Annotated in this window: 93 protein-coding genes and 11 pseudogenes (1 of these 104 running past the window's edge); 48 read left to right on the top strand and 56 right to left on the bottom strand. The window is 63.6% G+C overall.

What is annotated here, in order from left to right:
• The 5 genes and pseudogenes from LUA85_RS19745 to LUA85_RS19730 all read left to right on the top strand — a co-directional run.
• Positions 1–829 (top strand): annotated as a pseudogene (locus LUA85_RS19745) (copper resistance system multicopper oxidase) (its annotated part extends 212 nt beyond the left edge of the window); the annotation flags it as partial.
• Positions 810–911 (top strand): annotated as a pseudogene (locus LUA85_RS21770) (DUF305 domain-containing protein); the annotation flags it as partial. The pseudogenes LUA85_RS19745 and LUA85_RS21770, both read left to right, overlap by 20 nt.
• Before the next feature lie 59 nt (positions 912–970).
• Positions 971–2506 carry a PAS domain S-box protein gene (locus LUA85_RS19740; protein ID WP_168845732.1) on the top strand — a complete coding sequence of 512 codons (1536 nt, stop codon included), beginning with the start codon at positions 971–973 and terminating at the stop codon, positions 2504–2506.
• A complete protein-coding gene (locus tag LUA85_RS19735) occupies positions 2496–3116 on the top strand; it encodes a response regulator transcription factor (protein WP_037486757.1) in 621 nt (206 codons plus the stop codon). The genes LUA85_RS19740 and LUA85_RS19735 overlap by 11 nt, the downstream gene beginning before the upstream one ends.
• An 83-nt stretch (positions 3117–3199) precedes the next feature.
• On the top strand, positions 3200–3604 hold the full coding sequence (locus LUA85_RS19730) for a response regulator (RefSeq protein ID WP_037486787.1): 405 nt from the start codon (positions 3200–3202) through the stop codon (positions 3602–3604).
• A gap of 181 nt (positions 3605–3785) precedes the next feature.
• Here LUA85_RS19730 and LUA85_RS19725 read toward each other — a convergent pair whose 3' ends face one another.
• The 7 genes from LUA85_RS19725 to LUA85_RS19695 form a co-directional block, all read right to left on the bottom strand.
• Positions 3786–4931, bottom strand: a complete 1146-nt coding sequence (locus LUA85_RS19725) for an MFS transporter (RefSeq protein ID WP_231472113.1) — start codon at positions 4929–4931, stop codon at positions 3786–3788.
• Between the two features lie 83 nt (positions 4932–5014).
• Positions 5015–6001, bottom strand: a complete 987-nt coding sequence (locus tag LUA85_RS19720) for a copper resistance protein B (protein ID WP_170172290.1) — start codon at positions 5999–6001, stop codon at positions 5015–5017.
• Complete coding sequence (locus LUA85_RS19715) at positions 5998–7704, bottom strand: copper resistance system multicopper oxidase (protein ID WP_015449263.1); 1707 nt, start codon at positions 7702–7704, stop codon at positions 5998–6000. Before LUA85_RS19715 ends, LUA85_RS19720 begins: the two co-directional genes overlap by 4 nt.
• Before the next feature lie 25 nt (positions 7705–7729).
• Positions 7730–8755, bottom strand: a complete 1026-nt coding sequence (gene adhP / locus LUA85_RS19710; protein ID WP_037569599.1) for an alcohol dehydrogenase AdhP — start codon at positions 8753–8755, stop codon at positions 7730–7732.
• 25 nt (positions 8756–8780) lie between these two features.
• A complete protein-coding gene (locus LUA85_RS19705; RefSeq protein WP_093067919.1) occupies positions 8781–10301 on the bottom strand; it encodes an aldehyde dehydrogenase family protein in 1521 nt (506 codons plus the stop codon).
• 252 nt (positions 10302–10553) lie between these two features.
• On the bottom strand, positions 10554–10883 hold the full coding sequence (locus LUA85_RS19700) for a hypothetical protein (RefSeq protein ID WP_062788787.1): 330 nt from the start codon (positions 10881–10883) through the stop codon (positions 10554–10556).
• 148 nt (positions 10884–11031) lie between these two features.
• Complete coding sequence (locus LUA85_RS19695) at positions 11032–11433, bottom strand: hypothetical protein (protein ID WP_047169239.1); 402 nt, start codon at positions 11431–11433, stop codon at positions 11032–11034.
• A 398-nt stretch (positions 11434–11831) separates the two neighbouring features.
• On the opposite strand from LUA85_RS19695, the gene LUA85_RS19690 reads away from it, so the two are divergent.
• The 12 genes from LUA85_RS19690 to LUA85_RS19640 all read left to right on the top strand — a co-directional run bounded on the left by LUA85_RS19690 (position 11832) and on the right by LUA85_RS19640 (position 33170).
• Positions 11832–12053 (top strand): hypothetical protein, encoded by a 222-nt coding sequence (locus tag LUA85_RS19690; RefSeq protein ID WP_170172292.1) that lies wholly within the window; start codon positions 11832–11834, stop codon positions 12051–12053.
• A gap of 622 nt (positions 12054–12675) precedes the next feature.
• On the top strand, positions 12676–14142 hold the full coding sequence (locus LUA85_RS19685; protein WP_231472112.1) for a multicopper oxidase family protein: 1467 nt from the start codon (positions 12676–12678) through the stop codon (positions 14140–14142).
• Between the two features lie 1160 nt (positions 14143–15302).
• Positions 15303–16313 carry a universal stress protein gene (locus LUA85_RS19680; protein WP_081659635.1) on the top strand — a complete coding sequence of 337 codons (1011 nt, stop codon included), beginning with the start codon at positions 15303–15305 and terminating at the stop codon, positions 16311–16313.
• A 2-nt stretch (positions 16314–16315) separates the two neighbouring features.
• The gene (locus tag LUA85_RS19675; protein WP_231472111.1) at positions 16316–24745 is read left to right on the top strand and encodes a GH36-type glycosyl hydrolase domain-containing protein; all 8430 of its coding nucleotides are present in this window, start codon (positions 16316–16318) and stop codon (positions 24743–24745) included.
• A gap of 35 nt (positions 24746–24780) precedes the next feature.
• Complete coding sequence (gene tkt / locus LUA85_RS19670) at positions 24781–26850, top strand: transketolase (protein ID WP_231472110.1); 2070 nt, start codon at positions 24781–24783, stop codon at positions 26848–26850.
• 3 nt (positions 26851–26853) lie between these two features.
• Positions 26854–27993 carry a transaldolase gene (gene tal / locus LUA85_RS19665; RefSeq protein WP_231472109.1) on the top strand — a complete coding sequence of 380 codons (1140 nt, stop codon included), beginning with the start codon at positions 26854–26856 and terminating at the stop codon, positions 27991–27993.
• Entirely contained in the window at positions 27990–29648 is a 1659-nt protein-coding gene (locus LUA85_RS19660) for a hypothetical protein (RefSeq protein WP_231472108.1), read from the top strand. Before tal ends, LUA85_RS19660 begins: the two co-directional genes overlap by 4 nt.
• 15 nt (positions 29649–29663) lie before the next feature.
• Entirely contained in the window at positions 29664–30650 is a 987-nt protein-coding gene (gnd, locus tag LUA85_RS19655) for a phosphogluconate dehydrogenase (NAD(+)-dependent, decarboxylating) (RefSeq protein WP_231472107.1), read from the top strand.
• Positions 30651–30656: 6 nt separating this feature from the next.
• Positions 30657–32093, top strand: coding sequence for a glucose-6-phosphate dehydrogenase (gene zwf / locus LUA85_RS19650; protein WP_231472106.1), 1437 nt, complete (start codon positions 30657–30659; stop codon positions 32091–32093).
• A gap of 34 nt (positions 32094–32127) precedes the next feature.
• Positions 32128–32322 (top strand): hypothetical protein, encoded by a 195-nt coding sequence (locus LUA85_RS19645; RefSeq protein ID WP_231472105.1) that lies wholly within the window; start codon positions 32128–32130, stop codon positions 32320–32322.
• Positions 32231–32491, top strand: a complete 261-nt coding sequence (locus tag LUA85_RS21765) for an HAD hydrolase family protein (protein ID WP_371823749.1) — start codon at positions 32231–32233, stop codon at positions 32489–32491. Before LUA85_RS19645 ends, LUA85_RS21765 begins: the two co-directional genes overlap by 92 nt.
• Positions 32424–33170 (top strand): HAD-IIB family hydrolase, encoded by a 747-nt coding sequence (locus LUA85_RS19640; RefSeq protein ID WP_231472104.1) that lies wholly within the window; start codon positions 32424–32426, stop codon positions 33168–33170. The genes LUA85_RS21765 and LUA85_RS19640 overlap by 68 nt, the downstream gene beginning before the upstream one ends.
• A 75-nt stretch (positions 33171–33245) precedes the next feature.
• Here LUA85_RS19640 and LUA85_RS19635 read toward each other — a convergent pair whose 3' ends face one another.
• The 9 genes from LUA85_RS19635 to LUA85_RS19595 form a co-directional block, all read right to left on the bottom strand.
• A complete protein-coding gene (locus tag LUA85_RS19635; RefSeq protein ID WP_371823748.1) occupies positions 33246–33686 on the bottom strand; it encodes a four-helix bundle copper-binding protein in 441 nt (146 codons plus the stop codon).
• A gap of 17 nt (positions 33687–33703) precedes the next feature.
• On the bottom strand, positions 33704–34147 hold the full coding sequence (locus LUA85_RS19630) for a DUF1622 domain-containing protein (protein WP_231472102.1): 444 nt from the start codon (positions 34145–34147) through the stop codon (positions 33704–33706).
• Positions 34134–34856 (bottom strand): hypothetical protein, encoded by a 723-nt coding sequence (locus LUA85_RS19625; protein ID WP_044663288.1) that lies wholly within the window; start codon positions 34854–34856, stop codon positions 34134–34136. Before LUA85_RS19625 ends, LUA85_RS19630 begins: the two co-directional genes overlap by 14 nt.
• Positions 34853–35581, bottom strand: a complete 729-nt coding sequence (locus LUA85_RS19620) for a hypothetical protein (RefSeq protein WP_231472101.1) — start codon at positions 35579–35581, stop codon at positions 34853–34855. The genes LUA85_RS19625 and LUA85_RS19620 overlap by 4 nt, the downstream gene beginning before the upstream one ends.
• Positions 35581–37491, bottom strand: coding sequence for a 2Fe-2S iron-sulfur cluster-binding protein (locus LUA85_RS19615; RefSeq protein WP_231472100.1), 1911 nt, complete (start codon positions 37489–37491; stop codon positions 35581–35583). The genes LUA85_RS19620 and LUA85_RS19615 overlap by 1 nt, the downstream gene beginning before the upstream one ends.
• Positions 37492–37514: 23 nt before the next feature.
• Positions 37515–37835, bottom strand: a complete 321-nt coding sequence (locus LUA85_RS19610) for a hypothetical protein (protein WP_004212659.1) — start codon at positions 37833–37835, stop codon at positions 37515–37517.
• Between the two features lie 58 nt (positions 37836–37893).
• Positions 37894–38115, bottom strand: a complete 222-nt coding sequence (locus LUA85_RS19605) for a hypothetical protein (protein ID WP_062345065.1) — start codon at positions 38113–38115, stop codon at positions 37894–37896.
• A complete protein-coding gene (locus LUA85_RS19600; RefSeq protein WP_231472099.1) occupies positions 38112–38591 on the bottom strand; it encodes a heavy metal-responsive transcriptional regulator in 480 nt (159 codons plus the stop codon). Before LUA85_RS19600 ends, LUA85_RS19605 begins: the two co-directional genes overlap by 4 nt.
• Positions 38592–38733: 142 nt before the next feature.
• A complete protein-coding gene (locus LUA85_RS19595) occupies positions 38734–39090 on the bottom strand; it encodes a hypothetical protein (protein WP_193378846.1) in 357 nt (118 codons plus the stop codon).
• Between the two features lie 858 nt (positions 39091–39948).
• On the opposite strand from LUA85_RS19595, the gene LUA85_RS19590 reads away from it, so the two are divergent.
• Positions 39949–41748, top strand: coding sequence for a copper resistance system multicopper oxidase (locus tag LUA85_RS19590; protein ID WP_231472098.1), 1800 nt, complete (start codon positions 39949–39951; stop codon positions 41746–41748).
• Positions 41745–42794: a copper resistance protein B gene (locus tag LUA85_RS19585; RefSeq protein ID WP_231472097.1), complete on the top strand. Its 1050-nt coding sequence runs from the start codon at positions 41745–41747 to the stop codon at positions 42792–42794. The genes LUA85_RS19590 and LUA85_RS19585 overlap by 4 nt, the downstream gene beginning before the upstream one ends.
• A 54-nt stretch (positions 42795–42848) precedes the next feature.
• Here LUA85_RS19585 and LUA85_RS19580 read toward each other — a convergent pair whose 3' ends face one another.
• On the bottom strand, positions 42849–43343 hold the full coding sequence (locus LUA85_RS19580; protein ID WP_030541593.1) for a DUF411 domain-containing protein: 495 nt from the start codon (positions 43341–43343) through the stop codon (positions 42849–42851).
• 758 nt (positions 43344–44101) lie between these two features.
• On the opposite strand from LUA85_RS19580, the gene LUA85_RS19575 reads away from it, so the two are divergent.
• The 13 genes from LUA85_RS19575 (at position 44102) to LUA85_RS19515 (ending at position 56506) form a co-directional block, all read left to right on the top strand.
• A complete protein-coding gene (locus LUA85_RS19575) occupies positions 44102–44509 on the top strand; it encodes a DUF305 domain-containing protein (protein ID WP_030541590.1) in 408 nt (135 codons plus the stop codon).
• A gap of 334 nt (positions 44510–44843) precedes the next feature.
• Positions 44844–45119, top strand: coding sequence for a metal/formaldehyde-sensitive transcriptional repressor (locus LUA85_RS19570; RefSeq protein ID WP_030541589.1), 276 nt, complete (start codon positions 44844–44846; stop codon positions 45117–45119).
• Positions 45120–45127: 8 nt separating this feature from the next.
• Positions 45128–46123, top strand: coding sequence for a CDF family Co(II)/Ni(II) efflux transporter DmeF (gene dmeF / locus LUA85_RS19565; RefSeq protein ID WP_030541588.1), 996 nt, complete (start codon positions 45128–45130; stop codon positions 46121–46123).
• Entirely contained in the window at positions 46120–46314 is a 195-nt protein-coding gene (locus LUA85_RS19560) for a DUF1289 domain-containing protein (protein WP_030541587.1), read from the top strand. The genes dmeF and LUA85_RS19560 overlap by 4 nt, the downstream gene beginning before the upstream one ends.
• Positions 46315–46547: 233 nt before the next feature.
• Positions 46548–46886, top strand: coding sequence for a hypothetical protein (locus LUA85_RS19555; protein ID WP_156029342.1), 339 nt, complete (start codon positions 46548–46550; stop codon positions 46884–46886).
• A 59-nt stretch (positions 46887–46945) separates the two neighbouring features.
• Positions 46946–48229 (top strand): TolC family protein, encoded by a 1284-nt coding sequence (locus LUA85_RS19550; RefSeq protein ID WP_030541586.1) that lies wholly within the window; start codon positions 46946–46948, stop codon positions 48227–48229.
• Positions 48229–49479 carry an efflux RND transporter periplasmic adaptor subunit gene (locus LUA85_RS19545; protein ID WP_231472096.1) on the top strand — a complete coding sequence of 417 codons (1251 nt, stop codon included), beginning with the start codon at positions 48229–48231 and terminating at the stop codon, positions 49477–49479. Before LUA85_RS19550 ends, LUA85_RS19545 begins: the two co-directional genes overlap by 1 nt.
• Positions 49469–52675 carry an efflux RND transporter permease subunit gene (locus LUA85_RS19540; protein ID WP_305799998.1) on the top strand — a complete coding sequence of 1069 codons (3207 nt, stop codon included), beginning with the start codon at positions 49469–49471 and terminating at the stop codon, positions 52673–52675. The genes LUA85_RS19545 and LUA85_RS19540 overlap by 11 nt, the downstream gene beginning before the upstream one ends.
• A gap of 108 nt (positions 52676–52783) precedes the next feature.
• Positions 52784–53458 (top strand): HupE/UreJ family protein, encoded by a 675-nt coding sequence (locus LUA85_RS19535; RefSeq protein WP_226018252.1) that lies wholly within the window; start codon positions 52784–52786, stop codon positions 53456–53458.
• A gap of 19 nt (positions 53459–53477) precedes the next feature.
• On the top strand, positions 53478–54131 hold the full coding sequence (locus LUA85_RS19530) for a hypothetical protein (RefSeq protein ID WP_030541582.1): 654 nt from the start codon (positions 53478–53480) through the stop codon (positions 54129–54131).
• Positions 54132–54175: 44 nt separating this feature from the next.
• On the top strand, positions 54176–54682 hold the full coding sequence (locus LUA85_RS19525; RefSeq protein WP_081856854.1) for a YqaA family protein: 507 nt from the start codon (positions 54176–54178) through the stop codon (positions 54680–54682).
• Positions 54683–54719: 37 nt separating this feature from the next.
• Entirely contained in the window at positions 54720–56054 is a 1335-nt protein-coding gene (locus LUA85_RS19520; RefSeq protein ID WP_030541580.1) for an MFS transporter, read from the top strand.
• A gap of 110 nt (positions 56055–56164) precedes the next feature.
• Positions 56165–56506, top strand: coding sequence for a hypothetical protein (locus LUA85_RS19515; protein WP_030541579.1), 342 nt, complete (start codon positions 56165–56167; stop codon positions 56504–56506).
• A gap of 114 nt (positions 56507–56620) precedes the next feature.
• Here LUA85_RS19515 and LUA85_RS19510 read toward each other — a convergent pair whose 3' ends face one another.
• Both LUA85_RS19510 and LUA85_RS19505 read right to left on the bottom strand, forming a co-directional pair.
• Complete coding sequence (locus LUA85_RS19510) at positions 56621–56992, bottom strand: hypothetical protein (RefSeq protein ID WP_030541578.1); 372 nt, start codon at positions 56990–56992, stop codon at positions 56621–56623.
• A 138-nt stretch (positions 56993–57130) separates the two neighbouring features.
• A complete protein-coding gene (locus LUA85_RS19505; protein WP_030541577.1) occupies positions 57131–57325 on the bottom strand; it encodes a heavy-metal-associated domain-containing protein in 195 nt (64 codons plus the stop codon).
• Positions 57326–57459: 134 nt separating this feature from the next.
• On the opposite strand from LUA85_RS19505, the gene LUA85_RS19500 reads away from it, so the two are divergent.
• The 3 genes from LUA85_RS19500 to LUA85_RS19490 all read left to right on the top strand — a co-directional run bounded on the left by LUA85_RS19500 (position 57460) and on the right by LUA85_RS19490 (position 60798).
• Positions 57460–59913 carry a heavy metal translocating P-type ATPase gene (locus LUA85_RS19500; protein WP_052242504.1) on the top strand — a complete coding sequence of 818 codons (2454 nt, stop codon included), beginning with the start codon at positions 57460–57462 and terminating at the stop codon, positions 59911–59913.
• 11 nt (positions 59914–59924) lie between these two features.
• Positions 59925–60353 carry a Cu(I)-responsive transcriptional regulator gene (gene cueR / locus LUA85_RS19495; protein WP_082013386.1) on the top strand — a complete coding sequence of 143 codons (429 nt, stop codon included), beginning with the start codon at positions 59925–59927 and terminating at the stop codon, positions 60351–60353.
• 112 nt (positions 60354–60465) lie between these two features.
• Positions 60466–60798, top strand: a complete 333-nt coding sequence (locus tag LUA85_RS19490; RefSeq protein ID WP_039335527.1) for a four-helix bundle copper-binding protein — start codon at positions 60466–60468, stop codon at positions 60796–60798.
• A gap of 126 nt (positions 60799–60924) precedes the next feature.
• Here the strand turns inward: LUA85_RS19490 and LUA85_RS19485 are convergent, their stop codons facing one another.
• The 4 genes from LUA85_RS19485 to copC all read right to left on the bottom strand — a co-directional run bounded on the left by LUA85_RS19485 (position 60925) and on the right by copC (position 67357).
• Positions 60925–62859: a cytochrome c/FTR1 family iron permease gene (locus LUA85_RS19485; RefSeq protein WP_058818219.1), complete on the bottom strand. Its 1935-nt coding sequence runs from the start codon at positions 62857–62859 to the stop codon at positions 60925–60927.
• A 264-nt stretch (positions 62860–63123) separates the two neighbouring features.
• A complete protein-coding gene (locus LUA85_RS19480; RefSeq protein ID WP_037471820.1) occupies positions 63124–65808 on the bottom strand; it encodes a vitamin K epoxide reductase family protein in 2685 nt (894 codons plus the stop codon).
• 249 nt (positions 65809–66057) lie between these two features.
• On the bottom strand, positions 66058–66984 hold the full coding sequence (gene copD, locus LUA85_RS19475; RefSeq protein ID WP_030541572.1) for a copper homeostasis membrane protein CopD: 927 nt from the start codon (positions 66982–66984) through the stop codon (positions 66058–66060).
• 4 nt (positions 66985–66988) lie between these two features.
• Positions 66989–67357 (bottom strand): copper homeostasis periplasmic binding protein CopC, encoded by a 369-nt coding sequence (gene copC / locus LUA85_RS19470; protein ID WP_004212955.1) that lies wholly within the window; start codon positions 67355–67357, stop codon positions 66989–66991.
• Between the two features lie 138 nt (positions 67358–67495).
• Between copC and LUA85_RS19465 the strand changes: the two genes are divergently transcribed.
• Positions 67496–68569 (top strand): NAD(P)/FAD-dependent oxidoreductase, encoded by a 1074-nt coding sequence (locus LUA85_RS19465; RefSeq protein ID WP_371823742.1) that lies wholly within the window; start codon positions 67496–67498, stop codon positions 68567–68569.
• 24 nt (positions 68570–68593) lie between these two features.
• Positions 68594–68719, top strand: a pseudogene (locus tag LUA85_RS19460) (DUF305 domain-containing protein); the annotation flags it as partial.
• A gap of 212 nt (positions 68720–68931) precedes the next feature.
• Here the strand turns inward: LUA85_RS19460 and LUA85_RS19455 are convergent.
• From LUA85_RS19455 to LUA85_RS19420, 8 genes are all read right to left on the bottom strand, one after another.
• Positions 68932–69468: a DUF2231 domain-containing protein gene (locus LUA85_RS19455; RefSeq protein WP_030541569.1), complete on the bottom strand. Its 537-nt coding sequence runs from the start codon at positions 69466–69468 to the stop codon at positions 68932–68934.
• A gap of 367 nt (positions 69469–69835) precedes the next feature.
• On the bottom strand, positions 69836–70285 hold the full coding sequence (locus LUA85_RS19450) for a DUF411 domain-containing protein (protein ID WP_004212951.1): 450 nt from the start codon (positions 70283–70285) through the stop codon (positions 69836–69838).
• Between the two features lie 61 nt (positions 70286–70346).
• Positions 70347–70730 (bottom strand): DUF305 domain-containing protein, encoded by a 384-nt coding sequence (locus LUA85_RS19445; RefSeq protein WP_004212949.1) that lies wholly within the window; start codon positions 70728–70730, stop codon positions 70347–70349.
• A gap of 47 nt (positions 70731–70777) precedes the next feature.
• Positions 70778–72070, bottom strand: a complete 1293-nt coding sequence (locus tag LUA85_RS19440; protein WP_231472095.1) for a copper resistance protein B — start codon at positions 72068–72070, stop codon at positions 70778–70780.
• Positions 72060–74066 carry a copper resistance system multicopper oxidase gene (locus tag LUA85_RS19435; RefSeq protein ID WP_231472094.1) on the bottom strand — a complete coding sequence of 669 codons (2007 nt, stop codon included), beginning with the start codon at positions 74064–74066 and terminating at the stop codon, positions 72060–72062. Before LUA85_RS19435 ends, LUA85_RS19440 begins: the two co-directional genes overlap by 11 nt.
• A gap of 96 nt (positions 74067–74162) precedes the next feature.
• Complete coding sequence (locus LUA85_RS19430) at positions 74163–74735, bottom strand: RNA polymerase sigma factor (protein WP_231472093.1); 573 nt, start codon at positions 74733–74735, stop codon at positions 74163–74165.
• Positions 74732–75151 carry a periplasmic heavy metal sensor gene (locus LUA85_RS19425; protein ID WP_030541565.1) on the bottom strand — a complete coding sequence of 140 codons (420 nt, stop codon included), beginning with the start codon at positions 75149–75151 and terminating at the stop codon, positions 74732–74734. The genes LUA85_RS19430 and LUA85_RS19425 overlap by 4 nt, the downstream gene beginning before the upstream one ends.
• 20 nt (positions 75152–75171) lie before the next feature.
• Positions 75172–75450: a hypothetical protein gene (locus LUA85_RS19420; RefSeq protein WP_231472092.1), complete on the bottom strand. Its 279-nt coding sequence runs from the start codon at positions 75448–75450 to the stop codon at positions 75172–75174.
• Positions 75451–76414: 964 nt separating this feature from the next.
• Between LUA85_RS19420 and LUA85_RS19415 the strand changes: the two genes are divergently transcribed.
• The gene (locus tag LUA85_RS19415; RefSeq protein ID WP_125458964.1) at positions 76415–76744 is read left to right on the top strand and encodes a hypothetical protein; all 330 of its coding nucleotides are present in this window, start codon (positions 76415–76417) and stop codon (positions 76742–76744) included.
• 98 nt (positions 76745–76842) lie between these two features.
• Here the strand turns inward: LUA85_RS19415 and LUA85_RS19410 are convergent, their stop codons facing one another.
• Positions 76843–77343: a DUF1440 domain-containing protein gene (locus LUA85_RS19410; protein WP_066551370.1), complete on the bottom strand. Its 501-nt coding sequence runs from the start codon at positions 77341–77343 to the stop codon at positions 76843–76845.
• Positions 77344–77359: 16 nt separating this feature from the next.
• A complete protein-coding gene (locus LUA85_RS19405; RefSeq protein WP_231472091.1) occupies positions 77360–79504 on the bottom strand; it encodes a TonB-dependent siderophore receptor in 2145 nt (714 codons plus the stop codon).
• 259 nt (positions 79505–79763) lie between these two features.
• Here LUA85_RS19405 and LUA85_RS19400 point away from each other — a divergent pair.
• From LUA85_RS19400 to LUA85_RS19385, 4 genes and pseudogenes are all read left to right on the top strand, one after another.
• A pseudogene (locus LUA85_RS19400) lies at positions 79764–80584 on the top strand (transposase); the annotation flags it as partial.
• Between the two features lie 637 nt (positions 80585–81221).
• Positions 81222–82751, top strand: a complete 1530-nt coding sequence (gene ltrA / locus LUA85_RS19395) for a group II intron reverse transcriptase/maturase (protein WP_008828485.1) — start codon at positions 81222–81224, stop codon at positions 82749–82751.
• Between the two features lie 67 nt (positions 82752–82818).
• Positions 82819–83367: pseudogene (locus LUA85_RS19390) on the top strand (transposase); the annotation flags it as partial.
• 63 nt (positions 83368–83430) lie between these two features.
• Positions 83431–85350, top strand: a pseudogene (locus tag LUA85_RS19385) (Tn3 family transposase); the annotation flags it as partial.
• Positions 85351–85546: 196 nt separating this feature from the next.
• On the opposite strand, the gene LUA85_RS19380 reads toward LUA85_RS19385, so the two are convergent.
• From LUA85_RS19380 to LUA85_RS19295, 17 genes and pseudogenes are all read right to left on the bottom strand, one after another.
• Entirely contained in the window at positions 85547–86296 is a 750-nt protein-coding gene (locus LUA85_RS19380) for an HAD-IIB family hydrolase (protein WP_004212890.1), read from the bottom strand.
• A complete protein-coding gene (locus tag LUA85_RS19375; RefSeq protein ID WP_004212886.1) occupies positions 86293–88794 on the bottom strand; it encodes a heavy metal translocating P-type ATPase in 2502 nt (833 codons plus the stop codon). The genes LUA85_RS19380 and LUA85_RS19375 overlap by 4 nt, the downstream gene beginning before the upstream one ends.
• Positions 88791–89399 carry a cation transporter gene (locus LUA85_RS19370; protein WP_004212885.1) on the bottom strand — a complete coding sequence of 203 codons (609 nt, stop codon included), beginning with the start codon at positions 89397–89399 and terminating at the stop codon, positions 88791–88793. The genes LUA85_RS19375 and LUA85_RS19370 overlap by 4 nt, the downstream gene beginning before the upstream one ends.
• Positions 89396–90082, bottom strand: a complete 687-nt coding sequence (locus tag LUA85_RS19365; protein ID WP_004212882.1) for a ZIP family metal transporter — start codon at positions 90080–90082, stop codon at positions 89396–89398. The genes LUA85_RS19370 and LUA85_RS19365 overlap by 4 nt, the downstream gene beginning before the upstream one ends.
• A 3-nt stretch (positions 90083–90085) precedes the next feature.
• Entirely contained in the window at positions 90086–90499 is a 414-nt protein-coding gene (locus LUA85_RS19360) for a hypothetical protein (RefSeq protein ID WP_004212881.1), read from the bottom strand.
• 47 nt (positions 90500–90546) lie between these two features.
• Positions 90547–90924 (bottom strand): hypothetical protein, encoded by a 378-nt coding sequence (locus LUA85_RS19355; protein ID WP_004212880.1) that lies wholly within the window; start codon positions 90922–90924, stop codon positions 90547–90549.
• Complete coding sequence (locus LUA85_RS19350; protein ID WP_004212879.1) at positions 90921–91409, bottom strand: SRPBCC domain-containing protein; 489 nt, start codon at positions 91407–91409, stop codon at positions 90921–90923. Before LUA85_RS19350 ends, LUA85_RS19355 begins: the two co-directional genes overlap by 4 nt.
• Before the next feature lie 53 nt (positions 91410–91462).
• Positions 91463–94708 carry an efflux RND transporter permease subunit gene (locus LUA85_RS19345; protein ID WP_231472090.1) on the bottom strand — a complete coding sequence of 1082 codons (3246 nt, stop codon included), beginning with the start codon at positions 94706–94708 and terminating at the stop codon, positions 91463–91465.
• 3 nt (positions 94709–94711) lie between these two features.
• Positions 94712–95887 (bottom strand): efflux RND transporter periplasmic adaptor subunit, encoded by a 1176-nt coding sequence (locus LUA85_RS19340; RefSeq protein WP_231471587.1) that lies wholly within the window; start codon positions 95885–95887, stop codon positions 94712–94714.
• Positions 95887–97164, bottom strand: a complete 1278-nt coding sequence (locus LUA85_RS19335; protein WP_053556562.1) for a TolC family protein — start codon at positions 97162–97164, stop codon at positions 95887–95889. Before LUA85_RS19335 ends, LUA85_RS19340 begins: the two co-directional genes overlap by 1 nt.
• 60 nt (positions 97165–97224) lie before the next feature.
• Complete coding sequence (locus LUA85_RS19330; RefSeq protein WP_053556596.1) at positions 97225–97521, bottom strand: hypothetical protein; 297 nt, start codon at positions 97519–97521, stop codon at positions 97225–97227.
• A gap of 73 nt (positions 97522–97594) precedes the next feature.
• A pseudogene (locus LUA85_RS19325) lies at positions 97595–99556 on the bottom strand (FTR1 family protein).
• A pseudogene (locus LUA85_RS19320) lies at positions 99556–100179 on the bottom strand (cation transporter). The pseudogenes LUA85_RS19325 and LUA85_RS19320 overlap by 1 nt, the downstream one beginning before the upstream one ends.
• A gap of 332 nt (positions 100180–100511) precedes the next feature.
• Positions 100512–100799, bottom strand: coding sequence for a hypothetical protein (locus LUA85_RS19310; protein WP_231472230.1), 288 nt, complete (start codon positions 100797–100799; stop codon positions 100512–100514).
• Between the two features lie 364 nt (positions 100800–101163).
• A complete protein-coding gene (locus LUA85_RS19305) occupies positions 101164–101577 on the bottom strand; it encodes a hypothetical protein (RefSeq protein WP_231472089.1) in 414 nt (137 codons plus the stop codon).
• A 551-nt stretch (positions 101578–102128) separates the two neighbouring features.
• A pseudogene (locus LUA85_RS19300) lies at positions 102129–102701 on the bottom strand (recombinase family protein).
• 231 nt (positions 102702–102932) lie between these two features.
• Positions 102933–103307 carry a hypothetical protein gene (locus LUA85_RS19295; RefSeq protein WP_231472088.1) on the bottom strand — a complete coding sequence of 125 codons (375 nt, stop codon included), beginning with the start codon at positions 103305–103307 and terminating at the stop codon, positions 102933–102935.
• A 313-nt stretch (positions 103308–103620) separates the two neighbouring features.
• Here LUA85_RS19295 and LUA85_RS19290 point away from each other — a divergent pair, with 313 nt between their 5' ends.
• From LUA85_RS19290 to LUA85_RS19280, 3 genes are read left to right on the top strand one after another with little or no spacing between them, the layout of a single operon-like run.
• Entirely contained in the window at positions 103621–104283 is a 663-nt protein-coding gene (locus LUA85_RS19290; protein WP_231472087.1) for a Mu transposase C-terminal domain-containing protein, read from the top strand.
• Complete coding sequence (locus LUA85_RS19285; protein WP_231472086.1) at positions 104217–104696, top strand: AAA family ATPase; 480 nt, start codon at positions 104217–104219, stop codon at positions 104694–104696. The genes LUA85_RS19290 and LUA85_RS19285 overlap by 67 nt, the downstream gene beginning before the upstream one ends.
• Positions 104697–104724: 28 nt before the next feature.
• Positions 104725–105093, top strand: coding sequence for a hypothetical protein (locus tag LUA85_RS19280; RefSeq protein WP_231472085.1), 369 nt, complete (start codon positions 104725–104727; stop codon positions 105091–105093).
• A 312-nt stretch (positions 105094–105405) separates the two neighbouring features.
• Here the strand turns inward: LUA85_RS19280 and LUA85_RS19270 are convergent.
• Together LUA85_RS19270 and LUA85_RS19265 are read right to left on the bottom strand one after the other, a co-directional pair.
• Positions 105406–106647: pseudogene (locus LUA85_RS19270) on the bottom strand (site-specific integrase).
• A gap of 427 nt (positions 106648–107074) precedes the next feature.
• Positions 107075–109804 carry an Eco57I restriction-modification methylase domain-containing protein gene (locus tag LUA85_RS19265; RefSeq protein ID WP_231472082.1) on the bottom strand — a complete coding sequence of 910 codons (2730 nt, stop codon included), beginning with the start codon at positions 109802–109804 and terminating at the stop codon, positions 107075–107077.
• A gap of 68 nt (positions 109805–109872) precedes the next feature.
• On the opposite strand from LUA85_RS19265, the gene LUA85_RS19260 reads away from it, so the two are divergent.
• Entirely contained in the window at positions 109873–110028 is a 156-nt protein-coding gene (locus LUA85_RS19260; RefSeq protein ID WP_231472081.1) for a hypothetical protein, read from the top strand.
• 119 nt (positions 110029–110147) lie between these two features.
• Here the strand turns inward: LUA85_RS19260 and LUA85_RS19255 are convergent, their stop codons facing one another.
• The 3 genes from LUA85_RS19255 to LUA85_RS19245 all read right to left on the bottom strand — a co-directional run bounded on the left by LUA85_RS19255 (position 110148) and on the right by LUA85_RS19245 (position 111473).
• The gene (locus LUA85_RS19255; RefSeq protein ID WP_231472080.1) at positions 110148–110576 is read right to left on the bottom strand and encodes a hypothetical protein; all 429 of its coding nucleotides are present in this window, start codon (positions 110574–110576) and stop codon (positions 110148–110150) included.
• A 133-nt stretch (positions 110577–110709) separates the two neighbouring features.
• Entirely contained in the window at positions 110710–110898 is a 189-nt protein-coding gene (locus LUA85_RS19250) for a hypothetical protein (protein ID WP_231472079.1), read from the bottom strand.
• Positions 110899–111209: 311 nt separating this feature from the next.
• Positions 111210–111473 (bottom strand): hypothetical protein, encoded by a 264-nt coding sequence (locus tag LUA85_RS19245; RefSeq protein WP_231472078.1) that lies wholly within the window; start codon positions 111471–111473, stop codon positions 111210–111212.
• 937 nt (positions 111474–112410) lie between these two features.
• Here LUA85_RS19245 and LUA85_RS19240 point away from each other — a divergent pair.
• Positions 112411–112614 (top strand): hypothetical protein, encoded by a 204-nt coding sequence (locus LUA85_RS19240; protein ID WP_231472077.1) that lies wholly within the window; start codon positions 112411–112413, stop codon positions 112612–112614.
• A 1299-nt stretch (positions 112615–113913) separates the two neighbouring features.
• Here LUA85_RS19240 and LUA85_RS19235 read toward each other — a convergent pair.
• Positions 113914–114957, bottom strand: a pseudogene (locus LUA85_RS19235) (tyrosine-type recombinase/integrase).
• Positions 114958–115154: 197 nt separating this feature from the next.
• On the opposite strand from LUA85_RS19235, the gene LUA85_RS21760 reads away from it, so the two are divergent.
• Positions 115155–115295 carry a hypothetical protein gene (locus tag LUA85_RS21760; RefSeq protein WP_371823741.1) on the top strand — a complete coding sequence of 47 codons (141 nt, stop codon included), beginning with the start codon at positions 115155–115157 and terminating at the stop codon, positions 115293–115295.
• Positions 115296–115343: the final 48 nt, after the last annotated feature.

Raw genomic sequence — 115343 nt, 5'->3', positions numbered from 1 at the left:
CAACGGTACGGTCCCCGCCCCTCTGATCCGGCTCCGCGAGGGCCAGCGCGTGCGGCTCAACGTCGTCAATCAGCTCGAGGAAGACAGCTCAATCCACTGGCACGGGCTGTTGGTTCCGGCGAAACACGACGGCGTGCCGGGCGTCTCCTTCCCCGGCATCAAGCCCGGCAGCAGCTATCTGTATGATTTTCCGGTGATGCAGAACGGTACCTACTGGTATCACAGCCATTCGGGCCTGCAGGAGCAAGAAGGCCATTACGGGCCGATCATCATCGACCCGGCGGGCACCGATCCGGTCGCCTATGACCGCGAACATGTCATCGTATTGGCCGATCACAGCGCGCTGTCACCGCAGGCGATCTTCCGTCGCCTCAAGGTCAATCCCGGCCATTTCAACTTCCAGCGCCAGACGCTGGCCGGACTTCTGTCTGGCAAGGACCAGCCGCTCAAGGATCGGCTCGACTGGGGCCAGATGCGCATGGACCCGACCGACATCTCCGATGTGACCGGATCGACCTACACCTATCTCGTCAACGGCCACGGTCCCATGGACAACTGGACTGCGCTCTTCACCCCGGGCGAGCGGGTGCGGCTGCGCGTCATCAATGCCTCGGCGATGACCACCTTCAATGTCCGCATTCCCGGCCTGCCCCTGAGCATCGTTCAGGCCGACGGGCAGAATGTGATGCCGGTCAGCGTCGACGAATTCCAGATCGGCGTCGCCGAGACCTACGATGTCATCGTAACGCCTAGCGAAGATAAGGCCTACACGCTCGTCGGCGAGGCAATCGATCGTTCCGGCATGGCGCGCGCAGCTGAGCGATCCGGAGGTCATCCAGCTCTGCGACTCAATCAAACGGTCGCAACGTCAAGAAATCGACGAAATGAAGGCCATTCTCGCGCGCCGCTGAGCGTAAAGCGCGGGCTTCGCCTGCCCTTGTGCGCTCGGCCAATGATGTGAGTTGGACCGATGGTCGACACCGGGCGCACGGCGGAAGATATGGAGAGGGAAGTGGCGCGGCTCGCGCCGCTTTTCCTCCGACAGGCTGGCGGGCATGTCCTAACTCTGCTGAATGCCGGCGGGATAGTGTTGAGCTACAACGAAGAGGGCGAGCGTGCCGAATGTTGGCCGCTCGACCGTGTTCTGGCACAGCCGCACCACCTGTTCTACCCGCCAGACGAGATAACGGCAGGACGGCCCCGCGCCGACTTGGACGCCGCTCTGCGCGAAGGCACTCTGGAGCGTGAAGCCTGGCGAGTCTGCGAGAACGGCTCGGAATACCTTGCGCGATTGACCATCACTGCGCTGTTCGAAGACGACGCCCATCGAGGCTTTGCCTGCATCAGCCGGGATGTCACCGACGAGGCGGCGGTCCGGGCTTCAAACGAAACGCGCGAGCAGCATCTGCAATCGATCCTGGCGACCGTACCTGATGCAATGATAATAATCGACGAGGCCGGCGTCATCACCTCGTTCAGCGCTGCTGCCCAGCGCATGTTCGGCTATTCGGAAGCCGAGCTCGTCGGGCAAAATGTCTCCTGTCTTATGCCTCAGCCCGACCGCGACCGGCACGACGAATACATCGCGCATTATCTGCAGACGGGCGAGCGCCGGATCATCGGTCTGGGCCGCGTCGTTGTGGGTCAGCGCCGCGACGGCTCGACCTTCCCGATGCAGTTGTCGGTCGGCGAGGCCGGTGAAGAGGGCCAGCGGCTTTTCACAGGGTTCATCCGGGATCTCACCGCCAAGGAGCAGGATGAGCTCAGGCTCAAGGAACTGCAAGCGGAGTTGGTTCATGTCTCGCGGTTGAGCGCGATGGGTACGATGGCCTCCACGCTTGCTCATGAACTCAATCAGCCGCTCGCCGCAGTGGCGCTCTATCTCGAAACCATTCGGGACATGCTCGCTGTCCAGGATGATGAGCCATTCGTCTCTCTTCGGTCCGTAATGGACGATGCCGCTCAGGAGACGCTGCGCGCTGGCCACATCGTCCGGCGCCTCCGCGACTTCGTCGCACGCGGTGAGGTCGACAAGAGTTTGCACGACCTGCCGCAAGTCATCACCGAGGCAAGCCAACTGGCACTGGTCGGCGCGCGCGAGCGGGGCATCCGTAGCTTCTTCGCAATCGACCCCGCAGCCACGCCGGTCCTCATCGACAGGGTGCAGATCCAGCAGGTGCTCGTAAACCTGATGCGCAACGCCGTTGAGGCCATGGCAGAATCATCGATCCGCGACCTCAAAGTCGCGACGAGTTTGCGTGCCGACGGCCTTGTCGAGGTTACGGTGGAGGATACCGGCCCCGGGATCGCGGAAGAAATTCGCGAACAACTGTTCATGGCGTTCACATCGACGAAGGCCGACGGCATGGGCCTTGGCCTCTCGATCTGCCGGACGATCATCGAAGCACATGGCGGCCGCATCTGGATGGAGCGCTCCGACCGAGGCGGCACGTGCTTTCACTTCACGCTGATCCACGCGCGGGCGGAGGAGGAACATGGGGGATAGACGCATCATTCATCTGGTCGACGACGAGGAGAGCATCCGCAAGGCGGCAAGCTTCGCGCTCAAAACCGCGGGCTATGATGTCATCGCCTACACCTCCGGAGTGGAATTTCTCAGGACAGCGAAGTCCGCTGAAGTAGGCTGCGTTATCTTGGATGTGCGGATGCCTGAAATGGACGGTCTCCAAGTCCAGACCACTATGGCTGCGCGTGGGATCAACATGCCGGTCATCGTCCTGACCGGCCACGGCGATGTGTCGGTAGCTGTGCAGGCTATGAAAGGCGGCGCGATTGACTTTCTCGAAAAGCCCTTCGAGAAGGCTGCCCTGCTCGAGGCCGTGAGGCGCGCTTTCGCTCGTCTCGACGATGTCGACCTTCGCGCGCTGGAATCGTCGGAAGCCGAGGTGCGGGTTGCTGCCTTGACCCCCCGCGAGCAGGAAGTGCTGGAAGGATTGGCGAACGGCTTGCCCAACAAGACGATCGCCTATGATCTGGGTTGCTCATCCCGGACGGTCGAGGTTCACCGCGCCAGCCTCATGGCCAAGCTCGAGGTCCGCAATCTCTCTGAGGCGTTGAGGATCGCCTTTGCTGCCGGGTTCGGTCGCAAGACGTGATAACTGCGCCCTCTACGTAGCGACGAGGATGCCGCATCGTGCGAGCCATTGCCGTGATGCAACAGGTCCTCATGTCGCGCGAGATGTCTTCGTTTTCTGACACACAAGGTGATGGGCGCTACACCATCCTCGTCTCCGACGACGACCCGGGTGTTCGGCGTGCCCTTCAGCTTCTCCTTAGATCCCGTGGCTACTGCGTCTGTAGCTATACAAGTGGTAGCGCGCTTTTGGCCGATTCGCGTGCCAAGCGAGCCAATTGCCTGATTGTTGATTATCGCATGCCGGACATTGATGGCTTTTCGATCCTGCGCCAACTCCGATCGCTGGGCTGGTCCGGATGCTCCATCATGATTTCGGGCTTCCATGACGAGGTTCTCGCCCGCCGCGCTGCCGACGCGGGCTTTGATCACATGATCACTAAACCACTAAGGAGCCGTCTACTCCTCGAGGCAATCGGCCGTCACAGACGCCTCTCGTCGAATGAGTAAATGGACCGCGTCCGACCGCCAACGCTAAAGAGGCCAGGTGGGGACACGAGCACGTCGTTTTTCCAGAGGAAACCAACCCAGCTGCGCCCAAGGGCCTTGCCCGCGGCTGGGCTCATTTGTCACAGCAACACATCTTGGATAGTGGTGGACGGTACGATTCATATCGATTTACGCGCTCCCCTTATCCGCCTGACGAATTAGCACCTGAAGAGGGCCGTTTCCAAGCTAGTGGCAGGACCACAAGCAGCAGGAGCGACAGGCCGGCAATGCTCCAGAGGACGAGAGGCTGAGCGCCGGGTGCGGCGAAAGCGAGCGCCACGGGCGCCAGTGCCTGCCCGATGCTGGCAGCCGAATGCTGGAGGCCAAGCCTCACCCCTGAGGCCGCCGCAGAACCGCTGATCCAGAAGCTTGTGACCAATCGCAGGCTCGCCGAGCTCCAACCGGCGACCAGGATGAACACGCTCATATCGGCTATGCTTGATGCGAGTGGAAAGGCAACGAGCGCCGCTGCCAGCAAACCGAGCGTCAATCCGGCAAGACGCCCGGGAACCTTCACTAACCAATCGAGCCTTGCATGAAAGATCTGCGCCGCCAGCATGCCGAATCCGCAAAGACTGAGCATCCAGGCGATCTGCTCGCGGCTCAGCGAGACCGCACTGCGCGTCATCAGGAGATTGACGTGCATAGCGGCAAGCCCGGCCCCCGCAGCGATCGTGATGAGTAATAGGACTCCCGTGGCGCAGACTGTCGGCGGCGGCGGATCTCCTGAGTCGAGGCAGTGCGCACAGCGGCCTGGCAGGCTTAAAAGGCAAAGCGACCCCGCGACGGTGCCGATGCTGGCAGCAACGATCATGAGCGGCGCGCCGGGCATGATCGCAACGGAGGCTTCCGCCAAAAGCGGTCCGCCGAGGTCTCCCAAAAATACAGACCCCGTCAACCAGGTGAAACGCCGCGCCTGCTCCCCACGGCTGACCGCGGCGAAACTCGCACTGAGCAGCGCAAGCGGTATGATGGCGGCGGCCGCCATCCCCGCGACCGCGCGCAAAACGTAGAGAGTCGGCAGAGCTACGAGGCCAACTGGTGCAGTCACCATCGCGAGGATAATGAGCGCTGTGCGCAACATGACGCGGTAGTCGACCCGGTCGGCAATCCAGCCCCAAAGCGGTGCCGCCACCAGTGCTGCCAGCGGGTGGACGGCGGTCAAGCTCGCGACATGAAAATCATGCGCTGAGGAAAGCCCGCCGGGATTTGGGTCGACCAGGGTCGGAAGGAAAGCGAGAATGGCCGTCTGCCCTGCCGAGGCCGACACCGCCGCGAGCAGCAACACAATGAAGGAGGATTGACCACGCTTGCCATCGTGTGATTCGCCTTGGGGAACAAGCGGGTCAGCGGTTCGTCGGAGAGCCGGTATCACCACCAAGCGCGCAAGCCGATCACCAGCCGGTGTTCGGATGACCCCTCGCCCCGCAGGCGTCGGAAGCCCGCCGTGCCATCGAACGCACGCTCCCAGACGAAGCCGATATAGGGCGCGAACTTGCGCGACACCTCGTAGCGCAACCGTCCGCTCAGCTCGACATTGCTGAAGCCGCTGCCAAGCTGCCGATCTCTCGACCGCTTCGAATAGATATTGGTCTCTACCTGCGGTGTGAGGATCAACCGATTGGTGAACAGGACCTCATAGGAGGCCTTGGCGCGCGCCGCGAGACGCCCATCGGTTCCTACATAGCCGGTGAGCTGGACGTCGAACCAATAAGGCGCCAGTCCCTCGACGCCGGCGGCCAGCCATGTCGTCGCGCCCTTGCCGAGATCCTGCCTGACCCCGAGCAGCGTGCCCCAGAACGGGTTCTTGCTGTGCCACCACAGCGCCTCGACGCTGCTCTCCGGATCGAGACGTTGGTCGCGGGAGTTCTTGAGGCCCTGGCTGCGCAGCCAGAGCTTGTCATTGTCCTGACCCTTGGTGACGAGCACGGTCCAACCCACGCCCTGACCCTCGTTGCCGCTGGCGAATTCGAGCTCATCGACAAGTATCTTGGGGATCGAGAGCTTGTCGGCCATCTCATAGCCCGGCAGCGTCGAGTTGCGATAGCCGTCGGCATAATCGTCCGAGTTGCGCGCGTCCGGCGGGGCCTTGCCACCCTGCATCGAGCCCATGTCCATCGTGGCGCCGTTACCGGACGCCTTCGTGTCGGTCATATCCATGCCCGGCATGTCCATGCCCGCATGGTCCTGAGAGCCTTGCGCGGAAGGGGTGTGCTGAGCGGGAGTGGCCGTTTGGGCAGGGGTGGCGGCGGGCGACGGGGGCGAGGCATCCTGCGCGAGGGCGGGAGCCGTGATCGCCGGCGCCAGGAAGAGGGCAGCGCCAAGAGCGATGCCGCGCGAGGGGAAAATCCGGATCATGCGACCACCACCTCCCGGAACATGCCGGCCGCCATGTGATAGAGCAGATGGCAGTGGAAGGCCCATCGGCCCATGGCGTCGGCGGTGACGCGGAAGCTCACCCGCTGGGCGGGCTGGACCACGACCGTATGCTTGCGGACCTGGAAGGCGCCGTCCGGGCCTTCGACATCGCTCCACATGCCGTGCAGATGCATCGGATGCGCCATCATCGTGTCGTTGACGAAGGTGACGCGCAGCCGCTCGTTTGGCTTGAAATGAAGCGGCCTGGAATCGTTGAGCTTGATGCCGTCGAGCGACCAGATGAACCGTTCCATATTGCCCGTCAGATGCAGCTCGATGTCGCGCTCGGGCTCGCGCGGGTCGGGATCGCCGCCCGGCGTGCGCAGATCGGCCAGCGTCAGCACGCGCCAGCCGCGCCCGCGCAGCCCGGCGCCGGGATCGTCGAGATTGGTGCGCGGATAGTCGACGCGCATGTCGGTATTGGCGCCATATTCGGTGCGGGCGTGCCGTGCCCTGGCCGGCATCTCGGTCATGCCGTGCCCGGCATGCGCGTCGCCTCCCATTGCGCCCATCGTCGCCATCGCGCCCATCATGTCGACCGGCTCGAGCCAGGTCCGGGCATCGAGCGGCGGCACGGCTGCCGCCATGCCCGGGGCCGGTGCGATCGTGCCACGCGCATAGCCGCTCCGATCGATCGCCTGCGCGAAGATGGTGCGGGCGCCGCCCTCGGGCATGGTGAACTCGACGTCGTAGGTCTCGCCCGGGCCGATCCGGAATTCCTCGACCGTGACCGGCTCGACCGGCTGCCCGTCGGTCGATACGACCGTCAGCTCGACCCCGGGGATCCGCACGTCGAAGAACGTCGCCGTCCCCGCGCCGACGAAGCGCAGGCGCACGCGCTCGCCGGGCGCGGCGATACCGGTCCAGTTGCCGGCGGGCGGCGCGCCGTTCATCAGATAGGTGTAGGTCGCGGCAGAGACATCGCTGTAGTCGGTCGGGTTCATCCGCGAGCTGTTCCACATCCGCCGCCGCTCGAGCGCCTTGCCCAAGCCCATGGTGCCGACATCCTTGAGGAAATCGCCGGCGGTCGGCTGCGCAAAATTATAGTAGCTGCTCTGCTTCTTGAGATTGAGGAAGATCTGCAACGGCGGCTCGTCCGACCAGTCGCTGAGCACGATGCAATAGTCGCGATCGGGCGCCCGCGCCGTCGGCACCTGTTTTGGCTCCACGATGATCGCTCCATAGAGTCCCGTCTGCTCGGCGAGCGTGTGAGCGTGATACCAGTAGGTTCCGCTCTGGCGGACCTCGAAGCGATAGGTGAAGGTCTCGCCCGGCGCGATGCCGGCAAAGCTGATGCCGGGCACGCCGTCCATCTCCGCCGGCACGATGATGCCGTGCCAATGGATGCTCGACATCTCCTTGAGGCCGTTGCGTACGCGCAGCGTGACCGTGTCGCCTTCGCGCAGGCGCAGGACCGGCGCGGGCACGCTGCCGTTCACGGCGGTCGCGATACGGCGTTTGCCGGTGAAGTTGACCGGCAGCTCGGCGATCTCGAGGTCGAACTCGGTCCCGCTCAGCTCAGCGGGCAAGGTTGGTGCGGATCGCGCGAGAAGCGCCGGGGCGAAACCGGCGACCGCGCCGCCGATCGCCAGCCCCTGGACGAAACGGCGCCGCGCGATCGGCCGGATATGTAAGGGAGACATGAACTGTACTTTCGCGAAGTCGGCTTCAGGCGAGGTCGAGGACGATCCGGCCCTCGATGTCGCCATGATGCATGCGGGAGAAGACGTCGTTGATGTTCTCGAGCCTGTCCGCATGGACCGTGGCCTTGACCTTGCCCTCGCCGGCGAACGCCAGTGCCTCGAGCAGATCGAGCCGCGTGCCAACGATCGAGCCGCGCACGGTAATGCCGTTCAGCACGGTGTCGAAGATCGACAACGGGAAGTCGCCCGGCGGCAGGCCGTTGAGCGCGACCGTGCCGCCGCGCCGGACCATGCCGAGCGCCTGCTGGAACGCCTTGGGCGAAACGGCGGTCACCAGCGCCCCGTGCGCGCCGCCAATGGCTTTCTTGAGCGCTGCCGAAGGGTCCTCGTTGCGCGCGTTGACCGTCAGTGTGGCGCCAAGGCGTGTAGCGAGGTCGAGCTTGCTATCGTCGATGTCGACCGCGGCCACATTGAGACCCATGGCTCGGGCATATTGCACCGCCATGTGGCCGAGCCCGCCAATGCCGGAGACGACCACCCACTCACCGGGTCGGGCCTCGGTGGCCTTCAATCCCTTGTAGACGGTGACGCCCGCGCAGAGGATCGGCGCAATGTCGAGGAAGTCGACATTGTCGGGAAGGTGACCAACATAGTTGGGATCGGCGAGGACATATTCGGCAAAGCTGCCATTGACCGAATAGCCGGTGTTCTGCTGTTCGTGGCAAAGCGTCTCCCAGCCACCCAGGCAATGCACGCAGTGCCCGCAGGCGGTGTAGAGCCAGGGCACACCGACCCGGTCGCCTTCCTTCACATGGGTGACGCCTGCACCGACGGCGGCGACATGCCCGACGCCTTCATGGCCAGGAATGAAGGGCGGGTTGGGCTTGACCGGCCAGTCTCCTTCTGCCGCGTGCAGGTCGGTATGGCACACGCCGGTTGCCGCAATCTTGACCAGGATCTGCCCGGGGCCGACCGCCGGGATCGGCGCCTCCTCGATGACCAGGGGCTTGCCGAATTCGCGGACGACCGCCGCCTTCATGGTTTTCGCCATGTCCGTTTCTCCTTTGAGCGAGGGGTCAGAACAGGCCGAGCGCGTGCTCGTCATAGGAGACGAGCAGGTTCTTGGTCTGCTGATAATGGTCGAGCATCATCCGGTGATTTTCACGCCCGAAGCCCGACGCCTTGTATCCGCCGAAGGCGGCATGGGCGGGGTACTGATGATAGCAGTTGGTCCAGACCCGCCCGGCCTCGATCGCGCGGCCGAGCCGGTAGGCGGTGTTGCCGCTCCGGGTCCAGACGCCCGCGCCAAGGCCGTAGGCGGTGTCGTTGGCAAGTGCGATCGCCTCCTCGACCGTCTTGAAGGTGGTGACCGACAGGACGGGACCGAAGATCTCCTCCTGGAAGATGCGCATGTGGTTCTGACCCACGAACACCGTCGGCTGCACGAAATAGCCCTGGTCGAGCGCACCGCCCGGCAGCGCCCTGGCGCCACCGACCAGACACTGCGCGCCCTCGGCCTTGCCGATATCGATATAGCCCAGGATCTTGTGGAGCTGGTCCTCCGACGCCTGCGCGCCGACCTGGACCGAGGGGTCGAGCGGATCGCCCTGGCGGATCGCGGCGACGCGCGCCACGGCGCGCTCGATGAAGCGGTCGAAGATCGACTCATGGATCAGCGCACGCGACGGGCAGGTGCAGACCTCGCCCTTGTTGAACGCGAACAAAGTAAAGCCTTCGAGCGCCTTGTCGAAGAAGGCATCGTCGTCGTCGAGCACGTCCGCCATGAAGATGTTCGGCGACTTGCCGCCAAGCTCCATAGTCTGGGGGATCAGATGGTCGGCGGCCGCATGCATGATCTGCTTGCCGGTGACGGTCTCGCCGGTGAACGAGACCTTGGCGATGCGCGGATTGGCGGCGATCGCCTGGCCGACGGTCCGTCCCGGGCCGGTAACGACATTGAGCACGCCGGGCGGCAGGATGTCGGCGGTGAGCTCGGCGAACATCAGCAAGGTGAGCGGCGTCTGGGATGCGGGTTTGATGACGGTGCAGTTGCCCGCCGCCAGCGCCGGGGCGATCTTCCACGCCGCCATCAGCAGCGGGAAGTTCCACGGGATGATCTGGCCGACGACGCCGAGCGGCTCGCGGAAATGATAGGCGATGGTGTCCGCATCGATCGTCGAGATGCCGCCTTCCTCCGCCCGGATGCAGCCGGCGAAGTAGCGGAAATGGTCGATCGCGAGCGGCACGTCGGCAGCGCGCGTCTCGCGGATCGGCTTGCCATTGTCGATCGTCTCGGCAAGTGCCAGCAACTCCAGATTGTCTTCGAGCCGGTCGGCGACGCGATTGAGAATCCTGGCGCGTTCGGCGGGCGCGATCCTTGCCCATTGATCCTTGGCGGCGTGCGCCGCATCGAGCGCGCGCTCGACATCTTCCGGCGTCGACAGCGCGAACTCGGCGATCTGGGCGCCATTGATCGGGCTCGTGTCCGCGAAATACTCGCCGCTCGCAGGAGCGCTCCATCGACCACCGATGAAATTATCATAGCGGTGTCGGAAGGAGGCCGCCGCGTTAATGGTCCCGATCGCCTTCTCGAACATAACCTGACTCCATCTCTATCGATGGCCTGACGGAGTAATCTCTTTGCCCGGGCGGCCTATAAGTAAGTTCCGCAGAAGTTAGTCTGGCATCGGTGTCGCGGGCTTTGAGGGTCAGACACGCCAACGGAGCCGATGACTATTCATCGACTCCCGAACCTATTCGCGCACGCCTGATCGGAATTATGCCGAGACACGCTTACTCGGCCGATTCTTGTTTAGGTGAGGGCGGCGCTTGGCATTCCAATTCTGGCATTACGCCCGGATGCGCTTTAGGCTCACCCAATCGCCTTTCTGAAGCGTCCCGTCCCTCACGCGGAAATGAGCGTAATGGTCGTCGAAAATCTGGTCGACTTCGACATGACCGACAAGGCGGCGGTGGCGCGGCGTTGCGTGATAGACTTCGAGTATCTGCCCGATGTGCGCGCCATCGGCCTTGCCCAGGCAGGCCACTGTGCCGCCCGCATCCGTACGGACGATCTTGCCGCGCATGAACAAGCTATGGCCGATACCCTGTGCGAGGAGCGGCGTGCTGCCAAAGAGCAGAAAGCCAACAGCAGCACCGACGCCAAGATGCTTTCGCATCACTGTTTCCTCTCTCACGTTAGTTGCTCGGTCCCGGCTTTGAAAGCTGGGAGCACGGGGCGACGCTGGGCATCGTCAAAGAACTGGCCCGCCGCGGGGCGGCGGCGGGCCCTCAGCCCCGGGGGGTGTTTTATCGGGGCTGGAAACTTCACATGTCGCTCATCGGCTTGTCGGCCATGGGCTTGGCGGTCTTCTTCTTCGCGGCCGGCTTGGCCTTCTTCATCGGCATCTTGCAGCAGCCACTCTTCGCCTTACCGGCCATGCCCGAGCCGTTCGATGCAGGCGACCCGCCGGACATGCCGGCCATCCCCGACATGCCCTGTTGATCCTGCTGGGCCGGTTGCCCCGGCTGCTTCTGCGCGCCGGCCTGATGATCCTTCATCATCTGATCGTGCATCTGCTGCCCGCCATGATCCATGCCCTGCTGGTGGGCATGGGCCGGCGCAGTCTGCGCGGGCGCGGGCGTCGACTGGGCGAGAGCGGTGCCGGCGGCGAAGGTTAGCGTCGCGAAGAGGCTGATGGTCGCCGCGCGAAATATCGTCTGTCGCATTGAGGGTCTCCGAGTGTTCGTCCTGTTGCCCGATCGACGTTCCGATCCCGGCAATTCCGAAGCTTCAATGCTGCTAGCGAGACGCAGTCTGTATACGTAACTTACGAATCCGCTTTTGATCGCGACAAGCATGCGCGGGATCGTGCGGGGTGGACCATGGTCCAAGGTCAAGCGAATTCATGATCCCGCTTGATGGCGGCCGGCAGCGAAGTGCAAAAACCAATTGGCCCGCCGTGGGAGAACGGCGGGCCAAAGCTGCGGTTGAACCAGGCCACGGTCGTTGGCCACCCAGCCTCGTGGTCGGAGCTGGCTTAATTGCAGGGTCAGCAACCACCCCGCGACCTATGCAACATGCGGGAGGCTCCGTCCTGGGTCCCCATCTCCCGCATAGCGATCCGATGGTCCTGCATCATCTCACCGTGCATCCGCACTTCGCGGTGTCGCATGCCTTGCATCTGGGCCGTGTCGGACCGAGCCGGCGCCGGCTTCGCCTTGAGCGTCTGTTCAAGGTCGGGCATGCCCGGCGGCATCCCATCGGCGAGAACTGGCCCGGCGCCGACGGCAAGGACGCCAAAGGCTGCGAGCGAAGCGATAATCGCTGCTTTCTTGCGCAAATATGATTCCTTCAAGTCTGAGTTTCAGTGCGACCGGACACATGCCCGGTCGATTCTCGCTCCCCAGGGAGCTTGCCGTTGAGATGGTATCGGCCTGGAGGTGGCAGTATACGTAATTTGCGAAGCTGGCGGTCAGCCTGCAATGTCCGCTTTAGTTCGGCTACTAGCAAAAGCTGGGCGCGGATGACCGAAGACGGCGGCCATCAAAGCCTCCGCCTAGCCCGAGCACTGGGAAGCGACGCCGCCTGCTGCAGTGGCGAACAGCGAAAGGTAAATCGCACGCCGCTTTTGCTTCGGCGCGATCGTGGCAAGGCCCACCGCCGAACCAGCCACTCGGACTGGCCCAGGCTAAATTGTCGGAATAGACGCTCGCTCGGATCGGTGTCGCAGTGATTGAACGCTCGCCTGGCTGATTATTGATCAACTGGCGAGGGCCGCAACCAGCTTAGAAGGGCAATTTTGTCTTCCCAGAGGGGGCGGGCACAAAAGCGATCGGTTCGGGTATTACGGATATTGCCCTCCCGCGCGCCCTTTAAGGGAAGAGCGGCGCTTCGCCTCGGTGGATCTCATCGGGATCGAGAAAAGCGCGTTTGCGTCAGTTTCACGATTGCTCAGGAGGGGCTTCGAAATGACTTTTCTGAGCCGGCGAACTGTCTTGGCGGGCGGAGGCCTCCTGCTGGGGGCGGCATGCACGCGCAGATTTGCGACGCCGGACCAAGCAGGCACGCTGCCCATTCCTCGCCTGTTAGATGCACGCGACCATGGGCAGAGAATTGGACTGAGGGCGCAGGAAGGGGAAACCACTTTCTTCCCAGGGCGGCGGAGCGCCACCATGGGATACAACGGCAGCTATCTTGGCCCGACTCTGCGGGTACATCGCGGGGACGACGTGACGGTGACTGTCAGCAACAATCTGTCTGCTGATACCACGGTTCACTGGCACGGGCTGCTCGTACCGGGAGACCTGGACGGCAGCCCCCACCAGACCATTAGTCCAGGCGAGACTTGGCGTCCGACGCTGCCGATCCGTCAGCCGGCGGCCACTCTCTTTTATCATTCGCATGCACACGGCCGAACGGCGGAGCAGGTCTATGCAGGCCTAGCGGGATTGCTCTTCGTCACCGACGAGGAAGAGCAAGGTCTCGGTTTGCCTTCGGATTACGGCGTCGACGATCTACCAATCTTGATCCAGGATCGGCAGTTCGTGGATGGCCGTCTGGTGTTACCGGCGGGCATGATGGTGGCGCTGGACGGGAGGCGGGGCAACGTTATTCTCGTAAACGGCGCGTACAACCCGCGAGCAGACGTTCCCAGAAGCTTAGTGCGGCTGCGGCTCGTAAATGGTTCGAATGCCCGGACTTACGATCTTTCGTTCAGCGACGGACGAGCCTTTTATTGGATCGGCACCGAGGGCGGCCTTTTGGAAAAGTCCGTTGAATTGCAGTCCCTCACTCTGGCCTCCGGTCAGCGGGCTGAGATCTTGGTGGACTTCAGCGATGGCAAACCGGTCTCGTTGGTATCGGCTCCGGACCAAAGCACCCTCAGGATGCATGGCATGGGCATGATGCATCGGCACGAGGCTAGCGAAAACAACGCAGGGGATGAAACTGTCCTCACATTTTCACCGCGCTTGGCATCGAGTAAGCGAGGTAGCACCACGCTTCCGCTCCTCCTGGCGTCCCGCGCGGTGCCAGATCCGGCGACGGTCGTCGCACGGCGACGTCTGGTGCTCAACATGAGGCTGGGAGGTATGATGGATAGCGACGAAGAGCCGCTAACGATCAACCACAGGCGATTCGATATTGATCGCATCGATGAGGAAGTCGAGCTTGGCGCCGTCGAGATATGGAAAGTCTCCGGGCAGAAAATGGCCCATCCCTTCCACATTCATGGAGTGCACTTCGACGTGCTACGTCGCGATGGCGAGGAACCAGATCTTCTTGATCAGGGGCCACGTGACACCATCGTCGTGGACGAACCGGTCGAGTTATTAATCCGTTTCGACCAGCCTGCTTCAAAAGCGCCCTTCCTGTTCCATTGCCATATCCTGGAGCACGAGGACGAAGGCATGATGGGTCAGTTTTCCGTGACGTAGTGGGAACAACTCAAGAATCGAAATCCCGCATATGCCAATAAGGGGGCAATGCTCGACGTATGACTTCGAACTCCACTCTCGTTTTTGTTCCCTTTTCGGGCTTGGGCCAGAACGTTTCGCACATCTCGATCGAAGGCATTCGATCATCCCGGACACTTGTGCATCACATGACGAACCCTGCGGTTAGTCACGGCCACCAGGCGCCGCGGGCCGCGCTCTATAATGACCATACGCTTGTCGGGCCGTCCCGCGGCCGCTGTCAGTACTCGCGGCAATGAGTAATAGATGGTATCGCCGCGTTCATACCACTTTCCTCCGCCAAGCGGCGTCTGGTCAGGCAATCGGATTTCGCTGTAAGATCCGTTGCGATTAAGAACCCAGGCCATCCCCGACTTACAGCCGGATCGGCCATCAAATGACCAGACACCCGCGAGCTTGGTGGTCGAGGTATCTTCCCCTGCGGGAACGACCCTGGCCGGCGAAGGTAGCGTTGGCACAGTGAGCGCGGCGAAAATCGCCCAGATGGAACACGACCACCGTGTGAAAGTGAGCAGCCGGCATCGATATAACCCGTTAAGCGCGATCGTCATACTGTTCCCTTCCGATCCACACTCACTCCGCTGAGAGCTTCGTTGGTTGCCCTTGGCAGACTATGCAGACCATCTGCCGGTGGTAATGCGTATTTGTCGCTAGACAGAAGGGACGCCTGCGATGGCATCTGATCGCAGATCGCCCAGGACAAGGCAGCCGGCGCAGAACTTGGGATGACGGTGATCGTCTCATGCGCAGTGCAAGCGAGCAACCACATGAGCGGTAACGGGGGCGACGAGTTCGCTTCCGGACGAGGAAAAGGTGGCCCGGTGACCTTCATTCTATCCCGACATGTTGGTTTGGACGCTCAAGCCGGGTGGCGAGGCGGAGGCATATAGGCCCGCCCGATGTACTAATCGCAAGCGACCGGTTTTCGGTTCTGATGCTCTTGCGCCCCAGTCAACCGACCGATCGCCATTCGTATATATCACAATTTCGCGGGTCGTTCCCCCCAGATAGGGTCAGAGCAGGTTCGAGTCGTGGAGGGGACGCCAGGCCGAAATGCCGGTTGTTCCCGCTGTCCTAGCCGCCACGAATTCGATGGAGATCCAAGGCAAGAGGAGCATTTGATGTCAGCCGCTTCAGCATTTCCAGCTCTGGCGCAGGCGTCCCCCCGACCGCAGTCCGGGATTGTCGCCTGTATCGATTGCTCCGATCATGATGCGTGGATCTACTCACACGCTCGTGCGCTCGCGACAACGCTCGACGTCCCTATTACCCTGCTACAAGTACTTGACGGCGAGGGCTCGACGCGCTCTCGTCCAGACCCGATTGAATGTAACCTCCGGCGGCGCGAAGCCCTGCGCGCCCTCGATCGATGCGCCGCCGCGACCAGCGCACCTCCAACCAAAACCTCCATCGAATTGGCCGAAGGCCAAACCGCGGAGGAAATTTGCCGCTTTGTCCGAGAGTGCGACGACGGCATGGTCGTACTGGGAAGACGAGGCAGGCAAGAGGCCGGTCGCCCGGGCATGGGGGCAACCGTGCACAAGGTGCTCATGCAGACGCCAGCCCCGGTCCTGCTCGTACCGGTAGAGGCCCCGCTTCCGGCAGCGCCCTACAGAAGGGTTGTGGTGCCGCTTGACGGCTCTCGTTGGGCTGAGAGCGTGCTGCCCCTAGCTGTGCGTCTTGCGAAGGCCTCGGAAGCGGAACTCCTGCTCGTCCATGTCGTCCCTACGCCCGAGATGATCGAGGCACGGCCCCTGGAAGTCGAGGACAAGAAGCTTCAACAAGCCCTTATAGAGCGAAATGAGCAAGCAGCACGCAGCTACCTGGATCGAACGAAATCCAACCTCTCGGCGTCCGGTCTACGAATGCGTACGATTTCGATCCGTGGCGAGGATGTACGCGAGGTGCTGTGCGATCTTATTCAGCGCGAGAGGGCCGATATTGCCGTCCTGTCCGCGCGCGGCCACAGCCATCGGCATGTTTCCGACGTACCCTATGGAACGGTCGCCTCCTACCTGATGACGCATTGCAATGTACCAATGCTCGTAACGCCTGCGACAATCCGCTCGGGAAAAGCGCAGATCGCCGTAGGGCATAATTGCCTCCGGCTACCCCTCGCCGCCCAAGCCTGATCATGGCCGATATTGAGGGGACCGACCCTATTTCGGGGGCGGCCGACGAGACCGCCACACGCCATCAGCTGACAGGATTGATCGGTCGCTCAGCGCCTCTTCCCATCTGGGCGCATCTCGACGCCATGAAGGACTGGCTGGCTCGAGCCCGCCAGGCAGCCACGCAAGCCGACCAACGCGGCAGCGCCGCAGCCGAATGGCTACTCGACAACGACTATCAGATCCAGCGCGCGATCCTGCAAATTGGTGAGGGTCTTCCCAAGGCCTTCTACGCGAAACTTCCCGGTCTTGCTGAAGACGGCCTCAGGCGACCGCGCGCCCATCAAGTCGCGCAGTCTCTGCTTCTGGCGTCTCACCTGCAAGTCTCGCTGTCCTCGGCTGTCGAATTCGTCGTTCGATATCAGAATAAGATGCCGCTCAGCATCGCTGAAACCTGGGCGATTCCTACGATGCTGCGTATCGTTTGTCTTGAAATGATCGTTACGGGTTTCACCCAGCTTTTTCCTCAAGTCGCTCCCCCTTTTGCACTAACGGACTCTCCCGACGTCGCGACCGGGGGATTCGACAACACGGAGTGCGTGGCACGCGGCATAGCCAATCTTGCCGTGATCGCGACTATCCAATGGAACGACTTCTTCGACAGAACCAGCCAGGTCGAGGCGGTTCTGAAGCGTGATCCTGCAGGGATTTATCCGCGCATGGATTTCGCTACTCGCGACCAATATCGTCACGCGGTAGAACGGCTCGCAGCGCGATCCGGCCTCCTAGAGCGAGAGGTTGCCCAGCGCGCTCTGCGGCAGTGTCAAAGTAGTGAAGAGGCCCCCTCAGGGCATGTAGGTTATTGGCTCATCGATGCCGGCCTGCCTGCTTTCACGGATGCACTCGATCCCCGCCCCTGGACACCCCGTTCGATGCTGCGGCGCATCTTGCGTCATAAGGGTATGCTTTACGCGACCGCGCTGGTGTTTGCCGGTATCGCGGCCTCTGCAGTTCCTGCAGCATACATGTCCTCGACCGGACCGTCTCCCTTATCCTGGCTGCTGTGTATCGCGCTGACGCTGCTGCCCGCTTCCATCCTCAGCATCACCTTTGTGAATTGGATGGTCACGCAAATCGTTCCTCCATGCGTTCTTCCCAAGCTGGAATTCAAGAAAGGAATTCCCGGAGATTGTGCGACGGCCATCGCAATCCCCGTTCTCGTCGCTCGGACCTCCGACATCGCTCCCCTTCTTGAGCGACTTGAGGCGCATCGCCTAGCCAACCCTGATGAAGCGCTGGAGTTCGTTCTCCTGACCGACCTTGCCGATGCCGCAACCGCCAGGGTTTCGGGCGACGATGAGATCGAGCAGATGCTGGTACGAGGCATCGAAGAATTGAATGCCCGCTACAAGGACGCAAGGGGCAATGGACCTTTTCATCTGCTCCACCGACCGCGCCTCTTCAACGAGGCGCAGGGCTGTTGGATGGGCTGGGAGCGCAAGCGCGGTAAGCTGGAGCAGTTCAACGCCTATATCCTGCGCGGCGACGCCACTGCATTCCATTTGACCACCGGCAAGGTGGAAAGGCTGCGGCGATGCCGCTTCGTACTGACGGCAGACGCAGATACCAGACTTCCGGGTGGTGTGGTGCGCCGTCTGGTCGGCACTCTCGCCCATCCACTCAATCGGGCTCATTTTGCCCCCGACACCGGCATTGTGGAACGAGGCTACACTATCCTTCAACCTCGCGTTGAACTAGCGCCGGAGGGCCCCGAGCAATCCCTGTTCGCTCGCCTCTACGGCGGCGATACTATGATCGACATCTACTCTCGCGCGGTTTCCGACGTGTACCAGGACCTTCTGGGCACCGGCGTGTTTGTGGGCAAAGGCCTCTACGATGTGGCGGCATTCGAACGGAGTCTGGAGGGCCGTGTCCCAGAGAATGCTTTGCTTAGCCATGACCTGTTCGAGGGGCTTCATGGGCGCGCGGCGCTCGTTAGCGACGTCATTGTCTACGAGCGCTTTCCGACCGGGTATCTCGACTTTTCCGCGCGCTGGCACCGCTGGGTGCGGGGTGATTGGCAAATCCTGCCCTGGCTGTTTCCCTTTGTCCCAGGGCGTGACGGCCGATGGCTGCGCAATCGGCTTGGGTGGTTCGACAGGCTCAAGATCTTCGACAATCTAAGGCGCAGTCTGGTACCCGCCAGCATCGTTGCCTTGCTCCTAGGCGGTTGGTTCCTGTTTCACGGTCGACCCTGGGTCTGGACACTGCTCGCGATCGTCGCGCCCGGGGCTTATCTTTTTACCGATCTCGTAACGGGCTTCGCTCAGGGCCGCCGTCGCGGTGTCATGCAGCGCGTCCTGCGGCGCCTCACGGATCATCTCGGGCGCTGGATTTTAGCCATCGCCTTCCTTGTCAGCGACGCATACATCGCGCTGCACGCCATAGCCGTCACGATCTGGCGGCTGCAATCGGGGCGGCGGCGGCTCGAATGGACCTCTGCCGCTCATATGGCCACGCGAAACGCGGCGCGCCATCCGCGATTAGCGGCGTGGCGCGACATGTGGAGCTCGCCCCTTCTTGCGGTGCTTATAGCCGGCGCATTACTCGCTTATACGCCGGGATCGATGCCTGTCGCGGCGCCGCTATTGCTGCTCTGGTTCTTCGCACCCGAGATCGCGGTTTGGATCAGCCGCCCGCGTAGACCACCGATCGAGGCGCTTACCGAAGCAGACAGGAGATTTCTCAGACTCGTCGCTCGGCGCACCTGGCTTTTTTTTGAAACCTTCGTCCGGCCTGAGGACAATTGGCTGCCTCCCGACAACTACCAGGAGCCGCCCGACGAGGACACCGCTCACCGAACGTCGCCTACCAACATCGGCATGTTGATGGTGTCGATCCTGACAGCGTGGCGGCTTGGGCATATCGGTCTCAACGAGCTGGCTACCCGTCTTGGCGACACGTTCGATACGCTTGACCGGCTCGAACGCTACCGCGGCCACATTCTCAACTGGTATGATACCAGGACGCTCGCTCCCCTTGAGCCACGTTACATTTCCACGGTCGACAGCGGCAATCTTGCCGTCAGCCTGATTACCGTTGCCCAGGCTCTTCGAGATGCTGGGAGGGCACCGCCGGTAGGCAGCGAGCTCTGGCAAGGCCTAGAAGATATTGTCGGACTGCTCTCCCAGGCGATCCGGTCTATCGGGACCGAAGCGGGCTCAACGGCCGGTGTGATCCTGGCTACCGTGGGCGAGACGGTGAAGCGGGTTTCGAACGATGAGCGCGAATGGCTCAGGGGGATCGACGATCTCATTTCGGCCGACTTGCCGAGACTGCGCGAGCAGGTGGGCGTGATGGCCGCGAGCGTTGCCGAAGCCGACGTCGGCATCTTGCGCGAAGTGCAAGTCTGGCTCGAGCGGCTCGAGCATCACGTGTCCGGGATACGTCGCGATTTGCAGGTTTTCTGCCCGTGGTGGGAAGTTATAACCGACCATCCCTCAGACTGCGCGGAAACCGCAGCCAAGGTCGCCGATTTCATGGCTGGCGGCTCGGCGACACCATCCGATTCGCGCACCGCGCACGTCATCAGCCTGCTCAGCGCGACCAAGGAAGGCGGATTATCCGACGCGGCCCGTCAATGGGTCGACAAGATGCTGGCTGCCATCGCCGAAGGGCAGGCCGTTTCGCGCGAGCTTCATGGTCGCTTCGACAGCCTTGCCCGCCGGGCCAACGTCAGTGCGCACGCGATGGACTTTTCACTTCTGCTTGATGAAGGTAGCCGGCTCTTTCACATCGGCTACAACGTCAGCGCCGACCGCATAGACGCGCATCACTACGATCTCCTCGCCAGCGAAGCACGGCTCGCCAGCTTCTTCGCCATTGCGAAGGGCGATATCGATCCTTCCCACTGGTTCCACCTCGGTCGCCCCATCACGAAACAGGAGGCCGGGCTTGCGCTGCTGTCCTGGAATGGCTCGATGTTCGAATATCTGATGCCGAACATCTTTTTGCACAGCGATCCCGGCACGCTGCTTGGTATGAGCGACCGAACAGCCGTCAGCATCCAGGCCGCCTTCGGCAAATCGCACAAAATCCCTTGGGGAATCTCCGAATCGTCATTCGCCTCGATGGGGTCTGATCGCGTCTATCGCTATCACGCCTTCGGCGTCCCTGCCCTCGGACTTCAACGTGGCCTCGGCCACGACCTCGTCGTGAGCCCCTACGCAACGGCGCTTGCGCTCATGATCCGGCCAGCACTTGCGACAATCAACCTCAAGCTGCTGGCCGAGCAGAGGTTAATTGGACGGTTCGGCTTCTTCGAAGCCGCCGATTTCACGCCGGCCCGCGTGCCGGCGGGCGAGCGGTTCGCTATCGTCCGCTCGTACATGGCGCACCACCATGGCATGAGTCTCGCCGCGCTGGGAAATGCACTGTGCGACAACATGCTAGTGCGCTGGTTCCATGCGGACCCTTACGTCGGCACCGTCGATCTCCTGCTCAACGAACGCATACCGTGGGAGCTTCCGCCAGAAATTGCACGAGTAGAGGTTCGCGACCCGCCCGCTCACGCCGAAGGGAACATCCCGGCACTGCACAGTTGGTCGCCAGACCGACCGTCGGGGCAGCATGCTTGGCACATCCTCGGCAACGGCCGGCTTTCGAGCCGAATCCGCACGGACGGCGCCGGGGGTCTAAGCTGGAATCAGCATACACTTACCCGCATCGAACCTGCAGATGACCACGCAGGCTTCTGGCTCTATCTGCATGATCTCGATCAAGGCGATTTCTGGTCCGCAACAGGGGGGCCATTCCCCGCCATCGGCGAGCCGCCGGAGGTCATGTTTCATGCCCATCAGGTCGAATTCCGTCAGCGTTCGCGCGGTCTGTCGATCTCGACGCTAGTCAACGTTGCCCATGGCGACGATCTCGAAATCAGACGCATCGCGCTCGTCAATGAGGAGGATCGTGCCCGGACAATCGAACTGACGGGCTACGTCCAGGTGGTGCTCGCCCCACCCCAGGATGCAGCTCGGCATCCTGCTTTCAGCAAGCTGTTCGTGAGCGCTGAAACCTTGCCCGGAGGCGATGGACTCGTGTTCACGCGCCGACCGCGCAATCCCGACGAGCGGCCTCCGGTTTTGCTGATTCGCATAATCGGAGATGACGAAGGAGTCGCCTTGCTCGGACTTGAGGCTGATCGAAGAGCCTTCATCGGTCGCCATGGCAACGTCACGCATCCTGCCGCGATGAAACAGGAGCCTCCGATTGGCGCATTGGGCTGGTCGCTCGATCCGATCTGCGCGATCAGGGCAAAGGTCATGCTGCCGCCGCACGGGCGCCGCGAACTCGCTTTCGTCACGATCGCGGCGGGATCGCGTCAGTCGGCGCTAGACCTGGCCGACCGCTATGCAACGTTGTCCGCGCTGGATTGGGTGGTTAGCGATTCCATCGCGGCAAAAGCGCGCGAGATGCACGACCTGGGCCTACAGCCACAGTTCGTACCTCAGGTACAGGCCTTCCTTTCCCATCTTTTTACTGCCCGCACAAACCCTGCACCCGGAGGTGAACGGCTCTTCCGGCAGGTCGATCTCTGGTCGCTTGGTATTTCAGGCGATCATCCCATCGTGATGTTGCGCGCCGGCACCGCGGAACAGACCGGTATGCTCCGCTTCGTTCTCGCTGCGCATTGGCTCGGCCACCAGCGCGGCATCCTCTTCGATCTCGCGATCGTCCACGAGGGCACCTCAGGTTACGTCGAACCCGTCCGCGAGCGCCTTCTGGAAGTCCTGAGAGACGCCGGCGCGCAGGAACGCCTTGGCACCCATGGCGGCATCCACCTAGTGGGCGTCAGCTCCTCCGATCACGAGCGCGTGGCGCTCCTCGAGCAGGCCGCCAAGCTGATCCTTGAAGACGACGGCGTCACGCTTGCCGACCGACTCGCCCGGGTAGATCAACCTCCGCACCCCGGCCCGCCGTTTGCCCCAGTCGGCACCAACCTGCCGCCAGCCACCTCCGCACCCGTGCCGCGGTCCGTAGATCTCCTCTTCGACAACGGCTGGGGCGGCTTTGCGCCTGATACTGGCGACTATGTGATCAACCTAGAGCCCGACGCTCCCACCCCGGCTCCGTGGTCCAATGTCCTGGCCAACGACGCGTTCGGCACGATCGTTACTGAGGCCGGGCTTGGCTTCGCCTGGGCGATCAACAGCGGCGAGAACAGGCTCACGCCCTGGTTCAACGATCCCGTCGAGGATCCCCAAGGTGAACGGCTCTATCTGCGCGACGAGGAGAACGGGCGGCTCTGGACCCCGACACCCTTGCCATCGGGCGGCGGCTCCGCGTGCCGCATTCATCATAGTCCCGATCGGACCATATGGCACCGCCACAGCGAAGGCCTGGAGCAGGAGCTGTCGACCTTCGTGCCAATCGACGATCCGGTAAAACTGGTGCGTCTGCGCCTACGCAATCAAACGCCACGCTCGCGCCGGATCACGGCGACCTACTATGCGGAATGGCTCCTGGGCGCGGTGAGGGGCGAGCAAGCCCCTTTTAGGACGTCGCGCTATGACCCGGCCTCCCATGCAATTCTCGCACGCAATTCCTGGACGGACGAGTTCGGCGATCGCGTTGCCTTTCTTGCCACGACCCAGGCCGTTCATAGCTTCACTACCTCACGCCGCGATTTCCACGGTGTTATTGCCGACCCGGCCCGACCGCTCGGCCTGCTCAACTGGGATCTGGGCAACCGCCAGGATTCTGCCGGCGACGATTGCTGCGGCGCCCTCCAGGTGCATCTCGATATCCCCCCTGAAGGAACCGTCGAAGTTTGTTTCATCCTCGGCCAGGGTGATAACCTCGAGCACGCAATCCAACTTATCCGGCATTGGCAATCGCCGTCCATCATCGAGACTGCTGCCCGGGTTCGCGTAGCGGACTGGGCCGATCGGTTGGAAAAGGTTCAGGTCAAGACACCCGATCCTGCCTTCGACCTGATGGTCAACCGGTGGCTGCCTCACCAATCGCTAAGTGCCCGCGTGCGCGCTCGCGCCGGTTTCTATCAGGCCAGCGGCGCGTTCGGATTTCGCGATCAGCTCCAGGACGTCCTTGCCCAGATCCAGGTCGATCCGAACGCAACGCGGCAACATATCCTCGCCGCCGCTGCACACCAATTCGAAGAGGGCGACGTGCTCCATTGGTGGCACCCGCCTTCGGACCGCGGGGTCCGAACCCGCTGCTCCGACGATCTCGTCTGGCTTCCTTATGCCGTCGCGCACTATGTCGAGGCGACCGGCGACAAATCCATTCTGGACGAAGAAATTCCATTTCTGAGAGCGCCGCCGCTCGCGGCCGGCGAGGCCGATCGTTACGCCCGATTTGAAGTTACCGACTATAAGCAATCGCTGTTCGTTCACTGCGACCGCGCGCTTGCCCATGCCTATCGCCTCGGAGCTCACGGCCTTCCCCTGATCGGCACCGGTGATTGGAATGACGGCATGGACCGGGTCGGCGAGCGGGGACGCGGCGAGAGCATATGGCTGGCCTGGTTCCTCATCGCAACTATCCGGAACTTCACACTGCACTGCGTCGATGAGCGGCAAACCGAGTTTCGTGATCGCTGGGAAGCGCGTGTCGAAGCGCTCGCCGCAGCGGTCGAGCAGTCTGGCTGGGATGGCGAGTGGTATCTGCGCGCCTTTGATGACGACGGCAGGCCTTGGGGCACATCCGAGGAGCAGGAATGTCGCATCGATTCCATCGCTCAATCCTGGTCCGTTCTCTCAAATGCTGCAGATCCGGAGCGAGCCAGAACGGCGCTCGCGTCGGCCAGGCGCTACCTAGTACGCAACGATGATGCCCTCATACGCCTGCTCGATCCCCCCTTCGACCACACGCCGCGCGAACCGGGCTATATCAAGGCCTATCCGCCTGGCGTCCGGGAGAATGGCGGGCAATATACCCATGCGGCAACGTGGCTCGCGATCGCGTTCGCACGGATACGCGACGGCGACGTGGCCAAATCACTGTTCGACCGAATTAGCCCGATAACGCACAGTTCGACACGCGAAGGCGCCGAGCATTATCGAACCGAGCCATATGCTGTCGCGGGCGACATCGCCGGTGTGGCACCCCATCTCGGCCGCGGCGGCTGGACTTGGTATACAGGCGCCGCAGGTTGGACATGGCGGCTGGCCGTTGAAGAAATTCTGGGCGTTCGCTTAATTGGCGGCAAAATACAGATACGTCCAGCAATGCCGAAAAGCTGGCACAAAGCGGAATTGACGCTCCGGCGCGCCGACGGAGCCATCCAGATAACGATCGAAACGGACCCGTCTCTTGAAGGTGACGGAGAGGAAATTACCGTTGACGGCAAGCTCCTGCGAGAACTCGGGGTTTGCTTTCCCCACGATGGCGCGACGCGGATTGTTCTCGTGCGGGTTCCGCTAAAGGCCTGACGTCGATTCGACAACGGCAATACGAAAGGATTCTCATGTCGACCATCCCCGCCTCTACCCTGCATGGGGACGGCAGCCCGGAACGGCTGGCGATCGACACGATCCGCACATTGACGATGGATGCGGTCCACGCCGCGAAATCGGGTCATATCGGCACGCCGATGGCCCTGGCACCGGTCGGCTATACGCTCTGGTCGCAATTCCTGCGCACCGATCCCGACGCGCCGGATTGGCCCAACCGCGACCGCTTCGTCCTGTCGGTCGGCCATGCGTCGATGCTGCTTTACTCCCTGCTGCATCTCGCCGGAGTCAAGGAGATCGACAAGGACGGCAGGCTGACCGGCAAACCGGCGGTGAGCCTGCAGGACATCAAGGATTTCCGCCAGATCGGCTCGAAGACGCCGGGTCACCCCGAATATCGCCACACCACGGGCGTCGAGACGACCACTGGACCGCTCGGCCAGGGCTGCGGCAATTCGGTCGGCATGGCGATTGCCGAGCGCTGGCTCGCGGCGCGCTACAATCGCGACGGTTTCCCGATCTTCGACCATGACGTCTATTGCCTCGCCGGCGACGGCTGTATGATGGAAGGCGTGGCGAGCGAGGCGGCGAGCCTGGCCGGCCACCTGAAGCTCTCCAACCTCTGCTGGATCTACGATTCGAACCATGTGACGATCGAGGGCGGCACCGATCTCGCCTTCGACGAGGATGTCGGCCAGCGCTTCGACGCTTATGGCTGGCACGTCATCCATGTGGACGACGCCAACGATACCAAGGCGGTCGCCGCGGCGATCGAAAGCTTCAAGGCGACCACCGACAGGCCGACGATGATCGTGGTCCATTCGATTATCGGCTATGGCAGCTCGATCGCCGGAACCGCCAAGGCGCATGGCGAGGCGATGACCGGCGATGACATACGCGGCACCAAGAAAGCCTATGGCTGGCCCGAGGATTCGTCCTTCCTCGTTCCCGACGGCGTGCCCGAGCATTTCGGAGGCGCCATTGCCGGGCGCGGCAAGCCGCTGCGTGCCGAATGGCTGGCGATGCGCGAACGCTATGCGCAGGCCGAACCCGCCCTGGCCAAGGAGCTCGAGGCGATCTTTGCCGACCGGCTTCCCGACGGCTGGGATGCCGCCATCCCGACCTTCCCCGCCGACGAAAAAGGCATCGCGACCCGCGATGCCGGCGGCAAGGTGCTCAACGCGATCGCGCCCAACCTGCCCTGGCTGGTCGGCGGCTCGGCCGATCTTGCCCCCTCGACAAAGACCCTGATCGAAGGCGCGGGATCGTTCCAGACGGGCAGCTATGCCGGCCGCAATCTCCACTTCGGCGTGCGCGAACATGCGATGGGTTCGGTGGTCAACGGCATGGCCCTGTCGCACCTGCGTCCCTATTCGGCGACCTTTTTCATCTTCCTCGATTATATGCGCCCGCCGGTCCGCCTGGCGGCGCTGATGGAGCTCGGCGTCACCTTCATCTTCACCCACGATTCAATCGGCGTCGGCGAGGACGGGCCGACCCACCAGCCGATCGAGCAGCTGACCATGCTGCGCGCCACACCCGGCCTCGACATGATCCGACCATGCGACGCCAACGAGGTCGCCTGGGCTTGGCGTGCGGCGCTGAGCAAAAACAACCGCCCGACCGCCCTGGTCTTCTCGCGCCAGGCGATCCCGACGCTCGACCGCAGCAAATATGCCGGCGCCGAAGGGCTGCTGAAGGGCGCCTATGTCCTCGCCGGCGACGACAAGCCTGAAATCATCCTGATCGGCACGGGCAGCGAAGTCGGCCTGGTGGTGTCGGCGTACGAGAGACTGACCGAAGCCGGCGTCAAGGCACGCGTCGTATCGATGCCGAGCTGGCATCTCTTCGAACTACAGGATCAGGCCTACAAGGACAGTGTCCTGACCCCCGGCGTCGAGGCACGTCTCGCAGTCGAAATGGGCGGCGAGATCGGCTGGGATCGCTATGTCGGCTCGAAAGGACGGACGATCGCCATGTCGACCTTCGGCGCCTCGGCCCCTGCCACGAAACTGCAGGACAAATTCGGTTTCACCGTCGACAATCTCGTCAAGGTCGCGCGCGAACTGATCGGAAAGGCCTGAGCCATGTCGAGCCTTCTCAAGCAGCTTCAGGAATCGGGGCAGGCGCCCTGGCTCGATTTCGGCGACCGCTCCTTCCTCAAGGAAGGCGGCCTCCGAAAGCTGGTCGAGGAGGACGGCCTGACCGGCGTCACCTCGAACCCGTCGACCTTCGAGAAGGCGATGGGCCAGGGCACCGCCTATGACGATCAGTACAAGGCGTTGGTCACCGCCAATCCGGGCGCATCGGTGGTCGAAACCTACGAAGCGCTGGCGGTCAAGGACATCCAGGATGCCTGCGACACGCTGCGTCCGGTGTTCGACCGGCTGGACGGCAAGGACGGCTATGTCAGCCTTGAGGTTTCGCCCTATCTCGCCAACGATACCGACAAGACGATCGCCGAGGCGCGGCGGCTCTCGAAGATGGTCGATCGCCCGAACCTGATGATCAAGGTGCCGGGCACCAGGGCCGGCGTCCCGGCGATCCGGCAGTTGATCGAGGACAGGCTCAACATCAACGTGACGTTGCTGTTCGCTCTGGAAGCCTATCAGGCGGTGGCGCTGGCCTATGTCGAGGGGCTGGAGGCGCGGCTGGCCAAGGGCTTGGAAGTAGACCGGATAGCCAGCGTCGCCAGCTTCTTCGTCAGCCGCATCGACAGCGCGATCGACAAGAAGATCGACGAACGGGTGAAGGGCGGCGACAAGGATGCCGACGCGCTCAAGGCGGTACGCGGCAAGGTCGCGATCGCCAACGCCAAGCTCGCTTACCAATGGTATCTCGACTTCGTGAAGTCGGACCGGTGGAAGAAGCTTGCCGCCGAAGGGGCGATGCCACAGCGTCTGCTGTGGGCATCGACGGGCACGAAGGATCCGTCCTTCCCCGACACGCTCTATATCGACGCGCTGATCGGCCCTGAAACGGTCAACACCATCCCGCCCAAGACGATGGACGCGTTCCGGGACCACGGCACGCTCAAGCAGACGCTGACCGCGGACGTGCCGGGGGCTGAACATGTCCTGGCCGAGACCGACCGGCTCGGGCTCGATCTGTCCGGCGTCACCGCCAAGCTGGTCGAAGATGGCGTCAAACTGTTCGCCGACGCGGCCGACACGCTGCTCGGCGCGATCGAGGCGAAGAAAGCCAAAGCGGAGGCCAGAAGCGCATGAACCATTTCCACGCCGACCTGCCCGAGCCGCTTCGCCACGCGGTCGATGCCAGGCTCAAGACAGCGGCGGCGGAGAAATGGGGTACGCGGCTGTGGGCCGCCGACGCATCGCTCTGGACCAACGGCGACGAAGCCAAATGGGTCGGCTGGCTCGCCGCGGGGGAAGGCAAGCAGGTCGATTTCGCCCAGCTCAAGGCGATCGCCGCCAAGGCGCGCAGCCATAAGAACGTCGTCCTGCTCGGGATGGGCGGATCGAGCCTCGGCCCCGAAGTGCTGAGCGAGATCATCGGCGCGGGGCCCGGTTTTCCGACCGTCCACGCGCTCGATTCGACCGATCCCGGCCAGATCGGCACAGTCGCGGCGAAGATCGATCCGAAGGAAGCCCTGTTCCTTGTCGCCTCCAAATCCGGGGCGACGATGGAGCCCGAACTGCTCCGGGCGTATTTCTGGGAGTTGTCCGGCAAGGATGGCGACCGCTTCGTCGCGGTGACCGATCCGGGATCGAAGCTCGAGAAGCTGGCCAAGGAGCATGGCTATCACGCCATCTTCCTCGGCGATCCGGCGATCGGCGGGCGTTATTCGGTCCTGTCGGTATTCGGCATGGTGCCGGCAGCGATGATGGGGATCGACGTCGAAGCCTTTTTCGCCGCGACCCAGCCCCTGGTCGAAGCGTGCAAGGGCGACACCGCCAATCCCGGCCTGATCCTGGGTGCGATCATGGGCGAGGCGGCGGTTTCCGGCCGCGACAAGCTCACCATCCTGACCAGCCCCGGCCTCGAGCCGATCGGCGCCTGGCTCGAACAGCTCATCGCCGAATCGACCGGCAAGCACGGCAAGGGTATCGTTCCGGTCGATCTGGAGCCGTCCGCGCCGGCCGAGGATTATGGCACGGATCGTCTCTTCGCCCTGCTGACGCTCGATGGCGACGATGCGTCCGACGTCATCGAACAGGCCCATTTCCTGGTCGCAGCGGGCCAGCCGGTGATACGCATTACGCTGCCGTCGAAGGAGCGTATCGGCCAGGAATTCTTTCGCTGGGAAGTGGCGACGGCGTTTGCCGGCGCGGTGATCGGGATCGACCCGTTCGACCAGCCCGATGTCGAGGATGCCAAGATCGCGACCCGCGAGCTGATCGACAAATATGAGGAATCGGGTGCACTCGCCCCGGAAACGCCGTTCCACCAGGATGCGGCCATGGCCTTTTCGGCGCCGGGCGAAGCCAGCTCCGGAGCCGACCCGGTCGAAATCCTTCGCAGCCATTTCGCCAAGGTGTCCCCAGGCGATTATGTCGGCTTCCTCGTCTATCTCGAACGCAACGACGCCCATGAGGCGGCGATCGCGCGGATGCGCGGCGAAGTAGTTCACGCGAAGCATGTCGCGACCGTCGCCGGCTTCGGCCCGCGTTTCCTCCATTCGACCGGCCAGGCCTACAAAGGCGGTCCGAAGAGCGGCGTGTTCGTCGAGATCACGCGGACGCCGAACCCGGACGTACCGGTGCCCGGACGCAAGGCCAGCTTCGGCACGGTCCAGCTCGCGCAGGCGCGTGGCGATCTCGACGTGCTCGCCGCGCGCGGGCAGCGCACCTTGCGCATTCATCTCAACACAGGGGATCTCAATACCCTCGAAACATTGGTGGCGCGTTCGCTACAGAATTGAAGGGGATCAGCATAAATGCGTATCGCGATGATCGGACTGGGGCGCATGGGCGGCAATATCGTCCGTCGCCTGTTGCGCGGCGGACATGAAGTGGTCGTCTTCGATCGCAACCAGCATCTGATCGACGATCTGGTCAAGGAAGGTGCGGTCGGCGCGACCGGGCTCGACGATCTGCGCGGCAAGCTCGCCGAGCGCGCCATCTTCTGGGTGATGCTCCCGGCGGGTCCTCCGACCGAGGATACGATCACCGCCCTGCTCGAAAAGTCCCTGTCCGGCGACATCATCATCGACGGCGGCAACAGCTTCTACAAGGACGATATCCGCCGCGCGAAGCTCTGCGTGGCGAAGCAAGTCGCCTATGTCGACATCGGCACGTCGGGCGGCGTCTGGGGACTCGAACGCGGCTATTGCATGATGATCGGCGGCGAGACGGAGGTGGTCGACTACCTCGATCCGATCTTCAAGACGATGGCACCGGGCCGAGGGACGATCCCCCCCACGCCCAATCGGATGGAGCAGGAAGGCGAGGATGCGCGCGCCGAGCTCGGCTACATCCATGCCGGCCCGCCTGGCGCCGGCCACTTCGTCAAGATGGTCCACAACGGCATCGAATATGGTTTGATGCAGGCCTATGCCGAGGGCTTCGACATCCTGAAGTCGAAGAAATCCGACAAGCTTCCTGAGGATGAGCGCTTCGATCTCAACCTCACCGACATTGCCGAGGTGTGGCGCCGCGGATCGGTCATCTCCTCCTGGCTGCTCGACCTGACCGCGTCGGCGCTCGCCAAGGATCAGATGCTCGCCCAGTTTACCGGCACCGTGGCGGATTCGGGCGAAGGCCATTGGACGATTGAGGCGGCGATGGAGGAAGCGGTGCCCGCCTACGTCCTCTCGGCCGCCTTGTTCGCGCGCTATCGCAGCCGCGTCGAACATACGTTCGGCGACCAGGTGCTGTCGGCGATGCGCTTCGGCTTCGGCGGCCATACCGAAATGCCGCAGTAGGCTCCCATGAAGACGGCCCCACCCGCCACTCTGGTCATTTTCGGCGCGACCGGGGACCTGACCCGCCGCCTGCTGGTCCCCGCCGTCACCAATCTGTGCACCGACGGATTGCTGGGAAAGGACTTCACCATCCTCGGCATCGGCCGCAGCGATGGCGATGACGAGACGTTGCGCGCCAGCCTGGATAAGTTCGCGACCGAGGGCGATTGCTGGCGTGATCTGCGCAAGCGCATCGCCTACCTCCAGGGCGATTTCACCGCAGACCGGGTGTTCGACGATGTCGCCCAGGCGTTGGGCGACCGAAGCGCGGTCTTCTACCTTGCCACGCCGGCGCATTTCTTCGGCGCCATCGTCGAAAAGCTTGCCGTCAAAGGCCTGATGGCGGAAGCGGGCAGTCGGTTCCGCCGCGTCGCGATCGAAAAGCCGTTCGGCCACGACCTCGCCTCGGCCAAGGCGCTTGACGCCCGAATCCTCGCCTTGCTCCCGGAAAGCCAGATCTACCGGCTCGACCATTTCCTGGGAAAGGAAACTGTCCAGAACATCCTGGTCGCGCGCTTCGCCAACCAATGGTTCGAAGCGGTGTGGAACAATCGCTATATCGACCATGTCCAGATCACCGCCGCCGAGACGGTCGAGGTCGGATCGCGCGGATCTTTCTACGATGCAACCGGCGCGCTCCGCGACATGGTCCCCAACCATCTGTTCCAGCTGCTGGCGATAATCGCGATGGAGCCGCCCAACAGCTTCGATGCCGACGCGATCCGCGACGAAAAGGCCAAGGTGTTGCGCGCGATCCGCAAGCCCACCGCAGTCTGCGCAGTGCGCGGCCAATATGGCAAGGGCCGTGTCGGCAGCCGCAACGTGCCGGCCTATCGTAAGGTCCCGGATGTCGCTGCCGACAGCAGGACCGAGACTTATGTCGCACTGAAGCTGGAAGTCGACACCTGGCGCTGGGCCGGCGTGCCCTTCTACCTGCGCACCGGCAAGGCGCTGGCAGCGCGCGATACGGAGATCGTCGTCACGTTCAAGGCAGTGCCCTACGCTTTATTCCGCGATTGTCCGATCGACCGCCTGCCAGCCAATCGCCTGATCTTCCAGCTGCAGCCGGACGAAAGCATCGTCTTAGACATGCTGGTCAAGAAACCGGGGCCAGTGATCAAGACCGCAGGGACAACGCTCGATTTCACTTATGCCGACCACTTCAAGCTGTCGGGCCGGACCGGCTACGAAACCTTGCTCTATGACATGATGACCGGCGACCAGACATTGTTCCAGCGCGCCGAGCAGATCGAGGCGGGCTGGGCCGCGGTCCAGCCGATCCTCGATGACTGGGCCAAGGGCAAGGGCAGGCTTGAATCCTATGCACCAGGCAGCGCCGGACCGGCCGGCGCAGATGCCCTACTCGGACGCGATGGCCGCTTCTGGCACAGGATCGGCCAATGATGCTTGGCCTCGTCATCTCCGACATCGACGGACTTTGGTTCGCAAGGACAAGAGCCTGGCGTCGGCGACGACTGCCCGGTCGCGGACCTACTATCTGGACGTCACCAACCCCTATGCCAACAAGCGAGCTGGCGTCGATGCCCTGGCGCGGGCGCTCGGCCACATGCCCAATGACCGGCCCTTTGCTCGTGCGCACCGGGCTATCGATCGCCATGGGCAAGACGCCTGAGGAGATCCGTAGCGCAGCGCACTACATTTCAACCAGCAACGACAAACATGGCATCGCCGATGCCATCGACGCATTTCTGCTGCCGCTTGTGGGAGATCATCATGAAGCGACTGGCCGCTTTCGACCTCGACGGAACCCTCGCGCCCAGCAAGCAGCCGCTCGACGATGAGATGGCGGATCTGCTTACCCGCCTGCTCGACGTGACGATGGTAGCGATCATCTCCGGAGGCGACTGGCCGCAATTCGAGAAACAGGCGGTGTCACGCATGCCTGCCCGGGCGCGGCTCGACAATTTCATCATCCAGCCGACCACGGGCACCAAGCTCTATCGTCACGCCGACGGCCAATGGACGCGTATCTATGCCGATCTGTTCACCGGCGACGAAAGCCAGCGCATCCGCGAAGCACTGACCAAGGCGGTCGAGCAGGCGGGCTATGCAAACGAGAACATCTGGGGCGAGCAGATCGAGGATCGCGGCAGCCAGATCACATTCTCCGCGCTCGGTCAGCAGGCGCCGCTCGAGGCCAAGGACACGTGGGATCCCGATCACGCCAAGCGCAAGAAATTGCAGGCCCTGCTCCAGCCGTTGCTGCCAGGCTTTGCCATCAATATCGGCGGGGCGACATCGATCGACATCACCCGCGAAGGCATAGACAAGGCCTATGGCCTTAAGCGCCTTTCCGAGCAGACCGGCATCGCACTCGACGAGATGATCTTCTTCGGTGACGCGATCTTCCCGGGCGGAAATGATTATCCGGCCAAGCACCTCGGGCTGGATACCGTGCGAGTCCGCGACGTTGCCGAAACCAAGTCGGTGGTTGGCGCGATCGCTGCCTGGCTGGTCTAGATGCGCTACCGCCGGATCGCTTCAATGGTGCCGGATCTGCTTGACCCCACTACGCCTGGGCCTGTCCGAGGAAACTCAGCTCGCCATGTCCGCCATCATCCGACAGCTGGCGGCGCAGTCCTTGCAGGTAGCCGAGCAACGCTTCATCCGCTCGTCCACGACGTGGCTCAGGCATTCCCGCGCACATCGTTCGCAGGCGTCAGCGCAGGCGCGACACAGGATGGTATGGAGGGAGGATTCGCGCAGCATCGAGTTGGCGGTCGCCTGGCACAGTTCCGCACAGTCGTTCAGCATGGCGATCAGCGACGCCGTGGCTGACGCGCCGCCTTGCTTGGTCAGCCAGGCGGCGGTCTCCAGGCACATGCGGTGCGAAGCCACGCAATCGTCGATACAGTCCGTTATCGACATCGCCATCCCGTCCATTCGATGCTGCTGCGCCGCCGCCGGCGCAGCCAGCGTTCCGGCGGCGGCAAGGCCGGCGCCCGCCATCAGCAATTCGCGTCTCTCGATCATCATCATGCACCCTCCATCTGCTATCCCTTGAGCGGTGTGACGCATCCGGCGGCCACGGGCGTCGCAGGCGTCTCATCCGACGCCGCACGCGCCTTGTCCCGCGCCATCCGGGTTTCCTCCCAAGGCCAATGGCCGTTGATCTCGACCCCGAGCGAGATGCTCAGGAAGGTCCGCACCAGCACAAGCCCGGCCAGCACGATGAGGTCGTCGAGCGTCGGGTTGATCACCAGCGACTTGACGATGTCGCCGGCGACCAGAAATTCCAGGCCGAGCAGGATGCTGCGGCCGAGCGCCGAGCGGAACGCGCTATAGGCCTCGGTCCGGTCGCCCGCCCTCGCCCGCCGCGCAAACAGAAAGGTTGCGAGCCCCGCGCCGACGAGGATCGTCAGCGTGCCCGCCAGTTCCAGGCCGATCACCGCGAGCCGGAAGAACGCGCTCAGCCAGTCGGCCTCAATGGTGATCATACCAGCCTCGCTTGCGGATATTGTTGAAGCTGTCGGTGGCGTGACAGGCATAGCATTGGTCGACGCGCGCCTTCGATCCGGCTGCGCGCTGCGAGACCATGCTGAAATGCTCCATGAAGTGACTGGGTGGCGCCTTGTGGCACTCGGCGCACTGCGTCGAATTGACCGATGGATGGCGATAATTGACGATCTTCCAGCTGTCGGTCTTGTGGCAGCTCGCGCAGTCGGTGCCGAACAGGGCCTGGTGCGGATCGCGGAACGCATGGCAGCTCGCGCAATTGAGCGCGGTCTCGGGAGTCAGGCTTCTAGTGTTTGTCGACATGCCCGCCGAAGGCTGCCGCCACTTTGCCATGTCGAGCAAGGCGGCGTGATCCATGCGGATGATGCCGCGCTCTCCCTCATGTTCGACGTGGCAGGAGGTGCACTGCGTCGCTTTCGCGTGGAACTGAGTCGACTGCTTCGTCCCGAAATCCGTGCCCGCATGGCAGGTGAGACAGGTCCGGGTTTCGACGCCCTTGCCCGGCGTGTGGCAGGCCGTGCATTGGCCGGCGAAGGACTGGTGCGCGCTCGAGAGCGGGCCGGGCGAGACGAGCTGCGCCACCAGGCCGGCATCCCTCGGCGCGTCCGATCGCATCCGGATTGCGACCGCGGCGACCATCACCAGCAGGGCTGCGATGAAGACGGCGTAGGAAAGACGCTGCCAGCTCATAGCCAGCGCAGCCCGTAATAGAGCGCCGCGCCGACATGGAGCGCGAGCAGCGCGAAGATGAGACAGCCCAGCAGGATGTGCAGGATCCGCCACCGTGTGAACAGGGAGTTGGTTGCCTCTTCGGCACGGATCGCGAATTCGGTATCGGCCAGCGCCGCGGCGATCCCCGCCTTGTCCTGGGGATGCTGGCCCGCGGGCGCATCGCCGGCGACGAACAGATAGCGCTTCCAGCCCGACAGCGGCGGGGCTGCGGTATCGGCCTGCGTCGGCGCCGCCGGCTCCTCGAGGAAGGCGGCGCGAAGCGAGGCCAGTTCTGACCTGCGTCCGCGCAGCGCCCGACCAAGCTGGGCAAGCAGGTAGCGGCCGATGAAGCCGGTGATGACCGTCATCAGAAGGAGGATAGTCAGAAGCAGGCCGACCGGGCTTTCGAGCTTGTGCGCGGCGTGGACCAGACCCAGGATCGGCGCCAGCACGCCGGCATAGATGTGGATGGCGAGCAGGGTTGGCTTGCTGACGACCCGGGAGAGCGCCTTGTCGACCCAGGCGATGTGCTTGGCCGCGACATAAGGAAGCGTCAGCAGCATCAGCACGAGCGCTGCGATCCCGATGATCCCGCCGGCCAGGTTACCCGGAAAGCGGGGCGACACATGCACGAGATAGCCGAACGGGAACAGCAGCAGGAACGCGACCAGCAGGCCCACGGCAATGTCGCTGCGTTCGCGCATCAGGCTTCGACCACGAGCGGCGTGCCCGTCCCCTTCGCCTGGCACGCGAGCACATAGCCTTGCGCCTTGTCGGCGGGCGCAAGGCCGGATTCGACCTCCATCGTCACTTCGCCCTGCAGCAGCTTGACCACGCAGGCGCCGCATGTGCCCGCACGGCATGCATAGGGGATCTCGACGCCCGCGCCCTCGGCCGCCTCCAGCACGGTCTCGTCCGCGGGCAAGGCCGCCGACACCCCCGACACGGAGAAGGTCACCGTGCTCGGCGCCACCTCGGCGCTCGGGGCCGGCTTATCCGCTGGCGGGGGCGCGGGCTTGACCTCGAGATCCTCGTGGTCGGCCGGCAGCGAGGCCGGACCGAACGCCTCGGTGTGCAGCTGCGCTTCGGGGACGCCGAGTTCGGCCAGCACGCCGCGCATCGCGCCCATCATCGCCGGCGGGCCGCACATATGGATGCGCCGGCTCGCGATCTCCGGCACCGCGGCCAGGATCATCTCGCGCGTGATCGGCCCTTCTGGGCCCATCCAGACGGTGCCGGGCGCGCGCTGCATCGCGGCGACGATATGGAGGTTGGGAAAACGGCGTTCGAGCCGCTCGAGCTCGTCGCGGAACACGAATTCCTCGGTCGACCGTGCGCCGTAGAAGAAGAAGATATCACCCTTCCACGCGGTGTCGGTGAGATAGCGCAGCACCGACATCATCGGGGTGATGCCGACCCCGCCCGCGATCAGCACGATGCTCTGGGCATCCGTTCCCGTGAAGGTGAAGGCGCCGAACGGTCCGCTGACCTTCAGCAGATCGTCGGCGACGACCTTGTCGTGCAGGTATCGCGAGACCACGCCCTGCTCCTCGCGCTTGACCGTCAGTTCGACATAGGCCCGCTGGGTCGGCGAAGAGGCGATCGTGTAGGAACGGCGCGCGGTCTTGCCCGCTTCGGGCTCTACCTCGACCTGCAGGAACTGGCCCGGCAGGAAGTCGAACGGCAGCCGGTCGGCGGCCGGGTCCGCGAGCCGGAAGGTCAGCACGCTCGGCGTCTCTCGCACGATCTGGACCACGCGCAGCTGCCCCGCCCAGCTTTTGGGCTTGCGCAGCGAAGCCCCACCGGGCGCGGCCGCATTGCTCGGCGCGAGCCCGGCGCTGTCGGCAACGGGGGCAGGCGCGGGCGCAACCCTGGTAGCGGGCTGGGCAGCCTTCGGCTCCGGCTTTGTCAATGTCTTGCCGGTGGGGACACCACCGGCGATCGCCCCGATCCGCCGGAGGCGGAAGATCTGCAGCGCGATCAGCGTGGCGCTCACCAGCCCCAGGAACAGCATGAGAAGCAGGTGCGAGGGCGAGATGCCGAACCAGTGATCGGCATGGCCGGGCGCGGCCTGGTCGATGTCGAGCTGATCGCGCAGCCAGGCAAGCCCGACCTCCCGGGGCGGCTGCAAGCCGCCGATCGCGCCCTGCGCGGCGGTGCCGGACCGGAACAGGTCGGTTCCCTCGCGCAGGCGGCGCGCCGCATCGAGCCGGGCCGAGACCGTGGTTGCACGCGCGCCGTCGGCCGAGGCGGCGTTGATCATCGCTAGGCCCGTGCTTACCCGTTCGCCAGCCTGCGCAGCGACCCGCTGCCTTGCCGCTTCGTCGAGCGCGGGAAAGGCGAGCAGTTGCGAGATGAAGCCGGTCCGGCGCGATTCGTGGCCGTGCTCATTCTCCCCTTCCCCATTGATCATGCGATCCATCATGGGGTTCATCATCTTCGCCATGCCCGACGACCCCGACGATGCCGGTGCGGACATGCCCCCGCCGGCCGGCATGCCTGCGCCATGATGCGCGGCATGATCCTCGCCCTCCTGCGCGCCCGCGCCCGCGGACAGGCTGAGAGCGATTGCGCAGCCGAGGCTCAAACGTCGAAGGCTGATCCGCCTGGACATCCTCATCCCCTTTTTCAGCGCGCTTACATATCCTTCATCGGCATCGCCGAATTGCCCGGCGCGGGATCGGGTGCCGGCGCGGTCTGGTTGCCGGCCCCGGCGCGCATCGCGTCATGGTCCATCGCCTGACGGTGATGCCGCTCCATCTCGGCCTGGTTGCTCATCGCGTCCATCGACGCCGCGTCTGCAGCGTTGCCGCTGTCGGTCAGGACCGGGGTGGCGGCGACGCTGTTCGCCGCGGGCGGCACCGTCTGGTCGGCCTGGCGGTCGCAGCCCGAAAGCGCGAGCGCCAGCAACAGGCTTCCGCCGACAAGCGGAAGGGCTTTTTTCGCATGGTTGATCATAGCTTGCTCCTTGGCTTGAAAACTGTGTCCGGGCGCCAGGGATGGCGCCCGGACCCGATCATTGCGCGTTGCGCAGGATCTGAAGGCACCGGTCGTGCGAGAGGTTCATCGGGTTGCGCCCCTGCCCCTTCATCTCGCCATGATCATGCGGCGTCTGGAGACCCATATTGCCCTCCATCGCCCGGCAACTCTCGACCTGCGCCGAGGTCGGCCGCGTGGTCACACAGGCGCCCAGAAGCAGCGCCGGCGTGAGGACGGCGATCAAACGCATTTTCGTCATGACAAAACCCCTTTCGCTAGTGATGATCGTTCGTCCTGCGCTGCCTGAAGTTTCTTGTTATGCTGCTGGTCTTTCCGCCGCGCCGTCAGGAAGGCGAGGATCGGGCAATCGGAGACGGGCACTTCGCCCGGGCATTCGTCGGCGAGCATCCGCAGCATGTCGCGGATATCCGACAGGCGCTCGAGCCGGGCTTCGGCGTCAGCGATCTTGGCAAGCGTGATATCGAGCACGGCCTGGGCATGCGCGGTGTCCGACGCCCTGAGCGCCAGCAGCTGCCGGGCCTGTTCGAGTGTGAAACCAAGCTCCTGCGCCGAGCGGATGAAATTGACGCGCTCGAGGTCGGTCGCGTCGTAGAGCCTGTAGCCCGCTGCCGTGCGCGCGGGCTCGCGCAGCAAGCCCATCCGCTCATAATAGCGGATCGTATCGCGGCCCACGCCTGCCGCGGCGGCCAGTTCGCCGATCTTGAAATTGCCCATGTCATCCGCTCGATCATGCCGGTAGGACCATGGTCCAGGGTCAAGCGGTTTCGCCTCGATCCCGAACGGTCCGTTGCCGCCGGCAACCCGCTGCCCCGATGCCTCGCATCAGGGCAGCGTGTGCCGCCGGGCCACCGGCGCGTCAGTTCTTGCGAAGCTCGACGATGTCGTGCTTGGCAGGCGTACCGTCGGCGACGGACACATGCGCGAAGTGATCATCGAAGATATGATCGATCGTCACATGGCCGACGAGCTGGCGGTGATAGGTCGGCGCCACGCCCTTGGGCGGACCCGGATGGGTCACGACGCGATAGACCTCGAGCTTCTGGCCGACCTCGGCGCCATCGGCCTTGCCGATGCAGACGACCGTGCCGTTGCTGCCCGTGTCGACGATCGAGCCGCGCATGAACAAGCTGTGACCAATGCCTTGAGCCAGCAGGGGCGAAGCGCCGAACATCGCGATACCGGCCAGCGCGACCATGATAGATTTCTTGATCATCTTGGGCTCCCTCGAAGAGAAAATGGGCACCGCCGCGTGAATCGTCGACGGGAAGATTTGTCTTCTTCGGAGACAGGACTATGGGCCCGGGTCCAACGCCGGTATACGTAATGTTCGCAGCCCGCAGCGTGGGTCTGGGCCAGAGGCCGCTCCACGAGACAACCTCGTTGCGAGCTATCACAAATTACAAAAATTCAGAGCTGGCACGGTGCGAGATTGACGAGCTGAAAGCTTGGCCGCGCGAGCAGCAAAAGCGGCCTCAGTGAATCAAGGTAAGCAGCAGGGGGCAATATTGGTGCAGCAGGCGACGCGCGGCAGGCACTGCCACGTTCATTGCAGCGGGTTTGCAAGCGGCGATGCCGAAGGGGCCGTTCCCAGGGCGCTCGCAATACCGCTAGCGGCTGTCTGCCTTCATGTGATGTCTTGTGACGGGACGGGCTCGGTCGCATGGCCGCATAGGCGGCAATGTGGATGGTGGCGAAAAATTCCTGTGAGCCGCGCCGTCCTCCAAAAGCTGGCGCCGTTAAAATTTCTCGAAGGCCCTGATTGGTTTTTTTGAGAGGGGAATGCTCGCCCGCTGCGTATCTCTTATGTGCTCTGCCAGACACGCGATCATCATGGGAGGTTGAACGATGATGCACCCCATTGCCGCCGTCACGCAAGAACGGTGTGCCCGCCATGGCACTGGCTTCCAAGCTCGGCGTCAGGTGACCGGCAACCGAGGGGTACCGACCCGCGCGCCGCGCACAATATGAATCATCAAATATTATCGAAGTCTGGCCGGTGCCCCTTTCGCGTCGAACCTGCTCCTGTGAGCGGGCATACAAATGGGCCGCCGCGAACTCAGAAGGATTTTTTATGAACCACCTTATCGAACGACGCGATTTGCTTCGTGCAGGCGCGCTGGGCGCTGCCGGTTTAAGTCTCACCGGACTTTTCCCGGCATGGGCACAAACCGGCTCGGCCGGACTAGCGCCAATGCCGACACTCACCGGGGAAGATCTCCATCTTAGGGTTGACCATAGCGCTTTCGCCGTCGGAGGCCGCACCGGTCACGCCATAACAATGAACGGCGTGCTGCCGGCTCCCTTGATCCGCCTCAAGGAAGGGCAGAAGGTGCGCATCAGCGTCGAGAACGCGCTTGACGAGGATACGTCGATCCACTGGCACGGCCTGATCCTGCCGTTTCAGATGGACGGAGTGCCCGGTGTGAGCTTTCCGGGTATCAAGCCGAAGACGACCTTCGTTTATGAATTCCCGATCAAGCAATCGGGCACGTACTGGTATCATAGCCACTCGGGTCTGCAGGAGCAGCAGGGCCACTACGGTCCGATCGTGATCGATCCCGCCGATACCGATCCGGTCGCCTACGACCGCGAGCACGTCATCGTTCTCAGCGACTGGACGTTCCTGCACCCGCATGCGCTCGTCACCAAGCTCAAACAGGAGGGAGGCTATTTCAATCGCCAGAAGCAGACCTTGGCGGGCCTGCTGCGCGACGGAGATCCTGAAGAAAAGATGTCACTGTCCGACCGTCTGATGTGGGGCAAGATGCGCATGGATCCCAGTGACATCTCGGATGTCACGGCATCGACCTATACCTACCTGATCAACGGCCATGGACCGAAAGAGAACTGGACCGGGCTATTCCGACCGGGAGAGCGCGTGCGGCTGCGCTTCATCAATGCTGCGACGATGACGATCTTCAACATTCGCATTCCAGGCCTTCCAATGACGGTGGTAAACGCTGACGGCCAAAACGTGCGTCCGGTGACCGTCGAGGAGTTCCAGATCGGCAACGCCGAAACCTACGATGTCATCATCCAGCCCACCGAGGACAGCGCTTTTACTCTCGTGGCAGAATCGGTCGATCGCTCGGGCATGGGTCGCGCGACGTTCGCCCCCCGCCTGGGGATGACCGCACCGGTTCCGCCCCTGCGCGCCCGTCCGACGCTCAGCATGAAGGACATGGGCATGGGCGGGATGGACCATGGCTCAATGGCGGGTATGGACCACAGCTCGCACGGCGCCGCAACGGCTGGTGCTACGGCATCGATGGCGGGAATGGATCATGGCTCATCTGGTTCGATGGGCGGCATGAATATGCGAGACAAGTCGCTGGTGCCGCCAACCGTCAAAGTTGGCGTGGGAGTCGACGCAATCGCAATGGCGCCTGTCGACCGGACCGGAGACCCAGGACTTGGGCTTGAGGACGTGGGTCATAAGGTGCTCACATATCGGGATCTGATGTCGCTCACGCCAAATCCCGACAAGCGGGCGCCAACGCGCACCGTCGAGGTTCACCTGACCGGCAACATGGAACGTTTCATGTGGTCCTTCGATGGCGAAAAGTTCAGTGAGGGCGTAGAGCCGATCCGCTTCGAGCGGAACGAACGGGCCAGGGTCGTGCTGATCAATCATAGCATGATGACACACCCCATTCACCTACATGGCCACTTCTTCGAGGTCGTAAACGGTCACACTGGAAGTCACCCGCTCAAGCACACAGTGAACGTCCTTCCTGGTGCGAAGCTCACTTTCGATCTCACCGCCGACGCGCCAGGAGACTGGGCGTTTCATTGCCATCTGCTGCTTCATATGCACGCTGGCATGTTCCGCGTCGTCACCGTCCGTCCGCTTGAAGGAGAGGCGGCATGACCCGCATCTTGATCCTGCTTAGCGCCACCGCGCTTGCACCACCGGCACTCGCACAGACCAACAACCAACAGCATGCAGCACACTCGGCAACTGCAACACAGCCTGCGCAGACCACTTTATCTAGCGATCCGCACGCAGAACATGCCAGTGCTTCTGAGCCTGCCGACGACCCCCATGCAGGACACGAGATGCAGCCCGCGCAGGAGGCACCCGATCCGCACGCCGGCCACAGCATGCCGGTGTCACAGCCCAATTCAGGTCATACGGCGCAAGGTCATGAGCCTGGCATTCCCGACCCGCCGGTTGGCCCACCGCCCCCCGCCGCGCTCCACGGCCCTCCCAATGCAGCGGATGCCGTATTCGGGACCGGGGTGATGACCGATGCCCGAGGAATTTTGCGTCGCGAGCATGGCGACATCACCACTTACAACGTCCTGATCGATCAGATGGAGAGCCGCATCACAAAAGGCCGCGACGGCTACTTTATCAGTGCCCAAGGATGGTATGGCGGCGACATTGACCGGTTGTGGCTGAAAACAGAGATCGAATCGGATTTCAGAGAAAAGCCCGAGCAGGCTGAGGTCCAAGCGCTCTGGAGTCATGCGCTTGACCCTTGGTTTAACCTGCAAACCGGCATCCGCTATGATTTCGAGCCCAGCCCGGAACGTGCGCATCTGGTCGTCGGTATCCAAGGTCTGGCCCCTTACTGGTTCGAGGTCGATGGCGCGCTCTTTCTATCCGATAGGGGCGATCTTACAGCTCGTTTCGAGGCCGAATACGACCAGCGCATAACACAACGGCTGATCCTTCAACCTCGGGTCGAAGTCGACTTCGCGTTGCAGGACGTGCCAGAAATCGGTGTTGGTTCTGGCTTGTCAAAAGCGGAGGTCGGGCTCCGACTGCGCTACGAGATTGTCAAGGAATTCGCGCCTTACATCGGCGTGGAATATAATGAGACTTTCGGCGATACGGCTCGCTTCGAACGCGCGGCGGGCGGGGACGTTTCGCATCTGAGTTTCGTGGTTGGCATCCGGGCCTGGTTCTGAGGCTGGAGCGGGGGAGCCGGGAGGTTCCCCCTTGGCCATATGCTCTACCGGTCTTCAGCCGTGCCGCGCAAACACGCTCTGGCGACCACCGGTGGTGAAAGCTACGACCTCATAAGCGTCGCGTCGCCCGTCTGGCGTTTCCATCCCGGGTGAACCCGCGGGCATTCCAGGAACCGCCAATCCGATTATGTCAGACGGCTTCTCGCTCAGGAGCCGTAAAATGTCCGCCGCTGGCACATGTCCTTCGATGACATATCCAGCAGCCACTGTGGTGTGGCAAGACGCAAGCTCAAGCGGCACCCGCAGACGCGCTTTGACAGCGGCCATGTCCTCCGCATTGATCAGCCTGACCGTGAAGTCGCCTGTTGATTCGATCCGGTCGGCCCAAGCCGAACAACAGCCGCAGTTTGGATCCTTATGTACAAGGATCGGCACCGGTCCCGGCGCGGCTGCGCTGCACGCGCTGATCAACCCGCCCATCGCGGCGACAAGTCCCAACGCGCGTACACTGCCCACAAAGTGACGACGGCTCAAGAGCAGGCTATCCATTTAATCGTCCTTTCTAGAATGTTAAATATTTAGCGCCGCCAGACATGAACCAACCGCCCGCCCAACCCTGAAAAGCGGTAGCGATGGACACGATCTGAAGCGCCCTCAAGTGATGCGCGGGCTCCCGGCGGCCGGCCGGGTCGGATGCGGCCCCGAATAAAAGTGGCGCAGTCACGGTTGCAAGCAGGCCGTGGGTTAAGCCGTGCCACAAAAGCTCCCGGGCGGAATTGGCTAGGGAGGGTGGCTAACTGACCACCGACAATCCAAGACCTACTCTTAAGAAGCTGTAATTCTCGTGCGTAAGTCGACAACTTGGTCCTGCACAGACCCGAAGCCATCGAACGCAACATCCCTGGCAAAACCTCCCCTTCAGTCTCCATGATGGATATACGCGCGAAGTCTCGCCGTCCCTTGCGGAAGCGCATTTGGGACAAGCTGATTGGCGTCTGTTCCTTGAGAGGCAGCCCGAACCTGCTGGGTAAACATCGTTGATCGGCGACACCGATCCACACTCAATCAGGGCTCGTCTGCCTCCTCGCCCCCAAGACGTCGGACGATCGGGTAGCCGCACTCGGTCGACATCTTGGTGTAAGGGCACTTGTGCTTCTCGACCAGGAAGCCCGGCCATTCGAGTCCTCATCTGTCGCCTAGTCGGAAACCGCCCTGAAGCTCGGCAACTACAAATTTTTCCCTCCATTTTGATGCAACCTGCGCCTCGGCGCGTTTACGACGCGCGGGAGCATCAAAGGAGAACGATGATGAAGAAAGCTCAAATCGCCACAGCTGCCCTTGTACTCGCGGCCACCATGCCTGCCCTCGCCCAAGGAAACCCACAGGGCATGGATCACAGCAAAATGAACCATGGCCAGATGAATCACTCGGCAATGGCCGAAATGATGCAGCCGACACAGGCCAACCCTTATCCGCCGGCGGAAATGAAGATGCATCGTGCCATGATGGGCGCTGTTGGTAGCGATGCGACTGAAACCTGGGTGCGTAAGATGATCGAACATCATCGCGGCGCGGTTGAGATGTCGCAGATCGTGCTACGCGACGCTCGCGACGCCAAGATCCGCGAGATGGCGACCAAGAGTTCGGCGGAGCAACGTCAAGAAATCAACGAGTTGCAGGCCTGGCTGCGCGAGCATGGCAAGCGCCCTCAATGAGGATAATTATCACTGGAGGGCTTTAACGTTAAGAAAGCAAATGGTCGCGGCGCTCGCCGCATGTTCGTAGGAATTTCAGCGAGCGCCGGGCCCCCGGTGGTAGTCCACCGCGATCGCGGCTGCCCCCGCTGTGAGAGATGGGCCGAGGACATCCGCGCGCAGTTCAAGCGGCCCGTTTCTATCATCGACGAATGCTCGCGTATGGCATCCCAGCAGGCCCGAGGCGCCCCGCAACAGCTAATCTCCTACCTTATCTAGGCTGGAAGATTGGAGATATCGAAGTCGTAAAGGGGGCTCTGGCGTTGCTCCTTTTTATAGGCTAGGGGGATACCCTATGGCTCACACCGAACAGAACAGCGCCGAGTTAATCGCACGAGTGCGGCGCATTGCAGGACAGGTCAGCGCTATTGAGCGCGGCCTGGAGCGTGGCGCGCCGTGTGGCGAAGTTCTGCACCTTGTGGCGGCGGTTCGCGGCGCGGTGAACGGCCTGCTCGACGAAATCATCGTGGACCATCTGGATCAGCATGTTGCGAAGGTGGGCCTGGATGAGGCCGAGCGCTTGCGAGCGTCGGAGGATCTGAAAGCCGTTATTCGCCGCTATTCCAAATAGGATCGATGATGACCGCGGCTTTTCACATTGATCGCTTCACTCACGATCACGTCTTCCTGGGGGCGTCGCATGACGCGAATGCGCGCCGCACATTGTGGGTGGTGGCACTGACGGCAACGATGATGGTCGGCGAAATCATCGCCGGCTATCTCACCGGGTCGATGGCGCTTCTGGCGGACGGTTTCCACATGGCGACGCATGCCGGAGCACTCAGTGTTGCGGCAATCGCGTATTCCTACGCCAAGCGGCATGCCTCGGACGACAGGTTCAGCTTCGGGACGGGCAAGGTCGGCGACCTGGCAGGATTCGCCTCCGCGCTGGTGCTCGCCGTGATCGCAATCGGCATCGGCGTCGAATCGCTAATTCGCCTCTTCCAGCCGACCACAGTGGCGTTCACCGAAGCGACCATCATCGCCGCGATCGGTCTCGCCGTGAACATTGTCAGTGCCTTTCTCCTGGCGGGAAGTCATTCGCACGATCACGGTCATGGCCATTCCCATAGCCATCATGCGCAGCCACATGCCCATAGACATGAAGGACACCAGCACGATGACGACGAGACCCATGCAGTGGCTGGGCTGCGAAGCCAGGACAACAACCTTCGCGCCGCCTATGTCCATGTCCTTGCCGACGCGCTGACCTCGGTGCTGGCGATCGTCGCGCTCCTGTCAGGACGCTTCCTCGGCTGGGTGTGGCTCGATCCGGTGATGGGGGTGGTCGGTGCCACCGTGATCGCCCGCTGGTCATGGTCGCTGATGCGCGAAACTGCCTGGGTGCTGCTCGACCGGAGCGACGAGCATGTCGCCGAGGAAATCCGCGAACTGGTCGAAACGCCCGGCGATGCCCAAATCGCGGACCTGCACGTCTGGCGCGTCGGCCCCGACGCACATGCTGGTATCGTTAGCGTAGTGGCGGGCGGTGCAGTGGATCGCACGACGGTGCAAAAGCGCCTCAAGCCGGTCCGCGGGCTTCGCCATCTGACGATCGAGATGCAGTCGCCATGAAGTCGCCCTGCATCGACATCTGCCTTTTCGATGGACGTACCGGCTGGTGCAAGGGATGCGGCCGCACCAACGACGAAATTCGCACCTGGAAGAAGAGCCAGCCACATCAACAACGTCGGATCGCGTCGGACCTCCCACGACGCCTTGCCAAGCTCGCCCCGACGGCGAAGCCGATTAGGCCGGACCGATGATGGAATCGCTGCGATTGACCGGCTGCCGGATAAGGGCGACGCCTTGCGTCAATGCTGTCGTTAATGTCATCAATGACACGCAGCCTCGACTTGGAGAGCACCGCGCATGACACTTGCGGTATCATGCCGGCAATCTATGCTCCGTGCTCGTGATTAGGGTGTCACGACCATTATTTCTTAGATTTTTCTCGATGCTGTGCATCGGGCTGACGCTCGTCTTCGCAAGCGCCAGCATGGCTAGTGTCATCGATCGCATGCAGCATCAATCAGACGCATCGGGCGATCATAACCATCTACTGTTCAGCAAAATCGTTTCAGAACCCAGCGACCATCAACACGAGCCTCATAAGCCCGATCTGGACGACAAGGAAGATGCTCCTGATCATCAGCCCGGCACTGGGCATCACCATCATGGTGATTCCGGGGCGTCGCTTGCTGCCTTTGGGATGCAAGGCCAGGCAGGGGCTTTTCCAACATCATCGTCACTATCACCAGTAGCCGACGATCGATTGGCGGGCGTTTTGATTCCCGGACCTGAGCGTCCCCCCAAGACCATCGCAAATCGCACCTAGAGCCGCCGTGTCGAATTAGGCGCGGCTTTAGCCACGCCTGTTCGTGAGGCCGAATTGTCATGTTTTCAATATTCTTTGCGCACCAGCCGGTGCGCTTTCGGCGCGCGCTTGCGATAGGCGCGGCTATCGCTGCCCTATCCGACCCGTCCGTCGGGGTGGCGCAAGACCTCAGTCTATCCGACGCCCTTTCCAGGGTCGCCACTGGCGATCCCGCCGTGGCAGCCAATGCCGCGCGAATTCAAGCCGCCGATGCCGCGATTACCCAGGCCGATGTGCGGCCACGAGATGTCGTGGGCGTCGATGTAGAGGACTTCACCGGCACCGGCCCGTATTCTGCTCTTGGGCGTTCGCAGGCGACCGCCTGGTATGAACGGACTTGGGAGCGCGGCGGCAAGCGTGAAGCGCGTGTTGGCGCTGCTCGCTCGGAACTTGGCGTCACCGCCGAGCGCAATCGCCTGCGGATGCTTGATCTGTTCGCCCAGGTGCAGGCTGCATGGGTTGAGGCGCTAGCAGCCGAAGCCGCTATCCCGATCGCCGCCCAGCGCCTTGCTGGGGCGCGGCAGGTAGAAGGTGAAGTAGACCGCAGGGTAGGTCGGGCTCTCGATCCTCTATTCGCGGCGGAACGAGCGCGAACCACTGTGGCGCAAGCTCGGATCGCACTGGATCAAGCACGCGAGAATGCCCGTATCGCCCGCACGACGCTCGCCTCTTATTGGGGAGCCACCGGCGGCGATTACAACCTCGACACCCAGCCTTTCACTATTATGGAGCCATCCCGGCCCCCGGGGGATGATAGCCCCGAACTCGCCTTGCTCACCGCCGAGCGGGACGCCGCCGGGGCAAAGATCCGCCTTGCGGAGGCAAGCAGCGTCGGCGACCCCAGCGCGCGGGTGGGCCTACGCCATTTCGGGCAGGGCAATGATGTGGCGATCATAGTCGGGGGTTCGATCCCGCTCGGCAACCGCACCGCCAACCGCGGCAATGTCGCGCGCGCCAATGCGGAAGCACAGGCGGCCGAAGCCGAACTTGCCGTTGCGCGGGCACAGCTCGGGCGCGAAATCGACAGGATTGTTGCCGAACGCGCGGCGCTTGCCACCGAGATCGCCTGGATTGAACGCGAAGTGCTACCAAGCGCGGCGCGCGCGGTGACGCTTGTCCGCGACGGCTTCGCGCGTGGCGGCACCGCGTTCACCTTCCTCGAAGTCAACCAGGCTCAGCAGGCTGTCGTTGATGCACGATCCCGCCGGGTCGAACTGCTGCGCCGCTTCCATCTTCGCGGCGCCCGGCTCGATCGGTTGACCGGCCGTCATGCCTCCCTCCTTTCCAGCGCGGAGAACCGCTGATGACACGATTCCTATTGTCTGCGGGTTCGATGCTCGCATTTGCGCTGCTCGCCGGCTGTGGCGAGTCCCCTGCCACCAAGGAGGCGGGCGAAAGCCAGGCGGCCGCTGCCGCCGATGACTATGAGCGCGGGCCGCATCGCGGGCGAATGCTGCGCGACGGGGATTTCGCGGTCGAGATCACGATTTTCGAGGAGGGTGTCGATCCCCAGTTCCACGTCTATGCCTACCGGAACGGCAAGCCGATAGCGCCAGGTGACGTCCAGCTTGCCATCGAGCTGTCGCGCCTCGGCGGTAAGGTCGATCGCTTCGCCTTCACGCCGCAAGAGGACTATCTGCGCGGCGGCGGCGTGGTCATCGAGCCCCACTCTTTCGACGTTAAGGTGCGCGCCGTCGAAGGCGGGCGCACGCACAGCTGGACTTACGCGTCCTACGAGGGCCGGACCACTATTTCCGCGCAGGCGGCCAAGGCCGGCGGGGTGCGCTCCGAGCGCGCCGGTCCCGCAACGGTGGCCGAGCTGATCGACATGGGCGGCCGCATCGAAATCACACCCGAAGGCAAGGCCGATGTGCGCGCCCGGCTTCCCGGCCAAATCGTCTGGATGAGTGGCAAGCTGGGCGATCGGGTCAACCGGGGACAGGCGTTGCTGCGTGTCGAATCCAGCCATTCGCTCCAGACCTATGCCGTGTCGGCCCCTATCAGCGGCACCATCATTGAGAAGAACGCCAATGTCGGCGATACCACCGGCGATAGGGCGCTGTTCGTGATCGCCGATCCGACCCGGCTTCATGCCGAGTTCTTCGTCTATCCGCGCGACGCCGAGCGCGTACGCGTCGGCCAGCGGGTCAACGTTCGCAGTCTCTCCGGCGATGCGAAGCTCGACGCCCCGGTAGAAGCCGTTCTGCCGACCGCGGACGTCGCCAGCCAGACGATGATGGCGCATGTCCATCTACCGCCGAGTGCGTCGCGCGAATTCCGGCCAGGCATGGGCGTCGAGGGTTCCTTTGCCGTGGCCGAAGCGCAAGTGCCGCTTGCGGTGAGGACCAAGGCGATTCAGCGGTTTCGCGACTTCGAGGTGGTCTATGCCAAGGTTGGCAACACCTACGAAGTGCGAATGCTGGAGATCGGGCGCCGCACGCCCGAATGGACCGAAGTGCTCGGCGGCCTTGAACCCGGCACCGAATATGTGACCGATGGCGCGTTCCTGATCCGTGCCGACATCGACAAGTCGGGAGCCAGCCATGACCACTGAGAACGAAACGCCCGTCCGTTCGGCGTTGTTCGAACGCTTCATCTCCAACGCGATCCGCTTTCGCTGGGCCGTTTTGACCATGGTTGCGCTGCTCTGCGCGATCGGCGTCTGGGCCTTCCAGCGCCTGCCGATCGACGCCACACCCGACATCACCAACGTTCAGGTCCAGATCAACAGCGAGGCGGCCGGCTTCTCGCCATTGGAAGCCGAACAGCGCGTGACCTTCCCGGTCGAGACGGCGATCGCCGGCCTGCCGGGCCTTCAATACACCCGCTCGATCTCGCGCTATGGCCTCTCCCAGGTGACGGCGGTGTTCGAGGACGGCACCAGCATCTATTTCGCGCGCCAGCTCATCAACGAACGGCTCCAGACCGCGCGCGACCAGCTGCCCGAAGGCGTCATACCCGAGATGGGACCGATCGCCACGGGCCTCGGCGAGATCTTCATGTACACGCTGGAGGCAGCCCCCGGCGCACGCAAGCCCGACGGCGGCCGCTATACGCCCGAGGACCTGCGGACCTTGCAGGACTGGGTGATCCGGCCGCAACTCAGAAACACGTCGGGCGTCACCGAGGTCAACAGCATCGGCGGCTATGAGCGGCAATATCATGTGGCCCCGCTGCCCGACCGGCTTTCCGCCTATGGCCTCACGCTCAATGATGTCGTCGAGGCACTCGGCCGCAACAACGCCAATGTCGGCGCCGGTTATGTCGAGCGCTATGGCGAGCAGTATCTTGTCCGCGTGCCCGGCCAAGCGTCGGGTATCGACGATCTCAAGTCGATCATCGTCACCAATCGCGGCGGCGTGCCGATCCGCGTGGCCGACGTCGCCGATGTCGGCATGGGTGAGGAGCTGCGCACCGGCGCCGCGACTGAAAACGGGCAGGAAGTGGTGCTCGGCACCGTGTTCATGCTCGCGGGTGAGAATAGCCGGATCGTCGCGCGGGCAGCAGCCGAGCGACTGGAAGAAGCTGCAAAGGCCCTGCCAGCGGGCGTGAAGGCAGTGCCGATCTACGACCGCACCGATCTCGTCGAGCGGGCGATCTGGACGGTCGAGAAGAACCTCGCGGAAGGTGCGCTGCTCGTGATCGTGGTCCTGTTCTTGCTGCTCGGCAATATCCGTGCGGCACTCATCACGGCGGCGGTGATCCCAGTCACCATGCTTATGACCATCACCGGCATGGTGCGCGCGGGTGTGTCGGGCAACCTGATGAGCCTTGGCGCACTCGACTTCGGCCTGATCGTCGACGGCGCCGTCATCATCGTCGAGAATTGCCTGCGCCGATTCGGCGAGGCGCAGCACCGCCAGGGACGATTGCTCGACCGTGAAGAACGCTTTGCTCTAACCGCCTCCGCGACATCTGAAGTCATCCGCCCGTCGCTGTTCGGCATGCTCATCATCGCGCTGGTCTATGTGCCGATCTTCGCGCTGACCGGCGTCGAGGGGAAGATGTTCCACCCGATGGCGATCACCGTTGTCATGGCGCTGACCTTCGCCCTCATTCTCTCGCTCACCTTCGTGCCGGCGGCGGTCGCGCTGTTCGTCACGGGCAAGGTCGAGGAGAAGGAAAGCCGCGTGATGGGCTGGGCACGCAAACTCTATGCGCCCGCCCTCGACACCGCCTTGCGGCTGCGGGTCGCGTTCGTCGCGGGCGCGGTGGTGCTGGTCGCCATAGCGGGCTTTGCCGCAACGCGCATGGGATCAGAGTTCGTCCCCAATCTGGATGAGGGCGACATCGCGCTCCATGCGCTGCGCATTCCCGGCACCAGCCTCACGCAAGCTATCGGGATGCAGACAACGCTCGAAGCACGGCTCAAGCAGTTCCCGGAAGTTGAGCGGATCGTCTCGAAGATCGGCACGGCCGAAGTGGCGACCGATCCGATGCCGCCTTCGGTCGCCGACACGTTCATCATGCTCAAGGATCGCAAGGACTGGCCGGACCCACGGAAACCCAGGGCCGAGCTGGTTCGCGAGATGCAGACGGCAGCCGCGACGATTCCCGGCAACAACTATGAGTTCACCCAGCCCATACAGATGCGATTCAACGAGCTTTTGTCCGGGGTCCGGGCGGATGTCGCGATCAAGGTGTTCGGCGACGATCTCGACCAGCTTCTAGAGATAGGTCAGGCTGTCGAGAGCGTGGCGAGCGGCATCGAAGGCGCGCAGGATGTGAGCGTCGAGCAGGTGACGGGGCTGCCCGTCTTGCAGATCACGCCCGACCGGGCCGCGCTGGCGCGGCTCGGTCTCAACATCGGCGACATTCAGGACGTTGTGGCTGTCTCCATTGGCGGGCGCGAAGCCGGCCGGATCTTCGAGGGCGACCGGCGCTTCCCGGTGATCGTGCGATTGCCCGAGGACATCAGAAGCAGAGCCGACGAGATCGGCCGGTTGCGAATTCCGCTGGCCGGCAATGGCACGGACCCGCTTGGGTTCGTACCGCTCGCCGACGTGGCGAAAGTGGAGGTCGTCATCGGCCCCAACCAGATCAGCCGCGAGGACGGCAAGCGACGCGTCGTCGTGACCGCCAATGTGCGCGGGCGCGACCTTGGCTCGTTCGTCGAGGAGCTTCAACAAAAAGTGGATGCGGAAGTCGAAGTCCCCTCCGGCTATTGGGTCAGCTATGGTGGCACCTTCGAGCAACTGATCTCGGCAGCCGAGCGGTTGCGCTTGGTCGTGCCTGCCGCGCTGCTGCTGATCTTCGGCCTGCTCTACGGGCTGTTCCGATCCGCCAGGGATTCGGCAATCGTCTTCTCGGGCGTGCCATTGGCGCTGACCGGCGGCGTGGCGGCACTGCTGATCCGCGGGATGCCGCTCTCCATCTCGGCGGGCGTGGGCTTCATCGCCCTCTCGGGCGTGGCGGTGCTCAACGGCGTGGTCATGCTGAGCTTCATCCGCCAGCTCCGGGAGACGGGCAACAGCCTTGAGGACGCGATACGCGAAGGCGCGCTCACAAGGCTGAGGCCGGTGCTAATGACCGCGCTGGTGGCGAGCCTGGGGTTCGTGCCGATGGCGTTCAATGTCGGCGCGGGCGCGGAGGTACAGCGTCCGCTCGCTACTGTCGTTATCGGCGGCATCATCTCCTCGACCTTGCTGACGCTGCTGGTGCTGCCCGCACTCTATCGCATCGTCCACGGTCGCGAAGCGCGCCGTGAAGACGAACGCCCATCCGCTGATACGTCCCTCGCGCAAGCCTGAACCGTTGCCGCTCCCGCCTGCGCCCGGCGGCGCGCGAGAGACCGGCCAAGGAGTTCTCCGATGAGCTTATACGCAACCCTTACCCAGCATATCTCACGAAGCAGGCTGATGATCGCCCTCGGGCTGCTTGCTTTTTCCTTCTGCCTCAGGGTCGAGGCGTTCGCCCACAATGTCGCGGAAGGCGACAAGGGCTATATCCAGGAAAGCAGCGGCGTCCTGTTTCTCCCGTTCGTGTATCTGGGCGCCAAGCACATGGTCACGGGCTACGACCATCTGCTGTTCCTGTTCGGCGTGATCTTCTTCCTCTACCGGATGAAGGACATCGGTCTTTACGTGACGCTGTTCGCGATCGGCCATTCGACGACCATGCTGTTCGGCGTGCTGATGGGGATCAGCGCCAACGCCTATCTCATCGACGCAATCATCGGCCTGTCGGTTGTCTATAAGGCGCTCGACAATCTTGGCGCGTTCCAGCGCTGGTTCGGCTTCCAACCCAATACCAAGGTCGCGACGCTGGTGTTCGGCTTCTTCCACGGGTTCGGCCTGGCGACAAAGATTCTTGAGTTCGAGATTTCAAGTGACGGCCTGCTCGCCAACCTGATCGCCTTCAATATCGGCGTCGAGATCGGGCAACTTCTCGCGCTCGGCGCCATCCTGATCCTGATGGGCTACTGGCGCCGGACCTCAAGTTTCATGCGCCACGCCTTCGCCGCCAACACCATCCTGATGGCCGCCGGCTTCGTGCTGGTCGGCTACCAGCTCGTCGGCTTTGCCGTCGCCTGATTTCAAGGAGGTTTCGACCATGTTCAACGCCCAACGTCCCAATCTCGACGACCTGCCCACCAATCGGCAATTGATCCGGGCGACACTCGTTGCCGCCATCTCCGCCAGCGCCCTTCTCGTCGCGGTCATTCTGCCCTCGGAATATGGTGTCGATCCCACCGGAGCCGGCCGCGCGCTGGGCCTTACCCAGATGGGCGAAATCAAAGTCCAGCTGGCTGAAGAAACAGCACAGAACGCCGCCGCCGATGCAGTGGCGGCGCAGGCGCCAGCCCTCGCAAAGGTGGAGCAGGCTGCAGGCGGCAGCGTGCAACCGGTAGCCGCGCCCCCGAAGGTGCCCCTCGCGAGCGAAGCCGATGGGCGCACCGACACGACGCGCCTGACACTTGCGCCAGGCGAAGGCGCGGAGGTCAAGTTCAAGGCCAGTAAGGGCGCCCGTGTCGTCTTCAACTGGTCGGTAGAGGGCGGCCACGTCAATTACGACACCCACGCGGACGCTCCGGGCATCTCCTATCATGGTTATGGCAAGGGCCGAGCGTCGACCGGCGAGCAAGGCGATCTCGTCGCCGCATTCGACGGCAGCCACGGCTGGTTCTGGCGCAACCGTTCGGGTGCCCCGGTGACGATCATGCTACGCACCGAGGGCGCCTATAGTGAGATCAAGCGGGTTGTCTGACATCGCTGCATCTCGTCCGATCGAATCCCGCCGTGCGAGCCCTCATGAACAGCGCGGTGGGATCGTCGGCGTCATGCGTTTTACCGGAGAGTTTTCAGCTGCCGGACATCGATCTTCTCGCGCTGGGTTATCCTGGCCTGTTTCTGGCTGCGCTGGTTGCTGCAACCCTGCTGCCGGCACAATCCGAACTGCTGCTGCTCGCCATGCTGGCTTCCGGAAGGTTCGAGCCGGTCCCGCTGCTCCTGGCCGCGTCGGTGGGCAATGTGCTGGGCTCAACACTCAACTGGGCGCTTGGCCGCTTTCTCGCGCATCATCGCGGCGCCCGCTGGTTCCCGGTCTCGGAGACCGCAATGGCGAAAGCGGAAAGGCGCTATCGCCGGTTCGGCGCGCTTTCCCTGCTGTTCTCATGGCTGCCCATCATCGGCGATCCCCTGACGCTTATCGCCGGCGTCTTGCGCACGCCGCTTTCCCGCTTCCTCCTGCTGGTCACGATCGCCAAATCCGGACGCTATCTAGTGCTGATGGTGGCGCATGGTTATCTGACCGCATGAGGCTGCAGACCAGTCTCACGGGCCCAACGAGGTAGCCATGCTCAAAATATTGGCCAACCGAACCTATCGCCATCTGTTCTTGGCCCAGATCATCGCGCTGATCGGCACCGGCCTCGCTACCGTCGCGTTGGGCCTGCTCGCCTATGACATCGCTGGTGCTGACGCGGGTGCCGTGCTGGGCACAGCGATGGCGATCAAGATGATCGCTTATATCGGTGTGGCCCCGATTGTCGGCGCCTATGCAAACCGATTGCCGCGCCGTAGTTTCCTCATCGCGATGGACCTGATCCGTTGCCTGGTCGCGCTCGCGCTGCCCTTCATCGATCAGGTGTGGCAAATCTACGTACTGATCTTCGTGCTGCAATCGGCTTCGGCAGGGTTCACGCCGACCTTCCAGGCGACCATCCCTGACGTGCTGCCCGAGGAACAGGACTATACTAAGGCGCTGTCCCTCTCTCGCCTCGCCTATGACATGGAAAGCCTGACAAGCCCGATGCTCGCTGCCGCGCTGCTTACGGTTATGAGCTTCCACTGGCTGTTCTCAGGCACTGCAATCGGTTTTGCCTGTTCGGCCCTTCTTGTGTTGACGACCGTGCTTCCGCGGGCCGCTGCCAGCCGGCCGACGGGCGGCATCTATTATAATACCACGCGCGGCGCCCGGCTTTACCTCAAAACGCCTCGGCTTCGTGGCCTGCTCGCCGTGACTCTTGCAGCCGCCGCGGCCAGTGCGATGGTGATTGTTAATACGCCAGTGCTGGTACAGTCGGCCCTTGGGCGTGGACAGAGCGCGATGGCGATCACGCTCGCCGCTTTCGGTGGCGGCTCGATGCTGGCGGCGCTGTTGCTGCCGCGTTTGCTTGAACGGCTCTCCGATCGGACAGTGATGCTGTCGGCCGCTTCGGCTATGACGGTCACGCTGGCGGCGCTCGCCTTGTCTTGGCAGGACCACGCCGCCCCCCATTATTGGGGCGTGATCCTCGTGGGCTGGTTAGCACTTGGCATTGCCTATTCGGCCAGCATTACGCCTGGTGGCCGGCTGCTACGCCGCTCTTCGGGCGGGCAGGATCGGCCCGCCCTGTTTGCAGCGCAATTCGCGCTTAGCCATGTGTGCTGGCTAATTGCCTATCCACTGGCAGGTCAGATCGGCGCATTCGGCGGCATGGGCGCCGCGTTCGCTGCGGCCGCTGTGCTGGCGCTAATCGGCACGGTGATTGCGTTCCGCATCTGGCCCAGTGAAGACGCCGAAGTGGTAGCACACAGGCATGACGATCTGCCACTCGATCATCCCCATCTTCTCGAAGGGCATCCGGGCGGTCGCGCCCGCCACGCGTTCGTGATCGACGAGCTGCATCCACGCTGGCCGATCCAGTAGCGGCAGTGAGTGTGAAAGCGAGCGGTGACGATCGCGGGCAGCGTGTCGCGGAGACTGTGTTTCGGCTACCATCCGAGCAGCGAACGCGCGCGGGAGATATCGAGGATATAGTGGTCGTTGCTGCTGTCGATCATCCAGGGCTGGATGAAGTCGTCGCTGCCGAGCGCTTCGTTCTGCAGGATGATCCCGGCCTTCGCGAGCGGCTACGGAATCCGGATAGTCTTCCGGACCTCGCCGTCGAGCGCCTCGCCCACGATGTCCTGGATCTCGGCATAGCCGGGCGCGCCGATGAGCAGCGGCAGCTCGGCCGAAAGGTCGTGCCGCCGATCGACCAGGCGAAGCACGGCATCGGCCAAGTCGTCGCGGTGCGCCGATGCCGCACGCAGCATCCCGTGATAAAAGTGCGAGATCACGCGATGCTCGTAGATCTGGGATATCTGCTGCGCGAGTAACGCCGAGCGCCCGTCGCCGTCGTAAACTCCGGCGGCGGGGAGGAAGACGACGGGAATCTTACCGCGCCTCGCGTGCAGCAGTGCTTCGGCAACAACTTTCGACTGTGGATACGCCTAGGACGCACCGATTGGCGACTCCTCGCTGATGCGCTCTTCCGGAGTGGCGGCAGGCTTATGAACCAGCATTGTGCTGGCGAAGACGAATTGCTCGACGTCGAACGACCGGAGCCCGTCAATCAGCCGGCGGGTGTCGTGCACGGTGGCCTTGTCGTAGAGCGGATTGGGGTTGCCCGTGATGTCATAGCCGATTGCCGACGCGGGCGGCCGCGGGTCTGGAGGACCGACACGATCCAGGCCGACAACCGTGTAGCGTTCCCTCGGCTGGGCAACTAGCGCGGCGGCTGTAAAGCCGCTCGCACCTGTGATGAGGACGACTTCGAGGGCGTCCTTGTCGCTCCCTGACCCACTGCGCTCACCGTCGGTCATCAATCTGCCACCCTCATTCATTGTGCTGCGGAACGCATACAGTCCCCCTGTACTTATGATCGCGAGGCGGGCGCGTGCGGATCACCGCACAATTGTTTTACGCGCCCGCCCCGCAAATCCCTTAGGCAAAATGGGGCTTTATTGCGTCACCGCGAAGCCGGCTTTCTCGATGGCCTGCTTGAGCTGCTGTACATCGGCCGTCGAGTTTACCGAAACGGTCTTTCTCGCCAAATCGATGTTGACGACGGCATTGGCATCGACGCGCTGAAGCGCGTTGGTCACACCGCGCGCACAGCCTCCGCAGGTCATTCCCTGAACTTTGAAGTCGATCATCTTCGTTCTCCCATAAGGTGGATGAAACAAATATGGGGCTTGACACTGTGTCAGGGTCAAGAGGTGAATTTAGCTGTTGACCTTGACACAATGTGAGGGACCATAAGGCCGTCGACTCAGTAGTGGAGACGACCATGAACGCCCGGGCGCAGCTGCCAATGCAGGCACAGACGAGAAGCGACGAAAGGCTGTCGCTGGCCATCGATGGCATGACCTGCGCGACGTGCGTCGGGCGGGTGGAGCGCGCCATCGCCGGGGTGCAGGGCGTTGCCGGCGTCTCGGTCAATCTCGCGACGGAGCGCGCGAATGTCGAGTTCGTCGATGGACGATCCGATGTCGCTGCCGTAGCCGATGCGGTTCTTGCGGCGGGCTACACCCCGGTGACACAGACGACCGAGCTGACGATCACCGGCATGACCTGCGCCTCCTGCGTCACCCGGGTCGAGAAGGCGCTGCTGAAAGTGCCCGGCGTCCGCTCCGCGAGTGTCAACCTGGCGGCCGAGACGGCGCGGATCGAAACGGCGGGTGACGTCCCCGCTTATGTCTTGGTCGAGGCTGTCGAAAGTGCTGGCTACACTGCATCGGCGCGCACCGGATCGGCGGAGGCGGAACGCGGCGCCGAGGACGCCCGGCGCGACGCCGCCGCAACAAGAGAGCTCCGCCATGTGCTGATCGCCGCGGCGCTGTCGCTGCCGCTTGTCTTTCCGATGCTGCTGGCCCCGTTCGGTATCGAGGTGGCCGTGCCGGGCTGGATCCAGCTGCTGCTCGCGACGCCCGTGCAGTTCTGGCTGGGCGCGCGCTTCTATCGCGCGGGTTGGAAGGCCGCGCGCGCCCGAACCGGCAATATGGACCTGCTGGTCGCGATCGGCACATCGGCCGCCTATGGGCTCAGCCTCTACCAGCTGCTGTTCGCGCCGATGCACGGCATGGACGCGCATTATTACTTCGAGGCTTCGGCCGTCGTCATCACCCTTATCCTGCTCGGCAAATGGCTCGAAGGCCGCGCCAAGCGTCAGACCGGAGAGGCGATCCGCGCGCTGATGGCGCTGCGGCCCGACCAGGCTCGCGTTGTCGGCACCGACGGCAGCGAACGAGAGATTGCCCTGGCGGAGGTGCGCTCGGGTGACCGCGTCCGCGTCCGGCCCGGGGAGCGCATCCCCGTCGATGGACGACTGATCGAGGGAGCGACCCATGTCGATGAATCCATGCTCACCGGAGAGAGCCTTCCGGTCGCCAAGGCCGCTGGAGACCCAGTGACCGGCGGATCGATCAACGCGGACGGGCTCATCCTGGTCGAGACGACGGCGGTGGGGGCTGAGACCACCCTCGCCCGCATCGTGCGCCTGGTCGAAAGCGCGCAAGGCGCCAAGGCTCCGATCCAGCGGCTCGTCGACAAAGTCAGTGCCGTGTTCGTGCCAATCGTCCTCGTCATAGCCGCGCTTACCCTCGCCGGATGGCTGATCGCCGGCGCCGGAGTGGAAGTCGCGATCCTGAACGCGGTCGCGGTGCTCGTCATCGCCTGCCCGTGCGCGCTCGGCCTAGCCACTCCGACCGCGATCATGGCCGGTACGGGCGTTGCCGCGCGGGCCGGCGTGCTCATCAAGGATGCCGAGGCGCTGGAGACCGCGCACCGCATCAATGTCGTTGCGTTCGACAAGACCGGCACGCTGACCGAAGGCAAGCCCTCGCTGCTGGCCGGACTGCCCGCCGCCGGGGTCGAGCGCACCGATCTCATCGCGCTCGCCGCGGCGCTTCAGGCCGGAAGCGAGCATCCGCTCGCACGGGCCGTCATGGCGTGGGCCAGCTCGGAAGGCGTCGAACCCGCCCGCGCCAGCGGGATGCGCGGCCTGCCCGGCCGCGGGGTTGCTGCAGACGTCAACGGCCGCGACCTGATCCTCGGCAGCACGCGCTTGATGGAGGACGAAGCTATCGCACTGACGCCGCTGGCCACCGAGGCGGCCAGGCTGGAAGCCGAGGGACGGACGGTCTCCTGGGTTGCGGAGCGCGCGCCCGAACGCCGCCTCCTCGGCCTGCTGGCGTTCGGCGACGAGGTGAAGGCTTCCGCCGCGGCCGCCGTGGCGGCGCTGCATGGCCGCGGCATACGCAGCGTGATGCTGACCGGAGACAATGCGGGAAGCGCCCGCGCAGCCGCAGCCAAGCTCGGCATCGACGACTTCGTCGCCAATGTCCTGCCGGAAGGAAAGTCGGATGCGGTAGCGGCGTTGCGGGCCGAGGACCGCACGGTCGCCATGGTCGGCGACGGCGTCAACGATGCCCCTGCCCTCGCTGCAGCGGATGTCGGCATCGCCATGTCGACTGGCACTGACGTCGCCATGCACGCAGCGGGCATCACGCTGATGCGGGGCGATCCACGCCTGGTGGCGGACGCGATCGACATCTCGAAGCGGACCTATGCCAAGATCCGCCAAGGCTTGTTCTGGGCGTTCATCTACAATCTGATCGGCATTCCGCTGGCGGCGTTCGGTTATCTAAGCCCGGTGATCGCCGGCGCGGCGATGGCGCTGTCGAGCGTCAGCGTCGCTGCCAATGCGCTGACGCTTCGCCGTTGGCGTCCGACAGCGGCTTGAGGAGACAATACGTGAATATAGGACAAGCTGCCAAAGCTTCGGGCGTCAGCCAGCGGATGATCCGCCATTATGAGGCGATCGGCCTCATCCCCAAGGCCACGCGGCGTGATTCCGGCTACCGCGACTATGACGAACGCGAGGTGCACATGCTGCGTTTCATCCGACGCGCGCGCGATCTCGGCTTCCCAATTTCGGAGATCGGCCAGCTCGTTGCGCTGTGGCAGGACGGCGATCGGGCGAGTGGTGAGGTCAAGGCCCTCGCGCTTGCACGAGCCGCGGAGATGGAGCGCAAGGAGCACGAGCTCCGAGCGATGCGCAAGTCGCTCGAAGATCTGGCGCGTCGCTGCGCGGGCGGAGATCGGCCAGATTGCCCTATCCTGGACGATCTTGCGGTCGGAGTTCAACATGTTACTCTCCGTTGTGCGCAAGAAAAGGGTTGACCTTGGACGATGGTCCGAGCCGTAAGGACGGTGAAGTCCAAACCGCGGCGAGGGATAGCGCCAAGTACCGCGTATCTATGAGGGGAGCGGGGCGCATATGGAAGGAAAGACAATGCATCAGATCGATCCCGAGATGAAGGCGTGCATCGACGCCTGCCACGAATGCCACATCACCTGCCTTCACATGGCGATGAATCACTGCCTGGAGGCGGGAGGGCGGCACGCCGAGCCGCAGCACATGAAGCTGATGCTGGACTGTGCCCAGATTTGCAGCGTCGCGATCGACTTCATGGCGCGCAAGTCCGAACACCACCGGCATATCTGCCGCGAGTGCGCCGAGATTTGCCGGGCGTGCGCGTCGAGCTGCGAAGGGCTGGACGGCATGGAGGATTGCGTCGCCGCATGTCGCAAGTGCGCCGAGGCTTGCGACAAGATGGCCGCGTAAATGGCCCGAGGGCGGCGCTTTCCCCGCCGCCCTCCCGTTACATTGCGAGCCAAGGCGCGTGAGACGGTGCGATGCACGGTCAGGGTTGCGGCAACGCTTTAGAGAGGGGCGTTGTCTGCCCTGCCGCTAGTAGGCTAGCGGCCCGCCCGCCCGCGGCTTGGCGCGGCGGTTCCAGGCAAACCCGATCACGATCACGGCAAGCATCAGGAGTTGTGCCAGCACCGACTGAAATGTCGGGAACAGGCCCAACATCGAGATACGTGGCACGCTGGCGAGCGGCGCTATGTCGATGATCCCCGCCTCTTGGAGGGCAGCGACTCCCTTACCGGCCAGCACGACCGTCAGAGCGGCCATCAGCCACGAGCTGTAGCGGAAGAACTGCGTAATCGGCAGCGTCCGGCTGTAGCGGAGCATGGCCCAGGCGATGACGGCGAGAAGGCTGATCGCTGCGCCGGCGCCGGCCAGCAGCATCGCGGTGTTACCCTGTGTCGAGAGCGCGGCGTAGAAAAGGATCGTTTCAAAGACCTCCCGATAGACCACCAGGAATGCGAGCCCGAACAGGAACCATCCCGACCCGCTCGATAGCGCCCGTGACATTTTCTCCCGGATATAGCGTTGCCACTGATCGGCTTGGGCCTTGCCGTGCATCCAGATTCCGACCGAGAGCAGCACGATCGCGGCGAACAGCGAGCCGAACCCTTCGGTCAGCTCCCGGCTCGCGCCGCTGATCCCGATCGCATAGGTGGCGACGGCCCAGGTAAGCCCGCCCGCGATGAGCGCCCCGATCCACCCGCCATGCACATAGCGCAAGGCTTCTGGCCGTTCCGCTTTGCGGAGGAACGCGATCATGGCGACCACGATCAAAAGAGCTTCCAGCCCCTCACGCAGCAGGATCGTAAAGGCCCCCAAGAAGGTGGACGCCTGCGTCGCGGCGTCGGGCGCGAGCGCCGCCTCGGCATCATCGAACAGGCCGCCCAGCACTGCCACTCGTTCGGCCACATCATCGGCCGACGTGCTGCTCTCCACAGCGGCGCGATATTCTCCCATCGCGCCTTCGATCCTGGACATGAGCGTCGGGTCGCGCGCCGAGAGCGTCGGTTCGATCGGCTCGAACCCGTCGAGATAGGCGGACAGCGCCAGTTCCTTTGCGCCGCGCCGGTCGCCGCGCCGGAACGCGGCGAGGCTTTGCGCAAGCTTGGAGCGAGCGACCGCGAGCGAGCCCGGGGCTTGTTGCATCACCTGATCGGGGTGGCGCCGCAGATAGGCGAGCACCGCGTCGGCTTTCGCCTGCCCGATGCTGCCCGCAAGCGCGGCGGGGGTGAGCGCGACCAGGGTTTTCAAATCGGGGATCCGCGCCCGCAAGCTCGGCTGGGACTTCCACAGCCGTTCGCCTTCGACCGCTTGCGCGTCGGTCAGGGCGAAGCTGCCAGCGCGGAACGCCAGCGCCCAGCGTTGATCGTTCGGCAGATCGGCGAAGCTCTGCATCGCGGTCCCGTCGATGCCTTGGCTTATCACCTGATAGAGCGCGAACACGCTGCGCTGGCGCGCCCGTTCGGCGTCGGTGAACGCGATCGGCGGCGGGTCGAGTCTGGCAGCGTCAGGCCCATGTCCGTCGCCGGTGAGGCCGTGGCAGGACGAGCAGCTTTGGACGTATAGCCTTGTTCCCATGGCGGGGTCGGGTGCCTTGGCGGGAGCGAGCGGCACCGGATAGGCCTTGAGCAGATCGGCGGCGAGGCCATGCGCGAGTGTCGCGACCTCTCGGGACGATCCCTTGCGGCCGATCACGGCTTCGAGCTGCGAAGCGCTTTGGATTAGAGATTGCCGCTCAGGCGTCGCGGGAAGTGCGCGGAGGCGCGTCGACACCCCAGCGGCGAACTCCGTCATCTCCGCGTATTCGGACGCGCTTATGACCGCGCCGTTGGCGACCGCACCGCCATAATCGACCGCCATATAGTCGAGCAGACGCCAAGCAGTTTGAACATCGCGGGTATCGGCCATCGCCGCAGCGGGGATCAACAGCAGCATAAGCGACGCGACCAGCGCGACCAGAGGTGACGGCATATGGGTGATCGATTCCAAGCTTCACTCGTCGCGGACTATGCGAACAACTCTCATTAGCAGTATTGGGCAGCGTGCGCGACCACCAATGGCAGGATGATGAACATCGCCGCCGGAGAGCTGGCGGGCGATCGTCTCCGGCGACAAGATCGTGACCGCGAACCCGGAGACGATCGGGGGGGTAGAAAAGCGGCAGCGAAGGCGCGTGACGGTGTGCGATGCACGATCAAGGTTTTCGATGAGGCTAAGCAGTGATTGAAGATACTTTCAGATCACGTACTTGTCCCAGCTTGCATAATGCTCGGCGCTGCGCTTTCCCCTTGGAAAGCTGAGGCCGACGAGCGCAATGCCGGCTACGACCGAGGCCACGGCCCCAAGGTGACCAACGCCGTCGAGGAGGAAAGGCGCGGCCACAAGCCAGGCTCCGAACGCGACGTTGATCAGCCGCAGCGCGCGGGCAACTTCTGCGGTGGCGATGATCGCGACCGTTATGACCAGCGCACCCACAACGTGATCGCTGTTCGCCATACCGCCTTCCGTGCCGAACAGTATTCGGGTCAGCATCAGCAGGACGCCGATGACGATGCTCGCAGTCAGCGTCCATGGCAGGGTCAGTCCCTTCTTTGCGTCCGCCCAGAAGGTGCTTGGCGAGGCCATCGCGTCCGACGCGTCCACCGCTCCCGCCTCTATCGCGTCACCCTGGAAGAAGGTGCGGATCAGCGGTTTGCCTTGCCGGCGCGCCCAGAGAAGGAACTGACCCATCGCAATCACCTCGTCGAGCGCGAAGGGGATCATGATCAGCATGGCGAGCGCGGCGATCAGCGCCAGCGTGCTCCATGTGCCGATGACGATGGGCTGACTGATGATGAAATAGATGCTGATGACGCCGAGCGGGATGACAAGGATGCCGAAGAAGGTCACCATCCACGGCATGGTCCGCCAGCGGTCGCGGGTGCCCATTACCGCCATCAGGATCTCGAGGACATAGCTGACCGTGCCGAGCCCACCATCGGGAATCGGCCAGGCCTTGGACATGTCCGAGGTGATGATCTCCTCGGTGCCGTTGCGTGGATCGCTCAGGGAGCCGGCGAAAAACGGCTCCCAAACGCCGTCAATATGCCCCAGTTGGTAGGCGGTGAGGATGCGCGAGGTGAGAAGGCCGATCAGACCCATGGCGACGATCGGCAGCCGCTGTGCGTCGGTGGATGGCGAATAGGTCCAGCCGGGCGGGATGTTCTTGGGGTCCATCATGCCCGCCATGCTCATGCCCGGCATCATCGGCACGAGCACCGACAGGGCGATCACGGCCGAGCCGATGAGCAGGTTGTTGTTGTACTGAGCGGCGCTCGGGCTCCAGAAGATCAGCGGGGCGAAGAACAGCCAGATGCCGACGAACGCGACCGCCCACTGCGCCCATGTCTTGGTGCGCGGAACGAGCGACAGCGCGCCGAACAGCACGATGGCGAGGCCGCTGACGACATCGCTGATGGCCAGCGCGTTCGCCCGCCACTCGATCGACGGCAGCCCGCGATCAATAGTTACGAAGCGCGCCGCCTCGCCGACACTGTGAGTGGTCACGGAGTCGTAGATAAGCGGGCTGGAGGCGAGCCACAGCCCAAGACCGATGTTTGCGTAAAGAGCCCAGCGCGCACGGCGCTCGTCGCGGTCCATTATGGCCATGTGATCGCCGTGTGCACCGTGACCGGTCATCGCCATGTCCGCCGCGCCAGGTCGGTGCCCCATGGCAGCATGGTCCATGCTGCTATGGTCCGCAGCCCCGTGATCCATGTCGGCCATTCCACCGCCTGCCGCTGCGGGTTGTTGGCCCGGCGCTACAGGTTCGGCCTTTAGCTTATCGTGCCAGGCAACCAGATTCTCGTTAAGCTTGTTGTTCCGATACCAGGCCCGCGGGTGGCGCTTCAGCGCGGCGACGATCGTCGGCAGCGTGTCCCGGAGGCGATGCTTCGGTTCCCAACCGAGCAGCAAGCGGGCGCGTGAAATATCGAGGATATAGTGGTCGTTGCTGCTGTCGATCATCCAGGGCTGGATGAAGTCGTCGCTGCCGAGCGCTTCGTTCTGCAGGATGATCCCGGCTTTCGCGAGCGGCTGCGGAATCCGGATCGTCTTCCAGCCCTCGCCGTGGAGCGCCTCGCCGACGATGTCCTGGATCTCGGCATAGCCGGGTGCGTCGGGCTCGCCGATGAGCAGCGGCAGTTCTGACGGCAGTTCGTGCCGCCGATCGACCAGACGCAGCACGGCGTCAGCCAAGTCGTCGCGGTGCACCGATGACTGCGCCGCACACAGCATGCCGGGATAAAAATGCGAAATCAGGCGGTGCTCGTAAATCTGCGATATCTGCTGCGCGAGAAAAGCCGAGCGTCCGTCGTCGTCGTAAACTCCGGCGGCGCGCATATAAACGACGGGGATGTTTCCGTGGCGCTCATGCAGCAATGTCTCGGCGTCGACCTTGGACTGCGGATAGGCCCAGGACGCGCCGATCGGCGAGTCCTCGTTGATGCGCTCGTCGGGTGTGGGGGTCGGCTTATGAACGAGCATCGTGCTGGCGAAGACGAATTGTCCGACTTCGAACGATTGCAGCCCGTCAATCAGCCGGCGGGTGCCCTGCACGGTGACCTTGTCGTAGAGCGGATTGGGGTCACCCGTGATATCATAATAGGCGGCGAGGTGGATCACCGAGGCGATGCGGTTGCCGTACCGTGCGCGCACCTCGTCAAGCGCAACTCGGACCGCTTCGTCTGACCCGAGGTCTATGTCGATCGCCGCCGCGGGCGGCGGTGGGTCGGGAGGGCCGGCGCGATCAAGGCCGACGACCGTGTAGCGCTCGCCGAGCTGGGCAATCAGCGCTGCGGCGATAAAACCGCTCGCACCCGTGATGAGGACGACTTCGCCACCCTGGCCGCTGCCGGCTTCACTGCGTTTGCCATCGGTCATGACTTTGCCACCCTTGTTCATTCATCTCTGAAAACACTGACAGGCCCACCCGGACCAACCCTCTCGCACGCCCAGCTTTGCAGCGCGACGCGGCCTTCCCGCAAGCGCCTGTGGGCGACTTAGGGCGTCGGACACGTAAGCTCAGTCCAAGCGGGGGGTGTCTTGGGAGGCGAGGGTTAAGCCGCGTAAGTGGGTAAAAGAAGGTGGAAGGCCTGAGCGGCGCTTGCGTGGACGGTTGGTCCATAGCGCTTACATGCCCGACGCGGGTGGCGCGAGGGTGCCTAGCCATGCCACGAGCGCCAGGATGCCGATCACGCAGGCTGTCTCGACCGCAAGGCTGACCCGCAGCGCCGTAAGCGCCCCGCCATGGTCGTTCATGGCAATCGAGCGCTCGAAGGCCGGCGTGAGGCGGAACCGATTGAGCGAAGCGAGCCCCAGCATCGCTGCGAACAAAACCAGCTTGGCGAGCAGCAGCAGGCCGTAGAGCGTCGTCCCCAAGGCCGCGAAATTGGCTGGCCCGACGAGCAGCCAACTATTGATCAAACCAGTTACCACCAGGGTAACAACAACGAGCGTACCAACGGAGCCAAACCCGTGCAGGGCGCGATGGGTCAGCCGAAGGTGCGCAGCATCGATCTCCTCGGCGCGGCGCGCCATCAGGAGAAGCAATCCGAACAGCGCCCCGACCCACAAACCGGCGGCAAGGAGATGGAGGATGTCCGCACCGAGGTGAAGCCATCCGGTGCTTCCCTCGTCCATGGCGCCGTGCCCGTTCCACGCGAGTGTCGCCAATGCCGCGGCGGCGGCAATCATGGCGATAGCCAGCCACGATGCTCTGCCTCGCGCCAGCAGGGCTGCACCGACGGCGATGACCAGCGCCACCATACGCACCTTCCAGGCGGTGCCAACCGGTGGCCCCCCGAGCAGCGCGGCCACCGCTGCCTGGTCGATCGGCCAGAATGCAGAACCGGCCATCGCCGAGGCCATAAGGATCAGGCCAACGGCTGAGAGCAGCAACCCGAGCGCTGCGCTTGCCGTGAGCCAAGGCCGCAGCGCGATGGCATCATCGCGCTCGCCAAGACGAAGACCATAGAGGCTGAAGGCCGACAGGCCGAACAGCGCCGCCAGGACCAGGTATAACGCCAAGCGGATGGCGACGGTCGGCCAGTCGAGCATTCGCTCACTTCACCGTGAAGTTGTAGCTGCCGGTGATTTTGTGTGTATCGCTAGAGACGACCTGCCAGCCGACGCTGTAGCGCCCACGCGGGAGGCGCTGCTTCGGGGTGATGGTGAGCGTCCGGCCATCGGCGCCGACTGCGGCGCTGCTGGGCATTTTCATGGCCGCCATGCCCGGCATCGCTGCCATGGTAAGGTCGGCCTTGGAGAAAGCCGGCACGAGTTTCTCGCTGAACTGAAGGCTGATCTTCTCGGGGGTCGCGACGGCCGCGTTGGCGGCGGGGCTGGCGGACACCAGCTTCGGATGCGCGTTCGCCACGCCGCCTGCGAAGAACAGGGCGGCGGCGGCAGTCGTGATGAACAAGCGGCGCATTTAGGATAATCTCCATTTCAATTGGGCTCACCTGTTATTACGCAGCCGGGCGGGTCACCCCTCACGATCTTTTTTTCCGTGCCGACGCTCGAACTCTCGATGAGGGGTCGGCGGCGTCGGCGCGTATTCAGAAGGAGCATGGAGCGCTTTTTCACTGCGTCTCCCCTTAAACGAGCTGTGGCCGCGGGCCTGGACGGGCGCATGCGCGGGGTAATGATGAGGTTGCGGTTGACCGATCAGGGCTGGACTGGAGATCCTGAGGAGGTCATCGACTGTCTGATAGTGGGCGGCGGTCCAGCGGGCCTCATGACCGCGATCTATCTGTCGCGGTTTCTCAGGAGCTGCGTCGTCTACGATGCGGCGGCAGGGCGCGCCGCGTCCATCCCGCGCTCGCACAACCTGCCAGGATTTCCCGGCGGCATTTCCGGCGTCGCGTTTCTTGCCCGCCTGCAGGCTCAGCTGCGCGAATATGGCGGGACGATCCAGAGCGGTGAGATCGACGCAATCGTCGCGTCAGGCGACCACTTCTCGGCAAGCTGCGAACTGAACGTCCTGTATGCGCGGACCGTTGTCCTTGCGACGGGCGTCGTCAATCGGCGTCCCGAGATGCCTGATGCGATGCATGACATCGGCGTGGCGCGTGGGCTTCTCCGCTATTGTCCGATCTGCGATGGTTATGAGGCCCGGCGGATGAACGTGGCGGTGCTCGGCGGCAGTGGTCACGGCGCTGAAGAAGCCGAATTCCTGAGGGCTTATGGAGCCAAGGTCACGCTTCTGGCGGAACACTCGCTCGATCTTGGGCCGACCGAACTTGCCAAGCTGGACCAGCAGGGCATTGATGTCGCCCCCTCGCCTGTCGAGCAGTTGCGTCTTGGCGACTGTGTCGAGGTGAGGCTGGCCAATGGCCTGGAGCTACAATTCGACACGCTTTACCCCGCGCTCGGCTCGTCGCCTCGGACGCGGCTTGCCTCTTTGCTCGGAGCACAGCTCAGCGAATCGGGGTGCGTGCTGACCAATGCCCATCAACAAACCTCGGTTAAGGGTCTCTACGCAGTCGGCGACGCCGTGGAAGGGCTCGATCAGATCAGCGTCGCAGCCGGACAAGCGGCGATCGCTGCGACCGCAATTCATAACATGTTGCGCGACCGCGACAGTGGATTGTCGTCCGCCATCGCCGGGCTGTATCCCGCTCGGAGCGTACCGCCGACGTAGTGGGAGCCACTGGCGGTGCACCGAGCGAAAGCCGCCAACAAAGCGCTGATCGCCGGCTCGCTTGTCATCTTCTTCGGCTGCTTCGCGCTTATTCGTATCCACACGACGATCGGCGACACGGCCTTCCTCCGTTCGATGATCCCGCACCACGATCCCGAGGCTTGCGCGGGAGTGCATCGAGACAGTGTGCTATTACCAGCGTCGGGGGTTGCTCGACACGCCCTAGCGGGGCCGGGCTCGCCGGCGGCATCCGACGCTATGCTTGAAAAGGCCTACGGCACGAAGGTCGGCGCTGCCGCATTTTGTCGCATTCTCCTTCGCAGCGCGCCAACACGCGACCGGCTACTAAGCGTCGGGGCCCCTCAGAACGCCAAGTGGTTTATTCCGCCGTGCATGAAGGTTCCGCCGAGGAACCCCTGGATTGAGATCGCGAGTGTCATCAGGCCAAGCACCGCCCAGTACAACGACCGCGACCGCTCGGGACCCTTGCGGTGGCGCGCTGCCATCCAAGCCAGCGCGACGCCGAAGACCGCGATCGATGTCCCGAGCCAGCGATGCGTCATCAGGATAGGGTTGCGGTCGGTCAGGTAGAACCCGCCTGCGAACCAGCCCAGGAACGCCGCCACGATCGCTCCCAGCGCGCCGACGACCAGCATTATGTGTGCGACATGCTGATAATCCCGGTTGCGGCGCCACAACCCGAACAGCTCCACCCCGAACGCACCGATGAACAGGGCGATGGGAAAATGAATGACCATGGTATGCACCCGCCCCAGCCAGCTCACAAGCCGTTCGCCGAAAGTCTTGTTCTTGTTGGCGGTCTCCTCGTGCATGCCGCCCATGTCCATGTCGTCGCCGGCGATGTCGCGGCCGCCCATGTTCATGTCCACGGTCGACATAGAGCCCATGCCCATGTGGCCGTCGCCAGCGTCCGCCCCATCTGCTTTCTGCGTCTCGGCTGCGCTGCTAGCGGCCGGCCCGGGACCGGCCCCGAGCGCATCGTGATCTTCGTGCGCCGATGCCGACGTGCTTACCGAGATTGCAACCGCAAGGAGTAGAGCGAAAGCCCCGCCTCGTTTACCGCCCATCACCCAACCCCTTGAACCGTGTTGTTTCAATCCAGTTTACGCACGCCGCGCCTTCTTCCCTCACCTGCCCAGCTTCCTTTGTGAAACTTTCCGTCTGCTCTTCAAGACGGACTGGACGCCACAGCTACGCTGGCTGCGGCGACCGCGTCATGCCACTCCGCCAAAAAACATCGGCCGATCAGCTGCCGTGGCGGGCGAACAAGCGGCGTCCGCCGGTGCCGAAGGCGACCACGTCATAGGCCTGCGCCTTGACGCCCGGCACTTCCATTCCCGGCGAGCCGAGCGGCATACCGCCGACCGCGAGGCCCCGCACGCCCTTGGGCCGGGTCGCGAGAGCCCGCTTCATGTCGGCGATCGGCACGTGGCCCTCGAAAGCCATGCCATCGGCGATCGCGGTGTGGCAGGACGAGAGGTCCGCGGGAACGCCCGCGCGCTTCTGCAGCGCCGGGCGGTTAGAATCATCGACGACGCGCACCTGACGGCCGAGCTGCTGCTGCACCTGCGCCGCCCACTTGGCGCAACAGCCGCAGCCGGGGTCGCGGTGCATAACGATCGGGGTAGCCGCGCTGGCGGCAACCGGAACCAACAAGGCTGCGGCAGTAAGCGCAAATCGCAACGCTGACTTCATGGAAAAATCTCCTTGGTCGTTCCTCCCGTCTCCTCGCTGGGGGCGGGAGGAACGAGGCTTATTACTGAGGACGCTTGCCCATCGATCGAAGCATCGCCTGGAGCTCACCGATGCTGTTGTTCTGCTCGGCAATCGATTTCTGAGCCATTTGCCGGGTCTTCGCATCTGGCGCCTGGCGGAGAACGATCTGCGACATGGCGATCGCACCGCGGTGATGCTCGATCATCTTGCGGACCCACGTCTCGCTCGCATTAGCGCCCTTGGCCTTCATCATCTTTTCATGCATCGCCATTTCGGCGGGCATGAAAGGCGTGTTCATGCCAGGCATGTTGTCGTGGTTCATGCCTTGCATTTTCGAGTGGTCCATGCCCTGCATCTGCTGCTGAGCCAAAGCGGGGCTCGCCGACATCGCGGCCAGAGCCAGAAGTGTTACTGCCTTGAACATCGTTTTCTCCTTCTTGGCCTCGGCCAACGCAACAAGACTCGTTGGTCTCAAAACCATGTGCGAATGCCCAGAACGAGGCTGGTGGATATCGCATCCTCGCCATCCTCGCGTGCAAAACGAGCAGAACGGCCCACTCTGCGCTCGTACGAAACACCTATATAGGGGGCGAACTCTCGCTTCACCTCGTAGCGCAGCCGCAAGCCAAGCTCGATATCCGACAAGCCCGAACCGATCCGGTCTGCCGGAACGTCCTGCGCCGCAAACTCAGCTTCGACACGAGGCTGGAGAATCAGCCGCTGGGTGATGCGCTGATCGTAATAGCCTTCAACGCGGCCCAGCACGTCTCCCTTGCTAGACAAGAACAGTGCGCCCTCGACATCGAAGAAACCCGGAGCCAGGCTCTCAAAACCGACTGTCGCGTAAACACGCGAGGGATTAGGCTTGAAGTCGTACCGGATCCCTGCCTGAAAATCGGTATAGGGTCCGATTGCCCGTGCGTAGAGCGCCTGCAGCTCCGCCCTTTCCAAGCTTCTCCCAAAGTTCCCTTCGCCCTCGGTTTTAAGAACCAGACGATTAACGTCGCCACCGTACCAGGCGCTGCCATCCCAACGATAAGCATCGCGACCATCCCGGATCTGGACTTCAGCCAGGTTGAATATGACCTGCGAGAAATTCTGCCCGCCGTGCATCGACCGCAGATGCTGCTGCGAATGCGCCATGGCAGCGGCAGAGTAGACCTGGTCCGCGGCACGATCCGTCGGAATGGGGGGCGGCGGAGCGGTGCCGGCCTGCAGGTTGGTGCCGATCATCGCCGCGCCCGTGCCTGAGGGCATGCTTCCCATGTCGTATCCCGGCATGCCTTGCATCGCGCCCGAACTTTGGCCCATTCCCGGCATCGATCCATGATCCATGCCCTGCATAGCGCCTGGCTCGGCGGGGTTGGCGCCGCCGGACGCACCTGGCATTGCGGACATGTCGTGCCCCGAACTGGCATCAGGTTTGGCTTCAGGCATATTCATACCGGGCATGGCGGACATGTCATGACCGGCGTGAGGATCGGCAACGGCCGGTTCACCGACCGGAGGCTTGGCGGACCGACTTGCGGCGGGCTTGGCCGCCGATCCCGCCTTCGCGCGCGGTGTCGACCTAGCGGCAGGCTTCGCGGACTTGCGCGCGGCGGGCTTGGTCGCTGCGGGCTTGGCGGCAGGCTTTTTCACCGCTGGCGTCTTTGGCGGCGGCATCTTCATGCCGGGCATGTTGGAATGGTCCATCTGCGCGGCCACCGGCGTTGCGAGGCCAAGCGCCGCGCCGCCAGCGATCAGGAGGAACTTAGGCTGCATCGCGATTCTCCTCGCCCATCGGGCGAACCGTCACGACACGCATCATCCCCGCGGTCATGTGATAGAGATTGTGGCAGTGGAACGCCCAGTCGCCGGGCGCATCGGCCGTTACGTCGAATGTCATCTTACCGCCGGGCGCCACATTCACCGTGTGCTTGCGAGGCGCAAAGTCGCCATGTCCGGTCACCAGCTCGAAGAAGTGGCCGTGCAAATGAATTGGGTGCGGCATCATCGTGTCATTGACCAGGGTGACGCGCGCGCGCTCGTCCTTGCGGAACGGGATGGGGTCGGCAGGGTCGCTCATCTTCTGGCCGTCAAAGCCCCACATGTAGCGCTCCATATTGCCCGTCAGGTGGATCTCCAACTGACGCGACGGGGCGCGAACGTCCGGGTTGCGGTCGAGCGCGACAAGATCGCGATAAGTGAGCACGCGATGATCCGCGTCCTCCAGCCCCTGCGGCGGCTCGCCCGTGCGGTCCTTCGGCATCGGCGAGATGGTCTGCACTCCCGGCCCCATCTTGACGCCGGGCGCGTTCTTGGGGTTGCGTATGTTCATGTCCATGCTGCCGCCTGACCCATGATCCATCCCGGCCATGCCGCCGCTGCTCATCTGACCATGGTCCATGCCCGCCATCCCGGCAGCGCCCGCCGCCATTTGGCTATGGTCCATCCCTGGCATAGCGCCGCTCATCTGGTCGCCCCCCATCCCAGCCATGCCGGCCATCGCAGCGCCTACCGCCTTCGTTCCGTGATCGGTGGGCTCTTTCCACCCGGTGAGCTTCCACAGGTTGCGCGAGGCATTCTGCATCAACGTGGGATCCGGCCCGCGCTTTGCGACCGGGTTCTCGTCCGCCATACCGGACATCCCCTCCATCCCGCTCATGTCCATGCCCATGTCGGTCATGGTCAGCAACGTGCGCGGGCGGAGCGGCGGGACCGGGGCGATCATGCCCTCGCGCGGGGCCAGTGTCGCGCGCCCCATGCCGGATCGGTCGATCGCCTCGGAAACGAAGCTGTAGGCGCGGTCCTCGGGCGTCACGATCACGTCGAAGGTTTCCGCGACGCCGATCTGGAATTCGTCCACGGTTACCGGCCGGACGTTCTGGCCGTCGGCCTGCACCACCGTCATCGGCAAGTCAGGGATGCGCACGTTGAAGTTGGTTTGCGCCGCAGCATTGACGATGCGCAGCCGAACCCGCTCGCCCGGTCGGAAGAGGCCCGTCCAGTTGTCGTAAGGGCCAAAGCCATTGACGAGGAAGGTGTAGGTCGACCCCGTAACATCCGCAATATCGGCCGGGTCCATGCGCATCTTGCCCCATTCCATCCGATCCTTGAGGCGCATCTCGCGGCCGGCGAGCAGCCCGCTCAGCGTCGGGCGCTGATAGTTGAAATAGGCGCCGCCCATCTGCTTGAGCTTGCGGAAAATTTCCTCGCCCGTCATTTCGCTATGGTCGGAGAGGACGATCACATGCTCGCGGTCGAACGCGATCGGGTCGGCACCGGCCGGATCAATCACGATGGGTCCGTAGAGCCCTGCCTGCTCCTGTTCGCCCGAATGGCTGTGATACCAGTAGGTGCCCGACTGCAAGATCGGGAATTCGTATACGAAGGTCGAACGCGCCTTGATGCCAGGGAAGCTGATGCCGGGCACGCCGTCCATTTGGAACGGCAGAATGAGCCCGTGCCAGTGAATCGAGCTATCCTCGTCGAGATTGTTGGTCACTGCGAGACGGACGTTCTGGCCCTCCTGGAGGCGGACGAGCGGTGCGGGCACGGTGCCGTTGACGCCGATTGCCGGCGTCGTGATCCCGTCCATGACGAGCTTCATCCTGTCGATCGTCAGCGCGATGTTTGTGCCCGACACGGTCGGCAGGGGCCTGGCGATGCCGCGCGACACAGGTTGCGCCCAAGCCGGCAGGTAGGCCGACATGGCCAGCGTGCCGCCAAGCATGGCGGTTCCGCGCATTACGTCGCGCCGGTTTAGATTGCGGCTCATGCCTTTCCTTCGCTCCAGTTCAATGCTTGCGGCCGGCGGCGGGGGGGGGGGGGCCGCCGACCTTATCTTTCATTACGCGCAAATAGGCCCATCCCCTCACGCGAAGTGGAGAATTTTCGATAATCTTTCACGCGCACGCCGGAGCCGCGTCTCCACGGCCTTTCCGCTGATCCCCAGCGCGGCGGCGGTTTCCGCCTGGGACAAGCCCTCCACGGTCCGCAGCAAAAGCGTCTCCTTGAGCGTGGCCGGCAGCTCGGACACCGCGCGCGAAAGCCGCGCAAGCTCTGCGCGATCGAAGGTGATGGCGTCGGCACCCGGCGCCTCGTCCCGCTCACTCTCCATGGTGTCGGGCGGCAGCGAAGAGGCGAACGATAGTATCTGGCGTATGCGCCGCCGCCTGTGCCAGTCGCGGCTCTTGTTGATCGCCACGCGGGTCAGCCACGCAGCGAGCGGCCGATCTCCGTCATACTTTCGCAAGTTCTGAAAGGCGGCCACGAAGCATTCCTGAGTGAGGTCAAGCGCCTCTTCGGCGTCGCCGATATGCGAGCGGATCAGGCGGTAGACCGGTCTTTGGTGCCGCCGCATGATCTCAGCGAACGCAGCCTGACGTCCGGCGAGCGTCAAGGCGGCGAGTTCGCCGTCCGTGCAGGCCGCGAGATCAAGGCTCACCGCGCGTCTGCGGTCAGCGCCTTCACCACCGCGCGGTCAAACGTCCTCGCCTGGTCGGGCCGCAGGATCTGCCGCATCGCGAACATATGGTTCAACGTCTCCTTCTGGAGCTCACCCATCGCGCCGTGCGAACGATCGACGGCGGCCGCGACCTGCGGCCCGTTACCATGTTCGGCCTCGATGGCGGCGGCGAGCCGGGCGTTGTCGGCTCTGAGTTCCAGCTCCAAGGCACGCCTTCGAACGGTGAAGTGAGACTCCAGCATCTGGAGCTTGGTCTGTTGAGCTTCGTCCAGCTCGAGCCCGTCGTGGAGCAAGCTGTGAAGCTCAACGCCCGGGCTTGGCGGGGAGGGGAATAACTCACGTCCAGCCCACACGCCTGCGACCGCCGCCACGAACGCGACGATGGCGATCAGCATCGTCCTCCGGGCGCCGCTCGTCACTGGAACGCGAGTAAGGTCGAAGGCGCTAGCGGCATGGCAGGCCCGAAGGGTGTTAGCGTCGGCACCTGCGCAGTCGTCGCTGCGGACGACAATCCGCCGCCCACCACTCCCAAGGCGACTGCGCCTAGCGCTGCCAGCATGCCGGATCGCAGCGTAACTCCGCCGCCCGCGCGCCGCTCCGCCGCGATCAACCGCATGACATCGCCTTCCAGTTCAGCAAGCCGTGGATGAAGCGGTTGCTCGGCAAGGCGGCGCAACGCGCTGTCTAAATTCATGTCCATGTTCATTCCTCCGCCGTCCTCACATCCATTACGCACGGCCGGTGAACACCCCTCGAGTCCGAAGCGAGCGAATGTCACACACCCCCCGGACGCGGCTGCGCACTCTTCCATTGCGTCCAATCGCTCGCAGCTCGCTAGACAGGCCGGGCACACGCGTCCCGCTGTTCGAATTCCCTGTTTTATGGGAGGTCAAAATCGGTCGGATGACACGCAGACCGGCAATCGATGCGGTTCCGCGGCCTCGCCGTCGCAGAACCCCCGTTCAGAACGATGAGGGCGGCCCAATCGGGCGGCCACGCCTTGATATCAACCCACCCCCAAGGCCGGCCTGAGGCCAGTGAACGGGCTGGGGCGACGGCGCGATGTTTGCTATTTCCGATGACGTTAGCGTTCAAATTGCGCGGGCACGGATGAGCGCGTCACCGAGTCGAGCCTGGTAGCTCGTTGAGGGGACGGCACTTACCCTGCGAAAAGCGCCCGAGCAATCCTTGACGCCCCACATTTCAAATGCCCTGACCGCCGTCTTTTCCTCCAGCTGGAGCTAGAGTTCGGCCTGACGGTGAGGGTCGCGTCGTTCGTCTTTCCCGGCGTTCTGGCGGCATTCGCCGTCGTGCTCAGCCTGGGTTTGTCCCGAAGACTCTGGAAAGCCCGTCCGGTGCCCGCCACCGGATCAGGTACATAAGCCGGACCGCGGAGCCGACTTTAAGCCCGCAGGACAGCGAGAGGGAAACGGCTTAGGATATGGGGGAAAGGGGCAAAAGGGTGCCGCGGACGGCTCCGCGCGCCTGGTAAGCTTCGACTTCCGAGCTGAGACGAGTTCCCGGCGTAAGGTGCTTCCGTCCCGTCTTCACGCGAGCTGCCGAGACTATTCAAACCCGGTTCAGCACGTTCGGCGCACACATCTCTCCAGCCCGATCGGCCACTCGCGGTACGACGAGCGTAGTTGTGGAGAAGGAACATGTTCAAGCTCGCGATCGCCGGATTGGCACTCATCGTAGCCGCACCGGCCCTCGCCGAACCGCCGGCCCATGCCGGCCAATCCAACGGCCATGGGTATCAGAACCAGAGCTACTACAGCCAAGGCTATGGCTATGTTGAACCGCAGGGTCACGGCCGAAGTTACGGCTCTTACCAAGGCCAAGGGCATAGCAGTTACGGTAACGGTTATTCCAATTACGGCAACTATGGCTACGCCTCGAACCGGCACGCCCGTCGGGACTACCGCCGGGAAGTACGTCATGCGCGTCGCGACGCGCGCCGGTACAACGAGCATGGTTACAACCACTAGGATGCACAACGGCGCGGGCCACCGCGCCGTTGTCACTTCTGAAGAGTGACAACGCGTCTGACACGCAAGAGTACGGAGAAGGTCGCGGGCGTGCGGCTTTAGGCAATCTTTGCTCTGACACCCGCAATTAGGAGCCTCCGCGCCACTTCGAGAGCCACGCCGAAAACTAGGTGCGAGACAAAGCCGCGCAGGTGCGTCGAAGCCGCGACCTCCGAAGCGGGGGGACTAAAGCCCAACGCCGGCATCGCCATCTCGTCGGCGACCAGCGACACCGCCGCTCCGTAGGCGGTTCCGAACCCAGCGCTGGTCTCTGGGCGAACCTCCACCGCGGCTCCGTAGAGAGCGCCGAGAAACACCCCAAAGCCGTAATGAACAGCTGCTCCCGCAGGCTCACGATATCCCTCCGGTACCGGTTTCCCTACGGTAGCTTCCGTTACAGCGTCGGCCACCTTGACGGTGTTGGGCTCGTCTCCGACATCCCTATCGCCCGAAGCGGCTTTCCAGGCTTCGTGGAACTCGGACATTACCCACGAGGCCACCAACCCCGCCGCCGCGCCCGTCACAGCGCCTTCGATTACGCGCTCTGTGTTCACATCCATCTCTCCGGCGCCTTGTCTAAAAGCTCATTCTAACCGTCGCTCGCACTGTCATCGGCGCACCGGGCATGATGTTGTTGTCGTTGTAGGCGGACGAGAAATAGTTGCTGTTGAGGAGGTTCTCGACGTTGATTTGCGCCTCGATCTGGGGGGTGAGCTTGAAGAATGCGGCGGCATCGACGCGGGTGAAGGCGGGCAGGATGGCGGTGTTGCTGATGGACGTGAAGCTCCTCGACTGGTGATAGACCCCGACCCCGGCCCCAAGGCGAGGGGTGAGGTCGTAGCGGGTCCACAGCGAAGCCTGCTGTTTGGGAACCAGCGGAACCTCGCGCCCGGCCGGGGCGGCACTCGTCGTTTTGCGAATTGTCGCGTCCTGCAGCGCATAGCCCGCGCTGATCTGCCACTGGGGTGTGATCGCGCCGCTAAGGCCGAGTTCGAGCCCTTTGCTGCGCTGCGCGCCCGTGAGCACCGTCCGTGCGGGGTCATTGGGGTCGGCCGCGCGGGTGTTGGTGCGGTCAAGCTGGTAGATGGCGGCGGTCAGGTTCAGCGTCGGGCGGATATCCCATTTGAGGCCAAGCTCGTAATTGTCGAACCTCTCCGGCTCCAGCGCGGCGCTGGTGACATCGAGCGATGAGAATTGATCCCCCGACTGCGGCAGGAAGGACCGGCTATAGCTGGCGTATATCGAGACAGGTTGCACCGGCTTGAGCACCACGCCCACTCGGGGAGACCAAAGCGTGTCGGTCCGGCGATAGCTCTGCCCGGCAACCAGGTCGTCGACGTTAAGCGTGAAGCGGTCGCGGCGAACGCCGCCGATCAGATCGACATGGTCGCCGATCGAGATCTGGTCCTGCACATAGAAGGCGGCGGCGTCGGCGTTCGTGCGGATTGACCGGTAGCCGGTATTGGGAGTGGTGCGCAGCGTGACCGGCGGCACCGTGATCGGGTCGGCCAACCCGACAAAGACGCGCCGCCCCCCGTTGACGATATCACCACCCCCGAAAAAGCCGTTGATCCGCTGGTTGCGCGTGCGCTGGTCGCTAATTTCGAAGCCAGCGAGCAGCACGTGGCGGACGGGTCCAGTGGTGACCCTCCAAACAAGGTCGTTCTGGTTGAGCAGGTTCTTGCGTGTCGTGGGATCGCTATACGCTTCGAGGCCGACGCTCTGGACGCCGCCGCGCGACGTGACCGGGGTGACCGGAAAGGCGTTCCGATAGAGCTTGTCGTAATCACCATACAGGACCCGACTGGTCAGGGTCAGATTGTCGCTGAAGCGGTGCTCGACGCGCCCATTCAGGACCTTGGCCTCGAAATCGCTGACGTTGAATCCCGGCACACCGAAGAAGGTGTCGCGGGCGCCGGTGAGCGGGCGTGACGGGCTCGTCAGCGAGCCCTGAACGGCCGAGGGGACGCCTCGGTCGATCGTTCGCTTGTCGCTGTTATATTCGAAGCCCAGATCGATCCGAGTCGCACCGCCGAGCGAGAGCGCGACGGTCGGGTTGATCGCAACCCGGCGCCCGTCATAGAAGTCGCGATTGTTTCGGAACTCCTCGTAAACGGCGTTCATCCGGGTGGAGACGGACTCGCTGAGTGGCTGACTGATGTCGGCGTCGACATACCATGCGCCATATGTGTCCGCCGAACCGCTGCCGCTGATGAAGGCGTTGGCGACAGGGCGCTTGGTGACGCGGTTGATTACGCCCCCGCCGCCGCCGCGCCCGAAGATCATCGCGTTGGGACCTTTCAGAACCTCGATCCTCTCTGCATTGTAGAGGCCGCGATAATATTGCACGTCGTCCCGCAAGCCATCGACGAAGAAGTCTGCGGTGCTGCTGTTCCCGCGCAGGATGATCTGATCGCGGTGTCCCTCACCTTGAGAGATTACGGCGCCGGGGACATAGCGTAGTACATCGGCAATAGAGCGCATCGCCTGGTCGTCGATCTGCGTTTCCGTGATGATCGAGACCGCTTGGGGGACATCGTTGAGCTCGGTCGGTGTGCGCGTGGCGGTGCTGGTCGCATCGATCTGATAGCCGTCGCGGACGCCGGTCACGATGATCGTTTGCGAGGTGCTGCCGGGTCCCGGCAGGAACTGGTCTTGAGCCATTGCCGGGACGGTGAGCAGCCCGAAGCCGAGTGCAGTTCCAATACCAAGATTTCTCACCGTTGACCCTTTTGCGAATCTCTCTCACCAACGCAATAGGTGATTTGAGAGTGCGTCGCAATAGCCCTTCGGGGTGGTCGCTGTCAGGCCCGTTGACTTGCTCTCTGAATCACTGACCGGCTGACGCCGGTAGGATCAAGCGGTGGGGCTGAAGCCGTCCTTGTGGGTATGTCGTGTCCGCCGTCAGCACCAATGGCACAGATTTGAGGTTGTGATTTAAGGAGGATCTGGGCTTCGTCGTAGTGACGAAGGAACGAAGATGAAGCCCAGATCCTCCAATGTAAAATCGCCCGCCAAGGCCCCAGCAGAGCGGGTAGTGAAGGACATCCGCCGACAGACCCGGCGCCACTTTTCGGCCGAGGACAAGATCCGCATCGTGCTGGATGGCCTGCGCGGGGAAGACAGCATCGCCGAGCTATGCCGCAAGGAAGGCATTGCCCAGAGCCTGTATTACACCTGGTCGAAGGAGTTCATGGAAGCTGGCAAGCGCCGCCTGGCCGGCGACACCGCCCGTGCCGCGACCACCGGAGAGGTCCAGGACCTGCGCCGCGAAACCCGGGCCCTGAAGGAATGCGTGGCCGATCTGACACTGGAAAACCGTCTGCTCAAAAAAAGCATGATCGCGGATGGGGGCAACGACGAATGAGGTATCCCGCATCCGAGAAGCTCGAGATCATCAGAACCGTCGAGCAGTCGCACCTGTCGGCCAAGCGCACGCTGGACCAACTCGGCATCCCTCGTCGGACATTCTACCGCTGGTATGATCGCTACCTCGAAGGCGGGCCGGAGGCGTTGGAAGATCGGCCATCGGCGCCGAGCCGGGTATGGAACCGCATCCCGGCGGGCATCCACGACCAGATCATCGAGCTGGCGCTGGAACAGTCTGAGCTGAGCCCCCGGGAACTGGCCGTGCGCTTCACCGATGGGCAGCGCTACTTCGTGTCGGAATCCACGGTTTACCGCCTGTTGAAGGCCCGCGACCTGATCACCAGCCCGGCCTATGTCGTGATCAAGGCTGCCGATCAGTTCCACACGAAAACCACGCGGCCGAACGAGATGTGGCAGACCGACTTCACCTACTGTGCGCCTCGTCCCGGATGGTCCGGGGTGCATATGACTGGAATGCAAAGGAGAAAGGAGGAACTGAACGAATGCCTTGCCCTCTGCTGTGAGGGGGCATGAGCCCAAGCGGCGGTGACCTGCCGTCAACTGGCAGGGTGACGTAGCCCGCAGGTAAAGGGGATTGAGGCGAAGCCGTTACGCCGAGATGGTCCCCGAGGCTGTAGCGCTGGAAGGTTGAGGAACACGAACCGGTTAATCCGCATCCGAGGGCTGAAATGTCGCCTTCGCCTACACGGCTTAACAGGCGGAATGCTGATGATGGCGCCGGAGACGTATGTCGGCGACATCCGAATGTGGCCGGAAATGTAGCCCGTCCGCATGGAGCCATGGAGAGAATGCAGCCAGGCCATGGCATCGGCATCGACTTGCGGGACGCAAGGACAAGGACTGCGACCGGCAGCCTCCCCAGCGCGCGAAAGTCCAGCATATGAACGAGGGAAGGCATGATGGAATGCCAAGGGAGTTGGCCCCGATGTCCACCGTGCTGGCGGAGTCCCCGTAGTAGTCCGCGACAGGGAAAGCCTGTCACATGGCGAAGGGGGACAGTTCAATCAGCTTGAAGTGCAAACTACCTGACCAAACGAGGTGAAGACCTTTGATAATCAGCGAAATGCAGCACAAGCTCGCGACGTGGGCCGAGAGCGACCAGAACCGCAAGTTCGATCGCCTTCTCCGGCTCATTGCCGATCGGGCGTGGCTTGCCGAGGCGGCTCGGATCGTGCTGGCGTCGAGTGGCGCCAATACGCCGGGCATCGACGGAATGGACAAGCGACGGATGCAGGCCGTACTGGCAGAACAGCTGGCCAGTCTGCGAACGGACTTGCTGACGGGGAGTTATCACCCGCAGCCGGTCAGGCGAATCTATATCCCGAAAGCCAATGGCAAGAAACGACCACTTGGTATCCCGACCCTGAAAGACCGCATCGTCCAGCGCGCGATGCTGATGGCCATGGAGCCGATCTGGGAAAGCGACTTCCATCGCCTCTCCTACGGCTTCAGGCCGGAACGCAGCGTGCATCACGCTGTCCGGACCGTGAAGATACAGTTGCAGGATAGTGGTGCCGGAGCGCGGGGCCGCTGGATCATCGAAGGTGATCTGGCGAGCTACTTCGATACGGTCCACCACCGGCTTCTGCTTCGCTGCGTTCGGCGGCGAATCCGGGATGATCGGTTTGTTGATCTGCTCTGGCGATTCCTGAAGGCGGGCCACGTCGACCGTGGCCTGTTCGTCGCCTCAAGCGAAGGTGTACCGCAAGGCGGCGTGCTGTCGCCGCTCCTGTCCAACATCATGCTCCATGAGTTTGATGCGTGGCTGGAGGCGAAATACCTGAGCGACAAGGCGCGAAAGGATCGCTGGGCATGGAACTTCGGCATCCAGCAGGGGCGCCCCATCACGGTTCGCGAGAACCGGCAATGGAAACCTGCTGTCGCCTACTGCCGTTACGCCGATGACTTCGTTGTCATCGTCAAGGGCACCAAGGCACATGCCGAGGCCATCCGCGAGGAATGCCGGGCCTTTCTGGAAGACGACCTGAAGCTGACGTTGAATATGGACAAGAGCCATATCACCCACGTCGACGACGGGTTCGTGTTCCTCGGGCACCGGATTATCCGCAGGCGGGGATCGAGCGGACGCATGTCCGTGGTCTCAACGATACCCAAGGAGAAGGCCAAGACCTTCGCTCGCCGATTGGTCGAGGCTCTCTCCGGCAATCATGAGGTTGCCGCGGTGGACATGATCGACGGTCTGAACCGCCAGCTGGCGGGATGGGCTGCGTTCTACAGGTTCACCGACTTCACGGCGCGCACATTCCGGCGCATCGACACCGTCGTGTTCTGGAAAATGGCGCACTGGTTGGCGCAGAAGTACCGGTCCCGTATCAAGCCTTTGATGCGTAAATGGTACCGCATGCCGGAAACCGGCCAATCGAAGACGTGGCTGGTCTACGGTCGAAGCAATCAGGGCAATGCCGTCGGCAAGGCGCTGCGACGACTGGTCACAAGCCAGAAGATGCAGTTCCGGTGGCGGAATCCGGAGCGAAATCCCTACATCTATCGGGACGAGCTCCGAAACACCGTCACCTCCCGCTATCGTGATGTCGCCATGGCCTTGGACCAAGGTTGAATAGAGAGCCGTATGCGCTGAAAGGTGCACGTACGGTTCGGGGAGGGGAAGCGCTTATGCGCTTCCTACTCCACTCAAGATCATCGGGTGGGGCTGGATGTATCTGTCGACCGTGCTCGACGACTTCTCGCGCTACATCATCGCCTGGAAGCTGTGCACCAACATGCGAGCCGAGGACGTCACCGACACGCTGAACCTCGCCCTGGCGGCTTCTGGTTGCGACAGCGCCACGGTGCTGCACAAACCCCGGCTACTCAGCGATAATGGCCCCAGCTACATCGCGGGTGAGCTGGCGGAATACATCGAGGCCCGGAAGATGAGCCATGTCCGCGGCGCCCCGTGTCATCCCCAAACCCAGGGCAAGATCGAGCGCTGGCACCAGACCCTGAAAAACCGCATCTTGCTGGAAAACTACTTCCTGCCCGGCGACCTCGAAGCCCACATCGAGGCCTTCGTCGAGCACTACAATCACCAGCGATACCACGAGAGCCTGGCCAACGTGACGCCTGCCGACGCCTACTTCGGCAGGGCTCCGGCAATCATCAAACTGCGCGAAAGGATCAAGCGACAGACCATCGAACATCGGCGCTTGCAGCACCGCAAGTTCGCCGCCTAACATCAACCCCCTGACGAGGTCCGCACTCCGCTAATCTACGCCGCGAGTTGTGCCGAATGTTCTGACGACGGACAGTCCTTTGCCGAAATCGGTGGTGCTTTGCTTGGAGCGCAGGACGATGGCACGGCCCTGGACGGGATAATCGCCACCGGGCCTGGCTGGGAACGGTTCAGACCCCTTGTCGCCACGGCCTCCGCGCTGACCAACGTGCTCGCGGCCGACCCGCTCAGCCGTGTGCTGGACGGCTATCACCGTTTCCGCCTCTACGCGCCCAGGATGCTGCGCCTGCTCGACATGCAGGCGGCGCCGATCGCCACGCCTCTTCTGGCGGCCGTTGCGATGCTGCGTAACGGGATCAAGGTCGATCCGCCGGTGGATTTTCTACGTCCCAACTCGAAATGGCATCGTCATCTTCGCGCTGAGCCCAGCGGCGACCACCGGCTTTGGGAAATCGCGGTGCTGTTCCACATCCGCGACGCCTTCCGGTCCGGTGACATATGGTTGGCGGGATCGCGCCGCTATGGCGACCTCAAGCAGCTTCTGGTCCCGCCACAGGCGATAGAGCAGACCGCGCGGCTCGCCGTGCCGCTGCGACCCGGCGAATGGCTGGCCGAGCGCAGGGCTCGACTGGATACACGGCTGAAGGAGTTTGGCCGCGCGGCGCGAACCGGCACGATCCCAGGCGGCATCATCGAGAACGGCAAGCTGCACATCGACAAGCTGAGGGCCGACACGCCCGAAGGGGCCGAGGATCTCGTGCTCGATCTCTATCAACAGCTCCCGCCCGCGAGGATCACCGATCTGTTGCTGGAAGTCGATGAGCGAACCGGATTTTCCGAGGCGTTCACGCATCTGCGCACCGGCGCGCCCTGCAGCGACCGGATCGGCCTGATGAACGTGTTGCTGGCGGAAGGCGTCAATCTCGGTTTGCGCAAGATGGCGGCGGCGACCAACACGCACAGCTTCTGGGAATTGCTGCGGATCGCGCGCTGGCATGTCGAAGGCAGCGCCTATGATCGGGCGCTCGCCATGATCGTGGAGGCCCACGCCGCCCTGCCCATGGCCGCCTTCTGGGGACAAGGGCAATCGGCATCCAGCGACGGGCAGTTCTTCCTTGCTACCGAGCAGGGCGAGGCGATGAATCTGATCAACGCGAAATATGGCAACGTCCCGGGCCTCAAGGGATACAGCCATGTGTCCGATCAATATGCGCCGTTCGCAACCCAGGTGATCCCGGCAACGGTCAGCGAGGCTCCCTATATCCTGGACGGGCTGCTCATGAATGACGCGGGCCGCCGCGTTCGCCAGCATTTTGCCGACACGGGCGGCTTCACCGATCATGTGTTCGCCGCCTGCGCCTTGCTCGGCTACAGGTTCGCCCCCCGTATCCGCGATCTCCCTCAGAAAAGACTCTATGCCTTCACGCCCAACGCGACGCCGGCCAATGTGCGAGCGCTGGTCGGAGGTAAGATCAATGAACCGCTCATCGAGCGCAACTGGCCCGACATCCTGCGCATCATGGCGACGATCGCAGCGGGGATCGTCGCCCCCAGCCAGATTCTTCGCAAGCTCGCCTCTTACCCGCGCCAGAATGAGCTGGCCCTCGCATTGCGAGAGGTGGGCCGCATCGAGCGAACCCTGTTCATGATCGACTGGATTCTTGATGCCGGCCTCCAGCGCCAGGCTCAGATCGGCCTCAACAAGGGTGAGGCCCACCACGCCCTAAAGCGCGCCATCAGCTTCCACCGCCGAGGTGAAATCCGGGATCGATCCGGCGAAGGCCAGCACTATCGCATCGCCGGAATGAACCTGCTCGCCGCCATCATCATATTCTGGAACACCATGAAGCTCGGCGAGGTCGTCAATACCCGGGCCGCCAGCGGTACCCATATCGCGCCTGATCTACTCGCCCACGTCTCGCCGTTGGGATGGGAACACATCAATCTAACCGGGGAATATCGCTGGCCCAAATCCTTAGCGTAGGATTCCGCCCCCTCCCGCAAACGCCCCCTACGATTGAGAAGCGCGGCGGAATCTCTTAGATTGATCGCTGGAGGCTTTGTTCGCGGAGACGCGCACATTGCCTTCTTTTCGTTTTAGGAAGCGCTGCCCTAAGCGACAGAAGCCAGAGCTTTGACAATGCGGCATTCCGCGATGGAGCCGACCATGTATCTTGATCCTATCGGTGCAGACACGCGATGATGGCGGTCACGACGGCGGTGGTTTCCGCGACGTCGCGCACCCTCACTGTGTCGAGGCCGATTTCAGCAGCGGGATAGTCATTCCCACCGGGGAATATCGCATCCCCAATGAACAGCATCCCGTCGAGCGGGACACCGCTCTCGGCACTCAGGCGCTTCAGGCCATAGCCCTTGTCGATCCCTGCTCTGGTCACGTCGATCGATGTCGTGCCACCGAGATTGATCGAGAGCTCCGGCAGCTTCGCGCGCAACGTGGCCTGCAACGCGGTCCTCTTCTTTCGGTCAGGATCCCACGCTTCCTTTTCCTTCAGCGGCGCTGCCTGCCCCAGGCCCGAAAAGGTGATCTGGCTGCCCCGGTCCTCGATCCGTTCGCCCCAGATACGTTCGTCGGCGAGACCGGCATCGGTCAGCGCCTGATCGAAGGCCGTGCGGATCTTCGCCTTCTCCGCGTCGTCGAACAGTTCGGCATAGACCGCGCGCCAAGCGCCATTGATGAACCGATAGAGTTTCGTGCCTGTGGTCGGCATCAACCAGAGACGGTCGAGCGCGACGCCGGCAGGAAGGCGCGAGGCGATCTGCTTTTCGAACTGCGGCCAGTCCCCGCCCGAGATCACCGCCACATCCGTGATGGCGAGCAATCGGGCGAGGATTGCGGCCATATCCTCCGATAACGGCCGCTTGCTCTCGGCAAGCGTGCCGTCGAGGTCGAAGGCGATCAGCCACTTCATGCCGCCTTCCCTGCCGGATCGCGGTAGGCGAGCAGCCTGAGCGCATTGATGACGACGAGCAGCGTCGATCCCTCATGAACCGCCACCGCTGGCCCAATGCCGAGGCCGAGGATGGTAGCAGGCACCAGGAAGGCGACGACACCCAGGCTGACGAAGACGTTCTGCCGGATGATTCCACGGGTATGGCGGCTAAGACCGACTGCGAATGGCAGGTGCGCCAGATCGTCGGCCATCAGCGCCACGTCGGCTGTCTCCAGCGCAACGTCCGACCCCGCCGCGCCCATCGCGATGCCGACCGTGGCGCTTGCCATCGCCGGCGCATCGTTCACGCCGTCGCCCACCATCGCGACCTTGTCTTCGCCGGCGAGCTTCTTGATCGCGGCAACCTTGTCTTCGGGCATGAGGTCGCCCCACGCTTCGTCGATCCCGACTTCGTCGGCGATCGCTTCGGCGACTTTCTGGTGATCGCCGGAGATCATTATCATCCGCGACACGCCCATCTCGTGCAGCCGACGCAACGCGGTCTTGGCAGCTTCGCGAGGCGTGTCCATCAGGCCGATCGCGCCCAGGTCGCGGTCCCCCTTGCGGACCACCATTGTCGTGCGGCCGTTCTCGCGCAGCTTCGCGATTGCGTCCTGCGCGCCCTGCCCCAGCGCCGGAATGCCCTCACTTCCGAACATCTCGGCCTTGCCGATCCACACCGTCTCGCCATCCACGCTCGCGGTGACGCCCCGACCGGTCAGGCTCTTGAGGTCGCCGGCAGTCGGCACGGCACGATCGTTCAGACGTTCGCGGCCGTCCTTGACGATCGCTTGGGCCAGGGGATGGTCGCTCAACGCTTCGACGGCGACAGCCAGCGCCAGCAACTCGCCTTCATCGGCGCCATCGACGGGCACGACATCAGTGATGCGCGGACGACCTTCGGTCAGCGTGCCCGTCTTGTCGAAAGCGATCGCTTTGAGCGACCCGAGGTTTTCGAGCGGTGCACCGCCCTTCACGAGCACGCCGCCCCGCGCTGCACGGGCAACGCCCGACAGGACCGCGCTCGGCGTTGCGATCGCGAGCGCGCACGGGCTTGCCGCCACCAGCACCGCCATCGCGCGATAGAAGCTGTCGCGGAACGGCTCGTCGACGACCACCCATGCGAACAGCAGGAGCACTGACAGGACCAGGACGGCGGGCACGAAGATCCGTTCGAACCGGTCGGTGAAGCGCTGCGTCGGCGACTTCTGCGTCTCCGCTTCGCTCACCATCTTCACGACCTTGGCAAGCGCGCTTTCATTGGAACGGCGTGTCACCTCGATCTCGATCGCGCCGCCGCCGTTGATCGTACCAGCAAAAACCCGGCTTTCCGCGTCGACTGCATCGGGCTTGGCGCGTGCCGCTGCGGCATCTGCGACCGGCACCTTGTCGACCGGGATGCTTTCACCCGTGACCGGGGCCTGGTTGATCGCGCTGGTGCCCTTGATGACGAAGCCGTCGGCAGGCAGGCGCTCGTTCGGGCGGACGATGGCAATGTCCCCGACGACCATCTGCTCGACCGGGATTTCGCTGGTCTGCCCGCCGCGTCGCACGGTCGCGGTTTCGGGCGCGAGCTTCGCCAGCGCCTCGATCGCCTTCTTGGCGCGGCCCATTGCATAATGCTCAAGCGCATGGCCGAGGCTGAACAGGAACAGCAGCAGCGCACCTTCGGCCCATGCGCCCAGCGCAGCGGCGCCGGCCGCAGCGACCAACATCAGCGTGTCGATCTCGAACTTCTTCATCCGGAGGTTGTCGATCGCCTCGCGCAGCGTGAAGAATCCGCCGAAGAAATAGGCTGCGATATAGCAGGCGGTCGGCAGCCATTCGGGCGCGCCAGCGACCAGCCTCTCGATCGCGTAGCCGATCCCCAGCAGCGCGCCACAGGCGAGCGCGAAGATCAGCTCGGTATTGGGGCCGAGAAATTCGGCGTGGCTATGGTCGTGGCCATCGCCGGGGCCGTGCTTCTCTTCGCCCGCGCCGTGGCCCCCGGGGCCGTGGTCGTGGCCGGCATGTTCATCGGCAGCGACCCGCTTGCCCACCCTCACCTTCAGCTTGCGAAGCGCAGCGCGCACCTCCTCTTCGGTGGTTTCGCGGCGATCATATTCGACCCGGACAGACCCGCTGGTGCTGGCGCTTGCCTGGACCACGCCGGGCAAGGCGCACAGCGCATCGCTGACCGTGCGCGCCCGACGTTCGTGGTTGATCCCCGTCACCTGCCAGATCGCATGGCCGTAGCGCTCGGTGATTTCGGCACCTGCGGCGCGCACCATTTCGCGCAACCGTGGCAGCGGCAGCTTGGCGGCATCGAAATGGATGCACAGCGCCGCTGGCGTGTTGCCGTCGAGACAGATCACATGCGCCCGCTCGACACCTTCGCGCTTTGACAGGGTTGATACGAGACGGTCCAGGCAGGCATCGGCCGCGTCAGGAAGGTCCGGCAACAACACTGGAATGTCGAGTTCGAGCTTGTCGTTCATGACGACCTCCTTTCGCTTTTCTTGGTTTCGGCGCGCGCGTCGCGCAGGATTTCGACACCGCCCTTGATGGCGATGATGGCGGTGGCGAAGCCGACCAGCAGGTCCGGCCAATTGGTACCCAACCACAGCACCAGCACGCCGGCGATCAGGATGCCGCCGTTGGAAATGAAGTCGTTGAAGCTGAAGGTGGTTGCGGCCCGGAGATTGACGTCCGGATCCTTGAGGCGCTGGAGCAGCCGCAGGCAGAGGTAATTCACGACGCCGGCGATCGCGGACATGACCATCATGGTAGGTCCGATGGGCTCGCTGCCCTGCACGTAGCGCCGTCCGACATCGATCAAGATGCCGCCCGCGAAGATCAGCAGCATGACGCCCGAAGCGACCGCGGCGCGTGTCTTCCATGTCTGGCCCCGGGTGAGCGCCACAAGGCTCAGCGCATACACAGCCGTATCGGACAGGTTGTCGACGCCGTTGGCGATCAGCGCGCTCGAGTCCGCGAAGAAGCCGGAAACGAAGAAGCCCGCAGCGATCGCCGCGTTCAGCAGCAGGACGATCCACAGTGTGCGGCGCTCCTGCCCGCCATTGTTGTCGTTGCCCGGGATCATCCCATCATCTCCTCAAGTGTCAGCAGGGCCAGGAAGCCGACGAAAAACATCGAGCTGATGAGCGGGGTGTCGGGTTTCTCGTGCGCCTCGACCAGCAACTCCTCCGTGACGAGGTAGAGCAGCGCCATCAGCCCGAAGCTGAGGAAGCCGGCGATCATCACCGGCGACAGCGCGGCGACCGGCACGGCAGCGAGCGCGCCGATCGGCAGCAGCAGGGCCAATGCCGAGACGATCACGATGATGCGCAAGCGCGAGCGATAGGTTTCCGCCAGCTCGTCGGTCAGCGTCAGTCCCAGAAATAACACTTCCAGAGTGAGCGCGATCGTCAGCAGGAGACCTGCCTTCTCGCCCGCCACGAAAGCGAGGCCGAGCACCAGGCCGTCGACCAGAATGTCGATGCCGATCGCGGCGAGTAGCGCCATCGGCCCCTTGAAGCGGGCCTCAAGAGCCTTGAGCCCCAGCATGGTCGCGACGCCCGCCGCCCCGCCGATCAACGTCGCGCTGGGCGATGCCTCATGCTTGACCTGCGGCAGGATTTCGGTCGCTGCCGCCGCGAACACGACGCCGGCAGCGAGATGCTGTAGGCCCGCCACGAGGCCAGGTTTCAACTTGGTGCGGCTCGCGACAATCGCGCCGAGCACGACCGCCAGCACAGGCGCAAGCGTATAGAGCAGTGCCTGCATTTCCTAGGACTCCTCCGGGGTTCGGTGGCAGACGCGGATCTTCCCGCGTCGCGTGAACGCGATCGATCCGCCCGCCACGACAGCCCGCGAATGGTCGCCGCGAAACTCGTCACCGGTTCGCTGCGCGCGCAGGATCTCGGTCCTGCCCTTCGGCAGCCAGGTGACGGCCATTTTCAAGCCGTCATCGATGAAGTCGACATCGGCGCGTGTGCCGTCGTCGCAGTACATGATGCGCTGCGCGATTAGTTTCGACGTCAGATGCTTTTCATGCGCCGGCTCGGTAGGCTGGGTCGGCGCTGGATTACACGCCCCTATAACCGCCCCGGAGACGAGAACGACGCCGAGGCGCGCGATCGCCAGACCGGCCCGATTCAGGCCGCACAAGGTTGTCACATTTGAAATCGACGTGTCAGACATCGGTCTCTTCCGACGAAGCGCCCTGTGGCGTTCGAAGGCAGGGCAGTTCATCGCGTGCCTTCCCGCTCGCAGATCCGGGTACGGCCATCGCCTTCCACGATGGTGAGCTGCGACCCCTTGAAGGTCGCGGTGGCTGTTTCGCCGACATATTGCAGGCCCTGCGCTGGCGCGGTCAGCATCATCGGCGGTCCCCCGTTGGAGCGCCGCAAATCGATCTGCAGGCCGTTGTCCTTGTAATCGACGAACAGCGGTTCCCCGTCGGAACAGCGATATCTATGCCGCCCCATTTCCCCGGTCGCCACGGCGCTGTCGGACGAATGGATCTGCTGCTCCGTTGGCGGGGCTGGCGGCTTTCTTTCCGAGCACGCCGCGAGCCCGACAACGAGGATGACGGCGGGCAGCACCCGCTTACAGTGCATCATCATCGCGCCTTCCTCCTGTAGCGGAAGGGGACGCGCTGACGATTGATAGCCCGGGCAGGCTGACCTACCCGCCAGCGGAGATAGGTTGCGAGGCGATCGTCAGATTCGACCATCAGGGATCGCAGGCGGCGCAACATCATCGCCGCGAACGGCAGGGAGAGCGCCCCGCGCAGCGTGCAGCTATGCGTTAGCCTGGTGCCGCCATCGTCCCCCGCCAGCTCGTACCGCTCTTCGAGCGTGAACAGATAGGGGATGCCGCAGGACCAAGCGAAGGCGTGCGGTTTATCGAATCGATCAATCCGTGCTGGCGTCCGAATTGGCCGGGTGATGCCCTGGATCGCAAAGGTGCATTCTGTGTCGCCGAGCCGGGACGGATCATCGAGAAATACGAGCGGACTCCACGCCCGGCGATGATCCGGATCGGTGAGTGCCGACCAGATGCGCAGTGGCCCGCCGTGAAGCATCGAGCTGGTTATGGTGCGAGGCATATCCCCATCTCCCAGAGATGGGCGGGGCGATCGCGGATCGCCCCGCCCATCCATCAGGCCAAGTTGTTCACGAAGGTCTGACCGTGGTCGTCCCCTTCATGCTCCTCATTGTAGTGCTCGGGTTTCTCGATCACTTTCTGCCCGAACCGGGCATAGAGTGTCGGCAGCACGAACAGCGTAAGAAGCGTCGCCGAGATCAGACCGCCGATGACGACCGTCGCCAAAGGCTTTTGAACCTCTGCGCCGGCGCCTTCGCCCAGCGCCATCGGCACGAAGCCGAGGCTGGCGACTAGCGCGGTCATGATGACGGGTCGCAGACGCTGCATCGCGCCAACATGCGCGGCTTCCTCGCGGCTCATCCCTGATCGGATCAGATCTTGGATCGAGCTGACCATGACGAGGCCGTTGAGGACCGCGATGCCCGAGAGGGCGATGAAGCCCACTGCCGCCGAGATCGAGAAGTCCATGCCCCGCAGGAACAGCAACAGGACGCCGCCCACCAGCGCGAAAGGCACGCCGGTGAACACGATCGCGGCGTCGCGGACCGATCCCAACGCCCCGTAGAGGAGCAGCAGGATCAAGATGAAGCAAGCCGGAATGACCAGCTTCAGCCGTTCGCTTGCCGATTGGAGGTTCTCGAACTGGCCGCCCCATTCGAGATAGGTGCCGGCAGGCAGCCGGAGTTGGCTGCCGATCGCCGCCTGCGCATCCGCCACGACGGATCCGACGTCGCGGCCACGCACGTTGGCTTGCACCACCACGCGCCGCTTGCCGTTCTCGCGGCTGATCTGGTTCGGACCATCGACCACCTTGATCTCGGCGACGCTGGACAGCGGTACATAGCCGCCGCCTGCCACCGGCACCTGCACCTGTTGGAGCAGGCCGATGTCGGCACGCTGCGCCTCCGACAGGCGGATCACCACGGGGAAGCGACGGTCGCCCTCGAAGATCTGGCCCGATGTTCGCCCGCCGATCGTCGCAGTCACGGTGTCCTGCACATCCTGAGCCGTAACGCCCAACCGCGCCATCGCGTCGCGGTTGACGCGAATGTCGAGCATGGGAAGACCGGTCGTCTGCTCCACCTTCACGTCCGCTGCGCCTTGCGTTCTGCGCAGCACCGCCGCGATTTGCTCGGCCGTCCGGTTCATCGTGTTGAAGTCGTCGCCGAACACCTTCACCGCGATGTCACCGCGCACGCCGGCGATCAGCTCGTTGAAGCGCATTTGGATAGGCTGGGTGATCTCATAGGCGTTGCCCGGGATTTTTGCGAGATTTCCCTCGATCCGGCTGACCAGCTCCTCCTTGGCAAGATCGGGATTTGGCCAATCCTTGCGCGGCTTCAGGATGACGAACATGTCGGTGGCGTTGGGCGGCATCGGGTCGGAAGCGAGTTCCGCCGTGCCCGTCTTGGAATAGACGAACGCCACCTCCGGCTGCTTCGACATCATCCGTTCGATCGGCACCTGCATCGCCTGACTTTGCTGGACCGACGTGGCGGGGATGCGCAGCGATTGGATCAGCAGGTCGCCTTCATCGAGCTGTGGCAGGAACACCGAGCCGAGCGTCGTGAAGGCGAGCGCCGCCACGACAAGGCTGCCGACACCCGCGCCGATCGTCAGGGTCGGGCGCTTCATTGCCCGGTCAAGACCGGGCTCGTAGCGCTTCTTCAGCCACGTGATGATGCGGCCGTCCTTCTCCTCAACCTTCTTCGACAGCCAGATCGCGATCATGGCCGGCACGAAGGTGATCGAGAGGATGAAGGCGAAGGCGAGCGCGATGATGACGGTGAGCGCCATCGGCACGAACGTCTTGCCCTCCACGCCGGTCAGCGTGAGCAGCGGCACATAGACAAGGATGATGATCGCCTGCCCGTATACCGAGGGGCGGATCATCTCGCGCGCGGCGGCCGCCACGGTCGCGAGCCGTTCCCTTACGCTCAGCAAGCGACCTTCATGATGCTGTTGCTCGGCAAGCCGTCTCAGCGCGTTCTCCACGATGATGACAGCGCCGTCGACGATCAGACCAAAGTCCAAGGCGCCAAGGCTCATCAGGTTCGCCGAGACGCCGGCACGCAGCATCCCGAAGCCGGTCAGCATCATGGTGATCGGGATGACCAGCGCCGCGATCAGCGCCGCGCGGAAATTGCCGAGCAGCAGGAAGAGCACGACGATGACCAGCACCGCGCCTTCGGACAGGTTTTTCGCGACCGTCTTGATCGTCGAATTGACCAGCTCGGTGCGGTTCAGCACCGGCTGAATTACGACGTCAGGAGGCAGCGAAGCGTTGATCGTCTTCAGTTTCTCAGCGACCGCGGTCGACACGATGCGGCTGTTCTCGCCGATCCGCATGATCGCCGTGCCGACGACGACTTCGGTACCGTTCTCCGATGCCGAACCCATGCGGATCGCCTGACCCGTCTTCACAGTCGCAACTTGTTCGACCGTGATCGGCACGCCGTTACGTGTCGCGATCACGGTCCTGGCCAACTCGCTGGCATTGCGAACGAGCGCATCCGAGCGAACAGCCAGACCTTCGCCATTGCGATTGACGAAGCCACCGCCGACGCTGGTGTTATTGCGCTCCAGCGCATTTCCCAGGTCCGTCAGCGTGATGCCGAGCGAGGCCAGCTTCTGCACGTCGGGCACGACGAGGAACTGCTTGGCGTAACCGCCAATCGAGTCGACACCGGCGAGGCCCGGTGTGGTCTTCAGAAGCGGCGTCACGATCCAGTCCTGCGCGGTGCGCAGGTAGGTCGCCTTGTCCTCTTCGGTCGTCAGTCGCTCGCCCTCTGGCGTGATGTAGCTGCCATCGGGCTGTTGGCCCGGTTCACCGGGCTTGTGCTTGTCGTCCTCGCGATGATCGAGACGAACGGTGTACATGTACACCTCGCCCAGGCCTGTCGCGATCGGACCCATTTCAGGGTTCACGCCGTCGGGCAGATTCTCTTGCACGCCCCGCAGACGCTCGCCCACCTGCTGGCGGGCGAAATAGATGTCCGTCGCGTCCGAAAAGACCGCCGTGATCTGCGCGAAGCCGTTGCGGCTCAACGAGCGCGTATATTCCAGGCCGGGGGTGCCGGCGAGCGCGGTTTCGATTGGAAACGACACCTGCTTCTCGACCAGCTCGGGCGAGAGGGCAGGCGCGCGGACGTTGATCTGGACCTGATTGTTGGTGATGTCCGGCACCGCGTCGATCGGTAGCCGGTAGAGGGAAAAGGCGCCGATGGCGGCGACGATGACGGTGAGGAGCAGGACTAGCCAGCGCTTCTCGACCGCCCAGGTTACGATACGGGCGATCATGGCTTAATCCTCGTGGCTCGCTTCGCCCTTGCCGATCTCGGCCTTGAGCGTGAAACTTCCGGTGGTGGCGATCTGTTCGTTGCCGGTCAGGCCCGACCGGACGATCACCGTGTCGCCCGACGCATCGCCGAGCTGGACCGGGGTCGCCTTGAAGCCGGTGGGCGTGCGCACGAACACGACCGACTTGCCCTCGAAACTCTGGACCGCCGTCGTCGGCACGCGGACCGCCCCGCTCCCGCCGCTGCCCGTGAGCTGCACGGCTGCCGTCACAGGCTCGCCGACCCGCCATTCGCCACCGCGATTGTCGAGGGTGGCGAGCGCAGGCACGAGCCGCGTCTGCGGATCAAGCGCCGGCGACACGAAGGTCACGCGGGCGGTCGCCTGACGGCCTGCCGCCTTCACCAGCACCGTATTGCCGGGACGCACCCGGCCCGCATCCTCGGGCTTGAGATTAAGCGCGATCGACACCTGGCTCAGGTTGGCGATGCGATAGAGTTCGGCATCCGCCGCGACCGTTTGTCCCAGCGTCACGGGGCGCGCAATGATCTGGCCCGAGATCGGCGCGGCAATGCCGAGCCGGTTGAGCCCGCCGCCGCCGACACCCGCCGCCGAAACCATGCTCTGCGCCTGCGTCAGGGCGATCCGCGCCTCCGTCGCCGCTGTGCGGGCGGCGATCAGATCCTGTTCAGGGGAGACTCTCTGCGCGAACAGCCGCTGTTCGCGCGCGAGGTTCGAATTAGCGAGCTGAAGCCGCGCCCGCGCCGCCTCGACCTCGCCCTTGATCTGCGCCGCCTCGCGGCTTTCGATGACCGCAATGGTCTGGCCGCGTCCGACCGATTGGCCGAGGTTACGGGTGAGCGCGACCACGCGTCCCGCAATTGCGGCCGAGACGACCTGCGTTCCCTGTGGGTCGCCCTCGATGATCGCGGGCAGCTCGATCGTCCCGGCCCCGCCGATGATCGGCCGTCCAATCTGCACGCCCGCTGCGGCGATCTGATCGGCGCCCAGCGTGACCACGCCTTCATCGGCATGACCGCCTTCGGCACCGCCCTTTTCCGTGCCTGCCGCTTCGTTACCGGCTGCGGCATTGGCGGTCGCCTCGTTCCCGGCATCCTTGCCGCCACAGGCAGCCAGCAGCAGGGCGAGCGATGCGACGCCCGCGAGATAGAAGTTCTTCATCACTGGTTTCCCCCATTGGGCGCAGGAGCGGTCAATCGCTCCACCTGCGCGCGGGCATTTTGATAGTTGGCGAGCGCGTCGATCGCGGCGACCCGCGTCTCGGCGAGGGTGCGTTCCGCATCGAGCAATTCGAGCTGGCCGAACTTGCCCTCGCGATAGCCAATCCGGGCGATGCGGGCGGCCTCCTGCGCAGCCGCCAGCGCCGGCCCCGACGCCGCGCGTGCGGTCGTCGCGGCATTGGCCGCCTGTGCCTGCGCGTCCGTGATGGCCTGTTCGATGTCGAGCGCGGTCACGCGGCGCTGTGCATCCGCCTGCGTCCGCTGCGCGGTCGCCTGCGCGATCGCCGCGCGACCGTTGTTGAACACCGGGATCGGGATCGACACGGTGAACACCGCCGCCATGTCGTTGGTCGCTTCCAGTCGGCGGATCGCAGGTCCGACGTTCAGGTCAGGGACGCGATTAGCGCGCGCGAGCCGCACGCCGGCCTCGGCGATCGAGAAATCCGCGTTGGCCGCCGCCAGCGCCAGCGTGCCGGTCGTGTCAGCCGGCGCGATCGGCCCATAGACGTTCGCCCCCGGGAGGCGATCGAGCAGCGTGTCATCGAGCGCACCGTCAATCGGTCGCCCGATCCGGCGCGCCAGATTGGCCCGCGCCGCCTCAGCCAAGCGAAGCTGCCGCTCCACATTGGCGTCGGCGTTGATGCGCGCGACATCTGCGCGCTGTTGCTCGAGCGGGGAGGCGCGCCCCGCCTGCACGCGAACGCTCGCAGCCCGCAGCGCGTCGCTGGCGATCCGGGCCTGATCCCGCGCCGTCGCCACCCGGCGATCGGCCGCGACCGCTTCGACATAAAGCTGCGTCACCTGAAGCCGGACATCCGCCGCGATGATCGCGGCCTGGATCTCGGCCCGGGATAATTGCGCATTGGCGACCGCGACGCGGGCGCCGCGCTTGCCGCCTAGCTCGATCGGGATCGCAAAGCCGACCGTGGATTCCGCGCTGCGGACCCCACGATACGGACCCGAGCCGATGACGTTCTCAACCTGGCCCTGGACAACCGGGTTGGGCCGCAGTCCGGCGACCGTGCGGCCCGCGCGGGCCGCATCGATCGCGGCTGTTGCCGCTTCGGCAGCAGGGGCCGAACCGCCCGCTGCACTGACCGCTTGGTCAAGCGTGTAGACCGGCGCGTCCTGCGCAAAAGGCGCGGACGGTCCGACCTGCGCCTGCGCCATAGTGGCGCACGACGCTGCGGCCAGCATGGCCGCGAGGATACGATGCATGAAAATAGGACTCCTGACGATGATCGACAGGGGCGCGCCAACGCGCGCCCAAATCGGACGTCAGGCTTGGGGGGGTCTCAAATGGACCGTGCCGGTGCGGCCATCGAGCGACGCAGAGGCGGAGATAGTCGGCTTGGGCATCGTGAGGACGTGGGTATATTCCATCGTCGTGCGCGCAGGCGCACCAACGTCATGCCCGTGGCAATAATTGTGATGGTGCGGGACGTTCTTGTCCGAATCCGATGGCACTTGATCGATGTCGCCATCGGTATGGATTGTGAACTCGACGCCCGCGATGCTCCCCCCCGCCAGATCGGCGGCGTGAGCCATGCCGGAGAAACTGGTGAGGACCAGCATCAGGCATGTCAGGAGAGGCAAAAAGGCTCGCACTAGCTTGCCTCTATCACGGAAGGGTTTTCATGTCATTGCACTAATTCGAACCAAGGGTCACTGAGCCGGAACCCGAGCGGGATCGGTCGCGCCCGTTCCAGGCGAACCCGACCGCAATGGCGACCGCCATCAGGAGTTGCGCCAGCACCGATTGCCAAGTGGGAAACACGCCGAGCATCGACAGCCGTGGCACGTCCGCGAGCGGTGCGATGTTGATAAGGCCGGCTTCCTGGAGCGCGGCGACGCCTTTACCCGCCAGCACGACGGTCAGGACCGCCATGAGCCAGGAGCTATAGCGGAAGAACTGCGCGATCGGCAGCTTGCGACTGTAGCGAAGCATGGCCCAAGCGATCAGGCTGAGCAGTCCAATCGCCGACCCGGCCCCCGCGAGAAGCATCCCGTTGTCACCTTGCGCCGAAAGCGCGGCATAGAACAGGATCGTCTCGAAGACCTCGCGATAAACTACGACGAACGCCAGCCGAACAGGAACCAGCCCGACCCGCCCGAGAGCGCCCGCGACATCTTCTCGCGAATATAGCGCTGCCACTGATCGGCCTGCGCCTTGCCGTGCATCCAAATCCCGACCGAGAGCAGCACGACCGCGGCGAACAGCGAGCCAAACCCTTCCGTCAGCTCCCGGCTCGCACCGCTGATCCCGATCGCATAGGTGGCGACCGCCCAGGTGATCCCGCGCGATGATCGCGCTGACCCAGCCGCCATGCACGTACCGCAGCGCCTCGCCGCGCTCGGCTTTACGCAGGAACGCGATCATGGCGACAACGATGAGCAGGGCTTCGAGCCCTTCACGCAGCAGGATCGTGAACGCGCCCAGGAACGTGGACGCTTCGGTGGCGGCATCAGGCGCGAGCGCCGCTTCCGCATCGTCGAAAAGGCCGCCCAGTACTGCGACCTTCTCCGCGAGATCATCGGGCGACGCGCCCCGGTCGATCGAGGCGCGGAACTCCCCCATCGCGCCCTCGATTCGACCCATCAGCGTCGCGTCGCGCGCGGTGAGTGTTGGCTCGATCGGCTCGAACCACATCGAGATAGGCCGACAGCGCCAGCTCTTTCGCCATGCGCGCATCGCCGCGCCGCGCAGCCGCCACGCTTTCGGCGAGTTTGGCGCGGGCGACCGCGAGCGAGCCGGGAGCCTGTTGTATCACCTGTTCGGGATGACGACGCAGGAACGCGAGCACTGGGTCAGCCTTGGCGTCGCCGATCGCCGCGCCGAGCGCGGCCGGGTGAGCGCGACCAGGGTTTTCAGGTCCGGAATGCGCCGGCGAAGGGTCGGGTCGGATTTCCAAAGCCGCTCGCCTTCGCGCGCCTGCGCATCCGTGAAGGCGAAGCTCCCGGCTCGGAATGCTAACGCCCAGCGCTGATCGTTGGGCAGATCGGCGAAGCTCTGCATCGCGGTCCCGTCGATGCCTTGCGTCACCACCTGATAGAGCGCGAACACGCTGCGCTGGCGCGCGCGCTCGGCATCGGTGAAAGCAATCGGGGGCGTAGCGAGCTTGGCGGCGTCAGGGCCACGGCCGTTGCCCGTCATCCCGTGGCAGGACGCGCAGGATTGTCGGAACAGGGCATCGCTGGAGACGAGGTTCGGAGCCTTATCGGGCGCGAGCGGCACCGGGTAGGCGCGCAACAGATCGGCCGCGAGCCCGTGCGCCAATGTTGCCACCTGTTCAGTCGGTCCCTTTTCGCGATCACCGCCTGGAGGTGGCAGCCCGCTGGATGAGGGCTTGACGCTCCGGCTTCGCCGGCAGGCCCTGAAGCCGTGTCGAGACCGACGCGGCGAACTCCGTCATCTCGGCATATTCCGACGTGCTCTTGATCCGACCGTTGGCGACGCGCCGCCATAATCGACGGCCATATAGTCGAGCAGCCGCCATGCGGTTTGCACGTCGCCGGGTTCGGCGATTGCCGCAGCAGGGATCAGCAGCGCCGCGAGCGCGGAGAGCAGCCGCAACGAGAGCATTGCCCGGATCAACGCGAGCAGACGCACTACCGCTCTCCCAATTCGCGCCGAGCGCCAGTGACGATTTCATAAGCGGAGTGGAGGAACAGGAGGGCGATGAGGCCGGCGACGGCGAGGTCCGGCCAGGCGCTTCCTGTCCACGCCACCAGACCGGCCGCGGCGATCACCGCCACGTTGGCGAGCGCGTCGTTGCGGCTGAACAGCCAGATCGCGCGAACATTGGCGTCCCCTTCCCGGAAACGCGCAAGCACCAAGGCGGACACGACATTGATCGCGAGCGCGACAACGCCGATTGTGCCATCAGTTCGGCATCGGGCGCGGTTGCGTTCAGGGCGCGCCAAATCGCGAAACCGATTACGCCCACGCCAAGCGCACCGAGAAACAACCCCTGCGTCAGCGCGACCTTTGCCCTCGCCCGTGCGGACCAGGCAAGCGCGAGAGACCGATAAGGCTGATCGACCCGTCCCGAGAAAATCGAGGGAAATCCGCTTTCAGCGCTTGGCTATCGGCGATGAACCGCCGAACAGCTCGGCGACTCCGAAGCCGAGGTTGAGCACCACGGACGGTCAGCAGCGCACGGCGATAGGCCGGATCGGTTGCGCGCGCGCGGGCTCCCCGTGGCACCCGCAGCTTTCGGTAGAAGCATTCATGCGGCCTTCTTACCACTCCAGTCGCTGTAGAAGCAAGCGAAATGTGCGACACGTTCGCATAAGCAAGGATGGCATGATGAAGCGGTGATGATTGGGCAGTCGCCAGCGAGACCTCGACGAAGGTGACGACGATCCGCTTTTATGAGTCGATCGGGTTGCTCCGATCCGCCCTCGCACGGCGTCGGGTCGCAGAACCTACGATGCCAGTGACATTGAGCGTTTGCACTTCATCCGCAACGGTCGCCGGCTTGGCTTCTCCGTCGACGAGATCCGTTCGTTGATGGGGCGGAGCAGAACCGGACCAGGATGTGGGCCGCCTCAGCTATCGCTGCTCAGCACCTCAAGGATGTGGAGGAGAGACTGGCGCAACTCGCGGTGTTGCGGGATGAGTTGGCAATGCTCAGCCAGAGCTGCACCAAGGCGCGCATGGCGATTGTCGGATCATGAAGGCGATCGGCAAAGGCCACCTCAAGCCGATCAATAATAATCGGCCAGCCTGAGCTCGCGCACATCACCGAGGCCATCGTCAGCTTTACGAGGGTGCCAGCAGGACGGGAGCGCACTTGCCAGAGCTCCCCACGCGTATAGTTCGCATCGATCGAATGGCCGTTCACCGCCACGATCCGGTCGCCGACGCCCAGCCAGCCTTTTCCGCGGGACTGTTCGCCGCCACATGAAACAACGGTGAGCGCCGTGGTGAGGCTGCGAGGCCAAGGCGCTACGGTCCTTCAGCATCGGCAGGCGACGACGAGGACCGAGTGGCCGGAGCCACACGAATCCGGCGGTCACGTCGAACACCACGTCGAATTGAGCGATCAGCGGTAGGCCGACATTGCCAACCGTGCTGGTGGAGAGCCAAGCTCTCATCCGAGTGTGGGGACGTTCGAGACGCCAAGCCTTCGAGTTGATGTTCTGGATCGTGAAAGCATCGTTGATACGCACACATCGACGCCGCGATCGCCGCGGTCGAGACGAGCTTCCCGTTCAACAGCCTTGATCGCGGGCATAGGCCGACGAGAGCATCAGCGCGGCCGAGCTGCCAAGATCGATCATCAAGGGCACGGGAGGCAAACCCGAGACGGAAGCTCGAATGAACAGCTCCTGCTTGGCACCGCGCCCGAGCGCGACAGCGCGCCAGTCGGGACCGGCGAGAAACGTGCCTGACTTGACGACCGCCATACGCCTTTTCGCGAAATCGAGCGCGATGCAGCTACCCGTGAACATATCGGCACCGAGGAGGATATCGATCGGTCGTCCGAAGGCCGCCGACACTGAACTCAGATCACCAACGACGGCAAAGGGTAAGCGACGGGTTCGCGGGCGAAGCTGTACGTCGATGTCGCGGACCAGCAGCACCCGGGCCTTGGCGCTCAGCCCGCTAATCATGCGCGTCACCATCGTTCAAGCCGAGCTTCGCCGCGAGCGCCGTGCATGATCGACGCGCGCTGCCACTGTCGAGCACCGCCCGCACACGGCACTCCGCGCACTTGTGCCGAAACAAGGAGGGTATCACCCGTGCGACTTCCAGCGGCTCCCATTCGAGGTGAGCCGCACCGAAGTTCCACGCCGCAGACCGGGAAGTCTGTCGCGCGAGCGTTGGAGAACCGAGCACCAAGCCGGTTCCACAGGCCACCAGCCGCGCCACTAATGAGCGTCGAGACATACCGATTGCTTCAACACGGGCCGTCAAAAAGCCACCTCCAGCCCCCCGTCCGCAGGAGAGCAAATTGCGGTTACATGCTCCAGCCACTGGAGGAGCAAGTGCTTTTGGTGCGCCCGAAAATCCCAGAAGCGCTTGGAGAACTTTAGATGAAGGATGGTGCAGACCGCTTAGATGCCTTCCCGATAACGAACGGTTCCGGGGACGCTGGGCCGATCGGGACGCGAACGGTGTAAACGCTCGCGCTAAGTGGCGGCATTCTGATCGCGCTATTTGTCGGCGAGCGTCGCTACGCGGCTACCGGCTTGGTCTCGGCCGACTCGCACATAGGCGTAGAGTTTTGGCTTGGAGATGCCGAGCATCGAGCAAATCTTGGCGATCGGCATCGTGTTCTCGTGGTAGAGCCTGACGGGCAGGTCGCGCTTGTCCTTGCCGAGTGCGGCCGGCCGGCCACCCTTCTTGCCGCGAGCGCGGGCTGCGGTGAGACCGGCCTGGGTCCGCTCGCGGATCAGGTTGCGCTCGAACTCCGCCAATGCCCCGAACAGGTGGAAGGTAAGCTTGCCCGACGTGGTGGTCGTGTCGATCGCCTCGTGCAGGCTCAGCAGCCCGACCTTTTCCTCGTCGAGGTAGGTCATCCATCCGATCAGATCACGGAGCGAGCGGCCGAGCCTGTCGAGGCGCCAGACCACCAGTGTGTCGCCGGCGCGAAGCAGCTCCTTCACCTTTTCCAATCCAGGGCGAGCGGCAGTCGCCCCGGAGGCCTTGTCGGTGATGACCTTCTGCAGCCGGCAGCCTTCAGCGCATCACGCTGGAGGTCCAGGTTCTGCTCGGCGGTCGATACGCGGGCGTAACCGATTTTCATGCGTAGGGCCGGTGGCGCCCCGATCGGGCGCGGTTTGGGAAGAAAGTCGTCATCGGCAGGTCTATGTTGCCCTAGTTTTCTTTACCGGGTAGATTTACGTCGAACAGGCCGGTTTGGCAACGCGAGCGGACTCGCATGGCGATGGGCAGCAAATCTCCGTTTTCCTTACCTGCGACACGGACCGTCGGCGGTGACGCATCCGGCGCTTGTCCCGCCGCTGGCGATCGAGCGCTACCGCGTCCTTGAACCGCACCTCGCCGATGGCATCCCGCTCGCGGACCTCGCCGCACCGGCACGCTGAGCGAGCGGACGTTGCAGCGCTGGCTCGGGCGCTACCGTGCCGAAGGACTTGCCGGTCTCGCGCGTCTGCCGCGCAACGATCGGGGCAGGCTGCACCTGCCGGAACATCTGGTCGAACTGACCCGCACTCTCGCCACCAAGCGCCCGCGACCCCCGGTCGCCGCCATTCACCGAAAGGTGCAGGAACTCGCCATCGCGCATGGACACCGAACCCCCAGCTATGCGGCCGTCGCGCGTGTCGTCAGGGCGATACCGGCAAGCCAGATCGCCGCAGCCTCCGATCCGGCCGTCTACCGCGACCAGCACGAGCTAGTGCATCGGCGCGAAGCCGCGACCTCGAACGAGATGTGGCAGGCCGATCATACCGTTCTCGACATTCTCGTGCTCGATGATGCCGGAACCCCGGTGCGTCCTTGGCTGACCGTCATCGTTGACGATCACAGCCGAGCCATCGCCGGTTACTTCCTCAGCCTCGATGCCCCAGTGCCCTCAACACGGCGCTCGCCTTGCGGCAGGCGATCTGGCGCAAGCCCAATCCCGAATGGATCGTCAGCGGCATTCCCGAACAGCTTTACGTCGACAACGGCTCGGATTTCATCTCCGAGCATATCGAGCAGGCGTGCATCGCCCTCAAATCCGCCTCATCCATTCGCTGCCGGGGCGTCCTCGCGGGCGCGGCAAGATCGAGCGGCTGTTCCGCACCATCAACGACATGTTCCTGCCCGACCTGCCCGGCCACCTGATCGCGGGCAAGCCGCTGTCGGCGCCAGTGCTCACGCTCGACGAGCTGCGCGCCCGCTTCGAGGCGTTCGTGTGCGGCGTCTATCATCGTCGCCCGCATGGCAGCACCGGCGAACCGCCGATCACGCGCTGGCAGAAGGGCGGGTTCCTGCCCGCAATGCCCGACAGCCTTGAACAGCTCGACATGCTGTTCGTGCACGTGCCCAAGCCCCGTAAAGTGCTGCGCGACGGCATCCGTCTGATGGGCAGGCGCTATGTCGAACCCACGCTCGCGGCCTTCGTCGGCGAGCAGGTCGAGGCGGTCTATGACCCCCGCGACCTGACCGAGATCCACGTCTACCACCAGGGCCGGTTCGTCTGCCGTGCGCTCAGCTCCGAGCACGCTGGGCACCCGTCGTTGCGCGCGATCCAGCGCGCCCGGCGCGGCGCGAAGGAGCGCGACAAGCAGGGTGCCTGCCCCCACGGAGACCTTCGATGGCGACCAAGAGGATACGGCTTCCCGGCCCACCACCTACCGAGGGCTCCGGCTCTACGCCGCTGACGATTGAGTTCCTGGTCGAGCAGCCGTTCCTGGCGACCCGCGAACATGCCCGGTTCGTCGAGTTTGCCGAAGCCTGCGCGCACTACCGCTATATCGGCGTGTGTCATGGCCGGCCGGGCGTCGGAAAGACGCGATCGGCGCGCGAGTTTTCCAGCTTCCCCGACCTGGGGGAATATGCCGCGCTCCGTCCCATTGCCGCGCTCCTTGGCGAAAAGGTCGCTCGCTGCCGCGCCGTCTTCTACACCGTGTCGGTCAGCAACACGCCCAAGACGATCGACGCGGTGTTGGGCCTCAACCTCATTAAGCTGGGCTATGCCCGGCTGACGGTCCGGGGCGGCTCGCAGGACGAAATCACCCATGACGCCGCCCGCATCGCCTGCCCCTCGTCATCGTCGACGAGGCCGACCGCCTGACCATAAAGTCGCTCGAACATCTCGCGACATGGCCGATCGCCACGGCTTCGGGCTGATCCTGATGGGTATGCCGGGCTTGGAGAAGCGCCTCGCCCGCTATGCCCAGCTCTACTCGCGGATCGGCTTCGTCCACGAGTTCAAACCGCTTACCGAGACCGAAATGCGGCTGCTGCTCGCGACCCACGCCGGCGATTTCGGGATCAGCTTCGACCCGGCCCAACTCGACGCGATCGAAGCGCAGGCAGCCGTGATCCGCATCACGCGCGGCAACTTCCGGCTCATGGAGCGCCTGTTCGCGCAGATGCGGCGGATCATGACCCTCAACCGCGTCGAGGAGGTCACCGCTGACATCGTTCAGGCCGCGCGCGATTGCCTCGTCATCGGACCCGGCAACTGACAAATAGCGCGATCAGAACGCCGCCATTTAGCGCGAGCGTTTACCAGGATAAGATCCATACGGTTCCGGAACCACTTTCTTGTTTCCTCTTCGAAATTGGACTGTGCTGATGAGTTTGAGCGATGGTGGCTTCGCTCATACACTACGCGCTACCAGGCCCCTGCCCGTTTCTTAGGCTTAACGTTGTAGCTCAAGACCCCGGGGGCTCAGCCTCCCTTCTCCGGTTCTTGCCGCTGCGCAAATCCCTCGATCTACCTGCCGCCGTCGTGTGGTCGCACGGCATCATCCAAAGACCTATTTAGGCCGTCATGACTAGCCAATCTTCGCCATAAGGCGCCCCGCCGCCCCCTGCTCTGCCGCGAGATTGCGATTATAAGCGAGCGGCATCCGCGGCGACTTCCACCGCAGCGCGTCCATGATGCCGGCCAAATCCTCCCCGCTGGCGAACAGGTCCTGATTGAGCCCGATCCGCGTCGAGTGCGCACTGATCCCCTTCAGCAACCGCGCCAGATCGTCCGCCGTCAAATCGGGCAGCGGCGCCACGGTCGAACGCGCCGGCCGATGATCGACCGAAGATTGGTCCGATAGCCCGGGTGCAGCGCCACGGTGCCGATGTCATATTCGACGCGCGCCTTCACCCCGCCGGCTTGGACAGCGTCTTGCGCAGATCCCACGTCTCCCGGCCCGAGATGCTGTATCGGCCGACCGCGCACGGCTGCCCGCGCCTTGTAGCGCCGCACCTGCACCCGCCGGAACAGCGGCCCTGTCGTGATCCCCGCCGCTTCGGTCCACGCCGCGATCGCCGCGACGGTGCGCGGGCTGAGGTAGGCGGTCGCCCCCCTCCCCGTCGTCTTGATCGCCCTTATGACGCAGAAATCTGCAGCAGCCGCGCTTCGGATCGATCGCCTCCTCAATATGCTCAATGGCGACCGCCACCAGTTCGGAGGCGCGCAGCCCGGTGTCATAAGCGGCCGATAGCAGCGCCCGATCACGCAGCCCCGGCAGATCCTCGCCACAACTCTCGAGCAGCGCGCGGATGTTGAGCCCCCGCGCCTTGTCGCGCTCGACGTCGCGCACCGGGCCCTTGAACCGCAGCGGCCGCGCCTGCTTCTGCGCAGCCCCTTCTCGCGGCGCACCGTCTGGAGCCGCAGCTTCACCAGCGGCGCCGGCGTCGGATCCTTGAGCTCGAGCAGCTGGTGGATCTTGGCGATCGACGCCTTGTAGCGGGATAGCGAGGCCGGCCGGCTCCCCTTCCCGGCCCGCGCGTCGAGATAATCGGCCACGGTCTCGGCCGTCGCCGGCAGCGCGATCCGGTTGGTGCGCCCGACACCACGCGTCGAACGCTTCGACGTCGGATTTGAGCGCGCGGATGCTGTGGGGCGACGAGGCGCCCTGATAGGCGGCGATCAGCGCCTCGTTGACGGTGATGCGCTCGCCGGCGCGCATCTGCACGATCGTCCAAGCAATGTCGGCCGAAGCCCCGACGACCGGCAGGGTCGCCTCAGGCGCCGCCACAACGGTTTTCTGCCCTTCCTGGGCGGTTTCGATAGCCATGACACGCCTAGCTGCTCGGCGGCGCTTGTACCGCACGTTATAAAGGGGTGTCAAATCTGCTTATGTGATAACTGTATTATCGCAATAAGCGTTTTCTCGATCTAGCACCATGGAGTGCCGTCAGCAGTCGACCAATCATTGTCATTCAAAGCCGGTTTCCGACTTCCAAATGCGGACATGTTTTCCCGCTTGCTTCCGGGTCGCCCAATGTCAGAAAAGTCGGACGTTTGGGACTGTCCGGATTTACTCGCCAAGATGGAGAAGCGGTCTTTGATCTTGGCCCTGATCCGCTCATGCCAGTGCTACGTCCCAGCAAGGGAATGAGCGATCATTCGCGAAGGCGTTTGCCGAACCCGATCTTCGAGGACTTTCGGTTCCCTGGCCGAGGCCACGTCACGACTTCGCCGGCCCGGTCGGGAATCGCGTTCTACATCTCGATCCAGAGATGATCGATCTGGATCGGAGACAGGCCGGCGAGTCGTTGATGATGGGATCGCAGGAACGCCAGGCGCTGCGCTGCATCGTGGCCTAGCAGCGCCAACTTATCCGTGACCGACCAGTTTTCCACTGTGTCGCCTACGATCGCATCAACCCAGCTATCGAGCTGCTGTTTCCAATGCGGGATGTCGTTGACCTGGACATAGCCGATCATCGCGGCACGGCGATGGCTGCCACCGTGGTGCCCAGCCTTAAAGCGCTGAATCCCACCCGTCGAACTGAACCGGCTGATCAGGTACTCGCGTTCGTCGCGATCCGCCGCTGCGGGCGTGGGCAGGCGCTTGCATTCGATCGGGAGCAAGGTGCGATACTCGGTGTATTCGCGCCCTTCGATCCAGATGATGGCTCCGCTCGGGGCGACGGCAAGGTCGATCGCGCGGCGGCCATCAGCTTCATCAGGCTCCTCGCGCTTGAACTGGATGAAATCCCAGCCTGGCGCGTGGCGAGAGAGACTATTCAGCCGCGAGCAGAGCTGCGCCGTCAGCTTGGTCTCGCCGGTCGCCGCTTCGCGCGCCGGATCATCGCGCCAGCCCGCCAGCGCACCGCCGATGAAACCGACCAGCGCCGACAGCCATTCTCCGGGCTGATGGATACCGACACTCAGCGCTCCCGCCGGTCTACCGCGTTCGCCTTCGTCCGCCAGCACCTCAGAAGCCCTGCGCTCTGAGGTCGGCGAGCACGTCGTCGGCGTCCCGAAGCGCGATGGGGGCGTCCAAAAACGATGGCGATCGGGCTTCAACAAGAACACGAAGCCGTCGTCGTACAACCGGGTAATCCGCGTGATCGTCAGGCTGGTGCCCCGGCGCTCTTGGAGCAGCGCATCGAGCTTCTGGCGCAGTCCATCCGCGCCGGTCCAATCCACCTCGCCATCACCGAAGACATAGGCCTTGCAGATCGCCCCAGGCCAGCGCTGACCCGGCAGCGCCTTCAGGGCGGTACGCGGATAAACCGCATTGATCTGCCGGGCGAAAACGTCGTCGAATTCGGCAAGGGCTTCGCCCGGCGCGGGCCGCATGACGGCGGCGCCGGTGCCGAGGCGGATGAATTCGCGCTGGTGTTCGACCACATCCGCCGCAACGATCCGCTCGTTCTCGCTGAGGTCGAGGTCATGATCCTCGGGATAGGGCACGGCCAGAACGTCGGCGCTCAGAATGGCGGTGGCGCGCTGCGTGAAGAGCCGAGCGCTGATCCCCGCCACGTAGGCACGCAGAACCGTCGCTTCTCGGAAGAGCCAATCGTTGATCGCGCTCAGCGCACCGAGTTGCTCCGCCGGGGCCGCCAAGCCGACGATCTCGTGCTTGTAGGCGAGGTAGTGGCCGTTCCACACGCCATGGTGCAGATCCTCGTGCTCCTTGATGAGCAGCAAAGGCGGCGTGAAACGCCGCGCGGTCTTGGTGTCCTTGATCGGCTTGTCGGGCACGACGTCGAGAAAGCGCGTATCGAGCCCATCACGCGACAGGTTGCTGGTCGGAAGCAGCGGCTTGCCGACGAGGTGCTCCGCTGGGCGCGAGATGCCCTTCCGGCCGGCGATATAGCCTTCGCCGAAATCCCACTGATGCTTCTGCGCGAAATCCCGCAGAGTCGGATAATCGCGCAAGCGCTGGATCAGGTCGTGGACGCGGCTTCCGCCGAGCAGGTTCGCCCGCCAGATGTCGCGAGACTTCTCCGCGATCGCGTTGCCGAACCAGTGCAGGTCATAATAGTCGATGTCGAAGCCCTGCTCGGCCGTCGCCCGGCCGTTGCGGCGAAACACGGCATGAAGGAGGCGGCTGTCGGCGGTCGGCTGCACCGCCTCGGCAATGACCACGACGACCTTCGGGTCGGCCTCGCCCTTCTTGAAGAGGCCCCGAACCGAGACGAAGTCCAGAACCTCACGGACCGACCAGCGGCTGAAGAAGGACTGACGGAACGTGAGAGCGTGCTGGTTGTAGAGAAAGCCCGCGGGCTCGACCATCGCGAGCACGCCGCCCGGCGAAAGCAGCTCCATCGCCTCGCTGAGAAAGAGATAGGCGAGCTGGTTGTCGGCGAGCGCCCCATGCGCCTTGGTATAGGCGGCATAGCTTCGCCTCGCGCCGTCCGTCGTGAGAGCGGATTCGAACGGCGGATTGCCTACGACGACCGCGACCGGCGCCTGGACCAGGCCGCGCTCTTTGGCCTCGAAGAAGCAGCTCCAGTGGAGCGTGTTGTCGGCGAGCCGCGGAAACAGCTTGACGCTGGAGCGGATCTCTTCGGGCTGGAGAGCGTCGCACAGGCTCAGGCACAGGCTGAACGCGGCCAGTTCGACCGCCCCCTCTTCGAGATCGACACCCATGCACGCGCTGGAGCAGCGGACGCAGATCGTCGACATCCGGACGCGCCCAGCCGTTGCGCCAGCGCCAGTGCAGCACCAGCCGCTTGTATGCCTCGACCAGGAAGACGCCCGATCCGCAGGCCGGATCGAGGATGACCCGTCCCCGGCCATGAGCCGGTCGATACGGTCCCAGCTCAGCGTCTCTTCCAGCATTAGCCGAACCAACGCCGGCGGCGTGTAGATCGAGCTGGCCGCGTCTTTCACGAAGAGCTGGTAGATGTTGCTGATAAGCTCCACCGGCAGGTCGCGGAAGGAGTAGAGGCGCCAGAGGCTGAACTGCCCCGTCGAATCCTCGAAGCCCTCGACCAACCGCGCGTAGCTGCGAGTTCGGTGCTGTCGGCCAGCGCTGCGCGCTCTGCATCCTTCAGGCGGAACACATGTCCGTTGAACCGCTCTTCGAGCGCTTCGAGCAATGTTATCAACGCCGGACCATTGCCCAGAACCTCGAAAAAGTGGGTGGCGCCAGGCAAGGCGCGAGCGAAGTCGTCCGGCAGAAGGACCGACCGTTCCTCGAGATAGGCGATGAGCAGTGAGAGGATCAGTAATCGCCGCTGCAGCCCGCCATCGAGCAACCTACGCTCGCCCATCTGCCTAGCGAGCTCGCGGACTTCTTCGACCAGTTTACGATGGGCCGATTTCTGAGCCGAAAGCATCAGGCGGCAGGCATCGGGTCGTCCCAGATGGCGCCATTGCGGATGCGAGCGGCATCCCACCATACGTCCTGCACCGCGATCTCCGCGCCGATCGCCAGCGTGCGGATCGGCCGGCAGATTGGCGTGTCGTCGGGACCGACGAAATCGGGCGCATGCGCGCAGCGGAAGAGCTGAATCTGCCCCGGACCGGCGCGGTAGACGATCGGGACGCCGCTCCAGCTCCACAGCCGCTTGTGCAGCTCAGCGAAAGCCGATCGTCGGCATGCGCGGCAGCATCGAAAACGAAGGCCTGCGCGACCGATGCGCGACCATGCCGGCCAGCTTCGAAAAATACCGCGCGCGCGCCGTAGCTCGCGGCCTTCTCGATGAAGGCGACTTCCTCGGGGGGCCGCCCCGCCGGAACATAGCATCGACAGCGACCAGGCCATCGACGGCGGGCAGATCGCCCCCGCGCCCGATCGCGAAAAAGCCATTCAGCGCCTTCGAATGCAGCGCCGGGTGTGTGGAGCGTCACATCCCCTCCTCGGACCGAGGCGGATGGAAGGGCGAACGGCACCACGATCATTTCTGCCGCTTCTTCTTCGAGCGCGCGAAGCCCTCCTTCAGCAGATCGGTCATCGTGATCCCTTGGGAGACCGCGAAGCCTTGAACTCTTTCTTGAAGTCGGGACTCACCTTGAAATTGAGCGACTTGTTTCTCGCCGTCGCCCCCATGATTCCTCGTCGCCGGATGGGTTCGACTGCTGGCCAAGATACGCCCTCCACTGCGGCCATGTTCCCTCTCGGCTGCTTCGGTTTGGGCAGAAATACAGAATTTCCGCCTTTCTGGCAATCCGGAAAGAGGAATTCCTGAAATCTGGAAAGACAGAAATAAAGAAATCTGGATCGACTCCTCGACTCACGCTGGCTCAGGCGGATTGATGGAAACGGCTAAAAACCGTTGTCATAACGAAGAACACAATAGGAAACATTTGGTCAACCTGCGGCTTTGTGGCGCCGAATAAAAAAACCGACCCTATTCGTCCAGACTGGCTCCGGTCGACCAACGCTCGTCGCTCGGTTTCAGGAAATACCCTTCCTCGCAACAGGCCGGCGCCAGGGCGTGAGCGGCGCCTGTTCGTCAAGCCATTCGCCGATCGCGAACGGATCATCAGGAGAGGCATGTCCCTGCTCGCGCGGCCGACGATCGCGTTCGCGGCGGTGCGAATGCCAGCGCAGTACATGCGTCAGGCCCATCAGCGATACGGCGTTGATCCGTGAGGCGATTTGGCGGCTGCTTACGACCAGTTTAAGGCGCTCGCTGTTGCCGGTTGGAAGGACAGGCACTGCCAAGAGCGGTCGCCCGCTGATGGCATGCCTGTCCGGTGACGAACGATGGAAAAAAGGGCGCGATCCAGAATATGGGCACCGGGCGGTCGCTTTTTTTGATTTGGGATGCCTATAAAGGAACAAGCCCTTCCAAAACGGCTTCCAAAAAAATCCGGCAAACTTGACGCGCCACTAGGGATCGTCCGTGAGCGAGGCAGCCAAATAGACACTTGCTTCAAATTTTGCTTCGAGCGTACGAATTTTGTACTCGATGTCGGAATTTTCCGACTGATGTCGCGCACCGGCTTTCGCCTCTGCAATCCATGAACGTAGTTTGACGATACGCTGCTCAGCGCTCGCAACCCGGTTGCGGTAGTCTAGCAATTTTGCAGCGGCCTCGGCTCTGCGCTCCTCACGGGAATGTGTGGTCGCAATCTTCTCTTGCCGCTGTGCCCATTCCTGTGACGGCGGACTCAGCTGCCTTTCCAGAAAACCTTCCGCTTTTGCCAGTCTTTCTTATTGGAGTGTATGCTGTCCGATATTCTGGATTGCGTGGATTCCAAACGAGAAATTGATGTCCTCCCACCGGCTGATATGCCCATTCAGGCGGTCTACCATCTCGTGATAATTATTGCTTCCGCTGCATGTGATCGAACAGCAAAACAGCCCAACTGCTTTGCCCAAATTCATACGTGAACTCCAAAAGTGTGGCAGCCGTGAGGCTAAGTCGTGCCTGTGCTGCTGGATAGTGCAATGCTAGAGAGAAGGCGACGAGTCAGTCGGGTCCTTGCAGCTGTGGCGGTAGTGTCCCGCTTGCAAGGCCGCTCAATAAGCGTATGCTACGGGGGCTTCGAACCAACTGCAAATTCATAGCCTTTGCTACGAATTATCTTGTCGGTCGCGGCAGGGAATCTCGCGGATTGGCCGCGCGATACCTTTTAAATGGAGATTTTACATGGTTGCGAAAAGCGCGATTCTCGTCGATTTCGACAACGTTTTCATCACCCTTTGGGATCTCGATCGCGACGCTGCATTACGGTTCGCTTCCGAGCCCGCCGACTGGCTTCAGGTCCTCGCTAACACGCACCTGTCGGGCGATTCCCGGCGCTGGCTGGTGGCGCGCTGCTACCTCAATCCGCCGGTTACTTGCGCGCGGTAGGCGAGACCAACGACCGCCTGTACTCTCCGTTTTCGCCCGGGACTCGTACGTGCGGGGTTCGAAGTTATCGACTGCCCCGTAGTGGCGCGGGGGGCAAGAACGCGGCCGACATTCGCATTGTCATCGACGCGCTCGATCTTCTCGGCCACGTACTCGTTTCGACGAGTTTGTGCTCGCCTCCGGGACTCCGACTTTACCCCGTTGCTCCAGCGCCTGCGTGCCGAGGACCGCCGGATTACGATCATATCGCCGGGATACCTCTCATCCGCTTACACTGCTCTGGCAGATAGCATTGTCGGGTACGACGCTATTCGTGCCCTCGTCGCGGCAGACACGGAGAATCCACCGAGGAGGACCCGCCCGCCCGCTCTGAAGTTGCTGCAGATGGCGACAAGAATGCCGAGGCCCGAGACTGCATTCGCCGATTTTGTGCGAAAGAGGTATGAGGGGGCCAGCGCCCCGCTCAACCTTGCTGCCCTCGCGCTGGAGGCGGCCCGGGCGCTTCCCGGTGCCAAGCGTTCTCGCTGGTACGAGCACGTAGCTTTTTAGCGGCCGTCGCCGCCTAGGGCTACCGCATGTCCGCTTCTCGCAACACCACTGTGGATGAGGACAGGCACCAGCCTCCGCCGGCGCCACGGCCGGTGAAGCCGCTCAGCAACCGAAGCCCGTCGAACTCCTCTCAAAACGCCCTTGATCTGCCGCGAGTTAAGCAAGAGCATTGGCCGAGGCTATTCGAGCCCTGTCGACCTTCGCCGCGTCCAACGAGTTCAACCTAACGGAAGCGACGCGCTGGGCCGCGATGCGCTTGCCCGCGATGGTGTGTCCGTCCTCCGCTCGCCACGATCGGATACGTGGCGCGAGGCTGTCAGTTCGGAGGGGCCCGTCTAGACGCGGAGGTTCCACCGAGTGCGCAGGAGATCGCAAGGGCGTTCCTGGACGCAGTGATCGAGCGAGCGGGAGCTGTCGGCGTGGCGCTTGATACAAGAGCAGAACAAGAGATCGCCAGTTGGCTCGGGTTGACACTTCCGCCAGCAGGGTAAGGCGAACAGTGACCATTGAATACTGTCGTCGCTCCTCCGAGCCATCTCGGCGGAGCCAGTCAAGATCCACTATAGCCAAGAAGGCTCGGAAATGATTCTCCGACGCGGTAGGATGGACCCTATGGGCGAGAGCCAGCCTGCACACGGCCAGGTCCCGTTTATAGGTACGAGAGTGAACATGGAATAATGGACGGCTGCTCTTGCTAAGAGCGGCCGTTCATCGCGCGCAGTCGGAACGGCAGGAATGTCCCAAACTCAGTCATTCCAGCTTGCGAGACAGGCGACCAACCGCTCCTGCTTCGGCCGCTAAATTACGATTATAGGCGAGCGGCATGCGGGGACTTTTCCAGCGCAGCGCGTCCATGATCCCGGCCAAATCTTCGCCCGCGACGAACAGGTCCTGATTAAGACCCACCCGCGTCGAATGAGCGCTTATTCCCTTCAGCAGTCGGGCCAGATCGTCAGCGGTAAGGTCGCCCAATGCGCCGCGATCGAAACGCACGCTGAATGATTGCCCGCCAGATCGGGCCGATCGATCCCGGATGGAGCGCCGCGGCGCCGATGTCATACTCGACCCGCGCCTTCACAGCGGGCTTGACAGCGTCTTGCGCAGATCCCAAGTCTCACGGCCCGATATGCTGTCGATCGAACGACCCTTCACAGCCGCCCGCGCTTTGTAGCGCCGTACCTGCACCCGCCGGAACAACGGCCCCGCGTCGATCCCAGCGGCCTCTCTCCACGCCGCGACAGCCCGCACAGAGCGGGGCGACAAATAGGCTGTGGCTCCCTCGCCCTCCTGATCGCCTTTGCTTCGCGCGATGGCGAGGAGGCGCGCTTCGGATCAAGCGCCTCGAGAATGTCATTGATGCTGATTGCGACGAGCTCCGATGCACGGAGCCCCGTGTCATAGGCCACCGACAACAGGGCTCGTCCCGCAGGCCTGGCAGATCGCCCGCGCACGCCTCCAGCAAAGCTCGCACATTCAGTCCGCGAGGACTGTCGCGCTCCACGTCTCGCACTGGCCCCTTGAAGCGCAAGGGACGCGCCTGAGCCTGCGCGGTGCCCTTCTCGCGCCGGATCGCGCGTAGCCGCAGCTTCACGAGATCAGCCTGGGTGGGATCCTTGAGATCAAGCAGCTGATGGATCTTGGCGATCGACGCCTTGTAGCGGCCAAGCGAGGCGGCTTGGCCCCCTGCCCTGCCCGCGCGTCGAGATAGTCGGCGACGATCTCGGGCGTGGCCGGCAGTTGTCGGCTGCCAAAGTTTCGATCATTCCTGACGCCAAGTTCAGGCCCGCTTGCCATAATTGATGGCAACGGATTGGCTGCTTGAGGCCATTATCTCCTCACCTCGCGCAGCATTCGCGCGTTGCGTTGGATGCCGGAGCCAGCTTGCGGCCATATCGCAGCGGTGGACGTCGACGTCCACCGCAGCGCCTGCGCGATCGGTCCGGCGTCTTCGCCGGGTGCGAACAAATCCTGGTCAACCCGACCCTGAGCGAATGCGTACTGAGCGCCGCGATCGCCGTGTCGAGGTCCTTGCCGACGAGATTGACGAGGTATCGTCTGCTGCCCGCTGTGCGACCCTCTTGATGATCAATCGCACCGCTGCCGGCGTCAGCGGTTCCTCGCCGATGACATAGGTTGTTGTTGCCAGCACGGGGTTTCGTGTCCGGAGACACTGTCGCGCC

The organism is Novosphingobium sp. CECT 9465 (genome assembly GCF_920987055.1).
Taxonomy (GTDB): Bacteria; Pseudomonadota; Alphaproteobacteria; order Sphingomonadales; family Sphingomonadaceae; genus Novosphingobium.
The sequence above is the reverse complement of the archived record's forward strand: the minus strand, read 5'-3'. Positions and strand labels throughout refer to the sequence as shown.

What these genes read in the sequence shown, in the direction of transcription:
- LUA85_RS19740 (WP_168845732.1), top strand. Translation starts at nt 971, where the DNA reads ATGGTCGACACCGGGCGCACGGCGGAAGATATGGAGAGGGAAGTGGCG.
- LUA85_RS19735 (WP_037486757.1), top strand. Translation starts at nt 2,496, where the DNA reads ATGGGGGATAGACGCATCATTCATCTGGTCGACGACGAGGAGAGCATC.
- LUA85_RS19730 (WP_037486787.1), top strand. Translation starts at nt 3,200, where the DNA reads ATGTCTTCGTTTTCTGACACACAAGGTGATGGGCGCTACACCATCCTC.
- LUA85_RS19720 (WP_170172290.1), bottom strand. Translation starts at nt 6,001, where the DNA reads ATGATCCGGATTTTCCCCTCGCGCGGCATCGCTCTTGGCGCTGCCCTC.
- LUA85_RS19715 (WP_015449263.1), bottom strand. Translation starts at nt 7,704, where the DNA reads ATGTCTCCCTTACATATCCGGCCGATCGCGCGGCGCCGTTTCGTCCAG.
- adhP (WP_037569599.1), bottom strand. Translation starts at nt 8,755, where the DNA reads ATGGCGAAAACCATGAAGGCGGCGGTCGTCCGCGAATTCGGCAAGCCC.
- LUA85_RS19705 (WP_093067919.1), bottom strand. Translation starts at nt 10,301, where the DNA reads ATGTTCGAGAAGGCGATCGGGACCATTAACGCGGCGGCCTCCTTCCGA.
- LUA85_RS19700 (WP_062788787.1), bottom strand. Translation starts at nt 10,883, where the DNA reads ATGCGAAAGCATCTTGGCGTCGGTGCTGCTGTTGGCTTTCTGCTCTTT.
- LUA85_RS19695 (WP_047169239.1), bottom strand. Translation starts at nt 11,433, where the DNA reads ATGCGACAGACGATATTTCGCGCGGCGACCATCAGCCTCTTCGCGACG.
- LUA85_RS19690 (WP_170172292.1), top strand. Translation starts at nt 11,832, where the DNA reads ATGGTCCTGCATCATCTCACCGTGCATCCGCACTTCGCGGTGTCGCAT.
- LUA85_RS19685 (WP_231472112.1), top strand. Translation starts at nt 12,676, where the DNA reads ATGACTTTTCTGAGCCGGCGAACTGTCTTGGCGGGCGGAGGCCTCCTG.
- LUA85_RS19680 (WP_081659635.1), top strand. Translation starts at nt 15,303, where the DNA reads ATGTCAGCCGCTTCAGCATTTCCAGCTCTGGCGCAGGCGTCCCCCCGA.
- LUA85_RS19675 (WP_231472111.1), top strand. Translation starts at nt 16,316, where the DNA reads ATGGCCGATATTGAGGGGACCGACCCTATTTCGGGGGCGGCCGACGAG.
- tkt (WP_231472110.1), top strand. Translation starts at nt 24,781, where the DNA reads ATGTCGACCATCCCCGCCTCTACCCTGCATGGGGACGGCAGCCCGGAA.
- tal (WP_231472109.1), top strand. Translation starts at nt 26,854, where the DNA reads ATGTCGAGCCTTCTCAAGCAGCTTCAGGAATCGGGGCAGGCGCCCTGG.
- LUA85_RS19660 (WP_231472108.1), top strand. Translation starts at nt 27,990, where the DNA reads ATGAACCATTTCCACGCCGACCTGCCCGAGCCGCTTCGCCACGCGGTC.
- gnd (WP_231472107.1), top strand. Translation starts at nt 29,664, where the DNA reads ATGCGTATCGCGATGATCGGACTGGGGCGCATGGGCGGCAATATCGTC.
- zwf (WP_231472106.1), top strand. Translation starts at nt 30,657, where the DNA reads ATGAAGACGGCCCCACCCGCCACTCTGGTCATTTTCGGCGCGACCGGG.
- LUA85_RS21765 (WP_371823749.1), top strand. Translation starts at nt 32,231, where the DNA reads ATGCCCTGGCGCGGGCGCTCGGCCACATGCCCAATGACCGGCCCTTTG.
- LUA85_RS19640 (WP_231472104.1), top strand. Translation starts at nt 32,424, where the DNA reads ATGAAGCGACTGGCCGCTTTCGACCTCGACGGAACCCTCGCGCCCAGC.
- LUA85_RS19635 (WP_371823748.1), bottom strand. Translation starts at nt 33,686, where the DNA reads ATGATGATCGAGAGACGCGAATTGCTGATGGCGGGCGCCGGCCTTGCC.
- LUA85_RS19630 (WP_231472102.1), bottom strand. Translation starts at nt 34,147, where the DNA reads ATGATCACCATTGAGGCCGACTGGCTGAGCGCGTTCTTCCGGCTCGCG.
- LUA85_RS19625 (WP_044663288.1), bottom strand. Translation starts at nt 34,856, where the DNA reads ATGAGCTGGCAGCGTCTTTCCTACGCCGTCTTCATCGCAGCCCTGCTG.
- LUA85_RS19620 (WP_231472101.1), bottom strand. Translation starts at nt 35,581, where the DNA reads ATGCGCGAACGCAGCGACATTGCCGTGGGCCTGCTGGTCGCGTTCCTG.
- LUA85_RS19615 (WP_231472100.1), bottom strand. Translation starts at nt 37,491, where the DNA reads ATGTCCAGGCGGATCAGCCTTCGACGTTTGAGCCTCGGCTGCGCAATC.
- LUA85_RS19610 (WP_004212659.1), bottom strand. Translation starts at nt 37,835, where the DNA reads ATGATCAACCATGCGAAAAAAGCCCTTCCGCTTGTCGGCGGAAGCCTG.
- LUA85_RS19605 (WP_062345065.1), bottom strand. Translation starts at nt 38,115, where the DNA reads ATGACGAAAATGCGTTTGATCGCCGTCCTCACGCCGGCGCTGCTTCTG.
- LUA85_RS19600 (WP_231472099.1), bottom strand. Translation starts at nt 38,591, where the DNA reads ATGGGCAATTTCAAGATCGGCGAACTGGCCGCCGCGGCAGGCGTGGGC.
- LUA85_RS19595 (WP_193378846.1), bottom strand. Translation starts at nt 39,090, where the DNA reads ATGATCAAGAAATCTATCATGGTCGCGCTGGCCGGTATCGCGATGTTC.
- LUA85_RS19590 (WP_231472098.1), top strand. Translation starts at nt 39,949, where the DNA reads ATGAACCACCTTATCGAACGACGCGATTTGCTTCGTGCAGGCGCGCTG.
- LUA85_RS19585 (WP_231472097.1), top strand. Translation starts at nt 41,745, where the DNA reads ATGACCCGCATCTTGATCCTGCTTAGCGCCACCGCGCTTGCACCACCG.
- LUA85_RS19580 (WP_030541593.1), bottom strand. Translation starts at nt 43,343, where the DNA reads ATGGATAGCCTGCTCTTGAGCCGTCGTCACTTTGTGGGCAGTGTACGC.
- LUA85_RS19575 (WP_030541590.1), top strand. Translation starts at nt 44,102, where the DNA reads ATGAAGAAAGCTCAAATCGCCACAGCTGCCCTTGTACTCGCGGCCACC.
- LUA85_RS19570 (WP_030541589.1), top strand. Translation starts at nt 44,844, where the DNA reads ATGGCTCACACCGAACAGAACAGCGCCGAGTTAATCGCACGAGTGCGG.
- dmeF (WP_030541588.1), top strand. Translation starts at nt 45,128, where the DNA reads ATGACCGCGGCTTTTCACATTGATCGCTTCACTCACGATCACGTCTTC.
- LUA85_RS19560 (WP_030541587.1), top strand. Translation starts at nt 46,120, where the DNA reads ATGAAGTCGCCCTGCATCGACATCTGCCTTTTCGATGGACGTACCGGC.
- LUA85_RS19555 (WP_156029342.1), top strand. Translation starts at nt 46,548, where the DNA reads ATGGCTAGTGTCATCGATCGCATGCAGCATCAATCAGACGCATCGGGC.
- LUA85_RS19550 (WP_030541586.1), top strand. Translation starts at nt 46,946, where the DNA reads ATGTTTTCAATATTCTTTGCGCACCAGCCGGTGCGCTTTCGGCGCGCG.
- LUA85_RS19545 (WP_231472096.1), top strand. Translation starts at nt 48,229, where the DNA reads ATGACACGATTCCTATTGTCTGCGGGTTCGATGCTCGCATTTGCGCTG.
- LUA85_RS19540 (WP_305799998.1), top strand. Translation starts at nt 49,469, where the DNA reads ATGACCACTGAGAACGAAACGCCCGTCCGTTCGGCGTTGTTCGAACGC.
- LUA85_RS19535 (WP_226018252.1), top strand. Translation starts at nt 52,784, where the DNA reads ATGATCGCCCTCGGGCTGCTTGCTTTTTCCTTCTGCCTCAGGGTCGAG.
- LUA85_RS19530 (WP_030541582.1), top strand. Translation starts at nt 53,478, where the DNA reads ATGTTCAACGCCCAACGTCCCAATCTCGACGACCTGCCCACCAATCGG.
- LUA85_RS19525 (WP_081856854.1), top strand. Translation starts at nt 54,176, where the DNA reads ATGAACAGCGCGGTGGGATCGTCGGCGTCATGCGTTTTACCGGAGAGT.
- LUA85_RS19520 (WP_030541580.1), top strand. Translation starts at nt 54,720, where the DNA reads ATGCTCAAAATATTGGCCAACCGAACCTATCGCCATCTGTTCTTGGCC.
- LUA85_RS19510 (WP_030541578.1), bottom strand. Translation starts at nt 56,992, where the DNA reads ATGACCGACGGTGAGCGCAGTGGGTCAGGGAGCGACAAGGACGCCCTC.
- LUA85_RS19505 (WP_030541577.1), bottom strand. Translation starts at nt 57,325, where the DNA reads ATGATCGACTTCAAAGTTCAGGGAATGACCTGCGGAGGCTGTGCGCGC.
- LUA85_RS19500 (WP_052242504.1), top strand. Translation starts at nt 57,460, where the DNA reads ATGAACGCCCGGGCGCAGCTGCCAATGCAGGCACAGACGAGAAGCGAC.
- LUA85_RS19490 (WP_039335527.1), top strand. Translation starts at nt 60,466, where the DNA reads ATGCATCAGATCGATCCCGAGATGAAGGCGTGCATCGACGCCTGCCAC.
- LUA85_RS19485 (WP_058818219.1), bottom strand. Translation starts at nt 62,859, where the DNA reads ATGCCGTCACCTCTGGTCGCGCTGGTCGCGTCGCTTATGCTGCTGTTG.
- LUA85_RS19480 (WP_037471820.1), bottom strand. Translation starts at nt 65,808, where the DNA reads ATGACCGATGGCAAACGCAGTGAAGCCGGCAGCGGCCAGGGTGGCGAA.
- copD (WP_030541572.1), bottom strand. Translation starts at nt 66,984, where the DNA reads ATGCTCGACTGGCCGACCGTCGCCATCCGCTTGGCGTTATACCTGGTC.
- copC (WP_004212955.1), bottom strand. Translation starts at nt 67,357, where the DNA reads ATGCGCCGCTTGTTCATCACGACTGCCGCCGCCGCCCTGTTCTTCGCA.
- LUA85_RS19465 (WP_371823742.1), top strand. Translation starts at nt 67,496, where the DNA reads ATGGAGCGCTTTTTCACTGCGTCTCCCCTTAAACGAGCTGTGGCCGCG.
- LUA85_RS19455 (WP_030541569.1), bottom strand. Translation starts at nt 69,468, where the DNA reads ATGTCGACCGTGGACATGAACATGGGCGGCCGCGACATCGCCGGCGAC.
- LUA85_RS19450 (WP_004212951.1), bottom strand. Translation starts at nt 70,285, where the DNA reads ATGAAGTCAGCGTTGCGATTTGCGCTTACTGCCGCAGCCTTGTTGGTT.
- LUA85_RS19445 (WP_004212949.1), bottom strand. Translation starts at nt 70,730, where the DNA reads ATGTTCAAGGCAGTAACACTTCTGGCTCTGGCCGCGATGTCGGCGAGC.
- LUA85_RS19440 (WP_231472095.1), bottom strand. Translation starts at nt 72,070, where the DNA reads ATGCAGCCTAAGTTCCTCCTGATCGCTGGCGGCGCGGCGCTTGGCCTC.
- LUA85_RS19435 (WP_231472094.1), bottom strand. Translation starts at nt 74,066, where the DNA reads ATGAGCCGCAATCTAAACCGGCGCGACGTAATGCGCGGAACCGCCATG.
- LUA85_RS19425 (WP_030541565.1), bottom strand. Translation starts at nt 75,151, where the DNA reads ATGCTGATCGCCATCGTCGCGTTCGTGGCGGCGGTCGCAGGCGTGTGG.
- LUA85_RS19420 (WP_231472092.1), bottom strand. Translation starts at nt 75,450, where the DNA reads ATGAATTTAGACAGCGCGTTGCGCCGCCTTGCCGAGCAACCGCTTCAT.
- LUA85_RS19415 (WP_125458964.1), top strand. Translation starts at nt 76,415, where the DNA reads ATGTTCAAGCTCGCGATCGCCGGATTGGCACTCATCGTAGCCGCACCG.
- LUA85_RS19410 (WP_066551370.1), bottom strand. Translation starts at nt 77,343, where the DNA reads ATGGATGTGAACACAGAGCGCGTAATCGAAGGCGCTGTGACGGGCGCG.
- LUA85_RS19380 (WP_004212890.1), bottom strand. Translation starts at nt 86,296, where the DNA reads ATGAAGTGGCTGATCGCCTTCGACCTCGACGGCACGCTTGCCGAGAGC.
- LUA85_RS19375 (WP_004212886.1), bottom strand. Translation starts at nt 88,794, where the DNA reads ATGAACGACAAGCTCGAACTCGACATTCCAGTGTTGTTGCCGGACCTT.
- LUA85_RS19370 (WP_004212885.1), bottom strand. Translation starts at nt 89,399, where the DNA reads ATGATCCCGGGCAACGACAACAATGGCGGGCAGGAGCGCCGCACACTG.
- LUA85_RS19365 (WP_004212882.1), bottom strand. Translation starts at nt 90,082, where the DNA reads ATGCAGGCACTGCTCTATACGCTTGCGCCTGTGCTGGCGGTCGTGCTC.
- LUA85_RS19360 (WP_004212881.1), bottom strand. Translation starts at nt 90,499, where the DNA reads ATGTCTGACACGTCGATTTCAAATGTGACAACCTTGTGCGGCCTGAAT.
- LUA85_RS19355 (WP_004212880.1), bottom strand. Translation starts at nt 90,924, where the DNA reads ATGATGATGCACTGTAAGCGGGTGCTGCCCGCCGTCATCCTCGTTGTC.
- LUA85_RS19350 (WP_004212879.1), bottom strand. Translation starts at nt 91,409, where the DNA reads ATGCCTCGCACCATAACCAGCTCGATGCTTCACGGCGGGCCACTGCGC.
- LUA85_RS19345 (WP_231472090.1), bottom strand. Translation starts at nt 94,708, where the DNA reads ATGATCGCCCGTATCGTAACCTGGGCGGTCGAGAAGCGCTGGCTAGTC.
- LUA85_RS19340 (WP_231471587.1), bottom strand. Translation starts at nt 95,887, where the DNA reads ATGAAGAACTTCTATCTCGCGGGCGTCGCATCGCTCGCCCTGCTGCTG.
- LUA85_RS19335 (WP_053556562.1), bottom strand. Translation starts at nt 97,164, where the DNA reads ATGCATCGTATCCTCGCGGCCATGCTGGCCGCAGCGTCGTGCGCCACT.
- LUA85_RS19330 (WP_053556596.1), bottom strand. Translation starts at nt 97,521, where the DNA reads ATGCTGGTCCTCACCAGTTTCTCCGGCATGGCTCACGCCGCCGATCTG.
- LUA85_RS19305 (WP_231472089.1), bottom strand. Translation starts at nt 101,577, where the DNA reads ATGGTGACGCGCATGATTAGCGGGCTGAGCGCCAAGGCCCGGGTGCTG.
- LUA85_RS19285 (WP_231472086.1), top strand. Translation starts at nt 104,217, where the DNA reads ATGGCGACCAAGAGGATACGGCTTCCCGGCCCACCACCTACCGAGGGC.
- LUA85_RS19280 (WP_231472085.1), top strand. Translation starts at nt 104,725, where the DNA reads ATGGCCGATCGCCACGGCTTCGGGCTGATCCTGATGGGTATGCCGGGC.
- LUA85_RS19260 (WP_231472081.1), top strand. Translation starts at nt 109,873, where the DNA reads ATGTCCGTTGAACCGCTCTTCGAGCGCTTCGAGCAATGTTATCAACGC.
- LUA85_RS19255 (WP_231472080.1), bottom strand. Translation starts at nt 110,576, where the DNA reads ATGGCCTGGTCGCTGTCGATGCTATGTTCCGGCGGGGCGGCCCCCCGA.
- LUA85_RS19240 (WP_231472077.1), top strand. Translation starts at nt 112,411, where the DNA reads ATGGTTGCGAAAAGCGCGATTCTCGTCGATTTCGACAACGTTTTCATC.
- LUA85_RS21760 (WP_371823741.1), top strand. Translation starts at nt 115,155, where the DNA reads ATGCGTACTGAGCGCCGCGATCGCCGTGTCGAGGTCCTTGCCGACGAG.